At 73.3% G+C, this 112,944-nt stretch carries 104 protein-coding genes (2 of these 104 running past the window's edge); 52 read left to right on the plus strand and 52 right to left on the minus strand.

All coding sequences use genetic code 11. The features are described 5' to 3' along the window. Positions 1–1,187 carry the 3' portion of a sensor histidine kinase gene (locus ACSTA4_RS01510; protein ID WP_444962178.1) on the plus strand. The gene continues 28 nt to the left of window position 1, outside the view, so 1,187 of the gene's 1,215 nt are visible here — the last part of the coding sequence; its start codon lies beyond the left edge, outside the window; it ends in the stop codon at positions 1,185–1,187. A gap of 9 nt (positions 1,188–1,196) precedes the next feature. Here ACSTA4_RS01510 and ACSTA4_RS01515 read toward each other — a convergent pair whose 3' ends face one another. The 3 genes from ACSTA4_RS01515 to ACSTA4_RS01525 all read right to left on the minus strand — a co-directional run bounded on the left by ACSTA4_RS01515 (position 1,197) and on the right by ACSTA4_RS01525 (position 3,454). Further along, the gene (locus tag ACSTA4_RS01515; RefSeq protein WP_444962179.1) at positions 1,197–1,961 is read right to left on the minus strand and encodes a hypothetical protein; all 765 of its coding nucleotides are present in this window, start codon (positions 1,959–1,961) and stop codon (positions 1,197–1,199) included. A 215-nt stretch (positions 1,962–2,176) separates the two neighbouring features. Continuing rightward, entirely contained in the window at positions 2,177–2,629 is a 453-nt protein-coding gene (locus ACSTA4_RS01520; RefSeq protein ID WP_444962180.1) for a hypothetical protein, read from the minus strand. Between the two features lie 270 nt (positions 2,630–2,899). Beyond that, positions 2,900–3,454 (minus strand): gamma carbonic anhydrase family protein, encoded by a 555-nt coding sequence (locus ACSTA4_RS01525; RefSeq protein ID WP_212641829.1) that lies wholly within the window; start codon positions 3,452–3,454, stop codon positions 2,900–2,902. 398 nt (positions 3,455–3,852) lie between these two features. Here ACSTA4_RS01525 and ACSTA4_RS01530 point away from each other — a divergent pair, with 398 nt between their 5' ends. Together ACSTA4_RS01530 and ACSTA4_RS01535 are read left to right on the plus strand one after the other, a co-directional pair. After that, positions 3,853–5,055: a cell division protein DivIVA gene (locus ACSTA4_RS01530; protein WP_444964071.1), complete on the plus strand. Its 1,203-nt coding sequence runs from the start codon at positions 3,853–3,855 to the stop codon at positions 5,053–5,055. Between the two features lie 196 nt (positions 5,056–5,251). After that, entirely contained in the window at positions 5,252–5,701 is a 450-nt protein-coding gene (locus ACSTA4_RS01535) for a GNAT family N-acetyltransferase (RefSeq protein ID WP_019609259.1), read from the plus strand. Between the two features lie 10 nt (positions 5,702–5,711). Here ACSTA4_RS01535 and ACSTA4_RS01540 read toward each other — a convergent pair whose 3' ends face one another. Next, a complete protein-coding gene (locus ACSTA4_RS01540; protein WP_444964072.1) occupies positions 5,712–7,478 on the minus strand; it encodes an MDR family MFS transporter in 1,767 nt (588 codons plus the stop codon). A 206-nt stretch (positions 7,479–7,684) separates the two neighbouring features. Here ACSTA4_RS01540 and ACSTA4_RS01545 point away from each other — a divergent pair, with 206 nt between their 5' ends. After that, complete coding sequence (locus tag ACSTA4_RS01545) at positions 7,685–8,302, plus strand: TetR family transcriptional regulator (RefSeq protein WP_212641827.1); 618 nt, start codon at positions 7,685–7,687, stop codon at positions 8,300–8,302. A 109-nt stretch (positions 8,303–8,411) separates the two neighbouring features. Beyond that, complete coding sequence (locus ACSTA4_RS01550; RefSeq protein WP_444962181.1) at positions 8,412–9,068, plus strand: SAM-dependent methyltransferase; 657 nt, start codon at positions 8,412–8,414, stop codon at positions 9,066–9,068. Positions 9,069–9,131: 63 nt separating this feature from the next. Here ACSTA4_RS01550 and ACSTA4_RS01555 read toward each other — a convergent pair whose 3' ends face one another. After that, complete coding sequence (locus ACSTA4_RS01555) at positions 9,132–9,512, minus strand: RidA family protein (RefSeq protein ID WP_047868469.1); 381 nt, start codon at positions 9,510–9,512, stop codon at positions 9,132–9,134. A 183-nt stretch (positions 9,513–9,695) separates the two neighbouring features. On the opposite strand from ACSTA4_RS01555, the gene ACSTA4_RS01560 reads away from it, so the two are divergent. After that, a complete protein-coding gene (locus ACSTA4_RS01560) occupies positions 9,696–11,294 on the plus strand; it encodes an N-acyl-D-amino-acid deacylase family protein (protein WP_444962182.1) in 1,599 nt (532 codons plus the stop codon). After that, positions 11,291–12,253 carry a sugar kinase gene (locus tag ACSTA4_RS01565; protein ID WP_444962183.1) on the plus strand — a complete coding sequence of 321 codons (963 nt, stop codon included), beginning with the start codon at positions 11,291–11,293 and terminating at the stop codon, positions 12,251–12,253. The genes ACSTA4_RS01560 and ACSTA4_RS01565 overlap by 4 nt, the downstream gene beginning before the upstream one ends. A 16-nt stretch (positions 12,254–12,269) precedes the next feature. Here the strand turns inward: ACSTA4_RS01565 and ACSTA4_RS01570 are convergent, their stop codons facing one another. Next, positions 12,270–12,587 carry a hypothetical protein gene (locus ACSTA4_RS01570; protein WP_013156478.1) on the minus strand — a complete coding sequence of 106 codons (318 nt, stop codon included), beginning with the start codon at positions 12,585–12,587 and terminating at the stop codon, positions 12,270–12,272. Between the two features lie 232 nt (positions 12,588–12,819). On the opposite strand from ACSTA4_RS01570, the gene ACSTA4_RS01575 reads away from it, so the two are divergent. Together ACSTA4_RS01575 and ACSTA4_RS01580 are read left to right on the plus strand one after the other, a co-directional pair. After that, entirely contained in the window at positions 12,820–13,110 is a 291-nt protein-coding gene (locus ACSTA4_RS01575; RefSeq protein WP_013156479.1) for a DUF6412 domain-containing protein, read from the plus strand. A gap of 135 nt (positions 13,111–13,245) precedes the next feature. Then, positions 13,246–13,965 carry a YidC/Oxa1 family membrane protein insertase gene (locus tag ACSTA4_RS01580; protein ID WP_444962184.1) on the plus strand — a complete coding sequence of 240 codons (720 nt, stop codon included), beginning with the start codon at positions 13,246–13,248 and terminating at the stop codon, positions 13,963–13,965. A 43-nt stretch (positions 13,966–14,008) separates the two neighbouring features. On the opposite strand, the gene ACSTA4_RS01585 is transcribed toward ACSTA4_RS01580, so the two are convergent. The 3 genes from ACSTA4_RS01585 to ACSTA4_RS01595 form a co-directional block, all read right to left on the minus strand. Next, positions 14,009–14,626 carry a superoxide dismutase family protein gene (locus ACSTA4_RS01585; protein WP_444962185.1) on the minus strand — a complete coding sequence of 206 codons (618 nt, stop codon included), beginning with the start codon at positions 14,624–14,626 and terminating at the stop codon, positions 14,009–14,011. Positions 14,627–14,689: 63 nt separating this feature from the next. Further along, complete coding sequence (locus ACSTA4_RS01590; RefSeq protein WP_248774759.1) at positions 14,690–15,184, minus strand: DUF3291 domain-containing protein; 495 nt, start codon at positions 15,182–15,184, stop codon at positions 14,690–14,692. A gap of 20 nt (positions 15,185–15,204) precedes the next feature. Continuing rightward, a complete protein-coding gene (locus ACSTA4_RS01595; protein WP_444962186.1) occupies positions 15,205–15,903 on the minus strand; it encodes a helix-turn-helix transcriptional regulator in 699 nt (232 codons plus the stop codon). An 80-nt stretch (positions 15,904–15,983) separates the two neighbouring features. Between ACSTA4_RS01595 and ACSTA4_RS01600 the strand changes: the two genes are divergently transcribed. Both ACSTA4_RS01600 and ACSTA4_RS01605 read left to right on the plus strand, forming a co-directional pair. Next, positions 15,984–16,604 (plus strand): YigZ family protein, encoded by a 621-nt coding sequence (locus tag ACSTA4_RS01600; RefSeq protein ID WP_444962187.1) that lies wholly within the window; start codon positions 15,984–15,986, stop codon positions 16,602–16,604. Between the two features lie 109 nt (positions 16,605–16,713). Beyond that, on the plus strand, positions 16,714–18,273 hold the full coding sequence (locus tag ACSTA4_RS01605) for a hypothetical protein (RefSeq protein ID WP_444962188.1): 1,560 nt from the start codon (positions 16,714–16,716) through the stop codon (positions 18,271–18,273). 56 nt (positions 18,274–18,329) lie between these two features. On the opposite strand, the gene ACSTA4_RS01610 is transcribed toward ACSTA4_RS01605, so the two are convergent. Further along, positions 18,330–19,733: a hypothetical protein gene (locus ACSTA4_RS01610; RefSeq protein ID WP_444962189.1), complete on the minus strand. Its 1,404-nt coding sequence runs from the start codon at positions 19,731–19,733 to the stop codon at positions 18,330–18,332. Between the two features lie 376 nt (positions 19,734–20,109). Between ACSTA4_RS01610 and ACSTA4_RS01615 the strand changes: the two genes are divergently transcribed. The 7 genes from ACSTA4_RS01615 (at position 20,110) to ACSTA4_RS01645 (ending at position 33,028) form a co-directional block, all read left to right on the plus strand. Next, complete coding sequence (locus ACSTA4_RS01615; RefSeq protein WP_444962190.1) at positions 20,110–24,831, plus strand: hypothetical protein; 4,722 nt, start codon at positions 20,110–20,112, stop codon at positions 24,829–24,831. A gap of 35 nt (positions 24,832–24,866) precedes the next feature. Further along, the gene (locus ACSTA4_RS01620) at positions 24,867–25,193 is read left to right on the plus strand and encodes a hypothetical protein (RefSeq protein ID WP_444962191.1); all 327 of its coding nucleotides are present in this window, start codon (positions 24,867–24,869) and stop codon (positions 25,191–25,193) included. Positions 25,194–25,222: 29 nt separating this feature from the next. Further along, positions 25,223–25,870, plus strand: coding sequence for a hypothetical protein (locus ACSTA4_RS01625; RefSeq protein ID WP_444962192.1), 648 nt, complete (start codon positions 25,223–25,225; stop codon positions 25,868–25,870). Between the two features lie 155 nt (positions 25,871–26,025). Continuing rightward, complete coding sequence (locus tag ACSTA4_RS01630) at positions 26,026–26,322, plus strand: WXG100 family type VII secretion target (RefSeq protein WP_416027575.1); 297 nt, start codon at positions 26,026–26,028, stop codon at positions 26,320–26,322. 95 nt (positions 26,323–26,417) lie between these two features. Continuing rightward, the gene (locus ACSTA4_RS01635) at positions 26,418–30,818 is read left to right on the plus strand and encodes an FtsK/SpoIIIE domain-containing protein (RefSeq protein WP_444962193.1); all 4,401 of its coding nucleotides are present in this window, start codon (positions 26,418–26,420) and stop codon (positions 30,816–30,818) included. A gap of 142 nt (positions 30,819–30,960) precedes the next feature. After that, entirely contained in the window at positions 30,961–32,598 is a 1,638-nt protein-coding gene (locus tag ACSTA4_RS01640; protein WP_444962194.1) for a serine/threonine-protein kinase, read from the plus strand. A gap of 28 nt (positions 32,599–32,626) precedes the next feature. Continuing rightward, a complete protein-coding gene (locus ACSTA4_RS01645; protein ID WP_248774760.1) occupies positions 32,627–33,028 on the plus strand; it encodes a spore-associated protein A in 402 nt (133 codons plus the stop codon). 58 nt (positions 33,029–33,086) lie between these two features. Here ACSTA4_RS01645 and ACSTA4_RS01650 read toward each other — a convergent pair whose 3' ends face one another. Both ACSTA4_RS01650 and ACSTA4_RS01655 read right to left on the minus strand, forming a co-directional pair. Continuing rightward, positions 33,087–34,253 carry a calcium/sodium antiporter gene (locus ACSTA4_RS01650; protein ID WP_444962195.1) on the minus strand — a complete coding sequence of 389 codons (1,167 nt, stop codon included), beginning with the start codon at positions 34,251–34,253 and terminating at the stop codon, positions 33,087–33,089. Positions 34,254–34,436: 183 nt separating this feature from the next. Next, on the minus strand, positions 34,437–34,697 hold the full coding sequence (locus tag ACSTA4_RS01655) for a hypothetical protein (RefSeq protein ID WP_248773162.1): 261 nt from the start codon (positions 34,695–34,697) through the stop codon (positions 34,437–34,439). 65 nt (positions 34,698–34,762) lie between these two features. Here ACSTA4_RS01655 and ACSTA4_RS01660 point away from each other — a divergent pair, with 65 nt between their 5' ends. The 3 genes from ACSTA4_RS01660 to ACSTA4_RS01670 all read left to right on the plus strand — a co-directional run bounded on the left by ACSTA4_RS01660 (position 34,763) and on the right by ACSTA4_RS01670 (position 37,952). Continuing rightward, on the plus strand, positions 34,763–35,839 hold the full coding sequence (locus ACSTA4_RS01660; RefSeq protein WP_248773163.1) for an AAA family ATPase: 1,077 nt from the start codon (positions 34,763–34,765) through the stop codon (positions 35,837–35,839). A 4-nt stretch (positions 35,840–35,843) separates the two neighbouring features. Continuing rightward, positions 35,844–36,383, plus strand: coding sequence for a hypothetical protein (locus ACSTA4_RS01665; RefSeq protein WP_248773164.1), 540 nt, complete (start codon positions 35,844–35,846; stop codon positions 36,381–36,383). Between the two features lie 336 nt (positions 36,384–36,719). After that, complete coding sequence (locus ACSTA4_RS01670; RefSeq protein ID WP_378638096.1) at positions 36,720–37,952, plus strand: sulfotransferase family protein; 1,233 nt, start codon at positions 36,720–36,722, stop codon at positions 37,950–37,952. 71 nt (positions 37,953–38,023) lie between these two features. On the opposite strand, the gene ACSTA4_RS01675 is transcribed toward ACSTA4_RS01670, so the two are convergent. Both ACSTA4_RS01675 and ACSTA4_RS01680 read right to left on the minus strand, forming a co-directional pair. Beyond that, positions 38,024–38,854: a DUF4184 family protein gene (locus ACSTA4_RS01675; RefSeq protein WP_378638093.1), complete on the minus strand. Its 831-nt coding sequence runs from the start codon at positions 38,852–38,854 to the stop codon at positions 38,024–38,026. 44 nt (positions 38,855–38,898) lie between these two features. Then, the gene (locus ACSTA4_RS01680) at positions 38,899–39,630 is read right to left on the minus strand and encodes a hypothetical protein (protein ID WP_248773167.1); all 732 of its coding nucleotides are present in this window, start codon (positions 39,628–39,630) and stop codon (positions 38,899–38,901) included. Positions 39,631–39,950: 320 nt separating this feature from the next. Here ACSTA4_RS01680 and ACSTA4_RS01685 point away from each other — a divergent pair, with 320 nt between their 5' ends. From ACSTA4_RS01685 to ACSTA4_RS01705, 5 genes are all read left to right on the plus strand, one after another. Continuing rightward, the gene (locus tag ACSTA4_RS01685) at positions 39,951–41,885 is read left to right on the plus strand and encodes a methylmalonyl-CoA mutase family protein (protein WP_444962196.1); all 1,935 of its coding nucleotides are present in this window, start codon (positions 39,951–39,953) and stop codon (positions 41,883–41,885) included. Beyond that, positions 41,882–44,098: a methylmalonyl-CoA mutase gene (gene scpA / locus ACSTA4_RS01690; protein WP_444962197.1), complete on the plus strand. Its 2,217-nt coding sequence runs from the start codon at positions 41,882–41,884 to the stop codon at positions 44,096–44,098. Before ACSTA4_RS01685 ends, scpA begins: the two co-directional genes overlap by 4 nt. Positions 44,099–44,167: 69 nt before the next feature. Beyond that, positions 44,168–45,328 carry a methylmalonyl Co-A mutase-associated GTPase MeaB gene (meaB, locus tag ACSTA4_RS01695; protein WP_444962198.1) on the plus strand — a complete coding sequence of 387 codons (1,161 nt, stop codon included), beginning with the start codon at positions 44,168–44,170 and terminating at the stop codon, positions 45,326–45,328. A gap of 420 nt (positions 45,329–45,748) precedes the next feature. After that, complete coding sequence (locus ACSTA4_RS01700) at positions 45,749–46,120, plus strand: STAS domain-containing protein (RefSeq protein ID WP_061079278.1); 372 nt, start codon at positions 45,749–45,751, stop codon at positions 46,118–46,120. Positions 46,121–46,158: 38 nt separating this feature from the next. Then, positions 46,159–46,794, plus strand: a complete 636-nt coding sequence (locus ACSTA4_RS01705) for a class I SAM-dependent methyltransferase (RefSeq protein ID WP_444964073.1) — start codon at positions 46,159–46,161, stop codon at positions 46,792–46,794. Between the two features lie 103 nt (positions 46,795–46,897). Here the strand turns inward: ACSTA4_RS01705 and ACSTA4_RS01710 are convergent, their stop codons facing one another. Further along, entirely contained in the window at positions 46,898–47,587 is a 690-nt protein-coding gene (locus tag ACSTA4_RS01710) for a hypothetical protein (protein WP_444962199.1), read from the minus strand. Between the two features lie 16 nt (positions 47,588–47,603). After that, positions 47,604–47,999: a hypothetical protein gene (locus ACSTA4_RS01715; RefSeq protein WP_416027598.1), complete on the minus strand. Its 396-nt coding sequence runs from the start codon at positions 47,997–47,999 to the stop codon at positions 47,604–47,606. A gap of 265 nt (positions 48,000–48,264) precedes the next feature. On the opposite strand from ACSTA4_RS01715, the gene ACSTA4_RS01720 reads away from it, so the two are divergent. Then, positions 48,265–50,745 carry a PEP/pyruvate-binding domain-containing protein gene (locus ACSTA4_RS01720; RefSeq protein WP_444962200.1) on the plus strand — a complete coding sequence of 827 codons (2,481 nt, stop codon included), beginning with the start codon at positions 48,265–48,267 and terminating at the stop codon, positions 50,743–50,745. On the opposite strand, the gene ACSTA4_RS01725 is transcribed toward ACSTA4_RS01720, so the two are convergent. The 3 genes from ACSTA4_RS01725 to ACSTA4_RS01735 all read right to left on the minus strand — a co-directional run bounded on the left by ACSTA4_RS01725 (position 50,742) and on the right by ACSTA4_RS01735 (position 52,996). Then, positions 50,742–51,326, minus strand: a complete 585-nt coding sequence (locus tag ACSTA4_RS01725) for a hypothetical protein (RefSeq protein WP_444962201.1) — start codon at positions 51,324–51,326, stop codon at positions 50,742–50,744. The genes ACSTA4_RS01720 and ACSTA4_RS01725 overlap by 4 nt on opposite strands. Beyond that, the gene (locus tag ACSTA4_RS01730; protein ID WP_248773173.1) at positions 51,323–51,691 is read right to left on the minus strand and encodes an MFS transporter; all 369 of its coding nucleotides are present in this window, start codon (positions 51,689–51,691) and stop codon (positions 51,323–51,325) included. Before ACSTA4_RS01730 ends, ACSTA4_RS01725 begins: the two co-directional genes overlap by 4 nt. Before the next feature lie 279 nt (positions 51,692–51,970). Further along, positions 51,971–52,996: a DUF3592 domain-containing protein gene (locus ACSTA4_RS01735; RefSeq protein ID WP_248773174.1), complete on the minus strand. Its 1,026-nt coding sequence runs from the start codon at positions 52,994–52,996 to the stop codon at positions 51,971–51,973. A gap of 392 nt (positions 52,997–53,388) precedes the next feature. Between ACSTA4_RS01735 and ACSTA4_RS01740 the strand changes: the two genes are divergently transcribed. The 5 genes from ACSTA4_RS01740 (at position 53,389) to ACSTA4_RS01760 (ending at position 57,814) form a co-directional block, all read left to right on the plus strand. Next, entirely contained in the window at positions 53,389–54,336 is a 948-nt protein-coding gene (locus ACSTA4_RS01740; RefSeq protein ID WP_248773175.1) for a siderophore ABC transporter substrate-binding protein, read from the plus strand. 4 nt (positions 54,337–54,340) lie between these two features. Continuing rightward, entirely contained in the window at positions 54,341–55,366 is a 1,026-nt protein-coding gene (locus ACSTA4_RS01745; protein ID WP_444962202.1) for an ABC transporter permease, read from the plus strand. Further along, positions 55,353–56,357: an iron chelate uptake ABC transporter family permease subunit gene (locus ACSTA4_RS01750; RefSeq protein WP_444962203.1), complete on the plus strand. Its 1,005-nt coding sequence runs from the start codon at positions 55,353–55,355 to the stop codon at positions 56,355–56,357. Before ACSTA4_RS01745 ends, ACSTA4_RS01750 begins: the two co-directional genes overlap by 14 nt. Then, complete coding sequence (locus tag ACSTA4_RS01755; RefSeq protein WP_416027610.1) at positions 56,354–57,112, plus strand: ABC transporter ATP-binding protein; 759 nt, start codon at positions 56,354–56,356, stop codon at positions 57,110–57,112. Before ACSTA4_RS01750 ends, ACSTA4_RS01755 begins: the two co-directional genes overlap by 4 nt. 84 nt (positions 57,113–57,196) lie before the next feature. Then, positions 57,197–57,814, plus strand: a complete 618-nt coding sequence (locus ACSTA4_RS01760) for a DUF1707 SHOCT-like domain-containing protein (protein WP_444962204.1) — start codon at positions 57,197–57,199, stop codon at positions 57,812–57,814. A gap of 146 nt (positions 57,815–57,960) precedes the next feature. Here ACSTA4_RS01760 and ACSTA4_RS01765 read toward each other — a convergent pair whose 3' ends face one another. From ACSTA4_RS01765 to ACSTA4_RS01785, 5 genes are all read right to left on the minus strand, one after another. Next, positions 57,961–58,428 (minus strand): NUDIX domain-containing protein, encoded by a 468-nt coding sequence (locus ACSTA4_RS01765; protein ID WP_444962205.1) that lies wholly within the window; start codon positions 58,426–58,428, stop codon positions 57,961–57,963. 6 nt (positions 58,429–58,434) lie between these two features. After that, positions 58,435–59,142 (minus strand): DUF5753 domain-containing protein, encoded by a 708-nt coding sequence (locus ACSTA4_RS01770; protein WP_444962206.1) that lies wholly within the window; start codon positions 59,140–59,142, stop codon positions 58,435–58,437. Positions 59,143–59,287: 145 nt separating this feature from the next. Beyond that, the gene (locus tag ACSTA4_RS01775) at positions 59,288–59,815 is read right to left on the minus strand and encodes a DUF6879 family protein (RefSeq protein ID WP_444962207.1); all 528 of its coding nucleotides are present in this window, start codon (positions 59,813–59,815) and stop codon (positions 59,288–59,290) included. A gap of 323 nt (positions 59,816–60,138) precedes the next feature. Next, a complete protein-coding gene (locus ACSTA4_RS01780) occupies positions 60,139–60,795 on the minus strand; it encodes a hypothetical protein (RefSeq protein WP_444962208.1) in 657 nt (218 codons plus the stop codon). Next, on the minus strand, positions 60,792–61,340 hold the full coding sequence (locus ACSTA4_RS01785; RefSeq protein ID WP_444962209.1) for an ATP-binding protein: 549 nt from the start codon (positions 61,338–61,340) through the stop codon (positions 60,792–60,794). The genes ACSTA4_RS01780 and ACSTA4_RS01785 overlap by 4 nt, the downstream gene beginning before the upstream one ends. A 389-nt stretch (positions 61,341–61,729) precedes the next feature. Between ACSTA4_RS01785 and ACSTA4_RS01790 the strand changes: the two genes are divergently transcribed. The 4 genes from ACSTA4_RS01790 to ACSTA4_RS01805 all read left to right on the plus strand — a co-directional run bounded on the left by ACSTA4_RS01790 (position 61,730) and on the right by ACSTA4_RS01805 (position 64,673). Then, entirely contained in the window at positions 61,730–62,572 is an 843-nt protein-coding gene (locus ACSTA4_RS01790) for a helix-turn-helix domain-containing protein (RefSeq protein WP_444962210.1), read from the plus strand. After that, on the plus strand, positions 62,572–62,784 hold the full coding sequence (locus tag ACSTA4_RS01795) for a DUF397 domain-containing protein (RefSeq protein WP_444962211.1): 213 nt from the start codon (positions 62,572–62,574) through the stop codon (positions 62,782–62,784). The genes ACSTA4_RS01790 and ACSTA4_RS01795 overlap by 1 nt, the downstream gene beginning before the upstream one ends. A gap of 100 nt (positions 62,785–62,884) precedes the next feature. After that, a complete protein-coding gene (locus tag ACSTA4_RS01800; protein ID WP_444962212.1) occupies positions 62,885–63,556 on the plus strand; it encodes a hypothetical protein in 672 nt (223 codons plus the stop codon). A gap of 133 nt (positions 63,557–63,689) precedes the next feature. Next, positions 63,690–64,673, plus strand: coding sequence for a LacI family DNA-binding transcriptional regulator (locus ACSTA4_RS01805; RefSeq protein WP_444962213.1), 984 nt, complete (start codon positions 63,690–63,692; stop codon positions 64,671–64,673). Between the two features lie 381 nt (positions 64,674–65,054). Here the strand turns inward: ACSTA4_RS01805 and ACSTA4_RS01810 are convergent, their stop codons facing one another. The 3 genes from ACSTA4_RS01810 to ACSTA4_RS01820 all read right to left on the minus strand — a co-directional run bounded on the left by ACSTA4_RS01810 (position 65,055) and on the right by ACSTA4_RS01820 (position 69,084). Next, positions 65,055–65,621: a hemerythrin domain-containing protein gene (locus ACSTA4_RS01810; RefSeq protein ID WP_444962214.1), complete on the minus strand. Its 567-nt coding sequence runs from the start codon at positions 65,619–65,621 to the stop codon at positions 65,055–65,057. 246 nt (positions 65,622–65,867) lie between these two features. Then, entirely contained in the window at positions 65,868–67,025 is a 1,158-nt protein-coding gene (gene xylA, locus ACSTA4_RS01815; protein ID WP_416027630.1) for a xylose isomerase, read from the minus strand. Positions 67,026–67,080: 55 nt separating this feature from the next. After that, positions 67,081–69,084 carry a beta-galactosidase gene (locus ACSTA4_RS01820; protein WP_444962215.1) on the minus strand — a complete coding sequence of 668 codons (2,004 nt, stop codon included), beginning with the start codon at positions 69,082–69,084 and terminating at the stop codon, positions 67,081–67,083. Positions 69,085–69,169: 85 nt separating this feature from the next. On the opposite strand from ACSTA4_RS01820, the gene ACSTA4_RS01825 reads away from it, so the two are divergent. The 4 genes from ACSTA4_RS01825 (at position 69,170) to ACSTA4_RS01840 (ending at position 75,001) form a co-directional block, all read left to right on the plus strand. Beyond that, positions 69,170–71,485, plus strand: a complete 2,316-nt coding sequence (locus ACSTA4_RS01825) for a glycosyl hydrolase family 95 catalytic domain-containing protein (protein WP_444962216.1) — start codon at positions 69,170–69,172, stop codon at positions 71,483–71,485. Positions 71,486–71,577: 92 nt separating this feature from the next. Next, positions 71,578–74,304, plus strand: coding sequence for a cellulose binding domain-containing protein (locus ACSTA4_RS01830; RefSeq protein ID WP_444962217.1), 2,727 nt, complete (start codon positions 71,578–71,580; stop codon positions 74,302–74,304). 119 nt (positions 74,305–74,423) lie between these two features. Beyond that, positions 74,424–74,705: a type II toxin-antitoxin system Phd/YefM family antitoxin gene (locus ACSTA4_RS01835; RefSeq protein ID WP_444962218.1), complete on the plus strand. Its 282-nt coding sequence runs from the start codon at positions 74,424–74,426 to the stop codon at positions 74,703–74,705. Continuing rightward, the gene (locus ACSTA4_RS01840; RefSeq protein ID WP_444962219.1) at positions 74,702–75,001 is read left to right on the plus strand and encodes a type II toxin-antitoxin system RelE family toxin; all 300 of its coding nucleotides are present in this window, start codon (positions 74,702–74,704) and stop codon (positions 74,999–75,001) included. The genes ACSTA4_RS01835 and ACSTA4_RS01840 overlap by 4 nt, the downstream gene beginning before the upstream one ends. Positions 75,002–75,093: 92 nt before the next feature. On the opposite strand, the gene ACSTA4_RS01845 is transcribed toward ACSTA4_RS01840, so the two are convergent. The 3 genes from ACSTA4_RS01845 to ACSTA4_RS01855 are packed head-to-tail and all read right to left on the minus strand — an operon-like array spanning position 75,094 to position 78,696. Beyond that, positions 75,094–76,008, minus strand: a complete 915-nt coding sequence (locus tag ACSTA4_RS01845) for a carbohydrate ABC transporter permease (RefSeq protein WP_416027638.1) — start codon at positions 76,006–76,008, stop codon at positions 75,094–75,096. Continuing rightward, on the minus strand, positions 76,005–77,045 hold the full coding sequence (locus ACSTA4_RS01850) for an ABC transporter permease (protein WP_444962220.1): 1,041 nt from the start codon (positions 77,043–77,045) through the stop codon (positions 76,005–76,007). The genes ACSTA4_RS01845 and ACSTA4_RS01850 overlap by 4 nt, the downstream gene beginning before the upstream one ends. Next, a complete protein-coding gene (locus tag ACSTA4_RS01855; protein ID WP_444962221.1) occupies positions 77,038–78,696 on the minus strand; it encodes an extracellular solute-binding protein in 1,659 nt (552 codons plus the stop codon). Before ACSTA4_RS01855 ends, ACSTA4_RS01850 begins: the two co-directional genes overlap by 8 nt. 200 nt (positions 78,697–78,896) lie before the next feature. Here ACSTA4_RS01855 and ACSTA4_RS01860 point away from each other — a divergent pair, with 200 nt between their 5' ends. Next, a complete protein-coding gene (locus ACSTA4_RS01860; protein ID WP_444962222.1) occupies positions 78,897–81,875 on the plus strand; it encodes a glycoside hydrolase family 3 C-terminal domain-containing protein in 2,979 nt (992 codons plus the stop codon). 162 nt (positions 81,876–82,037) lie between these two features. Here ACSTA4_RS01860 and ACSTA4_RS01865 read toward each other — a convergent pair whose 3' ends face one another. The 3 genes from ACSTA4_RS01865 to ACSTA4_RS01875 form a co-directional block, all read right to left on the minus strand. Then, entirely contained in the window at positions 82,038–83,093 is a 1,056-nt protein-coding gene (locus ACSTA4_RS01865) for a serine hydrolase domain-containing protein (RefSeq protein WP_444962223.1), read from the minus strand. Next, positions 83,090–83,617 (minus strand): PadR family transcriptional regulator, encoded by a 528-nt coding sequence (locus ACSTA4_RS01870; RefSeq protein WP_444962224.1) that lies wholly within the window; start codon positions 83,615–83,617, stop codon positions 83,090–83,092. Before ACSTA4_RS01870 ends, ACSTA4_RS01865 begins: the two co-directional genes overlap by 4 nt. A 285-nt stretch (positions 83,618–83,902) precedes the next feature. Further along, entirely contained in the window at positions 83,903–85,255 is a 1,353-nt protein-coding gene (locus ACSTA4_RS01875; RefSeq protein WP_444964074.1) for an ROK family protein, read from the minus strand. Between the two features lie 313 nt (positions 85,256–85,568). On the opposite strand from ACSTA4_RS01875, the gene ACSTA4_RS01880 reads away from it, so the two are divergent. Continuing rightward, positions 85,569–86,156 (plus strand): GNAT family N-acetyltransferase, encoded by a 588-nt coding sequence (locus ACSTA4_RS01880; protein WP_444962225.1) that lies wholly within the window; start codon positions 85,569–85,571, stop codon positions 86,154–86,156. Positions 86,157–86,234: 78 nt separating this feature from the next. Beyond that, positions 86,235–86,705, plus strand: coding sequence for an NUDIX hydrolase (locus ACSTA4_RS01885; RefSeq protein ID WP_248773203.1), 471 nt, complete (start codon positions 86,235–86,237; stop codon positions 86,703–86,705). On the opposite strand, the gene ACSTA4_RS01890 is transcribed toward ACSTA4_RS01885, so the two are convergent. Together ACSTA4_RS01890 and idi are read right to left on the minus strand one after the other, a co-directional pair. Beyond that, positions 86,693–87,418: an HAD family hydrolase gene (locus tag ACSTA4_RS01890; protein ID WP_444962226.1), complete on the minus strand. Its 726-nt coding sequence runs from the start codon at positions 87,416–87,418 to the stop codon at positions 86,693–86,695. The genes ACSTA4_RS01885 and ACSTA4_RS01890 overlap by 13 nt on opposite strands. 195 nt (positions 87,419–87,613) lie before the next feature. Next, the gene (gene idi / locus ACSTA4_RS01895) at positions 87,614–88,186 is read right to left on the minus strand and encodes an isopentenyl-diphosphate Delta-isomerase (protein WP_444962227.1); all 573 of its coding nucleotides are present in this window, start codon (positions 88,184–88,186) and stop codon (positions 87,614–87,616) included. 282 nt (positions 88,187–88,468) lie between these two features. On the opposite strand from idi, the gene ACSTA4_RS01900 reads away from it, so the two are divergent. Continuing rightward, the gene (locus ACSTA4_RS01900) at positions 88,469–89,956 is read left to right on the plus strand and encodes an SDR family oxidoreductase (protein ID WP_248774763.1); all 1,488 of its coding nucleotides are present in this window, start codon (positions 88,469–88,471) and stop codon (positions 89,954–89,956) included. A 31-nt stretch (positions 89,957–89,987) separates the two neighbouring features. Here ACSTA4_RS01900 and ACSTA4_RS01905 read toward each other — a convergent pair whose 3' ends face one another. The 4 genes from ACSTA4_RS01905 to ACSTA4_RS01920 all read right to left on the minus strand — a co-directional run bounded on the left by ACSTA4_RS01905 (position 89,988) and on the right by ACSTA4_RS01920 (position 93,057). Next, the gene (locus tag ACSTA4_RS01905; RefSeq protein WP_444962228.1) at positions 89,988–90,509 is read right to left on the minus strand and encodes an N-acetyltransferase; all 522 of its coding nucleotides are present in this window, start codon (positions 90,507–90,509) and stop codon (positions 89,988–89,990) included. Then, a complete protein-coding gene (locus ACSTA4_RS01910; RefSeq protein WP_248773209.1) occupies positions 90,506–90,799 on the minus strand; it encodes a type II toxin-antitoxin system TacA family antitoxin in 294 nt (97 codons plus the stop codon). The genes ACSTA4_RS01905 and ACSTA4_RS01910 overlap by 4 nt, the downstream gene beginning before the upstream one ends. Before the next feature lie 222 nt (positions 90,800–91,021). Continuing rightward, on the minus strand, positions 91,022–91,708 hold the full coding sequence (locus ACSTA4_RS01915) for a response regulator (RefSeq protein ID WP_444964075.1): 687 nt from the start codon (positions 91,706–91,708) through the stop codon (positions 91,022–91,024). 92 nt (positions 91,709–91,800) lie between these two features. Further along, on the minus strand, positions 91,801–93,057 hold the full coding sequence (locus ACSTA4_RS01920) for a sensor histidine kinase (RefSeq protein WP_444962229.1): 1,257 nt from the start codon (positions 93,055–93,057) through the stop codon (positions 91,801–91,803). Between the two features lie 151 nt (positions 93,058–93,208). Between ACSTA4_RS01920 and ACSTA4_RS01925 the strand changes: the two genes are divergently transcribed. Continuing rightward, the gene (locus ACSTA4_RS01925; RefSeq protein WP_444962230.1) at positions 93,209–94,588 is read left to right on the plus strand and encodes a DUF418 domain-containing protein; all 1,380 of its coding nucleotides are present in this window, start codon (positions 93,209–93,211) and stop codon (positions 94,586–94,588) included. A 241-nt stretch (positions 94,589–94,829) separates the two neighbouring features. Here ACSTA4_RS01925 and ACSTA4_RS01930 read toward each other — a convergent pair whose 3' ends face one another. Both ACSTA4_RS01930 and ACSTA4_RS01935 read right to left on the minus strand, forming a co-directional pair. Continuing rightward, positions 94,830–95,114 (minus strand): MoaD/ThiS family protein, encoded by a 285-nt coding sequence (locus tag ACSTA4_RS01930; protein ID WP_248773210.1) that lies wholly within the window; start codon positions 95,112–95,114, stop codon positions 94,830–94,832. A 1-nt stretch (position 95,115) separates the two neighbouring features. Beyond that, positions 95,116–96,219, minus strand: coding sequence for an exo-alpha-sialidase (locus ACSTA4_RS01935; protein WP_444962231.1), 1,104 nt, complete (start codon positions 96,217–96,219; stop codon positions 95,116–95,118). Positions 96,220–96,664: 445 nt separating this feature from the next. Between ACSTA4_RS01935 and ACSTA4_RS01940 the strand changes: the two genes are divergently transcribed. Further along, positions 96,665–97,270 (plus strand): TetR/AcrR family transcriptional regulator, encoded by a 606-nt coding sequence (locus ACSTA4_RS01940; protein ID WP_444962232.1) that lies wholly within the window; start codon positions 96,665–96,667, stop codon positions 97,268–97,270. A gap of 109 nt (positions 97,271–97,379) precedes the next feature. On the opposite strand, the gene ACSTA4_RS01945 is transcribed toward ACSTA4_RS01940, so the two are convergent. Then, the gene (locus ACSTA4_RS01945; RefSeq protein ID WP_444962233.1) at positions 97,380–97,772 is read right to left on the minus strand and encodes a nuclear transport factor 2 family protein; all 393 of its coding nucleotides are present in this window, start codon (positions 97,770–97,772) and stop codon (positions 97,380–97,382) included. Between the two features lie 716 nt (positions 97,773–98,488). Further along, entirely contained in the window at positions 98,489–98,977 is a 489-nt protein-coding gene (locus ACSTA4_RS01950; protein WP_094800571.1) for a GreA/GreB family elongation factor, read from the minus strand. A 199-nt stretch (positions 98,978–99,176) separates the two neighbouring features. Between ACSTA4_RS01950 and ACSTA4_RS01955 the strand changes: the two genes are divergently transcribed. The 5 genes from ACSTA4_RS01955 to ACSTA4_RS01975 all read left to right on the plus strand — a co-directional run bounded on the left by ACSTA4_RS01955 (position 99,177) and on the right by ACSTA4_RS01975 (position 104,801). Next, positions 99,177–100,745, plus strand: coding sequence for a PucR family transcriptional regulator (locus ACSTA4_RS01955; protein WP_444962234.1), 1,569 nt, complete (start codon positions 99,177–99,179; stop codon positions 100,743–100,745). Positions 100,746–100,942: 197 nt separating this feature from the next. Further along, positions 100,943–101,272, plus strand: coding sequence for a hypothetical protein (locus tag ACSTA4_RS01960; protein WP_444962235.1), 330 nt, complete (start codon positions 100,943–100,945; stop codon positions 101,270–101,272). A gap of 168 nt (positions 101,273–101,440) precedes the next feature. Further along, the gene (locus ACSTA4_RS01965) at positions 101,441–102,778 is read left to right on the plus strand and encodes a GAF domain-containing protein (protein ID WP_444962236.1); all 1,338 of its coding nucleotides are present in this window, start codon (positions 101,441–101,443) and stop codon (positions 102,776–102,778) included. 110 nt (positions 102,779–102,888) lie between these two features. Further along, positions 102,889–104,412 (plus strand): acetaldehyde dehydrogenase ExaC, encoded by a 1,524-nt coding sequence (exaC, locus tag ACSTA4_RS01970; RefSeq protein WP_444962237.1) that lies wholly within the window; start codon positions 102,889–102,891, stop codon positions 104,410–104,412. After that, positions 104,412–104,801, plus strand: coding sequence for a DUF779 domain-containing protein (locus ACSTA4_RS01975; protein WP_444962238.1), 390 nt, complete (start codon positions 104,412–104,414; stop codon positions 104,799–104,801). The genes exaC and ACSTA4_RS01975 overlap by 1 nt, the downstream gene beginning before the upstream one ends. Before the next feature lie 81 nt (positions 104,802–104,882). On the opposite strand, the gene ACSTA4_RS01980 is transcribed toward ACSTA4_RS01975, so the two are convergent. The 3 genes from ACSTA4_RS01980 to ACSTA4_RS01990 form a co-directional block, all read right to left on the minus strand. Then, positions 104,883–105,263, minus strand: coding sequence for a MerR family transcriptional regulator (locus ACSTA4_RS01980; protein WP_444962239.1), 381 nt, complete (start codon positions 105,261–105,263; stop codon positions 104,883–104,885). Between the two features lie 586 nt (positions 105,264–105,849). After that, complete coding sequence (locus tag ACSTA4_RS01985) at positions 105,850–106,173, minus strand: hypothetical protein (RefSeq protein ID WP_444962240.1); 324 nt, start codon at positions 106,171–106,173, stop codon at positions 105,850–105,852. A gap of 79 nt (positions 106,174–106,252) precedes the next feature. After that, a complete protein-coding gene (locus ACSTA4_RS01990; protein ID WP_444962241.1) occupies positions 106,253–106,681 on the minus strand; it encodes an Hsp20/alpha crystallin family protein in 429 nt (142 codons plus the stop codon). Between the two features lie 145 nt (positions 106,682–106,826). Here ACSTA4_RS01990 and ACSTA4_RS01995 point away from each other — a divergent pair, with 145 nt between their 5' ends. Further along, positions 106,827–107,114: a MerR family transcriptional regulator gene (locus ACSTA4_RS01995; RefSeq protein WP_444962242.1), complete on the plus strand. Its 288-nt coding sequence runs from the start codon at positions 106,827–106,829 to the stop codon at positions 107,112–107,114. Between the two features lie 142 nt (positions 107,115–107,256). On the opposite strand, the gene mnhG is transcribed toward ACSTA4_RS01995, so the two are convergent. The 6 genes in view from mnhG to ACSTA4_RS02025 are tightly spaced (at most 2 nt apart) and all read right to left on the minus strand, a layout consistent with a single transcriptional unit that may run on beyond the window. Then, positions 107,257–107,661, minus strand: a complete 405-nt coding sequence (gene mnhG / locus ACSTA4_RS02000) for a monovalent cation/H(+) antiporter subunit G (RefSeq protein WP_444962243.1) — start codon at positions 107,659–107,661, stop codon at positions 107,257–107,259. Then, on the minus strand, positions 107,658–108,023 hold the full coding sequence (locus ACSTA4_RS02005) for a monovalent cation/H+ antiporter complex subunit F (RefSeq protein ID WP_444962244.1): 366 nt from the start codon (positions 108,021–108,023) through the stop codon (positions 107,658–107,660). The genes mnhG and ACSTA4_RS02005 overlap by 4 nt, the downstream gene beginning before the upstream one ends. Continuing rightward, positions 108,020–108,637, minus strand: a complete 618-nt coding sequence (locus tag ACSTA4_RS02010; RefSeq protein WP_444962245.1) for a Na+/H+ antiporter subunit E — start codon at positions 108,635–108,637, stop codon at positions 108,020–108,022. The genes ACSTA4_RS02005 and ACSTA4_RS02010 overlap by 4 nt, the downstream gene beginning before the upstream one ends. Continuing rightward, positions 108,634–110,292, minus strand: coding sequence for a Na+/H+ antiporter subunit D (locus ACSTA4_RS02015; protein WP_444964076.1), 1,659 nt, complete (start codon positions 110,290–110,292; stop codon positions 108,634–108,636). Before ACSTA4_RS02015 ends, ACSTA4_RS02010 begins: the two co-directional genes overlap by 4 nt. Positions 110,293–110,294: 2 nt before the next feature. Beyond that, positions 110,295–111,125 carry a Na(+)/H(+) antiporter subunit C gene (locus tag ACSTA4_RS02020; RefSeq protein ID WP_444962246.1) on the minus strand — a complete coding sequence of 277 codons (831 nt, stop codon included), beginning with the start codon at positions 111,123–111,125 and terminating at the stop codon, positions 110,295–110,297. Continuing rightward, positions 111,122–112,944: the 3' portion of a Na+/H+ antiporter subunit A gene (locus ACSTA4_RS02025; RefSeq protein ID WP_444964077.1), read on the minus strand. Its footprint extends 1,123 nt past the window's final position; 1,823 of the gene's 2,946 nt are visible here — the last part of the coding sequence; its start codon lies off the right edge, out of view; its stop codon occupies positions 111,122–111,124. Before ACSTA4_RS02025 ends, ACSTA4_RS02020 begins: the two co-directional genes overlap by 4 nt.

Consider the following 112,944-nt stretch of genomic DNA (forward strand, 5'->3'; position numbering starts at 1 on the left):
AGTACACCGCCTCCGACAGGGAAGGCGACCGCAGGGTCCGCTTCGCCCGGCGCATCGTCATCGTCTCGGTGGGCTTCACCTCGCTGCTCGTCGTGGGGATGCCCCTGGTGGACGTCATCACGGCCGCGGCCTCGGACTGGCCCCTGTGGCGCTCCCTGACCGGGGTGGTCGTCTCCGTGCCGATCGCCGTGCTGCTGATCATGATGCTCCGGGCCAGGCTGGACGGCAGGCGGAATCCGGACCCGCGCGCCTACTGGACCTCGCTCGGCCTGATCGTCGTGGCCGTCCTGTGCCTCCAGGAGCCGATCAACACCGTGTTCTTCCTGGCCGCGTGGTGGGGGACCGGGGTCTTCCTCGCCCCGCGCAGGCGCAGCGCCTACGTCACCGCCGCCCTGCTGGCTCTGCCCTGGCTCGCGGTCCCGTTCTACGGGTTCGAGACGCAGTTCCAGCCGCTCCTCTACCTGCTGGTGTGGATGTTGATGGTCTTCAGCGGGCTGATGTTCGCCGCGGGCTCGCTCTCCATGATGTGGCTGTGGGACATCAGCCGCGAGGCCGTCGCGGGACAGCGGGCCCGCGCCCAGCTCGCGGTGAGCGAGGAGCGGCTCCGCTTCGCCCGCGACATGCACGACCTGCTCGGGCACAGCCTCTCCGCGCTCGCGGTCAAGGCCCAGCTGGCCGGACGGCTCGTGGAGCGCAACCCCGACCGGGCCGCCGCGGAGATGGCGGAGGTGCAGGTGCTCGCCAGACAGGCGCTCCAGCAGGTGAGGTCGGCGGTCAGCGGCTACCGGGAGGTCGACCTGGCGGGCGAGACGGAGGCCGTCCGCGCGGTGCTCGACGCCGGGGGAACCAGGACGGTCGCCACCGGGCTGGAGGGGCTGGACCTGCCGCCGCGGACCGCCGCGCTCGCCGCCTGGGTGGTGCGCGAGGGCGGCACGAACGTCCTGCGGCACAGCGACGCCAACGAGTGCCAGATCAGCTTCACCCTCGCCCGTGACAGCGCCGTGGGCCCCCGGACGCTCGTGGTCGAGGTGTTCAACGACCGCGCCCGGGGCGGCGGCCAGGACAGGAAGGAGTCGGGCAACGGGCTCGCCGGCCTGTCCGAGCGGGTCGCCATGGGCGGCGGCACCCTCTCCGCGGCCCGCACCCCGGAGGGGGGCTTCCTGCTCCGCGCGGTCCTGCCGCTCTGACGTACCGGTTCAGCGCGTGCCCACCGAGTCGAAGGCCGCGTCGATGTCCTCGCTGGCGCCGTCCCCGCCCGCGGTGTTGACCCCGAGCATGAACGCGCCCCGGCCGTCGTCCAGCTCCACGATCACGAAGCGGCCGTAGGTGTCCCCCGAGTCGCTGCCCATGGTCGCCCCGAAGGCGGGCAGCCCGTCCACGTCGGTCCGGCCGGAGGGCTCGGCCCACACGCCGCCCTCGGCGGCCAGGTCGGCCGCCAGGTCCACGGCCAGGCGCACCCCTGCCACCGCGATCGGCTCCACCGAACCGAGTTCCTCGGTGCCGGTGACGATGACCGCGTCCGGGTCATCGGCCGGGCCGAAGACCGCGTAGGAGGTGTACTCCGAGGGGACCTCCTCGCCGCCGAGCCTGTTCCACTCCTCACCGGGGAGTTCGTAGGCCAGCCCGGCCGGGGAGCCCGCGCCGGTGTCCCCGCCGTCCGCCGGGTCCCGCGGGGTGTCCTCCGTCCCCTCCGCACCGCTGTCCTCCTCTCCCGCACCACCGCCGTCGGCCGTGTCTCCGCCCTCCCCGGCCGACTCCGGAGCCGAACCGGACAGCGGCCCGCCGTCGGAGAGGAACCAGCCGAGTCCGGCCGCGGTGGCCAGCAGGAAGGCGAAGGTCACGACGAGGGCGATGGTGAGGGTGACCCGACGGGCGTTGTCCGGCTCGCGGCCGTCGGTGCGGGGGCGGGGACCGACGCGGTGTCGGTCGCCGCGGTCCGGCCTTTCCGGTCCTGGTGGCATCAGGGGCTCCTGTGTGCTGCTGGGGGTTCCCGGGGGCCGGGGCCCACAGAAGCACTACCCAGACCGGGGCGCGCGGAGACGGGCCGCCGTGGCCGGATCGGGCCGCCCCCGGCCAGCGCGGTCGGACGGCATGGTCGGCCGGTGCGGCCGGGCCCCGCCGTTCCGGGCGGTCGGAGGGGCCTTCGGGCCGTGGGCGGGGGAGGGGCGGGACGGCCTCAGACGTGCCAGGGGGCGAGGGGCAGCGGGGACCACAGGATGTGGGGCTCGGGCACGTCGCGGGGCGCGGGCAGCACCGTGGGCGGCAGCCGGTACTCGGCCGGGAGCGGATCGGTGGACCACGAGCGCCGCGTGCCGGGGCCCTCGTCGCGCGGTTGGGCGGGGCCGGGCACGGGGCCCGCCGCCCGGGGAGGCTGCTCGGGGGCAAGGTCGCGGACGTGTGCCGTCCCGTCGGCGGGACCGGACCCGTCGCGGGGGAGAGGGCCGCCGGGGCGGGCCGGTTCGGCGGGGGCCGCGGGCGTCCCGGACAGCCCGAGCACCCGGTCGATCTCCTCGGGGCTGAGCGGGCGGTCGGCGTCGGCCACCGCGATGAGCACCTCGGCGTACAGTTCGATCTCGTCCAGCGCGACGTGGTCGTGGAGGTGGTCGTGCAGGTCGAGGCTGTGGTTCACGTGAGCTCACCCCCTGGGACAACGGTGTCGCGGCAGGACGGGACACCCCGCGCCGGAGTGCCGTGGGTGCGGGTGCGACGGATCCGGACCCACGCGAGCGTGAGGAGTACCAGGCTACGCGCAGGGCGGACCGGTGCGCATGACCCGTGAGGACCAGGCGGCGGAGTCACCCGGGTTAGCCAGGAGGGGACCCGGCCTGGGCGGACGCGGTGCTTTCGGACCACCGGGCCGGTGCCCCGGGTACGACTTTCGTCCCCGCCCGGCGTGACGTCAGGCCCAGGTGACCTCCTGGTGCTGGGCGGCGAGCGACGCGTAGTGGGCCGGAGTGTGCTGGAGCACCAGCCGGTCGTCGTCGTTGAGTTCACGCACCACCTTGCCGGGCACGCCCGCCCACAGCGTGTCCGGCGGGACGGTCTTGCCCGGCGGCACGAGGGCGCCCGCCGCGACCAGTGCGCCCCGGCCGACGCGGGCGCCGCCCAGCACGATGGCGCCGATGCCGATGAGCGCGCCCTCCTCCACGACCGCGCCGTGCACCATCGCCTTGTGGCCCAGGCTCACGTCGTCGTGCAGGACGACGGGCTCACCGGGGTCGGAGTGCAGGCCGCACTGGTCCTGGATGTTGACCCGCTCACCGACCACGACGTCCTCGGTGTCGGCGCGCAGCACCGACCCGTACCACACGCTGCTCCGGGCGCCCAGGCGCACGCGGCCGACCACCACCGCGCCGGGCGCGATCCACGCGCTCGGGTGGACCTCCGGTCGTCCGAAGTCCGCTCCGCCCACGCGGGGCCCCGCGGGCCCGCCTTCCGTACGGCCGTTGTCCATCTCGTGGCCCTCCCTGCGTCTCGTACCGCCGTGTCCGTCTCTCCCGTGAGGGGGCGGATCAGCGGGAAGTTGACCGCTCTGCCCCCGTACGGGGATGATCGCGCATACCTTAGTAAGAACGTGACCGGGGTCCGCACGGCGATGTGCCGGTCGGGGATCTTGACGCGGCCGCGCCGCGCGTGTCTACCTTGGTCGCCTGGACGGTGTCCACGGCGTTACGCTCCGCTCCCGACCGGTGCCCCCAGGCGGCCGGGCCGGTATGCAGAAAAGGGCACTATCGGGCGTATGTCGCTGACGAGACCGATCTGGTGTCGTGGTGACAATGGGTACGGGTCAACTCGCACCTTCTGCGTCGTACAGTCACAACGGTGTAAGGACATGAAGGGCACATGAGCGATATGTTGCCGGGCGGCGGACTCCAGCAGGACAGGTTTCCGACGGTGCGCAAGGGCGGCTATGACAAGGCGCACGTCGACGACTACTTCGTGCGGACGGACAACCAGGTCAAGAGCCTCCGCGAGCGCCTCCAGCGGTTGGACGACGAGCTGGAGCAGTACAAGCGCGACCTCGCCATCGCCCGTGAGAAGGCGCAGGTCAAGCCGGAGCACGAGCAGATCAGCGAGCGCATGGCCGAGATCCTGCGCATCGCCGAGGAGGAGGCCCAGGAGCGCCGCTCCAGGGTCGAGTCCGAGGTGAAGGAGGCCGAGAAGAAGGCCCAGGAGGAGATCGCCAAGTACCGCAAGGACGCCGAGGAGCACGCCGAGCGGATCCTGTCCTCCGCGCGCTCGGAGGCCCACTCGATGGTCGACAGCGCCAAGAAGGAGTCCGACCAGCTCCGGGACCAGGCCAAGCAGGAGGGCGAGCGCCGCCTGAACGAGGCCGAGGCGCGCGCGAAGAAGATCCACGACACCGCGGACCGCAGGCTCGCCACCCTCACCGCCACGCACGCCGAGGCGCTGCGCCGCCTCAAGGACATGCACTCGACCCTGGCCGACCTGGTCGCGGCCGAGGACAAGGCGGGCGCGCTGGAGAGCGGGCTCTCCCGTGAGGAGATGGCCGCCGCGCCCGCGCCCGCCAAGCCGGTCCCCGCCAAGCCCGCCGCGGCGGCCAAGGCCCCGGCCCCCGAGCGCGCCGCGGAGCCCTCCCGGCCCCAGCCCCGTCCCGAGGCGGCCGCTCCCGCCCCGGCCAAGCCGGCCCCGGCCGCGCCCGGGGACAAGGACGAGGCCACCACCAAGCTGCCTCCCCTCCAGCAGCAGCCGGACGAGGCGACCGTGCGCATCAGGCCGGTGGCCAAGCCGGAGCAGACCGGCCAGGACCCGGCGGGGGCCTCCTCCCCGAAGGACCAGGCCCAGTCCGCTCCCCGTCCCCCGCAGGGCGCCCGCTTCACCGGCCCCGCCCCCGAGGGCGACGAGAAGCCGCAGTCCGGCCAGCAGCAGGGCCAGGCGGGTCCGCAGCAGCCGCAGTCCGGTCCGCAGCAGGGCCAGAAGGGCCAGGAGCAGGGCGGCGACCCGGGCATCACCGGTATCTACCGCCACCCGGAGTCCGGCCACAACCAGCCGCCCAAGGGCGAGGACGGCGTCCGGGTCATCCGCAAGCCCTGACCCCGCCGCCGCGCGGACGGGAGCGCCCGGGGAGCCCTCCCCGGCCAGTCCCCGAGGCCCGCGGAGCGCCTCGGCGGCGCACCGGCCCGGAACGCGATCCGGGGGCGGGGACCGTGTCCCCGCCCCCGGCGTTTTGTGGCCCGATGTAGGGTGACGTCCGCCTTGTCGCAGGCTGTCGGCTACGATGCCGACAGCCATGATTATCCGCGCGGCCATCCGGTCGGACCTCGGTGCGATTCTGCGTCTTCTCAGGGAACTCGGCGACACCACCCACGCGCAGAGCGCGCACGTTCGCATGTCCTCCGCCGCCGTACGCGCCTGGACGCGGATGGAGAACGACCCCGACCGCACGATCCTCGTCGCCGAGCAGCGCGGCCAGATCATCGGCACCCTGGACCTGCTGGTCGTGGCCAACCTGACCCACGACGCCCAGCCCTGGGCCGTGGTGGACAACCTCGTGGTCGACCCCCTGGCCCGGGGCCGGGGCATCGGCCGGGCGCTCATGGAGGACGCGCTCGACCGCGCCACGCGGGCCGGGTGCTACAAGGTGGAGCTGTTGGCGCACGAGAACGGCCAGGACGTCCACCGGTTCCACACCGCGCTGGGCTTCGACAGCTCCGCCGAGGGCTTCCGCCGCTACCTGTGACCCGCGGGCGTCAGCGCTTGGCCGCCGAGCCCCCGCTCAGCGGCACGCCCCGCATGAACACCACGGTGACCAGCCCGATCACGGCGATCGGGATGCCCGCCAGGAACACGCCCTGCATGGCGTGGTCGAAGGCGCCCACGACCACCTCGCGGACCGGCTCCGGCAGCGAGTGCACCAGTTCGGGGGAGCCCTGCGCGGCCTCGGCCGCCTCCGACAGCCCGACCGACAGCTCCCGCGCGCCCGAGTCGGTCCCGGCCGCGGCGTCCGCCGCCACCCGGGCCCGCGCGTCGGCCGACGCCTGGGCCAGTTCGTCGTTGAGCCGCCCCACCATCACCGCGCCGAACGCGGCCACGCCGGTGGCGCCGCCCAGGTTGCGGAAGAACACGACGGAGGCCGTGCCCGTGGCCATGTCCGCCAGGGGCAGGGCGCTCTGCGTCGCCAACAGCAGGATCTGCATGCACAAACCCAGCCCCAGGCCGACCATCGCCTGGCCCGCGACCACCGTGGTCAGCCCGGTGTCCAGATAGGCCAGGCTGAGTGCGGCGAACCCGAACAGGCACAGGGCCATGCCCGTGACCGGGTAGGCCTTCCACCGGCCGCTGCCGCCCACCGCGTAGCCGGAGCCGATCGAGGTGAGCAGGAACGACGCCACCAGCGGCAGCGTCATCAGGCCCGACACGGTCGGCGTCATGCCGTGCACCATCTGGAGGTACTGCGGCATGTAGATGATCAGGCCGAACATCATCATCCCGACGCAGGCCGACCCGATCGAGGACAGCACGAACGTCCGGTCGCCGAACAGGCGTGCCGGGATGATCGGCTCCCGCGCCCGCCGCTCGACCACCACGGCCGCGGCAGTGAGCAGGAGGGCCCCGGCGCCCAGGGCGTAGGACAGCGGCGAGTTCCACGGGAACTGGGTGCCGCCCAGGCTGAGCAGCACGATCACGGTGCTCGCGGCGCTGAAGATCAGCCCGGCGCCCAGCCAGTCCACCGGCGCGTCGCGGCGGGGGACGAAGGGCATGGTGAACATGAACTGGATGACGACGAAGGCGAACAGGGCCAGCGGCACGGTGATGAGGAAGCACCACCGCCAGCCGAGCGGGCTGTCCACGAGGAACCCGCCCACCAGCGGCCCCAGCACGGTGGACACACCGAACACCATGCCGATGAGTCCGCTGTAGCGGCCGCGCTCGCGGGGCGGGACCACGTCTCCCAGGATGATGTTGGGCAGTGTGGCCAGACCGCCGACGCCCAGCCCCTGGAGGGCGCGGGCCGCGATCAGCCAGTTGATGTCCTGCGCCAGGCCCGCGGCGACCGAGGCCACGATGAAGATGCCCAGTGCCAGTTGGAAGAGGAGCTTGCGCCCCCAGACGTCGGAGAGCTTGCCCCACACGGGGGTGGAGGCCGTCATCGTGAGCAGGGCGGCCGTGGCGACCCAGGCCAGGCGGTCCTGGCCGCCCAGCTCCCCCATGATCGTCGGCAGGGCGGTGCCCACGATGGAGTTGGTGAGCATCGAGGTGAGCATGGCCAGGACCAGGCCGACCATGATGCGGCGCACCACACGGCGCGAGGGCAGCTCGGGGGTCTCGTCGGCGGCGGAGCCGGCCGGGGCGCCCGCTGCGGAGGAGGCCTCGGGGGCGTCCCCGGCCGGGGCGCTCCCGTTCGGGGCCTCCGTCAGCGGTTTCTCGGTGGGGGGATCATCGGAGGTCCGTGTTCGCGCGACCGCTCGGGGTTCTACGCCCGGGGGAGTGTCCCCGGTTCCGGCTCCTCCACGCAACGACTGTTCCACACAAGCCCCCGATCGTGGACGCACGAAAGGCCCCGCGGCGTGTTGCCGGGGGCGTCGTCCTGTTCCCAGGTATATGTAAACACTGTTGACCTGTCAAATCGATATCTCTCCGCACGTTTCGGTATGCGTGGGTTCTCCGGAAGTGTCAACCTGGAGTCCTGACCGCCAGTTCGCAGCCGCCGAGGGGTACGCAGATGGACCGTCCGGAGGAAACCGGAGGCGGCCCCGGGCCGACGCGGGGCCGGGAGGCCACCAGAGCCCGCATTCTGGCCAGCGCCAAGGAGCTGTTCACCAACGAGGGCTACGGGTCGGTGTCGTCGAGGATGATCGCCGCGCACGCGGGGGTCAACGTCGCGCTCATCAACCGCTACTTCGGCGCCAAGAGCGGACTGCTGACCGAACTCCTGCGCGAGGACGGCGTCTTCCCCGGGCTGATCGAGGGCGAACCCGCCACCCTCACCCGGCGCCTGGCGGAGCAGGCGGTGAGCCGCCTGCACGGCGAGGCCACCGCGCTCCAGCGCGCTCTGGACGACTCCGCGGGCGACCCCGACCTCCAGGCGGTCTACCAGGGGCGGATCACCAGCGCGATGATCGACCCGCTGACGGTCTACCTCGGCGGGAACGACGGCCGGGCGCACGCCTCGCTGCTCTCGGCCGTGATGCTGGGGCTGACCAGGGTGCGCGTGGTCGAGGGGGCCACGGCGCTGCGCGCGCTCGACCGCGACCGGCTCACGGACCGGGTCCAGGCACTGCTGGACCTGTGCCTGGACGACTTCGCCGAGGGGGACGGGGGCGCGCCGGAGAGCCGGTGACCACCGGCGGTCCCCGTCCGCCCGGGCGGACGACACGTTTTGCCGGGACGGCAAAGAACGTCGCGCCCCGTGGACCGCGCGTGGAGAGTGGGGCGCGGAGGTGGTCGACATGACCGGTGAGGACACGGCGGACTCCCTGCCCGAGGAGATGGGCGAGGACTTCTGGAACGAGCGCTACCGCTCGCGGGAACGGATCTGGAGCGGCAGGCCCAACCGCCACCTGGTGGCCGAGGCGGCCGGCCTCGAACCCGGTCGGGCGCTGGACGTGGGCGGCGGCGAGGGCGCCGACGCGATCTGGCTGGCCGAACGCGGCTGGCGGGTGACCGCGCTCGACATCTCGACCGTGGCCCTGGACAAGGGAGCCGCCCACGCACGCGAGCGGGGCGGGGACGTGCCCGGGCGCATCACCTGGCAGCGGGCGGACGTGACCCGCTGGTCCCCGGAGGAGGGCGCGTTCGACCTGGTGACCTCGCAGTTCATGCACCTGCGCGAGCGCTGGCGCGCGCGGTTCTTCGCCGCGCTGGCCTCGGCGGTGGCACCCGGGGGAGAACTCCTGGTCGTCGCGCATCACCCCCGCGACCTGGAGGAGGGCGTACCGCGCCCGCCGGACCCGGACCTGTTCTACACGGGCGACGAGGTGGTGGCGGCCCTGCCCCGGCGTGAGTGGACTGTGCTGGCCGACGAGGTCCGCACCGGGACGGCGGCCGTCGGCGAGGAGACCTTCACCGTGCACGACCTGGTGGTCCGCGCCCGACGCGAGGCCTGACCGGGGCCGGTCGGAGGCGGCGGGGAACGGCCGGGGCCAGCGAGGGCCCCGGCCGACCGGGGCTCAGTCCCGGAGCTTGGCCACCACGTCGATCTCGACCAGGATGTTCGCCAGGTCCGAACCCACGGTGGTGCGCACGGGGTAGGGCGCGCTGAAGTGCTCCTCGTACACGGCGTTGAACTCCGGGAAGTCCGCCTTGAGGTTCTCCAGGTGGACGGTCGCCTTCACGACGTCGTCCAGCGTCAGGCCGTGCTCGGCCAGCACGGCGGAGATGTTGGCCAGCACCTGGGCGGTCTGCTCGCCCACGGTCGGGGCCACGCGGCCGGTCTCGGGCTCCTGCGGACCGAAGCCCGCGGTGTACAGGAACCCGCCCGCGACCACTCCCTGGCTGTACGCCCCGGCCGGAGCGGGGGCCTTGTCGGTGCGGACCGCCTTCTTGGACATCCGTGGACTCCTTCGCTGGTCTGCTCCGGCGGCGCGTGCGCGCGCCGGTGCCCGTGCCGTTTCACGGGCGCTTTACTGGCAACAAAGTTATCAATTTTCTTCCGGGCAGCGTATCTTGGCCACACCGGACACCGGTCGGCCGCGCGCCGCACCGGAGTGACCGGTACGTCGAACGGAGGAACAGTGCATTCCGAGACCGTACTCACCGGCGGACTGGTGGTCGACGGCACCGGCGGTCCCTCCCGCCGCGCCGACCTCGTCCTCCGCGACGGCCGCATCGCCCACATCGTCCCACCCGGCGGCGCGCGCACCACAGGCACCGTCGTGGACGTGGAGGGGCTCGCGGTCACCCCGGGGTTCGTCGACATGCACTCCCACTCGGACCTGGCCGTCCTCGCCGACCCCGCGCACGAGGCCAAGACCCTCCAGGGCGTCACCCTGGAGGTCCTGGGCCAGGACGGGCTCGGCTACGCCCCCGTCACCGACGACACCGCCGGGGAACTGCGCGCCCAGCTCGCCGCGTGGAACGGCCGACCCGACCTCGACCACTCCTGGCGCACCGTCGGCGAGTACCTCGACCGGATCGACGCGGGCGCCCCCGTCAACGCCGCCGTCCTCGTCCCCCAGGGCAACGTGCGCATGGCCGTCCTGGGCGGCCAGGACCGCCCGCCCACCGACGACGAACTCGACCGCATGCGCCGGATCGTCGCCCGGGGCATGGCCGACGGCGCGCACGGACTGTCCGCCGGCCTGACCTACACCCCCGGCATGTACGCCACCGACGACGAGATCGTCGCCCTCCTCGAACCCGTCCGCGCCGCGGGCGGCTACTACTGCCCCCACCACCGCAACTACGGCTCCCGGGTCGTGGAGTCCTACCGCGAGTGCCTGGAGATCGCGCGCCGCGCCCAGGTCGCCCTGCACCTGGCGCACTGCCACGTCAACTTCCCGCAGAACCGCGGCCGCGCCCCCGAGGTCCTGGACGCCATCGACGAGGCCACCGTCCACTACGGCCTCGACGTCACCCTCGACAGCTACCCCTACCGGGCCAGCGCCACCCACCTGGGCGCACCGCTGCCCAGCTGGGTGCAGGTCGGCGGCACCGCCGCCACCCTGGAGCGCCTGCGCGACGCCCCCACCCGCGCCCGCGTCCTGCGCGAGATCGAGGAGGAGGGCACCGACGGCAACCACGGGGTCCCCATGGACTGGTCCGCCATCGTCGTCACCGGCGTCGCCGACCCCGGGCTGTCCTGGGCCGTCGGATCCTCCGTCGCCGACCTCGCGCGCACGCGCGGACGCCTCCCCGGCGACCTCTACATGGAGCTGCTCGTGGCCGACGAGCTGCGCAGCGGCTGCCTGCTCCAGGTGGGCAACGAGGAGAACATCCGCACCATCATGCGACACAGCTCCCACACCGCCGGGAGCGACGGCATCCTCGTCGGCGCCGTGCCGCACCCGCGCGGCTGGGGCACCTTCCCCCGCTACCTGGGCCACTACGTGCGCGAACTCGGCGTGCTCACGTTGGAGGAGTGCGTCCGCCACCTCACCTCCCGGCCCGCGCGTAGACTCGGCCTCACCGACCGCGGCGTCATCCGGGCCGGCGCCGTCGCCGACCTGGTGGTCCTGGACCCCGCCACCGTGGACGCCCGCGCCACCTACGAGGAACCGCGCCTGTCCCCCCGGGGCATCCACCACGTCCTCGTGTCGGGAGACTTCACCGTCCGGGACGGCCGTCGCACCGACCGCCTGCCCGGCCGATCCGTCCGGAGGAACCTCCTATGAGCGAGCACCCGACCCCCACGGGGAGCGAGCCGGCCAGCAGTGCCGACGCCGTCTGCGTCGGCGAGACCATGGCGGTGCTCGCCTCGGCCGAGGCGCTCGCGGCCGGAACGAAGCTGGTCGTGGGCACCGGCGGCGCGGAGTCCAACGTGGCGGTCGCCCTGGCGGCCCTGGGGCACACCGCCGCCTGGGTCAGCCGCGTCGGCGACGACCCCTTCGGCCGCATCGTCACCGGCGCCGTCGCCGGGTGCGGCGCGGACGTGACCGGCGTGGAGGTGGACCCCGAGCGCCCCACCGGCCTGTACGTCAAGGACACCGGTCCCGGCGGCGCGGGCGTGCTGTACTACCGCGCCGGTTCGGCCGCCTCCGCCCTGTCGGCCGCCGACGCCGAGCGGGTGTGGGCGCGCGACCCCGGCGTGGTCCACCTGTCCGGCATCACCCCGGCCCTGTCCGCGCGCGCCGCCGCGCTCGTGGAGCACCTGCTGGACCGGCGGACCGGGAACGGCGCGCTGCGCTCCTTCGACGTCAACCACCGGCCCGCGCTGTGGGGGGCCAGGACCGCCGCGCCGGTGCTGCTCGACCTGGCCCGCCGCGCCGACGTGGTCTTCGTGGGCCGGGACGAGGCCGAGCGGCTGTGGGGCACCCCGGCGGCCGAGGACGTGCGGGCGGTACTGCCCGAGGTGCCGGTCCTGGTGGTCAAGGACGCCGAGCACGGCGCGACCTGCTTCGACTCCGAGGGCGCGGTGTTCGTGCCGTCCCCGCCGGTGGACGTGGTCGAGGCGGTGGGCGCGGGCGACGCGTTCGCCGCCGGTTTCCTGTCCGGCCTGCTCGACGGGCTGTCCGTGGAGCAGCGGCTGCGGCTGGGCCACGCGGTCGCGGGCGCGGTGCTGCGCTCGCCCGGGGACGTCCTGGAGGCCCTGCCCGCGGACGTCGCCCTCATCCGCGGCTCCGCGGGGGCCTGAGCGCCCGCCCCGGCCCTCAGCCGATGACGATGGCGCCCGCCAGGACCGGGTCGCCGAAGCTCACCGAGCCGTGTCCGGAGGCCAGCGCGCGGCTGCCCTGGCAGCTCGTGCCCGCGAAGAGCGCGAACTTGACCCTGCTCTCCGTGGAGATCCCGGTGACGCCCCCCTGCCCCGTCTTGAGGGTGCGGCAGCCCCCGTTCTCCACGGTCTGCTGGTAGCCGGACTCGAAGGTGACCCGGACCGGGGGAGCCTGGTCCTGTCTGCTCGACAGCCCGGCGATCGCTCCGGCGATGGTGGCGGACATGGTGGCGAGGTTCGCAGGGCGGATCGGCACGGTAACTCCCCTTCTCTGCCGGCCCGCACGGGGCTCCCGGCGAGCACGGAGTTGGTTACTCTGTGTCATTTAGCTACAGCTTCGCGAGAACCGAGAGGAGCCCCGGCGGAGTGTCGGCGGATTTCTGCGCCCGCCGACCGCCGCCGTCCGCCCCGGGGCGCGGCCGGGCGTTGTGGGGCGCCGCCGCCGCGCATAGAATGCGGTTCGACCGGAACGGGGAGGTGAGGGCGTCATGAGCCTCCTTCTCGCGTTCTTCGAGTTCCTCATGCTGGGCGTCGTCCCCGCCGAACTCCTGCCGGTCCCCGGCTCCCTGGCGCTGCTGGTCGCCGCCGTCGGCGCGGCCGTCGCCTGGTACGTCCTTCGCGGCACCTGGGCCTGTCCGGCGCGCGACGCCGCCGCGGGAGCGGTGCGCGCGATGCGCCGCAGGTCCGCGCGCCTGCCCGTGCTCACCCTGTGTGACCCCGACGCGGCGGGGCGGCCCCGTCCCAGAGCCCCCGGCGCGGCCCTTCCGGCCGCTCGCTGACCCCTTCCCCGACACGCTCCCGTGTGCGTGCGCGCGCCCGCGCCGCGCCCCGGGTGTGCGCTGCGCCCTGCGCGTGCGCGGTCACGAGCGGCCCGACGTCTGTTCCCCTCCCACCGGACGAAGGGCCTTCCCGCCTTGTACAGCCTCGGGCCGATCGCGGCCGCCATGACCCTGCTCTCGACCGTCCTGTCCGCCCTCACCTCACTGCTCGCCCCCCTCACCGGGGGCCTGGCCGCCGGGCTGGCCGTCGTGGCCCTGACCGTGGCCGTGCGCCTCCTGCTCGTCCCCCTCGGGGTGGTGCAGGTCCGCGCCGAGAAGGCACGCGCGCGCCTGGCCCCGCAGCTGGCGAGGATCACCGCCCGGCACCGCGGGAACCCCGAACGGCTCGTCGCCGAACAGCGCCGGGTCTACGCCGAGGCGGGCACCTCCCCGCTGGCGGGCTGCCTGCCCTCCCTCGCCCAGGTCCCCGTCATGATCGCCCTCTACGGCGTGTTCATCGGCGCGGGCGGCGGTGAGGAGGCGATGCTCGCGCACACCTTCGGCGGCGTCGAACTGGGCGCGACCCTGCTGGGCGGCGCGGGCGGGGCGTCCGCGACTCCCGTGTTCGCCGCGCTCCTGGCCCTGATCGCCCTCGTGGCCTGGGCCAACCGCCGCTACCTCATGCTGCCCGCGATGCGGGCGGGCGCCGAGGCCGACCCGGGCCGGCCCCAGCTCCCCGGGCTCCTGACCTACATGCAGTTCACGACCGTGGCGGTCGCCGCGTTCGTGCCGCTGGCCGGGGGCCTGTACCTGCTGACCTCCAGCGCGTGGGCGCTGGGGGAGCGGCTCCTGCTGCGCCGGGTCGTCCCGGGCTGAGCCGTGGCGCGGTCCCCGGAGCGCTCCGGGGACCGCCGGTCCGTCAGAAGTCCACGCTGACGCAGGCCAGGCGGTCGCCCGCCGTGCCCGCCTCGCCCTCACCGGTGTGGGTGTGGTGCTCGTGCAGCACCAGCGACCGGGCCTCGCCCTCGCGGAACTCCCAGTCCACCGTGCTGGTCGCGCGGGCGTTGCCGTCGTCGTCGGTGGTGAAGTCCAGCCAGACCTCGTTCTCGGGGTTGGCGTAGGCGGGGTCGCTGGAGGGCTCGTCCTCGGTGGCGGCCGGGTCGGGCTCGTTCTGGTAGTGGGGGCCCGCGTCGGCCGGGTCGTCGCCGCAGGGCTGGGTGTGCACGTGGGCGCCGAAGTCGCGGCCCCCCTCCAGACTGGTGCCGGTGAACTGCACGTGTGTCTGCCCGTCCTGGGCGCGCACCTGCACGTCGGAGGTGGCTCCCTCGGGCACGGCGGTCTCGTCGTAGGTGATGGCGCCCGCGCCCTCGCCGGGCGGCAGGAAGATCGACGCGGTCACGCTGGGGGAGGCGCTGGGCGAGGACTGCGGGGACTCCTGGGCGACCGAGCCGTCGTCCTCCGCGGTGTCGGACTGCGCGCAACCGGTGGCGAGGGTCGCGGTCAGGGCCAGGCCGACGGCGAACGGTGTGATGCGCATGACGGAACTCCCGGTTGCTCTCAGCGGTCGCCCGCAAGACTACCCAAGGTACCCGAGGGATAACTAGGCGTGCGGAACGCGTTCTGCCGGGGGCGGGAAGGGCGACCTGAGGGTGAAGGCCTCGGGGGTGGGGCCTTCGGCGCGCAACAGGTCCAGGCGCCTCCCGGCCTCCTCGACAGTGGGGATCGTACCGCTGGGAACCCACCACAGGACCAGATACGCCTCCCGCAGGTGCTCGAACCACTCGCGGCGCCCGCGCAGCAGCTCCAGGTGCTCACTGCGGTAGGTGAAGTTCCACAGCGACTCCACGTCCCGCCAGACGGAGTAGTTGATCAGGAGGGCGCCGCCGAAGGGCCGCAGGCCGGTGGCGTCCTCCTTGCCCTCCTCCACCAACCGCCACACGAACCCCGGGGCGCTGTCGGCCAGCGCGTTGATCGGGTCGATGCGGGCGGTGAAGCCCGCCATGGAGGGGTCGTCGAGGGGGGCCTTGAGGACGCCGACGTTGATCTGGGCCAGGTGGTACCCGGAGGGGGAGGTCTCGTTCACGGGACACAGCAGACCACGGCCGGCCTTCTATGTCAATGCTCGTTGTTTTTGGAAATCACCACGCAGCACCGGCCCGGACGGGCGTCCATCCGGGCCTCCGCGCCGTCCTCGCCGCGCCCCTCCAGCAGGCCGCGCAGCAGTTCCAGGTTGAGTCCGCAGGCGAGCGGGGGGAAGGCGCGGGCCAGGGTGTGGAAGGGGCAGTTGAGCAGCCGCACGCCGCCGTCCCCCTCCGGGGCCCCGTCCGGCCCGGAGCCGTCCCCCGGGGCGCGGGCCGCCCCCTCCTCGGGCTCGTAGCCCCGGGCGCGCAGCAGCTCCACCAGGGGCTCCTCCCGGTGTCCCGCACCGATCCGGCGGCCCTCCTCGCGGGCGGCCGCGTGCAGGGCCTCCTCGGCCCCGTGCCGCTCCACCGCCTCCGCCAGCACGCGCGCGGCCAGTTCGTAGTCCCTCGGCGGCAGGTGCAGCGACAGCTCCCGGTCCGCCCGCCGGTACAGCTTGGCCGGACGGCCCGACCCCGGCCCCTCGCGGCCGCTCACCTTGCGGCGGGCCACCTCCAGCAGGCCCGCGTCGGCCAGCCGGTCCAGGTGGTGCGCGGCCAGGGTGCGCTGGATGCCGAGGGCGTCCGCGGCCTGGCCGCGGCTGACCTCTCCGCGCGCCGCGGCCACGTACTCGTACAGCCTGCGGCGCACGGGGTCGGCGAGGGTCTGCGCGGCGTCGATCGAGGAGTCGTCCATGCCCCCCATTGTCGGCGCGGCCCGGTACGGCGTGCGGTGGGACACTGGTGGACGACCACGACCCCTGCCGAACAGGTGACATGCGAACGATCAGACACGGCGGCGAGCACGAGCTGGAGATCCGCAGGTCCCGCTTCGTCTGCGCCCTGGCCAGGGTGGACACCGAGGACGCCGCCCGCGCCTTCATCGCCGAGCGCCGCAAGGAGCACTGGGGCGCCAACCACAACTGCACCGCCTACGTGCTCGGCGACCAGGGCGAGGTCCAGCGCTCCAGCGACGACGGCGAGCCCTCCGGGACCGCGGGGCTGCCCATGCTGGAGGTGCTGCGGCGCAGGGGGATCACCGACACCGTCGCCGTGGTCACCCGCTACTTCGGCGGTGTCAAGCTCGGCGCGGGCGGGCTGATCCGCGCCTACGGCAACGCGGTGTCCGCCGCCGTGGACGCGCTCGGGGTCCTGGAGCGCCGTGAGCTCCTCGTCGTGGACGTGTTCGCCGACTACGTGCTCGGCGGGCGCCTGGAGAGCGACCTGCGCGACTCCTCCCTGACCGTGCGCGACGTCGCCTACGCCGACAGGGTCCGGATCGAGGTGGCGCTGCCCGAGGCCGACCTGCCCGGGTTCGAGGTTCGCCTGGCCGAGCTGACCGGTGGGAGGGCGGAGTTCGAGGTGCGGGGGACCACGGTCGTCGAGGTGGAGCCCTGAGCCCGCGCCACGTCCCATGGCTGTAACGACTCGCTCTCCCTGTGTCCGCCCGTCGCGGCGCGGCTTAGGATTTGCCGTAAACGTCATCGTTCGTGGGGAGAAACCGTCCATGCGCCGCTCACGGGTGCCCAGGGCCCTCACCTGTGGACTCGCGGTGCTGCTGGCCACCGCGTGCACCGGTGATCCGGAACCCTCCGCGCCCCCTCCCGGGGAGGAACCCGCCCCGGTCCCCACCGTGTTCGAGGGGCAGGCGCCGCCCGGTGTCGAGGGCGAGGTGCTGCGCTACCTGCACGGCGGTTCCGCCGACGTCCACGAGATCTTCGCCGACCCCCTCGGCGTGCGCATCAGCCCGGTCGGCGACGCCTTCCTGGTCAGCTCCGGCAGCGAGGACCGCCACCTGCTGCACGACGCCGCCACCGGCGAGACCCTGTGGGAGGGCGCGGCCCGCCTCGACGGCTTCGGCACCGACCGCGACGGCGAGCGGGTGCTGCTCATGGCGGACGCCGACGGTCTGCCGTTCGTCCTCGACGCCCGCGGTGAGCTGCTGTGGGAACCGGCGCGGGAGGGCGACGCCTACCTCGACGGCCTCGCCGTGCGCCGCCCCGAGGGGTGGACCGCGGAGGAGCCCCACGGATCGTTCTCGCTGCTCGACGGCGGGGGCGACGCGCTGTGGGACTACGAGTTCGAGGCCCCGGCCGAGCCGGAGGAGGGGTCCTTCGAGGACGGGTCCGCCGAATCCGGGTCCGGCGAGGAGGAGCAGGGGTCCGGGGCCGAGGAGGAGCCCGGGGAACCGGCCCTGGGCGTGCCCGTGGCCGTGCGCGGGGACCTGGTCCTGCTCGCCACCGGAGGCCCCGTCCTGCACGCCCGCTCCGTCGGAGCCGACACCGCGGGCGAGGAGCTGTGGACGGTCGAGGGCGAGGACGAGGACCTGGGCCTGCCCACCTCCTCCCCGGTTCCCGCGCCGCAGGTGATCGGCTTCTACACGCTTCCCGAACCGGACTCGGCCACCGGGTCCGAGAGCGAGTCGGAGGCCGCCAGCGAGTCCGCGTCCGAGAGCGCCGGGGACGGAGAGGACGGAGAGGACGGGGAGGCCCCGGGGGAGGACGAGCCGGAGGGCGAGGACGTCCTGCTGCTGCGCTGGGCCCAGTCCGAGGCGCCCTCGACCCTCTCCGCGCACGACCCCGGCACCGGCGACCTCCTGTGGACCCTGGAGGAGCCGGGCACGAACCCGGTCGCCGGGGCCTTCGACCCCGACGGCGTCGCGGGCAGCCTCTACGACGAGGCCACCGGAACCCTCCTGCTGCCCCAGGCCAGCGGTGCGGCGCCGGTGGTCGCGGTCGACCTGGCCGGGGGAGAGGTCCTGTGGGGCCTGGAGGAGGAGGCGGGGTCGATCTCCCCGGCCTTCGCCTTCGACGGCCTCGTCTACGGGGACTCCCGCGCCAGCGGCGGACAGGACCGGCAACTGGTGCTCGACGCCGTCACGATGGACGTGGTCGAGGACGAACTCCCGGCGTACGTGGAGGCGGTCACCGAGAGCGGGCACGCCATCCTCGTGCACGACCGGCAGCGCTTCGTCTACGGGCCCCTTCCGGACGAACCCTCCGAGGGGGAGTCCGAGGAGCCCTCCGACGCGGAGGGTTCCGGGGCTCCGGACGACGACGCCAGCTGACCGGCGGTGCCGAGGGAGCGCCCCGGCGGCGGCCTCCGGACACCGGGGTGACGGGCTCAGCCCCTGGGCTCGGGCATCCGCAGGACCACGTCGATCCCCAGCGCGCCCGTGTGCACCGTGCCGTCGTCGAAGGCCTCCCACTGCCAGCGCGCGGCGTGCGAGGAGCCCGCGGCGACCACGATCACGTCCGGCGGCAGGCTCGTCAGCACGTGTTCGTCGGCCTGGCCCAGCGGGCGCGGGACCACCACCACCGTCGGCGCCTCCGTTCCCGGGTCCAGCCCGTGGATCGGGTCCGGGGCCGCCACCACCGGGACCGTGTCGGGAACCAGCGAGCGCAGGGGGCGCCCCTGCCTGAGCACCCGTACCCGCAGGCCCGCCGCGTGCAGTCCGTCGGCGACCACGCGCACCGCGTCGGCGGCCACCTTCGGGTCCCCGTCGACCGCCAGCAGCCCGCGCACGCGGGTGAAGTCAACGTGCACCAGGGCGTCCGTCCCCTCCTTCTGCCCCAGGCACACCAGCACGCCCCGCAGCGCGGCCCCCGTCATGGTGTGCACGGACGTGCCGAAGCGCACCGGTGCCGACGACCGGCCGCTGCCGTAGCGCCAGGTGGTCGTGTCCACGGCCCGCCAGGAGGAGGCCGGAGGGGTCGCCCCGGCGGGTACCACGGCGGTCGTCTCCGAGGGCGTGGTCAGCAGGGCCACGGGACGCACGGGCACGTCGGCGGGCGCGCCGACCAGCTCCGCGTGCGCGGTCCCGGCCCGCCGGGCGGCGTCGGGGTCGGAGGCGATCAGGTCCGTCGCGGCCCGGCGCCGCCGCGCGGCCGCTCCCGGGCGCGAGGGCCGCCGCTTCAGCGGACGGTCGGCACGGGCCGCCGCGACCCTGCGGAACGGCCAGGCCAGGGCCCGGCCGATCGGCTGCCAGAACAGGGTGATGAGGGTCAGCAGGACCAGGCCCGCCGCGCCCGCCGCGAGCAGCCGCGGGTCGATGCTCGGCTCCTCCTCGGCCGCGGCGTCCCCCGAGGCGGCCTCCGCGGAGGGCTCCTCCTCGGGGGGAGGCGTGTAGGCGGGAGGGGCGGGAGGAGGCGAGGGCGGTTCCTGCCCCAGCGCGTTGGCCTGGTCGACCGAGACCACGCACAGGGGGTCCAAGCCCTCGTAGACGCCCTCGCCGCCGGCGTCGAAGGGCACCACCAGGCGCCACTCGGGGAGCACCTGGCGGTCCTCGCCGAGGGCGCCGCCGTCCGCCTGGGTGCGGCCCGCGTTGTACTCGTAGATCTCGTCCGCGCGTTCGGGGTCGCCCAGGACGAGGTCGGCGATGCCCTCCAGGCCGGGGGAGCCCTCCGGGACCACGTAGTAGTACACGGTGGGGCAGATGTCGTAGGTGCCGGTGCCGGTGGCGGTGTCCGCCGCGGCCGGTGCCGCGGACGCGACGCACCAGGTGGCGAGGACCGCCGTGAACGCCATGGCCCCGCGCGCCGGACGCGCGTGCGAAGATCCGGACCGTGCCGCCGCTGTCAGGGTCACTCGCTCTCTCCTGTGACTGTCTTCGCTGCTGGGGAACGCCTTCCGGGCCGCGCGGACCGGCGTCGCCGGGCCCGGGGCCGGTTCCTCGGGGTGGCGGGCACCGTCAGGGACGGGCGAAGGCAAACCCTACGAGGTTCGGGAGAACTTTGCGCGCCCCTGGGGCATCTGTTCACTCGTGGGCGTGGCAGTCTATGATGTCGGACTCTCCGAGCGCCCCCGGCCCCGGGCCCGCACAGTCCCCTCCCCATCCCCGTGGCAGGTGTGAGATCGCCTGAACCGCGCCGTTCTGCGACCTGGAAAGCGAGCGATACGGGACGTGGCCAAGCAACCGCGCACTCACCACAGGTGGGACCTCCTCGACAGGGAGGGGGACCCGGTTCCGTGGTCCGCCTACGACGTACGTTCGCTCAAGACGTTCTACGAGGGGCTGGCGGACGCCGCCGAGCAGGCCGCCGCCGACCTCCGCAGGCTGGACAAGGGGCAACTGGGCGAGGGCAGCACCGTCGACGCCCTCAAGGAACTCATCGAGGAACTGCCCAAGTACCTGGACAAGGCCCACAACGCCTACGAGAAGGGCTACAAGGCCCTCGAAACCTGGACGGGCGCGCTGGAGACGGCCCGCGAGCAGAGCGGGATCATCGTCTTCGAGGCCGAACAGGCCTACCTCGCCCTGGAGGACCCCGAGGAGTGGAAGCAGGAGACGGACGGTGACGACCCCGTCCGCGACGCCTACGTCACGCGCCTCCAGACGGTGCTCGGTGACATGGACGACGCCGTCAGCACCTGCAAGAACGCCCTGGAGGAGGCCAAGCAGGGCGACCCGAACGAACTGTGGGGATGGCTCGACGCGATCGTCACGTGGGTCGAGGAGAACCCCCTCATCTACGCGGCGATCCTCGTGGTCGGCGGTATCGCCGCCATCTTCATCCCGGGCCTGGGTATCGCCCTGGCCCTCGGGGCGCTCGCGATCAGCGCGTCCACCCTCCACCGTGAGGGCAAGCTCGGTTTCAACATGGAGACGGTCACCACCCTCGGCCTGGACCTGATCTCCCTCGTCCCCGGCGGTGTGCTCCTGCGCGGCGGACGCGCGGTGACGCGGGGTCTGACCGCCGCGGCTCCGCGCGTGACCGGAAGCATCTCCTCGGGAGTGCGCAGCGCCTCCTCGGCGGTACGGGGCGCCACCAGCGGGGTACGGGGCGCGGTGGGCGGCAACCGCGCCGTCCGGACCGTCACGTCGACGGTGGGCCGCGTCAGCCGGGACCACCCGATCATCTCCACGACCATCACCACCGGCGCCCGGGACACCGCCGTCGGTATGGGCTCCTCGATCGCCGTCCAGATGGCCGCCGGTACCTCCTGGGAGGACATCAACCTCGGGTACGAACTCGCCAGCGCCGCCGCGACCAACGTGCCCGGCGCCGCCGTCGGCGCCGCCCGCGACCACGGATCGCTGCCGTCCTTCCTCGGCGGCGCCGACGGTTCGGGCGGCGGCTCCGGCCCCGCTCCGGGGTCCGACCCCGCGCCCACGGTCGGCGACGGCGCGTCCCCGGAACCGGCCACTCCGGCCACTCCCGACGCTGCCGGGGGCTCCGGCAACTCCGACACGGGCGGAACCCCGTCCACCCAGGAACCGGCCGCTACTCCGGCCACTCCGGAACCGGCCGCCGCTCTGGCCACTCCGGACGCGGGCGGTATCCCGTCCGCTCCTGACACGGGCGGAACCCCCTCCACTCCGGAACCGACTGCCATTCCTGACACAGGCGGAACCCCGTCCACCTCGGAACCTGCCGCCACCCCGGCCACTCCTGACACTGGCGGGACCCCAGCCACTCCGGAACTAGCTACCACTCCGGCGACCTCGGACGCGGGCGGAACCCCGTCCACCTCGGACACGGGCGGGACCTCAGCCACTCCGGAACCGGCCACCACCCCGTCCGCTCCTGACACCGGCGGCACTCCCGCGACCGCCGACGCGGGCGGCACTCCCGGAGCCGCCGATCCCTCCCGCCTCTCGGGGGACAGTCCGGACGCCTCCCCGCAGGGCGGTACGACCTCCTCCGCCACCGCGGACGCGACGGACGGCGGTCCCGGCCCCGAGGGCCAGCGCTTCGAGGGCGAGTACGGGGGCTCCACGGGCGGGGCCAACGTCGCGGGCGAGGGCGTACGCCTGCCCTCCCAGCGCCCGGGCCAGCCCGGGGAGCCGACGGTCGACGACCGCGCGTCGCACCGGAACGACACCCCCGCCGCGGGACGACCCGGAGAGGAGCCCCCGGCCGCCTCCGGCCGGACGGGCCCGGACGAGGGGTCCGCAGCGCCCACGGGACCGCGGGCGGAGGACACCCCGGCCGGCCCCGACAACGGCGCGCCCGCCGCCGCGCACGACGGCACGGGAGCGGCGGACGGCCGCACCGTGGCCTCCGGCGACTTCGGCGAGTACCGCACCGGACGGGGAGCGGACGGGGAGCGCAGCGTCTCCTACCGCTATCCGGCCGACGGCGGCGACTACACCATGGACGTCACCCGCGACGGGGTGGACGTCAACGGCACCTCGGTGCGGCGTACCGACGACGGCTTCCAGGTGGCCCGACCGGACGGCGCGTCGGTCACGGCCTCACGCGGCGGGAACGACGAGCCGCGGGGCGTCACCCTGACCGGACCGGACGGCGCCCCCGGCGCCTCCTACCGGGACGGGGAGGTCCGCGTCCCCACCGCGGACGGGGACGTCACCGTCTCCCGGGACGGGAACGGCTCCACCATCCGGACCGGCGACGGCCTCACCGTCCAGCAGCCCCGCGGCGACGGCGACGTCCGCATCACCCGGAGCGGGGACGGGCCGGTCGACCTGCGGTTCGAGAACGGGGGCCCGGAGATCTCCCGACCCGGGAACGACGGCTCCTCCGCCGTGCCGCGCACCCGGGTGACCGACCCCGCCACCGGCCGGAGCACGGAGATCGGCCCCGACGGCTACCGGCTCGACACCGGGGGCGCGACCTCGCAGAGCTACGACCGCGGGACCGACAGCGCCACCGTGGACTCCGGCGACACCCGCATCCGGGCCGACCAGCACGAGGTCAGGGTCACCGACGGCGCGCGCGGAGTCGACCTGTGGCAGGGCCGTGACGGTGTCGGCACCGCCACGGGCGCCGACTCCAGGGCGGTCGTCCGGCCGGACGGCAGCGCCGAGATCAGGACGGACAACCCCTCGCTGACCCCGAGGGCCGTCCAGGACGCGAACGGCCACGTCACCGTCGGGGACACCCGTACCGCGCCGGGGCGTGTGCGCACCGAGGACGGCGCCGCCGTCGGGATCACCGAACGGGACGGCCGGACCGTCGTGGAGGTGCGCGGAACCGACGGGGCCACGCGCTCCTACGGCACCGACGGCCGCCCCCACGGCCCCTACCCGCCGCTGCGCACCGATCCCGCGACGGGCCAGCCCTGCGTGCTCACGGGCGGCACCAGGGTGACCCTCGTCCCGGGTTCGGACCCCGCGCTGCGGGTGGACACCCCCCAGGGCTGGACCGTGACCACCTCGCGCGACGGCCAGTCCTCGGTGAGCACGCCCCCGGACGCCCGGGGGGACCGGCTCCAGACCGTCCGCGAACCCGACGGTTCCACCGCGATGAGGAGCGGCGACCACTGGGTCGCGTCCGGACCCGAGGGGCCCGGCGGCCCCGGACGCGTGGTGGCGGGCGGGCCCGACGGCGTCCACGCCCGCAGCTCCGCCGACGGCGCCCACGTGTCCGACGGAACGACGCGGACGGACGCCCGGCCGGGGACCTCGCCCGGTCTGGGGAGGGGGGAGACCACGCACGCGGCGCCCCCGTACGGGCCGGTGGCCGAGCACTCGGGCACGGGAGGCCGCGTGACCACCGGCGACGGGGTCACCGTCCACACGCGCGCGGACGGGCTCCGGGTGGACGTGCCCCGCGACGCGGACCGCACCGTCCGCGACGGCGACCGCACCATCGGCGTCGGTCCCCGTGGTACCGACGTGCGCGGGCCCTCCCCGGACAGCCCGGGCAACCCCCCGCTGCGCATGGGCGAGACCGCCGGGGACGCGGGCAGGGTCCCGCCGAGCTGGCGCGTGTCCACGGACTCCGAAGGCGGCATGACCGGACACACCCGCCCCGACCAGGGCGTCAGCGTGCGACCGGAGCCGGGCCGACTCCCGTCCCCGTTCCGCGGGGCCGACGAGGTCAGCTTCCGATCGGGGGACATCGAGGGAACCCAGACGCGCTCGGGCCGGACCACGGTCACCGACGGCAACGGAAGCACGGTCCGGGACGGCCGGGGAGGGGTCCGGGTGGACGGCGGCGACGGCCGTCCCGACCTGCGCGTCACCGACGACCACGTCCGGGTGACCACTCCCGAGGGCGCGCAGCACCGGGTGGACGTTCCCGGCGCCCGCGCCGACGACGGCACCGGTGCCTCCGGCGACCGGCGGGACGGGGACTCCCCGGACGGGGACCGTTCCCCCGTGCGGCCGGACCTCAACAGCTTCGGCGCCATGCTGGAGGAGATGCGCCTGACGCTCGCCAAGAACTTCGTCAACGTCCTCGGCGGCCTGGGGGTGGAGATCGCGTGGCAGGAGTTCGCCGACGGCGACTTCACGGGTACCGACGTCGTCCAGGCCGTCGTCCAGTTGGGCACCGCCGTTCCCAAGGGCCTGGCCGAGGGTCGGATCTCCGGGACCACCGCGCTGCCGACGGACGGCGTCGGCTCGCACCTGTCGGCCTTCCCGCTGGAGATGGGCCACCAGGCGGTCCGCAACGACCTCCGCGACCTGATCACGAACGAGTACCTCGACGAGGAGGTCGCCATCACCGCGGAGAGGGGCGCCATCGCGGAACAGGCCGCGTTCCTCGAAGGCGAGCTGATCCCCGAGCTGAGGGCGGAGATCGAGGCCGCCCGTGCGGACGGGAAGCGCCCGGAGGACCTGGAGAGGCTGGGCGCGGCCCTGGACGCGGCCGAGGCTCTGAGCGCGGACCTGGCCAGGAGGGACGCCGAGCTCGACGAGAAGGTGAACCTCCTCTAGGGCCCGGACCGCACACACCGAGGAAGGGAGTACGCATGGCACGTGTCGTGAGGATCGACGTCGGCGCCCTGGAGGAGATGGAGCGCTCCCTGTGGCGCATCCAGAACGCCTTCGCGGGCGAGAACGTCGAGAGCCCCGAGGACAGGTCCGAGGACATCGGCCCCGGCGACCTCGTGGACAAGGCCAAGGACTACGGCGAGGACTGCAAGAAGAACTACGAGCGCCAGTCCGAGGACCTGGGCGCCCTGCTCCAGGCGATCACCCCGGTCATCGACAGCTTCCGGGAGGCCGACGAGAAGCTGGGCGCGAGCCTGACGGAGGGCGACAAGCCCGCTCCCCCGCCCAACCAGGTCGCCGTCTGACCCCGAGGCAGTAGAGGAGAGGCACCTCCATGCCCTACCAGTTCGAAGAGGACGTCCCCGAGGTCGACATCCTGTTCGACATCGCCGTCCCCGAGACGTGGACGCAGTACGACCTCAGCGGGGACGCCCTCGCCCGGTTGCGCGCCCAGGCCGTCGAGATGCACGGGAACAGGCCCGAGGAGCTGGACGCCCTCAACGACATGTTCGGTGACATCGCCCAGGTGACGAGCGACGTGGTCGGAGCGGGCCTGCTGGCGGCGGCGGGTGTCTTCGAGGAGTACGACGACGGCTTCTTCATGGCGACCGTCTGCGTGTTCGCCTTCCCGGCGGGGAAGGGGGCGCACGCCATGGACCCGATCCGGATGATCGAGCACGTCTACCCGGACACCGCCACCGCGCGTGAGGGCACCTGGCTGCGCAAGGACGTGGTCGACCTCCCCGAGTCCGGCGCGGGGACGTGCGGTCGCGTCTTCGGTATCGCCGACCACGACCTGGAGGACGCCGTCGTCCGGTCGGTGGTCATGCACACCGCCTTCGAACTCCCCGGGCTCGACAGGCGCGTCATGGTCAGTTGCACCAGCCCCAACTCCCAGCAGGTCGAGGACGTCCTGGACCTCTTCGACGCCGTCACCGCGAGCGCGCGGTTCCGGTTCCGCGAGGTCGAGCGGACCACCTGAGGGGACCGCGACCGGTGGTGAACGGGGCGAACCACCACGCAGGATGACGTATCCACCACAATGGTGCCCGCGGAAGCGGCCCGGGCTCCCGCCACGACCGCGCCGAGCGGGCACGAGCGACAGGACCCACCCGACCAGACCAGCAGGAGGCACACATGCCCGTGTACAACGTCGACAGCGACAAGACCGAGGAGACCTCGTCCTCCCTCATCCAGGAGTTCAACGAGTTCACCGAGCGCCTGGAAGGCATCAAGAGCAAGGTCGACGGCCTCATCTCGGACGGCTACAGCACCCCGGCCGCCGAGAAGCACTTCCGCCCGTTCTTCGAGGAGTTCAACACCGGTTTCGAGGGTGTGAACAAGGGCCTCGAAGGCATCGGCAAGTACATCAAGACCGTCGGCGACACCTTCAGCGAGACCGACGACAAGCTGGGCGAGGGCCTCAGGGGCTGATCCCGGGGAAGACCCCGGCACCACCCGGAAGGCGGGGCGGCGCCTTCGCGCCGTCCCCGCCACGACCCGACGACGAACCCGGAAGCAGTCCCACCGTGCGCCTCCTCTTCACAGCGACCCCAGCCACCGGTCCGGCCGCGGACGGCCCCGACGGCAGCGGCCCCGTGGCGTCCTCCGCGCTGCGCCTGGACGTCCTCGTCGACGCCGACCCCAGCTCCACGGTGCGCCAGCTCGCCGAGGCCGTCGATCCGATGGTGCGCACCCTGCCCCGCGCACCCGGCCAGGACGTGCCGCTGTACCTGGGCGACCGGCGCGTGGACCCGTCCGCCTCCCTGGCCGACGCGGGCTTCCTCGACGGCTCCCTCGTCGGCGTGGGCGGTCCCGCCCCGGTCAAGGGCGAGCCTCCCGGCGTGGTCGAGGTCCGCGTGGTCTCGGGCCCCGACGCCGGGCGCGTGGTCCGCCTCGACCCCGGCGACTACGTCGTCGGCGACGACGAGGTCGCCGTGCTCGCCGTGGAATCCGAGGGCTACTGGGCGCGGATCCGGGTCGCCCCGGACGGGACCGCCACCATCCTGGGCACGAGCGGGGGCCGGGGCTGCTCCCTGGAGGGCGACGAGGTCGGCCCGGACACCGTCTGGCCGCAGGGCGAGCAGCTCACCCTGGGCGGCACCCTCTTCGAGGTGTGGCCCAACCACCGCCCCGACGCCTCCGTGGTGGCCTCCGACGACGGCACCGGACTGGACTACAACCGCCCGCCCCGCCTGCACCCGGCGCCCACCAAGACCAGGTTCAAGCTGCCCACCCCGCCCGAACCGCCGGACCGCCCGATCACCCAGTTGATCATGATGATCCTCATCCCGATCACCATGGCGGTCGGCAGCGCGCTCATCATGGGCCGCCCCCAGTACCTGCTCATCGGCCTGCTCGCCCCCGTCTCGGTGCTGTTCATGCAGATCATGCAGCGGCGCACCACCAAGGCGCGCTACGACAAGCAGCTCACCGAGTACGAGGAGAAGAAGGAGCGCGTCACCCGCGACGCGCGCGACGCCCTCGTCGCCGAACAGCGCAAGCTCCGCGACACCTGCCCCGACCCCGCCGCCGTGCTGCTGCTGGCCACCGGCCCGCGCGCGCGGCTGTGGGAGCGCCGCCAGATCGACGAGGACTTCACCCAGCTACGCGTGGGCACCGGCAGCATCCCCTCCCAGGTGGTCCTGAGCGACCCCACCAAGGACGAGCACCGCCGCGACGTCACCTGGGACATGCGCGACGTCCCGGTGAGCGTGTCGGTCAAGGACAACGGGGTCGTGGGCGTGGCCGGGCGCGGCGAGGGGGCCGAGGCCCTGGAGCGCTGGCTGGTCGCCCAGCTCGCCGCCCTGCACAGCCCCGCCGAACTGCACCTGTACCTGCTGTCCATGGAGGGCGACCACAACCGCTGGCGCTGGACCCGTTACCTGCCCCACCTGCGCGGCGACCGCCCCCAGCTCTCGCTCGGCCGGATCGGTATCGACGCCACCACCTGCGCCCGCCGGGTGTCGGAACTGCTCATGCTCCTGGAGGCCCGCCAGCAGGCCCGGCGCGACCTCGCCGACCAGCCCGCGGTCGTGGTGGTGCTCGACGGCGCCCGGCGCATCCGCTCGCTGCCCGGCGTGGTCCAGTTGCTGCGCGAGGGCCCCGAGGCCGGGATCTACGTCCTGTGCCTGGACGCCGACGAGCGCCTGCTTCCCGAGGAGTGCCAGGCCGTGGTCAGCTCGACCCCGCACGGCATGCGCCTGCGCCGCACCTCCTTCGACAACGTCGAGGACGTGCGCGCCGACGTGCCCTCCGCGGCCTGGGCCGACCGGCTGGGCCGCGCCCTGGCGCCCATGCGCGACAGCAGCGTCGGCGAGGGCGGCGGCTCGCTCCCGCGCAGCGCCCGCCTGCTCGACGTCATCGGCCTGGAACCGCCCGACGGCGAGGCCATCGCCGCCCACTGGGCCTCCGGGGGGCGCAGCACCGTCGCCACGCTCGGCACGGGCCTGGACGGCCCGTTCTCGGTGGACGTGCGCCGGGACGGCCCGCACGCCCTCATCGCCGGCACCACCGGTTCGGGCAAGTCCGAACTGCTCCAGACCCTCGTGGCCTCCCTGGCGGCGGTCAACCGCCCCGAGTCCATGTCGTTCGTGCTGATCGACTACAAGGGCGGCAGCGCGTTCAAGGACTGCGTGGAACTGCCGCACACCGTCGGCATGGTCACCGACCTGGACACCCACCTGGTGAGCCGGGCCCTGGTGTCGCTGGGCGCCGAACTGCACCGACGCGAGCACATCCTCGCCAAGGCCGGGGCCAAGGACATCGAGGACTACCTGGAACTGCTGGACCGCGACCCGCGCATGCCGCGGATGCCCCGCCTGATGCTGGTCATCGACGAGTTCGCCTCCATGGCCCGCGAGCTGCCCGACTTCGTCAAGGGCCTGGTCAACATCGCCCAGCGGGGCCGCTCCCTGGGCATCCACCTGGTACTGGCCACACAGCGCCCCGGCGGCGTGGTCACCAACGACATCCGCGCCAACACCAACCTGCGCATCGCCCTGCGGATGACCGACGAGGCCGAGAGCCGGGACGTCATCGACGCCGCCGAGTCCGCGCACATCGGCATCGACACCCCCGGGCGCGCCTACGCGCGCCTGGGGCACGCCTCCCTGCTGCCCTTCCAGTCCGGCCGGGTGGGCGGGCGCAGGGTCGTGGCCGCGGCCAACGCCTCCGACCCGGTCGCGCACGCCGTGAAGTGGTCGGACCTCGCACTGCCCGCGCCCGCGGCCGTCCAGGGCCCCGCCGACACCGGCGACGTGGAGGTCACCGACCTGACCGTCCTGGTCGCCGCGGTCAAGGAGGCCGCCGAGCGGTCGGGCGCCCGCCGCCAGCCCAGCCCGTGGCTGCCCGCGCTGCCCACCGCGCTCACCCTGTCCGAGCTGCTGCGGGGCCGCTCCCCGCAGGCCGTGCACGGCCGGATCCAGCCCGCTCCGGTGGGGCTGGTCGACGTGCCCGCCCAGCAGCGCCAGTTCCCTTACGTGTTCGACCTGGGCAGGACGGGACACCTGCACATCATGGGCTCGGGCCGCACCGGCCGGTCCCAGGCGCTGCGCACCATCTCCGCCTCCCTCGCCCTGGCCCACCACCCCGGCGACGTGCACATGTACGGCCTGGACTGCGGCAACGGCGCCCTGCTGCCGATGGAACGGCTCCCGCACTGCGGCGCGGTGGCCCAGCGCACGCAGGGGGAGCGGGTCGTGCGCCTGCTGGGCATGCTCGGCGAGGAGCTGGACCGGCGCCAGAAGCTGCTCGCCGCGCACGGCTGCGCCGACCTGGAGGAGCTGCGCGCCAAGCTGGCGCCGGACGAGCGCCCCGCCCACGTGGTGCTGTTCATCGACCGCGTGGACGCCTTCGAGCAGACCTTCGGCGAGTACAACTACGGCGCCCTGGTGGAGGGCGTCACCACCCTCATGCGCGACGGCGCGGGCGTGGGCGTGCACGTGGTGGCCACCGGCGACCGCCTCCTGACCCGCACCAAGTACTCCTCCACCACCGAGGAGCTGCTGGTGCTGCGCTGCAACGACAACGGCGACTACAGCGCCGCCGGGCTCAACGCCCGCGCGCTGCCCGAGGAGATCCCCGACGGCAGGGCATTCCGCGCCGGGGACGCCATGGAGGTCCAGCTCGCCCTGCTCAACCGCGACCCGCAGGGCTCGGTACAGGGCGCCGAACTGGCCCGTATCGCCGACTTCGTGTCCCGGCGTCCCCAGGAGGAACCCGGGCCGCGCCCGTTCCGGGTGGACGTCCTGCCCGACCAGCTCACCTACGCCGACACGGCCCGGTACCGCTCCGGGGCCCCGCGTCCGCTGCACGCGCTGCTGGGCGTGGGAGGCAACGAGCTGACCGCGGTCAGCGCCGACCTGTCGCGCGTCCCGACGTTCCTGGTGAGCGGGCCGCCCCAGTCCGGACGCTCCAGCATGCTCGCCACGATGGCCAGGTCGCTGCTGGAGGCCGGTACCGAACTCCTGCTGGTCACCCCGCGCTCCTCGCGGCTCGCGGACCTGCGCCACCAGCCGGGGGTCCAGGGGGTCCTGGACGCGGCCGAGCCGAAGCTCTCCCAACTGCACGAGGCGCTGGGCCGGTTCCAGGGCGAGACCGCCGTGGTGATGATCGACGACGCAGAACTCCTCCTCCAGAGCGACCTCGGCAAGGAGTTCACCCGTATCGCCCGCGGCATGGTCGGCGCCGGGTGGGGCATCGTCGCGGCGGGAACCAACGAGGCCCTCCAGGGCGGCTTCAACGGGTGGCACGTCCACCTCAAGCGCAACCGCGTGGGAGCCCTGCTCTCGCCGCAGGCCCAGAGCGACGGCGAGGTGCTGGGCATGCGCCTGCCCAAGGGCGTGTCCAGTCCCCGCCTCACCCCCGGCACCGCCTACCTGCACCTGGGCGACGGCCGTATCCAGCAGGTGAGGGTGCCGCTGCCGTGACCGCCGCCGGCCGCCCCGAGCGGGGCGGCCGGACCGGAACCGGTGATATTCATGAGTGTGCCCCTTTCCTCCCCTTCCCTCCTCCGGGGGAGGACCCCGTGCCCCCCACCCCGTCCCGAACGAGACCTGTGAGCAGACAGCAGTGAGTACGCACCCCTCAGCCGTCACTCTCCCCGCGACCGCGACCGAACTGACCTCCACCGACCCCGCGCGCATCGGCCCCTACCGGCCGCTCAGGCGCCTGGGCTCCGGAGGCATGGGCGTCGTGTACGCGGCCCGTGACCAAGGCGGTGCCCTGGTCGCGGTCAAGCTCATCCACCCCGAGTACTCCGCCGACCCGGAGTTCCGGGCCCGCTTCGCGCGCGAGGTGGAACTCCTGCGCCGGGTGGGCGGCGCCTGCGCCGTGCCGCTGCTGGCCGCCGACACCGAGGCCGAACGGCCGTGGCTGGTCACCCCGCTGGTGCGGGGCATGACGCTCAGCGCCTACATGCGCAAGAACGGCCCGCTGGGCGAACAGCTCCTGCTCGGCCTGGCCGCCGGGGTGGCCGAGGCGCTCGCCCAGATCCACGAGGTCGGCATCGCCCACCGCGACCTCAAACCCGCCAACATCGTGCTGTCCCCGGAGGGCCCCCGCGTCCTGGACTTCGGCGTGGCCCGCGCGATCGACCAGACCGCGCTGACCCGCACCGGGTCCGTGCTGGGCTCACCCGGCTGGATCAGCCCGGACCACTACCGGGGCGCGCCCGCCAGCACCGCCGACGACATCTTCGCCTGGGGTGCGCTGGTCTCCTACGCGGCGACCGGGCGCCCGCCCTTCGGCACCGGCGACCCGGCCGCCGTCGCCCACCGGGTGATCAGCGGCGAACCGGACACGGAGGGCTTCAGCGGACCCCTCGCCGACCTGGCCGCCCGTGCGCTCAGCAAGGAGGCGTCCGAGCGGCCGACCGCGCTGGAGCTGGTCAGCGGCGTGGTCTCCGCGGGCGATCCGGGGCGCTCCTACGCCCCCGTGGACTCCGCCGCGGCGGCGGGCGGCGTCATGGCCGCCGTGGTCGACCGCACCTGGCAGGGGGTGCAGGCCGCCCCCGAGCGCGAGTTCCCGGTGGCCCCCGACAGGCGCGGCGGGTCCGGGAGGGCGCTGGCCGTGGCCGGCGCCGTCCTGGGCGTCCTGGTCCTGCTCGCGGGGCTGGGCTTCGGCGGCGTCGCCCTGGCCGCCAACTGGGACTCCCTGCCCATCGCCGCCTGGTTCGGGGACGAGCCGGCCGAGGCGGCCGACGCGCAGCAGGCCGCGGAGGAGCGGCGGCGCCCGGGTCCGGTGGGCCGGGAGCCGCAGGAGAGCGCCTCACCCTCCGAGGACCCCTCGGAGGAGGCGGGCGAGGACGAGGAGGAGACCGAGGAGGAGGACGGGGCGGAGGGGTCCGCCGGCGGATCCACCACCGCGACGGCCACGGTGGGCGCCGGGGTGGGCGCGAGCGGACCGCGCCCCTCGGGGGAGCACGTGGTGGCCTTCCAGCCCTCCGGCGGATCGGGGCAGTACGCCGTGCTCGACGGCGCCACCGTGGTGTGCGCGTGGAGCTTCTGCCAGAGCCAGGGCGGATCGGTCGGCGACGGCGGGGCGGGGTCGGTGTCCTCCAGCCCTTCGGCCCTCACCGGTTACGTCAACCACGGCAGCCGCACCATCACCGCCGAGGTCACCTACACCACCGACGACGACGGCACCATCACCATCACACGCCTGGTGGAGCAGCACAGCACCAGCGGTACGGGCACCCCGCCCTGGTAGGAGCCGGAACATGAACCACGGGAGAGACATGCCGAAGACCCTCGTGAACAGGACCGCCGCCGTGGCGGGCCTGGCCCTGGCCGTGGCGGTGACCACCCCCGTGCCCGCCACCGCGGCCTCCTACGGGGGCCAGTGCGGGAGCGGGTACGGGGTGGTCAACGAGGCCCCCGTCAGCGGGGGCACCGTCTTCCTCACCTACAACAACTCCAACGGCCGCAACTGCGTCGTCGTGGTGCGTTCCGATCCGGGCAGCGCCGTGAACATGGACGCGGCCGTCAAACGCAGCGACTCCACCTCGTGGGACACCGACCCGGGCAGCTGGACGGAGTACGCGGGCCCGGTCTACGTCGACGCGGCGGGCCACTGCGTGGACTGGGGCGGTGTGGTCGGCGACGAGTGGGTCCTGCGCAACGGCACCAACTGCGGCTGACCCCGGCCACGGGCGCGGGGGAGGGGCGGCTCCGGCCTCCCCGTCCCCGGGCCCGGCCTCAGCGGGGCTTCCGCTCCCCGACGGCCTCGGGCGGTGCCCTCCGGGCGCTCCGCTTCCTCAGTTCGGCGATCGTCGCCGCCACCAGCCACAGCGCGGTGAGCGGGATGACGAACCACAGCATCGCGGCGCCGTAGGTGCCCAGCACGGCGTGCCCGGTGGCCTCCAGCACCAGGTAGGCGATGTAGGCGACGTAGAAGCCGACGAGCAGCGCCCCCTCCCAGCGGGACACGTCCAGCCCGGTCAGGGCGATCGGCAGCAGCACCAGGGCGACCGCGACCATGATCGGCAGGTCGAACCGCAGGGCGGACGGCGCGATCTCGATCCCGCCGGCGGCGATGACTGCGGTCAGGCCGAGCACCGCGCCGAGGTTGAACACGTTGCTGCCCACGATGTTGCCCACCGCCATGTCACGCTCGCCCCGGAGCACCGCGACGACACAGGTCACCAGTTCGGGCAGTGACGTGCCGATCGCCACCACGGTCAGCCCGATCAGGAGGTCGCTCACCCCCAGCTCGGAGGCGATCGCGCTCGCCCCGTACACCAGCAGCCGCGCCCCGACCACCAGCAGGGTCGTGCCCACGAGCACGAACAGCAGGTCCCGCAGGACCGACTTCGCCCGCGGGCGCGGACGCTCGTCCGCGTCCTTCGGGCCGTTCGCGTCGGCCGCGCCTGGGCCGTCGCCCGTCCGCACCGCCTCCGGGACCTCGGCGGCCCTGCGGCGGGAGACGACCACCGTGACGCCGACGTAGACCACCAGCGCCGCGAACAGCAGGCCCCCGTCCAGGGTGCCCAGGGACCCGTCCAGGGCCATCAGCAGCACCGCGCCCGACAGCAGCACCATCACGGGGATGTCGGCGCGCACGATCTGGGAGTGCACCGCCAGGGGGACGAACAGCGCCGACGCCCCGAGCACGAACAGGATGTTGGCGATGTTGCTGCCCACGACGTTGCCGACGGCCAGTCCGGGGTACCCGGAGAGCGCGGCGTCCGTGCTGACCGCCAGCTCCGGTGCCGACGTCGTGAACGACACCACCGTCAGGCCCACCACCAGCGAGGACATCCCCAGGGTCCGGGCCAGCGAACCGGCACCCCGGACGAGTGACTCCCCTCCCGCGATCAGGAGCACGAACCCCGCCGCGAGGGCGAGAACCACCAGCACGTTCACCTGGGCCTTCCGGTCGCTTCAGCAGGACACGCAGGGCATACCCGCCCCCGTCGGGTTTCCCTCCGCGGGCCGCCCGGTTTCCGGTCCGCGGCTGCTCCACGGGCGGGAACGCCCCCATTCTACCGGGTGCCCAGGGCCGCCCGTACCGCCGCCCGGCTCCGGGCGGCGGGGCCGGAAGGCCGCTCAGAGCAGCAGCGGGAGCAGGGCCGCGGCCAGGACGGCCGAGACCAGGAGGGCGGTGGCGGCGCCCCGGCGGTCGGCGGACAGGCGGCCGAAGATCCGGGACAGGCGCCGGAGGAGGGCCGACGGCGGCGCGGCGAGCCAGATGTCGCGCTCGACCCGGGAACCCGCGTCCCGCACGATGCCGGACAGGTGTCCGACGGCGCGCAGCAGCGAGCCCGCCGTCCCCCTGCTGTGGCCGCGGGCCGGGGCCCCGCCGGACACGGCCGCGGTGAGGGCCTCGCGCAGGCTCCCCCTCCGCCGCCGGGGCCTCCTCTAGGGTGTGAGGCATGGCAAGGTACCCGATCACCAGACTCGAGGTCGACGGCTTCGGGCCGCTCGATGAGGTCGACATTCGGCTCAGCCCGACGCTGAACGTCGTCACCGGGGAGAACGCGACCGGCAAGTCCCAGCTGCTCAAGCTCCTGTACGCGGGTACCCGAACCCTGTCCGGCAGGCCGGCGCTCACCAAGGGAGCGCTCTCCTCCGGTATCGCCGATGCCCTCATCGGCGTTTTCCGTCCCGAACAGCTCGGTCGTCTCGCACGTCGGGTCCAGGGCAGGGGACGTGCGTCGGTCACCCTGAAGTACGGGGGGATCGGCGATCCCCTCGCCTTCAATTTCGCCTCGAACGCACGGAGCGACGTGCAGACCACCTCCGTGCCGCGCAACCCTCTCGATGACACCCCGGTCTTCCTTCCGTCGCGCGAGCTGCTCTCCCTTTATCCGGGGCTGGTCTCGCTGTTCGAGACCCGGGAGGTCGAGTTCGACGAGACCTGGCGCGACACCGCGTCCCTGCTGGGCCGTCCGGCCCTTCGCGGTCCGCGCGGGGCCGTCGCCAACGAACTCCTGACCCCTCTGCTGGGAGAGATCGAGGGAACCGTTCTGGAGGAGAACGGGCGCTTCTACGTACGCCTTCCCAGCGGCGGCGCCGGATCGGGCAGGATCGAGGCACACCTGGTGTCCGAGGGCTTCCGGAAGCTGGCGATGATCATCAGGCTCGTCTCCAACGGGGTGCTGCTGGAGGGGGGCTACCTGTTCTGGGACGAGCCGGAGGCGAACCTCAACCCCAAGACGCAGCGGGCTGTGGCCAGGGCCATCCTCGCTCTCGCCCGCAGCGGGACCCAGGTGTTCGTCGCCACCCACAGTGTGTTCCTGCTGCGGGAAATCGAACTGCTCCTCGGCGAGGAACCGCCGGAGAGCCCGATCGAGCCCCGGTACATCGGTCTCTACCGGGAGGCTCGGACGGACGAGGGCTCCCTTTCCCGGGCGGTCCGGGCCGAAGCAGCCACGGATCCCGCGGATCTGAGTGCGATCGCCGCCCTGGAGGCCGAGTCGTCGCAGAGTCTGCGGTACTTGGGGGTCTGACCCCATGCCGGTGGAAGTCGAGGTCGATGGATCCTTCTTTCTCTTCCCCGACGGGTGGGAGCTGGAGAAGTTGGACGAGTGGCCCGAACAGCGCAAGGCCACGCAGTCTCCCTTCCACTCCAAAGGCTGCGACCTCGTGGCGATGAAGGACGGGACCCTGTGGCTGATCGAGGTGAAGGACTACACGTATCCGGGAGCCGGGGTCCCGGATGACCTCGCGGAGAAGGTCGGCCTCAAGTTCTTCCACTCACTGGCCGTCCTCCACATGGTCGCGCGCTGGGGACAGGGGAGCCGACGGGACTTCAGTCTGGCGGCGCTGGCCTTTCCGGAGGCCCGTGTCTGCCTGGCGGTGGAGCTGCCCGACGGAGGGCGCCGCCTGATCGGGGTGGCGACCCCTCTCGCCGGGCTGAAGGACAAGCTCGGGCGCGTCACCAAAAAGCTGAACGTGCACCGTCCTGTCGTCAGCAACTCCCACATGATGAACGGTGTCCCGTGGGAGGTCAGGCGGAACCCCGCGACCCGTCGAGGACGTGTCGACAGGTGAGACGGGCTTGGGCCGCAGCGCTCCGGCGACGAACCCCGCCACGTACACCGACACCACGGGACCACACGAGAACCCCGTGTTCCGTCCGCCCCCTCACACGGCTCGCACATCCGCCGTCTTCTCCAGTCGGCGGTGCGGTCGGACGAGGACGCCCTTCCGCCCGGTACGCCGGTGAGGACGCGGAGGGGCGGTGCGCCGGGCGGAGCGGACTGCCGGCACGGCCTGGGCTGCCGACGCCGCCGCGTCCGCGACCCCCTGGCGGAGGTCCCTAGGCCGTTCTCCGCCGTGGTCGAATCGTGGTGCCCTGTCGTCCACGGCACAGTGGAGAGGACACTCGTGAACGTGCGCCAAGCGTGGTGGCTGAACCCGGTGAACGCCCTGCTCGACCCGTTGGGGAAACGGTTCGGGGCCTCCGGGGGAACCTTCGACGCCATGCTGCGGGAGGCCTCCGCCCGCAGCGGGCTGCCCTGGCCGTCCGACGAACCCTTCCTCTCGGAGATGCGGGTGCTCCACGACGCCTGGCAGGCGGTGCCCGGCCTCACCCCGGTCGGCCGGATCGGCCTCCGGAGTGAGATCCGGCGACGGCTGGAGACGCGCCTGCGCATGCTCCACCTGCTCGACGCCAACCCCGGGGTCGCCGCCCAGCCCGTCGAGCGGCCGGTGTTCATCACCGGCCTGCCCAGGACGGGCACGACGTTCGGCCACGGGCTCCTCGCCCAGCACGTCCGGGCCCGCGCCCCGATGCTGTGGGAGCTGTTGAGCCCGGTCCCCGACACGGGCAGGCCCGGGGAGCGCACCGTGGGCAGGCGCGAGCGCCTCGCCCTGGCCCGGACCCTGGTGCGGGGCATGGACGCCATGGGACCGGGGTTCCAGACCATCCACCCCATGCACCCGCTCGAACCCGAGGAGTGCGTCTTCCTCCTGCCGCACGGGCTGTTCTTCCACGTCCGCGCCGCGGTCCCCGACTACCGGACCTGGATCGAGGGGCGCGACGCCACCCCCGACTACGTCTACCTCAAGCAGCAGCTCCAGGCGTTGCAGTGGAAGCGGCCCGCGCGCCGCTGGGTGCTCAAGTCACCGCTGCACCTGCCCAACCTGGACGCCCTGCTGAGGGTCTTCCCCGACGCGGTGGTCGTCCTGACCGACCGCGACCCGGCGCGGGCGATGGCGTCGTGGGCGAGCCTGGCCGAGGCGGGGATGCGCCTCCACAGCGACGGCGTGGACCCGCGCTGGATCGGCCGCGAGTGGCTGGAGATCTGGGCGGGAGCCGCCGAGCGCGCCCGCCGCGTGCGGCGCGGGCACGGCTCCGAGCACTTCGTCGACCTGCCCTACGACGAACTGGTCCCCGACCCCGTCGGGGCGGCCGAACGCGTCTGGCTCGGCCTCGGTGAGGAGTTCGACCCCGACACCCGGGCCCGCACGCTCGCCTACACGCGCCGGGACCGGCGCAGGAACCCCGGCGGCCACCGGTACAGCCTGGAACGCTACGGACTCACCGCCGAGGAGGTGCACGCGGCGTTCGGCCCGGATCCCACCGGTGCCCAGGAGGCCCGCGCCGACGGGGCCTGACAGCCCCGTGGCGGGTACCCGGGCCCGCGACCGCGGGCCCGGAGCCGGGCACCCGCCGTGACCGCGCGGCGTCAGCGCCCCGCCCGGCGGAGCGGCCGGAGCGACCACCAGGCGGCCGTCCACGCGGCCAGGCCCAGCCCGGCACCGGTGACCGCGCCGACGAGCAGACACCGCACGAGGTCGTAGCCGCTCACCTGCGCGCGGTCGGACAGCCCACCCGCCACCGCGCCCGCCACCGCGCACACGGCGAGGGCGGACAGGACCAGGGCGCGTACGCGCCCGTCGGCCGCACCGCGCGGGAAGCCCCGGCCGGGACCGTCCCCCGGAGCGGTGCGGTCGCGGTCGGGCACGGAGCGAGCGCCCGTGCCCCGTGCCGTGCGCCCGGCGGCCGCGCGGCGGACGCGTTCGCGGTGGACCCGCCAGGCCAGGGCGGCCAGACCGGCCGCCGAACTGACGTACATCAGCACGTTGTACAGCAGGTGCGGGCCCACCACCGGAGTACTCAGCGGCGGCCACGCGCGCACCAGGGCACCGCCGGTCTGGGTGAAGGAGTCCCAGGCCATGTGCGTGGCCGAGCCCACCGCGAGGGCGGCCCCGGCCGGCGCGGCGGCGCGCGCCGCGTCCCGCACCGACCGGGGAACCGGGGCCGCCGGGGCCGGGGACCCCCCGGCCAGTGCGTACAGCGGAGGCCGGAGCGCGTACACGTACACCGCCAGCACGGCGCCGCCGAGCAGCACGTCCAGCCACAACCCGGCGGGACCGTGCGTGGCCGCCGCGGCCACGGGCAGCGGCAGGTAGTACGGCAGGTCCGGCGCCACCGACCCGACGACCAGGGCCGCCGGCGGCAGGCCGGTGCGCACCAGGGGAAGGACCGCCGCGACATGGCTGGGGGTGAAGGGCACGTCGTCCTTTCCCGGAGGTCCGCGCGGCTCCGAGGGAGCGCGGCCTACCCCTCGCTCAGGTACCGGTAGGTGGCCAGGGTTCCTCCGATGAGCACGTAGACCTCGTAGGGGGAGACCGCGTCCTCCGGGGAGTCCGACCCCGCCGCCCCGCCGTCCCGGGCGTAGCAGAGGTAGGGGGCCCGCTCCGCGCCCGGCTCGACGGCCACGACGTCGTCCATGTCGCAGTACACCGCCTCGACGCCGTGGTCGAAGCGGATGGTGTCCTCGACGACCTCGCGCACGGTGGGCAGTTCCGGGTAGTCGAACCGGAAGGCGCCGCCGCCCTCCGCGCCCAGGACCGGGAACTGCATGTCCAGGCCGCCGTAGGTGAGGGTGCAGCTGTGGCCCGGTTCGACGGGCTCCGTCATCTCGGGGCACGCGGCGGCGGCGCCCGGATCGACGTGGGAGGCCTTGCGGGACACCTCGGTCAGCAGGGACCAGGCCGCCCGCTCGGACACGGACGCGGAGGCGTCGGGTTCGGCCGGTAGGGCGGATTCGTCCACCTGGGGTCTGGAGGCGGGGACGGGCGCCTCGACGAGGAGCCCGGTGAGCTCCTCCTGGGACAGTTCCTCCGGCGGAGTGCCCTCCGCGGCGGTGGTCTCCTCGGCGGCCCCCTCCGAGGGCGCCGATGCCTCCGCGGAGTCCTCCCCGCCGCCACAGGCGGACAGGGCGAACACGAGCGAGAGGGAGACCGCCGGGGTGAGGGCGAAGCGGCCGTGAGGGGGGAAGAAGGGCATCTCTGTCCTTTTTATCCTTGATGAGGGTGGGGGGAGAGGGTGCCGCGGGCCGTAAAACGCGTGGGGAGGCCCGTCAATCCGACTCCGGTCACACTGCGTTGGTTCACCGAACACCCGGAGTGTGTCCCACCTCACTGAAAGGACGCGCGCGGTGACCCTTCGGTGAGATACGGGTCCCCGGAGGCGCCGTCGCCCCCCGGGGACGCGCGCTCCCGTCGTGACCAGGCACGGAGCGTGCGCGCCCGGGCCTGGACGCGCCGCGTGTGCCGCACCACACCCCGGGGCGGCGCGACCGAACGCGATTCTCTACCATCCACTATATGGACGTCCCTGAGAGCGGGGCCGCCGGATCCGGCGCCCCCAACCCGGCCGACGGGTTCCCCGCCGCCACACGCGAGCGGTGGCGCGAACTCGTGGCGGGGGTGCTGCGCAAGAGCGGTGTCCCCGAGGACCGGCTCGCCGACACACCCGAGTCGGCACTGGCCACGCACACCTACGACGGGTTCGACATCGAGCCCCTCTACACATCCGACCCCCCGGCCGCCGACCCCGGCTTCCCGGGGCTGCCCCCCTTCACCCGGGGCCACCGGCCGGGCGGGTCGGTCCCCGAGGGCTGGGACATCCGCGCCCGCCACACCGACGCCGACCCGGCCGTCCTGCGGCGGCGCCTGCACGCCGACCTCATGAACGGCGTCAGCTCGCTGTGGATCGCCGTCGGCGGCACCGGCCTGCCCGTCTCCGCGCTCGGCCAGGCCCTCAGCGACGTCTACCTCGACCTCGCGCCCGTGGTCCTGGACGCCGGGGCCGATCACGCCGACGCGGCCACCGCGCTGCTCGACGCCCACGCCGACGCGGGCGTCCCCGACGGCCGGATCACCTCCCACCTGGGCATCGACCCCCTCGGCACCGCGGCCCTGGCGGGTGAGCGACCCGACGTCATGGACCCCGCACGCCTGGCCGCGGAGCTGGCCCGCGGGCGCCCCGGCCTGGGACTGCTCGTCGCCGACGGCCGCCTCGTGCACAACGCGGGCGGCTCCGACGCCCAGGAACTCGGCTTCGCCGTCGCCGCGGGAACCGCCTACCTGCGCGCCCTGCACGCCGCCGGGATGGACCTGCCCGACGCCGCGCGGCGCATCGAGTTCCGCCTGGCCGCGAACGCCGACCAGTTCGGCGTCATCGCCAAGCTGCGCGCCGTCCGCGCCATGTGGGACCAGGTCCTCGACGCCAGCGGGGTGCCCGCCGACCAGCGCGCCATGCGCCTGCACGCCGCCACCTCCGAGGCGATGACGACCCGGCGCGACCCCCACGTGAACATGCTGCGCACGACCGTGGCCTGCTTCGCCGCCGGGGTCGGGGGAGCCGACGCGGTCACCGCCGCCCCCTTCGACTCCGCGGTGGGCCTGCCCGACGACTTCGCCCGCCGCATCGCCCGCAACACCCAGTCCCTGCTCATCGAGGAGTCCCACCTGGCGCGGGTCATCGACCCCGCCGGGGGCTCCTTCTACGTCGAGGCGCTCACCCGCGACCTGTACCGGGCGGGCTGGGCGTTCTTCCGGGAACTGGAGGCCGCGGGCGGGGCCGCGGAGGCCGTCGAGCACGGCCTGCTGCGCGAGCGCGTGGACGCGGTGTGGACGCGGCGCCGCCTCGACCTCGCCCACCGGCGCTCCCCGCTCACCGGCGTCAGCGAGTTCCCCAACGCCGACGAGGTCCCGCTGGTGCGGCCCGCCGACCCCTCGCGGCCGCCGGCCCCGGTCCCCGGCGGCTTCCCGGTGCGCCGCTACGCCGAGGACTACGAGGCGCTGCGCGACCGCAGCGACGCCCGCGCGGGCGACACCGGACGGCGGCCCACCGCCTTCCTGGCCACGCTGGGACCGGTCGCCGCGCACACGGCCCGCGCGTCCTTCGCGGCCAACCTGCTCGCCGCGGGCGGCGTCGCCTCCCACGAACCCGGCCCGCTCGACGGCGCCGCCGCCGTCGCGGAGGCCTTCGCCGCCTCGGGCAGCCGCGTCGCGGTGCTCTGCTCCTCCGACGCGGTCTACGCCGAGCAGGCCGAGGACGCCGCGCGGGCGCTCAGGCGCGCGGGGGCCCTCCGGATCCTGCTCGCGGGCGCGCCCGACGACTCCTACCGCGAGGCCGGGGTCGACGCCTTCGCCCACCGGGGGTGCGACGCCGTCGCCCTCCTCGCCGACCTGGTCGACGTCCTGCTCGCCGATCCGCCGGCACCGTCCGCCACTGCCGAGGGGGCGCACGCATGATCCCCGACTTCTCCGACGTCCCGCCGCGGCTCCCCGCCTTCCCGGGCGACACCGCCTCCGGACACGCCGCCTGGCACAGAGCACTGGAGGCCGGGACCGGCAAGGCCGCCGACGCCCTGGAGTGGGAGACCCCCGAGGGCATCGGCGTCAAGCCGCTGTACACCCCCGCCGACCGCGCGGGCCTGGACTTCGTGGACGGGCTGCCCGGCATCCCGCCCTACCTGCGCGGGCCCTACCCGACCATGTACGTCAACCAGCCGTGGACCATCCGCCAGTACGCCGGGTTCTCCACCGCCGAGGAGTCCAACGCCTTCTACCGGCGCAACCTGGCCGCCGGGCAGAAGGGCCTGTCGGTCGCCTTCGACCTGGCCACCCACCGCGGCTACGACTCCGACCACCCCCGGGTGGCGGGCGACGTCGGCATGGCGGGTGTGGCCATCGACTCGATCTACGACATGCGCCAGTTGTTCGACGGGATCCCGCTGGACAGGATGAGCGTGTCCATGACCATGAACGGCGCGGTGCTGCCGGTCCTGGCGCTCTACATCGTGGCCGCCGAGGAGCAGGGCGTCCCGCCGGAGAAGCTGTCCGGGACCATCCAGAACGACATCCTCAAGGAGTTCATGGTCCGCAACACCTACATCTACCCGCCGCGGCCCTCGATGCGGATCATCTCCGACATCTTCGCCTACACCTCGCAGCGGATGCCGCGCTTCAACTCCATCTCCATCTCCGGATACCACATGCAGGAGGCCGGGGCCACGGCCGACCTGGAGCTGGCCTACACCCTGGCCGACGGCGTGGAGTACATCCGCGCCGGGCAGCGCTCCGGGCTGGACGTGGACGTGTTCGCGCCGCGCCTGTCGTTCTTCTGGGCGATCGGCATGAACTTCTTCATGGAGGTCGCCAAGCTCCGCGCCGCCCGCCTGCTCTGGGCGCGCCTGGTCAGGGACCTGGGCGCGACCAGGGACAAGTCGCTGAGCCTGCGCACCCACTCCCAGACCTCGGGGTGGTCGCTCACCGCCCAGGACGTGTTCAACAACGTGGCCCGCACGTGCGTGGAGGCGATGGCCGCCACCCAGGGCCACACCCAGTCGCTGCACACCAACGCCCTGGACGAGGCGCTGGCCCTGCCCACCGACTTCTCCGCGCGCATCGCCCGCAACACCCAACTGCTGCTCCAGCAGGAGTCGGGCACCACCCGCGTCGTGGACCCCTGGGGCGGCAGCTACTACGTGGAGCGCCTCACCCAGGAGCTGGCGGCCAGGGCCTGGGAGCACATCCGGGAGGTCGAGAAGGCGGGCGGCATGGCCGCCGCTATCGACGCCGGGCTGCCCAAGATGCGCATCGAGGAGGCCGCCGCCCGCACCCAGGCGCGCATCGACTCGGGCCGCCAGCCGGTGATCGGCGTCAACAAGTACCGCCCCGACAGCGCGGACGAGATCGAGGTCCTCAAGGTCGACAACTCCCGGGTGCGCGCCCAGCAACTGGAGAAGCTGCGCCGCCTGCGCCAGGAGCGCGACGAGGACCGGGTGCGCGCCGCGCTCGACGCGCTCACCGCGGCCGCCGGGGGCGGGTCCCGGGCGGACGAGGCCCTGACCGGCAACCTCCTGGCGGCGGCTGTCGACGCGGCCCGCGCCAAGGCCACCGTGGGCGAGATCTCCGACGCCATGGAGAGGGTCTTCGGCCGCCACTCCGGGCAGATCCGTACGATTCAGGGTGTGTACAGGGACGAGGCGGCGGGCAGCGCCGACGCGGCCGACCTCATGGAGCGCGTGACCCGCCGGGTGGAGGAGTTCACCGAGGACGAGGGCCGCCGCCCCCGCATCCTGGTCGCCAAGATGGGCCAGGACGGTCACGACCGGGGTCAGAAGGTCATCGCGACCGCCTTCGCCGACCTGGGCTTCGACGTGGACGTCGGCCCGCTGTTCCAGACCCCGGCGGAGGTCGCCGCGCAGGCCGTGGAGGCCGACGTGCACGTGGTCGGGGTGTCCTCCCTGGCCGCGGGGCACCTGACCCTGGTGCCCGCGCTGCGCGAGGAGCTGGCCCGGCTGGACCGGGGGGACATCATGATCGTGGTGGGCGGGGTCATCCCCCCGGCGGACTTCGCGCCGCTGCGGGAGGCGGGCGCGTCGGCGATCTTCCCGCCGGGGACGGTCATCGCCGAGGCCGCCGTCGACCTGCTCGACCAGTTGGACGAACGGCTGGGCTAGGGCAGGGCGCGAGGAGCGCCGACCGCCGGGCCGGGAGGCGGCGCCGGGACCGGGAAGAGGGAGGCAGGCGTGGCGGAGCAGGGTTCCGTGCCGGGCGCGCGGCGTTCGGGGCGGCGCCGTCAGGTGGACGTGGACGCCCTAGCCGAGGGGGTCCTGGCCGGGCACCGGCCCACCCTCGCGCGGGCGATCACCCTCGTGGAGTCCCGCCGCCCGGACCACGCGCGCGCCGCGCAGGAGCTGCTCGTGCGGCTGCTGCCGCACACCGGCGGGGCCCGGAGGGTGGGTATCACCGGGGTCCCCGGCGTCGGCAAGTCCACGTTCGTCGACGCGCTGGGCACCCGGCTGACCAAGGCCGGGCACCGGGTGGCGGTGCTGGCCGTGGACCCCTCCTCCACGCGCACCGGCGGCAGCATCCTGGGCGACAAGACCCGGATGGAGCGCCTGGCGGTGGACCCCAACGCGTTCATCCGGCCCTCGCCCACGGCGGGGACCCTGGGCGGCGTCGCCCGCGCCACGCGGGAGACCATGCTGCTCATGGAGGCGGCCGGGTTCGACGTGGTCCTGGTGGAGACGGTGGGCGTCGGCCAGTCCGAGGTCGCGGTCGCCGCCATGGTGGACTGCTTCTGCTTCCTCACGCTGGCCCGCACGGGGGACCAGCTCCAGGGCATCAAGAAGGGCGTGCTGGAGCTGGTGGACGTGGTCGCGGTCAACAAGGCCGACGGGCCGCACGCCGACGACGCCCGAAGGGCGGCCCGCGAGCTGTCGCGGGCGCTGCGGCTGCTCCAGCCGGTGCACCCCGACTGGCGTCCGCCGGTGCTCACGTGCAGCGGCCTGACCGGCGACGGGCTCGACGAGGTGTGGGACGCCGTGACCCGGCACCGCGCGGTGCTGGAACGTGACGGCGCGCTGGCCGAGCGCCGCAGCCGCCAGGGGGTCAACTGGATGTGGGACCAGGTCCGCGACCAGCTCATGGACGCGTTCCTGCGCGATCCACGGGTGGCCCCGCTCCTGCCGGGGACGGAGGAGCGGGTGCGGTCGGGGGAGACCACGGCGACCCTCGCCGCGCGCACGCTGCTGGACTCCTTTACCCGGGACCGCGGGTCCCGTCCGGAGGGTGAACCCGGAGGCGGCGCGGTGCGGGGAGCGGACCCGACAGGCGAACCCGGAGGCGGCGCTGTCCCGGAGCACGGCGCGGAGCCTTCCCCGGACCCGGGTCCGTCCGGCGGGTGAACGCGGGGGCGGCGCGGGGCCGGGGCGCGGCCCGCCTCCCCCCGGCCGGGGGGAGGGTTCGGTCCGTCGGGTGAACGCCCGGTGACGGCGCCGCCGCCGTGCAGCGTTGCCCGGGTGTCCAGGGCGCATCCCATGTCATGAAATGTCCCTGTGACAACGGTAGATAACGGGCGCTCACCGCCGAGTTCGTGCCCAGGAGGCGAAAATTTCTTCCGGTATGCCATTCCCGAACGGGCGGTTCGCTTATACCGTGTGTGTCCAACGACTTACCAGGCTCGCGGACGTACCATACGCTCCCCCCTGACGTCGGACCGGCTCTGTGGGAGTGGCGCCGGTCCGGGTGGGCGTGGTCCGCCGGTCTGCGTATGGTTAAGCGAAGGGACCCCTCACCATCTCAACGTGGGGCCGGGAGGAGTGAACGTGCACAGGCTTGGGCTGAGCACGCGGGTGGAGAGCCGCAGCGTCATCGTCGCGATCGAGGGAGAACTCGACATCGCGACCGCCGCCGACCTCCAGGAGCACATCCAGTCCGCCGTCGAGGACCACGGTCCTTGGCTGATCCTGGACCTGTCCGGTCTGGACTTCATGGACTCCAGCGGTCTGAACGTCATCATCAACGCCTACAGGACCGTCCGCGAACTGGGCGGCTCGCTGGCGCTGGCCGCTCTGAACGAACGCGTCACCAAGGTCGTCCGCCTGGTCGGCCTGCACCGCCAGGTCCCGGTCCACCAGACCGTGGCCACCGCCGTCGCCGCCATGGAGGCACTGGAGGCCAAGCGCCAGGCCGGATAGCCTCCGGGCGCATGAGTCCAGTCCTTCCCCCGAGTCCCGTGGACATCTCCTGGGACCACAACAGCCACTACCACGAACACCTCCTCCGCCACGTGCCCCCGCACTGCACCCGAGCGCTCGACGTCGGGTGCGGCGGCGGTAGGTTCGCCAGGGTCCTGGCCTCCCGCGGGATCGCCGTCGACGCGATCGACCCCGAACCGCGGATGATCTCCTCGGCCCGTGAACGCACGCCCGTCCGGCTGCCGGTCGACTACCGCGTGGCCGCGCTGGAGGAGACGGAGCCGCGTCCCGGGGGGTACGGGTTCGTCAGCTCGATCGCCAGCATCCACCACATGCCGTTCGGGCCCTCGCTCGAACGGATGGCCGCCGCCCTCGCCCCCGGCGGCACGCTGGCCGTCCTCGGCCTGTACGCCGAGAGGGACGCCGCCGACGTCGCGACCGGTCTGGCCGCGCTGGGCCCGCAGTGGGCGGTCGGGCTCGGCCTGCGGCTGGGCCGCGCGCTCACCGGCACGCCGAACCTGCACAAGGTGGGACCCACCGCCGAGATGCCGGTGCGCGATCCGGCGATGGGCCTGCGCGAGATCGCGGAGGAGGCCGGTGAGGTGCTGCCCGGCGCACGTCTGCGGCGGCTGCTGTTCTGGCGCTACTCGCTGGTCTACACGCGACCGGCCTGACCCCCTTCGAGGTCGGGCCGGTCGCTTCGTGTCGGTCGCGTGTGCCGGTCGTGCCGGGCCGGTCGTGCTGGCCGTGACGCTGTGCGGGCCGGTCCGCCGGAGATCAGTCCCCGCCACCACCGCCACCGCCGTCACCACCGCCGCCGTCACCGGAGGAGGAACCTCCCCCGCCGTCGGAGTAGGGGCCCGATCCACCGCCGAAGCCTCCGCTGTTGCCCGGACTCCAGCCGGTGCCGCCCCCCGGTTCACCGGGCGGGGGCTGGTGGCCCTCCGGGCCCGGGTGTCCGGCGGGCCCCGGGGGTCCGGCGGCCCCGCCGCCGGGGTGGCCGTACCCGTGCCCGGGGCGGTCGTGCTCGGGCGGCGCCGGGTGGGCCTGCCCGTACCCGTACGGCTGGCCGGGCGCGGGCGGTGCGAACGCGTGACCGGCCGCGTGGCCCGCGGCGGCCGGACCGGCGGCGCGGGCGGCGGACTTCGACCGGACCAGGGCCACGGCGAGCACGACCAGCGCTCCGGTGACCGTGAGCCCGTACAGGAGTTCCACGATGACGTTCGTCAGCCCGGTGGCCGTCATGACCGCTTCGAAGGACAGGTCCATGGCCCCGAAGGCGAAGCTGACCACCGAGCTCGCGACCTGCACGAGCACGGCGGCGATGAGCAGGGCCCCCACGGTCCGGACGGCGCCAGGGAAGGGCGATCCCTTCGCGCGGACGAAGGCGGTGATCCCCACCGCGAGGAGGAGGAGCGTGCCGAGGAGGTAGAGGAGCGGACCCAGGGTCGGAGGGAGGGAGGTCATCGGAGGGCTCCTCGTGTCAGCGGGTCGGGAAGGGCCGCGGACCGGGGTGGTGGCCGGGCGGCGGTGGCGGAGCGGTCGTCCGGGCCGTGAGGCGCTTCGCCGCGGCCAGCACCAGAGCGAGCAGGCCGCCGACGAAGAGCAGCGTGAACACCAGGTGCAGGGCCGGGAGCACCGTGGTGTGCACCGTGATGTCCACGCCCGCGTACATGGGGGTGAAGGTCCAGAGCTGGACCGCCAGGTCGCCGAGGGCGCCGAGGACGATCAGGGCGCCGCCCGTCGCCACGAGGCCCCTGCGGTCGGAGGCCACCACGCCGCTGAGGGCCAGCACGATGACGCCGAACAGCAGGTAGAGGACCTCGAACAGCAGGGAGATGACGGAGGAGACGGTGTAGAGGGGGGAGATCAGGTGCATCCGGGGCCTTTCCTGGGGGTCACACGCGGATCCAGGCTCTCACGCCGGGCTGCTCGCCTGGTCAGCGCCGGGGCGAGGGCCGCCGACGCCTGCGCGGGGGCGGGGCGGCGGGCCCGTCCGCGGCGGCGGCCGGGCGTCGCCGCGTACGTGGGGTGGGACGGCCGACCCGCCGCGGGAGTTTTCCACAGATCCCTTTCGGCTGTGGCGGTCCCCGCCTCCGGCGAGGAGCATGGGAAGCGGTGGTACAGCAACCGGAGGTGGCGTCGTGCTCGTGGTGGAACTGGATCGGATCGACGGGGTGGAGACCGACCTGGTCGGCGGCAAGGCCGCCGGGCTGGCCGGGGCGATCGCGGCCGGAGAACGCGTGCCCCCGGGTTTTTGCGTCACCACCGAGGCCCACCGCTCCGGGAGGCTGCCGGAGGAGGAGGTGATCGCCGCCTACGAGGCCCTCGGCGGCGGCCGGGTGGCGGTACGGTCCAGCGCGACCGCGGAGGACCTGCCGGACGCCTCCTTCGCCGGGCAGCAGGACACCTACCTCGACGTCGAGGGCGCCGACGACCTCCTCACGGCCGTCCGCCGGTGCTGGGACTCGCTGTGGACCGACCGCGCCGTCGCCTACCGGCGCGACCGGGGAATCGACGACGACGGGGTGCACATGGCCGTCGTCGTGCAGCGCATGGTCGATCCCCGGGCCGCGGGGGTGCTGTTCACCGCCAACCCGGTCACCGGCACACGGGGCGAGACCGTCCTGGACGCCGTTCCCGGCCTCGGGACCGCGGTGGTCGACGGCACGGTCCGGCCCGACCACTACGTCGTGGCCGCGGACGGCGGGACCGAGGGACCGGACGGCGGATGCCTGTCCCCGGCGGAGGTGACGGCGCTGCACGCCGCCGGGCAGCGGCTCCAGCGTCACTTCGGCTCACCGCAGGACGTCGAATGGGCCCTGGACCGCGACGGAACCCCCTGGATCCTCCAGTCCCGCGCGGTCACCACCCTCTTCCCGCTGCCCGACCACCACGACGACGGGCCCCGCGCCTACTTCGAGGTCGGCAACATGCAGGGCATGCTCCGCCCGTTCACCCCGATGGGCCTGTCCGTGCTGGGAATCGTCGCCTCCGCGTGGCTCGGCTCCCGGGGTACCGGCCCCGGCGGCGGGGACGCGGCGGTGGTCGACGTGGGTGGCAGGTTCTACCTGGACCTCACCCCCTACCTGCGCAACCGTTGGATCCGCGGCGCGCTGCCGGGCAGCATGGTCGTCTACGGCCCCCGGGCCGCGGCCGCCGTCCGCTCCCTCCTGGACGACCCGCGGTTCGCCGCGCGCCCGGGTGGCCGCATCAGCCTGGGCAGGGTGGTCGGGGCCGTCGTGCGGGCGCTGCCGCTCACCGGCAGGGTCCTCGCGGACACCGCGGCCGCGCTCGTCGACCCCGACGACGCCAGGCGGCGCTTCCTGCGGGCCGGTGCGGTGCTCCGGCAGCGGGCCGCCCGTGCCCCGGAGCACGCGCTCACGCCCGCGCGACGGCTCCGGCACGCGACGGACCTCCAGAACCAGGCGCTGACGGAGGGGATGGTCCCGATGATGGGGCCCCTGTGCGTCGCCGTCCTCTCCGCCAAGGCGCCCGAACTGCTGCTCAGGGGGATCGCCGAACCGGGCGAGGTGGCCGCCGTCCTCGGCGGGATGCCGCACAACGTCACCACGGAGATGGACCTCGCGCTGTGGCGGCTGGCGGTCGGGGCACGCGGGCACGGCGAACTGCTCCGGGGCACCCCGCCCGAGGAACTGGCGGACAGGTACCGGGCCGGGACGCTCCCCGACATCGGCCTCGACGGCTTCCTGGAGCGGTACGGGCACCGCGGCGCCGCCGAGGTCGACGTGGGTGTGCCCCGGTGGTCGGAGGACCCCGCACCCCTGTTCACGGCGATCGCCAACTACCTGCGGGTCAGCGATCCGGAGCAGGAACCCGACCGGAGGTTCGCCCGGGCCGCCGCCGAGGCCGAACGCACACGGGACGCGCTGGTCCGCAGGGCGCTCGCCTCCCGGCCGGTCCGCGCGCGTCTGGCGTCGTTCTCCTTCGACCGTGCGCGCGCCCTGGCCGGGATGCGGGAGTACCCCAAGTTCTCCTGGTTGTTCGCCATCGCCGAGACGCGTCGGCAGCTCCTCCTCGTCGGCGCGGAGATGGTCGGGACGGGACGGCTGGACGAGCCCGGCGACATCATGTTCCTCCGCGTTCCGGAGGCGCGCGCCCTGGTGGAGGGCGCGGACCAGCGCGCACTCGTCGCCGAGCGCCGCACCGAGTACCTGCGTGAGCGCAAGCGCCGCAGGGTGCCCCCGGTCCTGCTGTCCGACGGCACCGACGTGGAGGCCGCGCTGCCCGCCCTGCCCTCCGGGCGGGACGGGGAACTCCTCGGCGTGCCCGCCTCCTCGGGGACCGTGACCGGAACGGCGAGGGTGATCCACGACCCGGCGGGGGCCACGCTCGAACCGGGGGAGGTCCTGGTGGCCCAGAGCACAGATCCCGGATGGACACCCCTGTTCATGACCGCCGGCGGGCTGGTGGTGGAGACGGGGTCCACCATCGCGCACGGGCCGACGGTCGCCAGGGAGTACGGCATCCCCGCCGTGATCTGTGTTCCCCGGGCGACCGAGGTGATCCGGGACGGGCAGCGGATCACCGTCGACGGCAGCACGGGCACGGTCCGCGTCGAGGGCGGGGAGGGACCGGAGGAGCCCAGACCGGTGGAGGGCTAGAAGCCGCCCCCGCCACCGCCTCCGTCGGCCCCGCCGCCGTAACCGCCTCCGCTGCCGTCATTGTGGCCGCCTCCGCTGTCGAAGGCGTCGCCACGATGGCCGGGATCGCCCGTAGCCGCGTGGGCGTTCGAAGCGTGCGCGGAGGACCGGCCACCGCCGTACGGGGCGCCGCCCGGTCGTCCGCCCCGTGGTCCCGGCCTCTGCTCCGGCCGTCGCGGCACGGTTCCCCGGGGCGCGTGCCGCCGTCCCCGGGAGCTGATCACCGCGCACAGCAGCAGGACGAGCGCCACCGCGAGCAGCACGTGGACCCCGATGTCGAGGGCGAACAGCACCGGGAACGGGACCGGCACCTCACCGTTCCCTACCAGGGCCGGAAGGAAGAGGAACCGGAACCAGAGTTCCCGGGCCCCCTGGACGATGCTGAGGAGCACGAGCAGGCCGCCTCCGGTGCGTACGAAGCCGCGCCCGCCGGGAGCCCTCCCGGCGAGGGCCAGCGCCAGGACCCCCGCCAGCAGCGGGGGGAGCACCACGGTCAGCAGGTTCAGGAGGAACTGCACCAGGTCGGGTCCCTGCTCGGTCATCGCCGGGCCTCCTCGTGCGGTCCGCCGTAGGGGGAGGACGGCGGAGGGGGAGGCCCGGCCCGCGACGTCCTCCGGGTGGCGGCCAGGACCAGCAGGAGCATGCCCGCACCGAGGAGGGCCGCGGACAGGTGGTGCGACACGCCAGTGATCAGCGCGGTGGTCTCGGAGTCCGCCACCTGTTCGCGCACCCATCCGGAGAGGAGCTGGTCGAGCAGGGACAGGGCGGAGGAGGTCAGCAGCGCCGCCGCGCCCAGCCCGGCGAGTGCGCGGCGCTCCGGCGCGGCGGCGAAGCAGCAGACCAGTGCGAAGAGGCCCACCAGCAGAAGGAGGAGAGGTCCGATCAGGTAGGGCAGGTGGAGGTTCACTGCGGTCCTCTTCGCTGGGGGAGTCGACGGGGCCGTGGCGCGGAGCTCGTGTGTGCCGCGAGGAGAACCTACCCGCCCGAGAGGCGTCCGAGGCGGCCACGGCCGCTTGTGGCCAGACCCGCGGAACCCGCACCCGCCCCGCACCCGCCCCGTCCCGGCCGCGCCCCGGTCCCGCCCCGCCCCGGCCGCGCTCCGAGACGCGCACCCAGCCTCCCCGGCGCACCCAGCCTCCCCGGCGCACACATCCGTCCGGACCGCCCGGCTACGCGGACCGCCCGGCTACGCGGACCGGTCCGCTATCCGCACGAGGTGCGGCTCGGCCGCGCTCGTCTCCAGAAGGACCGTGTCGCCGACCGCGAGGCCCCTCTGCTCCGAGCAGCCGAGTTCGAGGGTGCGTTCGTGGGGGAGGTCCTCCACCCGGTAGGAGACCCTCACATCGAACCAGCAGCCTCGTCCGGTGCTTCTGTCCATCGCCTCGACGGTCCCCCGTACCTCCGGACCCGATGCCATGGCCGTCCCGCTCCTCACATGGTCCACGAACAGATACCCCGGTACCGCCAGGATCAGCAGGCATCCAAGAACCAGGGTCGCGTTGACCGCTCCTCTCATCCGCTTCGAGGAGGGCGAGTGAGGGGACACGGGCGCGCGGTTGAGGGCCGCGTGGCGGACGGCCGCCCGCCACATCATCGGTACCGAGGTCAACAGCACGGCCGTCCCCACCGCGAACCAGGTCAGGGAGGGGTCCAGGAGCACCATCTCCTCGGGTGTGGCACCCAGATACGGCCAGGTGCAGACCAGGGCGCCGAGCACCAGGCACAGCACGGCCGGAAGCACCCATCGAGCGATCGGCAGGGGCGGTGCCTGACGACGCAGGCGTGCCCGGAGGGACGCGGAGGTCCCACCTCCGTGCCAGCTCCTAACCAGCCATGCGGATGTCAGCGCCACCACCACGAGTGCGGTGAGCAGCGCCGGTCCCCACGAGGCGGCATGGTCCGCCAGCGCGGCTTCTTCCGGAGAGCCGGGCAGGTAGCGGACCTCCACGTCCCGGGGGTCGTGGTGGAGGTCGTATGTTCCGGTGGCTACGGTCTCCACCCGTTCTCCAGCGGCGGTGAAGACGACCCGTGCCTCACCCTCCGCCACACCGGTGACACGGGCCTCGGCGGTCCTACCGCCCAGGGCGAAGGCCGCGTCCCGGACCAGCGGCCGGACCAGCGCGTCGAGGGCCGCTCCGCTGACCGTTCCGATCAGCGCCAGCGCCGCGACGCCTGAGGCCACCGCCCCCGCCAGGGTGAGGCCGAACCTCATGCCGTCCCCGGGGCGAAGGAGCAGGCCGCGTCTCCGGGGAGACGCTGCGGCCTCGGTGGCTCGACGGCCTCTCCGGTGGCGCCGCTCGTGCCCGCGGGTCACCGCTTCCCTCCGTGGGGAGCCCAGGTGAGCGTGCGGCGACGGTCGCAGAGGGGCATGGGTTCTCCTGCTGGGGAAGGGGTTCCTGCGCCGGACAAGGACGGCTGCCCAGCCTAGGGCCGATGGATCTCGGTCACGGAGGGTGGGAGGGGGGAATCCCTGTGTGGCACGGCACAGGCGTTATGTCCGCAGGTCGGTTATTTGTCTACTTTGGCAGGATGTAACCTTAGCCTTGCCTTACTAAGCCAAGCCTTGCCGAACTTTCGGCGGGGCTTCCCCTGTCTGGAGCCGTCGTGACCCCACGTGCCACAGCCCTGTTCTCCCTCGTCCCGGCCTCGGCCCTGCTCCTGGCCGGATGCTCGACCGAGACGGAGGCGGACACCACGGAGACGGCCGAAACGGTCGTCGTCGCGGCCGAGAACGGCGAGATCGAGATCCCCCGCAACCCCGCGACCGTCGTCGTCTTCGACAACGCCCAGCTCGACATCCTCGACGCCCTCGGCGTGGACGTGGCGGGCATCCCCTCCTCCGAGGTCGTCCCCGACCTCTTCGCCGACTACGCCGAGAACGAGGACGTGGCCGACGTCGGCTCCCTGTTCGAGCCGGACTTCGAGGCCGTCGCCGCGCTCGACCCCGACGTGATCATCAGCGGCGGCCGCAGCGCCGCCGTCACCGGCGAACTGGCCGAGATCGCCCCCACCATCGACATGTCCCTCGACTCCGCCGACGCCCTCGGCAGCATCTCCGAGCGCACCACCGCCTACGGCGAGCTCTTCGACAGGGCGGAGGAGGCCGAGGCCCTCGTCACCGAACTGGAGAACCGCGCCGAGGAGGTCGGCGCCAAGGTCGCCGAGGCGGGCGACGGCCTCGTCCTCATGTCCAACGCCGGTGAGGTCAGCGCCTACGGCCCCGGCTCCCGCTTCGGCTTCTTCTACGACGCCCTGGGCCTGGAGCCCTCCATCGAGATCGACAACGACGGGTCCCGCCACGGACAGGTCCTGTCCTTCGAGGCCCTGGCCGAGGCCGACCCCGACTGGCTCTACGTGATCGACCGCGACAACGCCATCGGCGAGGAGGGCGCCTCCCCCGCCGAGCAGGTGCTCGACAACGACCTCGTCGACCGCACCACCGCCGCGCGGGAGGACCAGATCCTCTACCTGGACTCCGCCGAGATGTACCTGGTCGGCGGCATCCAGGCGCACCTCAACGCGATCGACGACGTCGACGCCGCCCTCTCCTGAACCGGTGACGTCCACGACCGCCGCCAAGCCCGGGGAGCTGAGCGCCAGCCCCTCCCCGGGCGGGCGCGCCCCACGCCTCGTCCTCGTCCTGGCCGCCCTCGCGGTCCTGGCGCTGTCCGTGGCCAGCCTGTTCGTCGGGGCCAGCGACATCACCCCGGCGCGGCTGCTGAGCGACCCCGAGTCCTGGGAGCTGTTCCTGGTCAGCCGGGTTCCGCGCACCCTCGCCCTGCTGCTGGCCGGTGCCGCGGTGAGCGTCGCGGGCCTGATCATGCAACTGCTCACCCAGAACCGCTTCGTGGAGCCCTCCACGGCGGGAACGGTGCAGTCGGCCGCCCTCGGCATCCTGCTGGTCACCCTCTTCTTCCCCGGCGCGCCGCTGCCGGTGAAGATGACCGCGGCCTGCGTCACCGCGCTCCTGGGCACCGCCCTGTTCCTCGGCGTGCTCCAGCGCGTCGCCCTGAAGTCCTCGCTGGTCGTACCGCTGGTCGGCATCATGCTCGGCGCGGTGATCAGCTCGGTCACCACCTTCGTCGCCCTGCGCCACGACCTCCTCCAGACCCTCTCCGTCTGGCAGTCCGGCGACTTCTCCGGGATCATGCGGGGCCGCTACGAGCAGCTATGGCTGGTCGGCCTCCTCGCCCTGGCCGCCTACCTCGTCGCCGACCGCCTCACCGTCGCCGGGCTCGGCCGCGACATCGCGGTCAGCGTCGGGCTCGACCACCGCACCGTCACGGCCCTGGGCGTCGGGATCGTCGCCGTCGTCAGCGGCGTGGTGGTGTCCGTCGTCGGCAGCCTGCCCTTCCTCGGCCTCATCGTGCCCAACCTGGTCAGCATGGCGGTCGGCGACCACGTGCGCCGGGGGATCCCCTGGGTCTGCCTGCTCGGCGGCGGGGTCCTCGTGCTCTGCGACATCCTCTCCCGGGTCGTCCGCGCGCCTTTCGAGATCCCCGTCGGCAGCGTCCTGGGCGTCGTGGGCGCGGTCGTGTTCCTGTCCATGCTGCTGCGGAGGAGTTCCCATGCCGGTCGCTGAGCGCGGTGCGGCCCCCGCCCGCGCCGCCGCCCCCGCCCGCCGGGTTCCGGCCGGAGCGCGGATCGTGCTGCTGGCCGTGGTCGCCGCGGCCCTCACCGCCGCGTACCTGACCTACGGGGTGACCGGCAACGTCGCCTACGTGGTCGAACGCCGCTCGACCGTGGTGCTCACCATGTTCGTCGTGGCCTTCGCGGGCGCGGTCTCCACGGTCCTGTTCCACACCGTCACGGACAACCGCATCCTCACCCCCTCCATCATGGGCATGGAGTCGCTGTTCGTCCTGGTGCAGACCTGCCTGGTCTTCGCGTTCGGCGTCGCGGGCCTGAGCGCGCTGCCGCCGGTGGCGGCGTTCCTGGCGCAGACCGCCCTGATGGTGCTCTTCGCGCTGCTGCTGTTCAAGCGCCTGTTCACCGGCGGGATCGGCAGCCTCCACCTGACGCTGCTGGTCGGCATCGTGCTGGGCGTGCTGTTCACCAGCCTCTCCCAGCTCATGCAGCGGCTGCTCGACCCCAACGAGTTCACCGCCCTCCAGACCCGCCTGTTCGCCCGGCTGACCCGGGCCGACCCCGACCTGCTGCCGTGGGCGGCGGCCGTCGCCGTGCTCGCGGGCCTGTACGTGTGGCGTCGGAACCGGACGCTGGACGTGCTCGCGCTCGGCCGGGACACCGCCGTGAACCTGGGCGTGGACCACACCCGCGAGGCCGTCCGGATCCTCATGACCGTCGCCCTGCTCACCGCGGTCTCCACCGCGCTGGTCGGACCGATGACCTTCTTCGGGTTCATGGCCGCCACCCTCGCCTACCAGGTCGCCGGGCGCCACGAGCACCGGTACGTCGTCCCGGTGGCCTTCCTCGTGGGACTGTGCGCCCTCGTGGGCGGACAGTTCGTCCTCGAACACCTCCTCGGGCACGCGGGCACGCTCAGCGTCGTCATCGAGTTCACCGGCGGCGCCCTGTTCCTGTACCTGCTGATGCGAAAGGCCGCGCGTTGATCGAACTGACCGACCTCACCAAGACCTACGGGTCCCAGACCGTCCTCGACGACGTGTCGCTGCGGATCGAACGGGGCGGCGTCACCTCGATCATCGGGCCCAACGGCGCGGGCAAGTCCACGATGCTCACCATCATCGGCCGCCTGCTCCGCGCGGACGGGGGCCGGGTGACCGTCGACGGGATGGACGTGGCCACCACCCCCGGCCGCGACCTGGCCAGGAGGCTGTCCATCCTGCGCCAGGAGAACCGCTTCACCGCCCGGCTGACCGTGCGCGACCTGGTCGGCTTCGGCCGCTACCCGCACTCGCGGGGGCGGCTGACCGCCGAGTGCCGCGAGCAGATCGAGGCGGCCCTGGGCTTCCTCGACCTGGTGCCGCTCGCCGACCGGTTCCTGGACGAGCTGTCCGGCGGCCAGCGCCAGCGCGCCTACGTGGCGATGGTGCTGTGCCAGGACACCGACTACGTGCTGCTGGACGAACCGCTGAACAACCTCGACATGAAGCACGCCGTGTCGATGATGGGCCAGATCCGGCGGGCCGCCGACGCGCTCGGCCGCACCGTCGTGATCGTCATCCACGACATCAACTTCGCCTCCGCCTACTCCGACCGCATCGTGGCGATGCGCGACGGCCGCGTCGTCCACACGGGAACGCCCGAGGAGATCATGACGCCCGAGGTGCTGCGGGACGTGTTCGACCTGGACGTGCGGGTCGAGGAGGTCGCGGGCTCCCGGATCGGGGTGTACTACCGCTAGCCGCGGGGACACCGGCGCCCGCGGCTACGACGGGTTCGGTATTCGAGATGTACAGTCCGGTTCGCCCGCTCTTATCCTTGTGCCATGAACGCCCAGCCTCCGAAGCCCCCCGCGCGCACCGTTCCCCCCGCGGACCTGCGAGCCTCCCACGCCGACCGGGACGCGGTGGTGGAGCAACTGCGCGACGCGGCGGCCGAGGGACGCATCGACCTCGACGAGCTGGACACGCGCCTGGAACAGGCGCTGAGCTCCAGGACCCACGCCGAGCTGGCCGTCCTGACCGCCGACCTGCCCAAGCCGCAGCTTCCCGAAAGCCAGCCGCCGCTCGTGATCAAGGGAGGCCTGCACGGCGCGTCCCGCGGCCCCGGGCGCTGGGAGGTGCCCAGTCACGTGATCGCCCACGGGGGCATAGCGGGGGTGAAGATCGACTTCAGCCGGGTCGAGTGCCGCTTCACGGAGGTCGTGGTGGAGGCGTACGGGGAGGCGGCCGGTGTCACGATCGTCATCCCCGACGGCTGGGCGGCGGACACCAGCGGCGTGGACCCCGGCATCGGCGGCCTGAAGGACAAGACGACCCCCGACCGGCTCGCGGGGACCCCGCTGATCCGGCTCACCGGGACCGGCGGCATGGCGGGAGTGGTCATCCGCCACCCCAACCGCTGGGAACGGCGCAAGCTGAACAGCAACCCGAAGCAGGACTAGCCGCCCCGCTCGGGGCTGCCGACATCAGTCCCGGGGAAACGTGGTGCCTCTGCCCAAGGCCTCCTCGTGGTCGGGGCCGTCAGCGCACAGCTACCCCTCAGGCGGCGCCATGGTGACGGCCGCACCGGCCCCCGGGCCCGGTGCGGTCAACCCGCGTACGGTCCTCCCCGTCCCAGCGCGTGCCCCACCCGGAGCCGCTGGGTGTGGTGCATCTCCAGCCCTGCCGCCTCCTCAGCGGTGAACCAGCGCACCTCGTGCGACTCGTCGCTGACCGCGAGTTCTCCCCCGACGACACGGGCGCGGAAGCACACGTTGAACTGGCGGCGCACCTCTCCGTCGCTGTAGGCGATGACGTGGCGGGCGTCGGTGTAGGTGCCGACCAGCCCGGTCACCTCGATCTCGTACCCGGTCTCCTCGCGCACCTCGCGCACGGCGGCCTCGGGCAGGCTCTCGGCCATCTCCATCGCCCCGCCCGGCATCGCCCACAGCCCGTTGTCCACCCGCCGTTGCAACAGCAGACGGCCCTGCTCGTCCAGGACGGCAGCGCTGGCAGCGACCACCAGGCTGTTGGGAACGGGAGCCGCAGGGTCGTCGTAGTACTCGGTACGGGCCATGACGTCTCATCGCATGTCAGGGCGCTCATACCCGGTGAGCGCGCTACGGGCGCGCTCCACCAGTTCGAGGGCCGCGCGGCCCCTCACAGCGGAACGCGAGAGGGCCGAGAAGACGCGCCGGTAGGGCTCGACCGCGTCGTCGTCGGTCAGGCACAGTTCGGCCCCGATGGTTTCCACGATCACGCGGTTGTCGTCGTAGAGCCAGAATCCGTGCATGGGTGAAGCCATCAGCTGTGTCGCCAAGGGGATGATCCCGATGCCCTCGGGGCCACGGCGAACACACTCTGCCAGGTGGTCGAGTTGTTCGACCTGCACCTTCGGAGACGCCTGCCGTGTGCGCAGAATCGGTTCCCACAGCAGGATCTGCAACTGCTTGTCACGTGCATTCAGGATGGCGCGGCGTTCCATCCGTTTGCGCACGCCTTCTTCCACGTCGGTCGGAGTTCCGTGCAGTTCCACCGCTCTTGAGATCATGGCACGGGCGTAGCCGGGCGTCTGTAGAAGCCCGGGGACGCACACCGACTCGAAGACGTGCAACTTACGCGTGCGGCTCTCCAAGTCGACGGCGTTCTGCTGCCGCGCCTCGTTTCCCGCTGAAAGCCTGCGGCGCCAACTCGTGTAGTGGGTCTCCAGTGTGCCCAGTTGCGCGACGAGCCCCTCGGCGGCGTCGTCGCGCCCACACAGCCGCGCCCAGCGGCGCAGGTCCTCAGTCATAGCGGTCTGGTTGCCGCGTTCGAGGCGGGACACCTTGGAAGGGTGCCAACCGGCTCGAAAGCCAGTTCACGGCCAGACAGCCCGGCCTCGTCCCGGAGTTCGCGCAGGCGGACACCGAGGGAGATCCGGGCTGTCTGGTAGTCGGTCATGCAGCGCGAGACGCCATGTACTCGGTGAAGGTGAGCGCGTGGTGCCAGGCTGCGTCCCGTGCCTGGAGGGCGGTCAGTACCTGCTCCGGGGCTTCGGTCAGACTCGCTCCGAGGAAACGGTCGTCCTCGAATTCCAGTCGGGCTACCGTACGGCTGTCGAACACCCAGAAGTCGTGGTCGGGCAGCTCTGCCACGATCGGGTGGGTGCGTGGCAGGTAACGGATGTCCTCACCGACGCCGAGGTTGTAGGGAGTGCCCCACAGCTCCCAACGCAGGTAGTCGGAAGGCGGGTCGTCGATGAGCCGGACCCGCTCCATGCGCTTACCGGTGGCTAGCTCGGCGCGCATCATCTTCAACCAGGGCTTGAACCACTCGATATCGGAGTCGTCCCCTGCCAGCCACCGCTGGAACGGTAGATCCTCGTTCGCCTTGCCGTAGTGCGTACGCGTCTCCAGGCGCCATGCGGTGTATCGGTAACGGCGGAAGAGGTCGGTGAAGCCCTCTCCGCTGACGATCTCGGACATCTCATTCCTTGGGGGCGAAGCGGGTGAGCAGGGCACGGGGGACCACGACAAACTCCTCGTCAGCAAGGACGTCGCTCAGCTTGCGCAGGGCTTCGGGGTTGGTCAGTTTGTCGCCTTGCATCACGATGACGCCAGTACCCGTTTCATACAACGTGGGGCAGGCGCCGTCCTAGGACGTGGCGCCGAGTTTGCGGAGCTTTATGGTCCTCCTCGGTTCAGAGAGTGCGCTACGAGTATCCCTGGCCAAGGGCGGCCGGGGCAGCCGTTGGCGGATCCGGTGGAAGCAATCTCGCGCAATCCCAGTTCCCGGCTGAAGCTCTCGGCTACAGCAGGACCGTGGCCAGGTGCTGGGCCAGGGCTCCCGCGCTGGTCGCGAGGGTGTAGGCGGCCAGCAGACGGGCCGGGCCGGTGCGGGTCCAGCCGAAGCGTCGGGGTCTGCGGTGGCTGTGCGGGCGCTGGGGTCGGCGGCGCGGCAGCGGCGGGCGTTCCGGGCGTTCCGGGTGTTCCGGGTGTTCCGGGTGTTGCGGACGGGGTGGGAGCGGGTCGTCGTCGGTGGCGGGTCGTGGGGGCGGAACCGCTGGTGCCTGCGGGCGCTTCGGTGGCGGTGAGGGTTTGCGCGGGCCTTCGGGGGCCTCGGTGCCCCGAGTGCCCGGTGTGCCCCGAGAGTCCTGAGCACCCCGGGGTTTCTGGGAGCCGTGTGCGGCCAACCGGGCGGCTTGGACGTGCATCCAGGTGGGCAGCTCGCCGTGGAGTTGGCGGTAGGCCACGCGGGGGTTCCCCGCCATCTGCGCCAGGAGCCGCTGTTCCCGGGTGGGTTCGTTGGGATCGCTGGTGTTCCTGAAGCGGTTGAGGCTGTCGGGACGACCGGAAGGGCCAGTGTTGCTGGCGGTACCCGGGCGGACGAAGCGCTGTCCCCGGGGCGCGTCCAGGACCCGGCGGATGCGGTCGGTGTTGGGTCCGCTGACGGTGGGGGCGCTCACCTGTCGGCCCCGGCGCTGGCGGTACTGGCGGGAGCGGTGGGGGTGAGGGTGAACTCGGCCCACACAACCGTGCCCAACCCCGCGCAGAACGGGAAGTCCACCACGGCACGGGTGCCCCACCTGGTGGCCAGGGAGTTGATGAGCAGCAGGCCCCGGCCGCGTTCGGCCTCCTCCCACTCGGGCGCGGTGCGCTGGTGCGGGATGTGCGGGAGGGAAGGGTTCTCGGTCCGAACGCCGTCGTCGGTGATGCCCAGGTGCAGGGTGGTGGCGGTGGGCATGGACAGGGTTCGGATGACCCGGCCGTTCTCCTGGCCGGAACGGGAGTGGTCGGCGGCGTTGGCGAACATCTCGCTGGCGCAGAGCACGATCGTGTCGGCCAGGTCGGGGCACAGCCCTTCCAGGCGGAACAGGTCGGAGCGCAGGTCCTCACGCACCCAGGCGGCCTGGGCGAGGAGACCGGGGTAGATCCGGGAGGGCCAGCGCCGCCCGGCGGAGGGTGGGGCGGGCGTGTGGATGGCTGCGCGGGGACGCGGCACAATGGTCATGTCGGCACGCTCCTTCAGGCATGAATCGGGTTGTCGATGTGGGCTCTGGAGGCGCTGCTATCGCCCCCAGAGCCCGTTTTCGTGTCAGCCGCCCCTTGGCGGACGGCCGCCCCGGCGGTGAGTGTCATCCCGCCGTGGATCGGCCAGATCCCAGGCTCTTCTCCCGCGCCGCCTCGTGCCACGCAAGGCGTCTGCCGAGGTAGGCGTCCCTTTTCCAAGAGCCGCGCCGGAATCTCGCTTCGTCCTCTAAGCTAGAGACCAGCCTTAGAACTTACAAGGCCTGTATAAAAACTGGCCTGCATTGTTGGCACATGTCCTTTTTGGTGCAGTGAGATGATCGGGCTGTCCCCGCCATCCGCTGTGACGACGACGGAACGAAGGAGGCCTTCGTGGCCCAGGGCTCCCCCGTGCGCAGGCACTACCTGGTGAGTCAGCTCAAGCGACTCAGGACCCAGGCCAAGCTGTCCCAGGAGCAGGTCGCCAACGAGTTGGGGTGGGACACCAGCAAGCTCTACAGAATCGAGAACGGGCGGTTCGTCCGGCTGACGACGGAGGCCGTCGCCGCGCTCTGCCGCCTGTACGGCTCAACGGATGCGCTGCGCGAGGAACTGGTGGAGATCGCCAAGGCGGCCCGCAAGCAGAAGCCCTGGTGGTTTCAGCACGAGGACGTGGCGGGCAACGCCTTCTACAGCCTGGAGAACGAGGCCACCAAGATCCAGCAGTACGCGATGGGCATCGTTCCGGGTCTCCTCCAGCATCCGGACTACATCGAAGCCCTGATGGCTCGAGGATTCGTGACAGACCCGAAGGAGCGTCAGAAGCGCGTCGCCGCCCGGATCGAGCGCTGCACCAGCATCCTGGACCGCGACGTCCCTCCCCGGATTTGGGCGGTCATCGATGAATCGGCGCTGCGCTGCCTCGTCGGTGGACCTGAGGTCATGCGGACCCAGTTCCAGCACCTGATGGAGCTGGACAAGCGCCCGAATATCGACATTCAGGTCCTGCTACTGTCCAAGGGCATGGCGCAGTCCTGTGGCTACACTCTCCTGCATCTCGGTGAAACCGACCGGGTGGGCTACCTTGACGTCCCTCCGAGCGGGCACTTCTTCGAGGGTGGCGACGAACTCGCGAACCACGAGCACGGGTTCGAGTACATGCAGGCCGCCGCCCTGCCGTTGGACGACACGCAAGACTTCATTCGCGACCTAGCGGACAACCTGGAGAAGCCCTGATGACTGAGCACGAAGCCGCCGAGGCGACGTTGGTGCCTGCCTCCCTCTGGCACACCTCCAGTTACAGCGTTGAACGAGGTGAATGCGTGGAGGTCGCGGAGGGCCCGGTCACCGGGGTCCGGGACACCAAGCACCGCGAGCTGGGCGCGCTCTTCTTCGGCGGTGGCGAGTGGCAGGCCTTCCTGGGTGCCGCGAAGGACGTCCGCAGCTAGAGCCCTATGGCCCCAGGGGCTGCTCCGGGGCCCGGCCCGCCGTGTGCCCTTCGGGTCGTTGGTCCCATGTGCGCCGCGCGCCCCGGGGTAGTTCGCCGGTATGAACAGGAACCGCGACATCCCCCGTACCCCCGGGCGGTTCGGCACCCTCATGGGCCGTTGGACCATCTACGCCCAGAACAACCCGCGTCAGTACGGCCTCCGCACCGCCCTGCTGGTCGCCGTCCTCTCCGTCCCCTTCATAGCCCTGCTGTTCGTTCCTCTGATGATCGGGACCGATTTCGCCCCCGCCATCGTCGCCGTCACGGGAGGAACCCTGGCCGTGGCGGTGGTCGTCTCCGCGGCCGTCGGTTTCGGCACCGCGTGGATGATGCGCCGCATGGTCAAGGACAGGCCACTGCCCCTGGACGCCGACCCGGCCAAGACCTGGGCCGCGCACTGGCAGATCATGCGGGGCACCCTCCACCCGGACCCCGAGACCAACCGGCTCGGGCGCATCCTCGCTGACCAGAGCGACACGTCCCGCTCCCCGAAGTTCATGCTGCTGTTCGGCTGCGTCCTCGTCGTACCCAACGTCGCCAACGCCCTGCTCCAGTACGCCAACGGAACCCCGTTCGCCTCGGTCAACCTCTTCCTGGCGGGACTGCTGGTGGTCATGATCGCGACCTTCGTCCCGCTCACGATGCGCCGCCAGCGCAGGGTCCGCCAGTTCCGTGAGACCTACGACCGCGCCGCCGCGGGCTCCTCCGGTACGCTCGGAACCGAGGACTGACCACGGCGCCCCTTCCCTCACCCCCCACGCTCCGTGACCACGCCTCGCCCGGCGGCGCCCATCGGCGCCACATCCGGGGAACACGGTGCGTAACAGCGCATCGAATCGGTTCGAAAACGGACGGGACGGCACGGTGCGGATCTCCGATGTGGCCCGGCACGCTGGCGTGTCGCCGAGCACGGTCTCCTACGTCCTCAGCGGCAAGCGGTCGATCTCCGAGACCACCCGGCGGCGTGTGAAGGAGAGCATCGACGCACTCGGGTACCAGCCGCACGCGGGCGCCCGCTCCCTGGCCAGCCGCCGAAGCAACGTGATCGCCCTGGTCATCCCGCTCCGCGGCGACGTGCACGTCCCCGTCGCGATGCGCTTCGCCGTCTCCGTGGTCACCGCCGCCCGCGCGCACGACCACGACGTCCTCCTGCTCACCCAGGGCGAGGGCCCCGACGGCCTGCGCCGGGTCTCGGGCAGCGCCATGGTGGACGGCGTCATCGTCATGGACGTGGAGGCCGACGACGCCCGCGTCCCCGTCCTGCGCGAGTTGGACCTGCCCTCGGTCCTCATCGGCGTCCCCGAGGACACCGAGGGCCTGACCTGCGTGGATCTCGACTTCGCCGCCGCCGGGGCCGCTTGCGTGCACCACCTCGCCGACCTCGGCCACACCGACCTCGCCTTCGTCGGGCAGCCCCCCTCGGTGTACGAACGGCGCACCGGGTTCGCCGAGCGCACCACCACCGGCTTCGAGCGCGCCGCCGCCGAGCGCGGCGTGCGCGCCACCCTGCACCCGTGCTCCCCCGACACCGCGCACGGCCTCGCGGAGGACCTGCTCCGCGAGCGGCACGGCCTCACCGGTCTCATCGTGCACAACGAACCCTCGGTCGGCCCGCTGCTCGAATCCTTCGCCGAGCACGGCCGCACCCCACCCGAGCTGTCCGTGGTCGCGATCGGCCCGGTCCCGCCCGGCGCCCCGCCGCTGACCTCGGTGGACCTGCCCGCCGAGGAGGTCGGCGCCCGCGCGGTCGGCCTGCTCATGGACAAGATCGACGGCCCCGGAAACCCCGGGGTGACCCTGCTCGAACCCCGGCTCACCTCCCGGGAGAGCACCGCCCCGCGCGCCTAACCGCCCCTGCGCGCCTCACTGTCCCGCGCTCGTGACCGCCGCCCCGCGCGTCTGACCATCCCGGCCAGCCTGACCGCGCTCCGCGCCCGACCGGGGGATGTGGCGGGGGACACCGGAAAAAGTGTCCCCGGGTCGCGGAATACCCACCCCCACCCTCCCGTTGTACGGGGTGCCGGAAGGTGCGGTAGAAAGTGTCCCCCGGGCTCCACTCAAAGCCTTCACGGAATACCGCGCCCGCAAGGGCGGCAGGAGCCGTGTTGTGCACCGCGCCGTGAGGCGACCGCCGCACCGTTCCGGTGTACGTGACGGCCCCGTCGGGCAACTGCCCGGCGGGGCCGTTTCACGTCCTGTGCCCGCGAGGGGGGCGCCTCCGAGGGGAGCTCAGCCGCGCCGGGCCTTCTGCACGGCCTCGGCCAGCTCAGCCTTGTTCATCTTGGAGCGGTTCTCGATGTCCAGCTCCTTGGCCTCCTCGTAGAGGTCGCGCTGCCTGGGAACCCTGCCCTTGACGTCGAAGCGCTCCAGCTCCCGGGCGCGCCGCTCCCAGAACGCCCTGCCCAGCTCCTGGGCCCGCTTCTGGCTCACGGCCTCCCTGAGGCCGGGCAGGACGTCGCTCTCCTCCTCCTCGACGTGGTGCTTGACCGCGTCGACGAACTCCTTGCAGCGCTTGTCGAACTCCTTGCTCTTCGGGTCGCACTCCTTCAGCTTCTGGAGCAGCTCCTCGGCCTCCTGGTGCTCCTCCGTGCCGTGGCGGACCTCCGGTCCCTCGCCAGCGGCCTTGGCGGCGGCCGGGTACACCTCGTCCTCCTCGGCGCGGCTGTGCGCGGTGAGGATCGCCTCGATCTCCTCCAGCAGGCGCGGCCGCTGGTCGGGCTCGGACTGGAGCCGGTCGAACAGCTCCTCCATGGTCCGGTGGTCCTTCAGGATCAGGGTGACGGCGTCCTCGGCCATGTTCGCCTCCGCTTCGGTGGGGTGCTTCCGACCACCGCCACTACCCACGGCCCCGCTGTCCAGACACGGCGCCTACCGGTCACCGACCGGCCTGTCCCGACCCGGCTGCTGCCCAGATCCGGTCACCGCCCCGACTCCACCCCGCCCGCCCGGAACCGGCCGCCGCCCCGCGCCGATCCCGGAAACAGCCGGGGCCGCGCCCCGCGCGCCTCGCGCGGAACACGGCCCGGGTCCGGGGACGGAAGGTCAGCGCAGGCCGAACAGGTGCTCCATGGCGAGCTGGTCCAGGCGCTCGAAGTGGTAGCCCCGCGCGCCGACCTCGGCCAGGTCGATCTCCTCGGCCAGCAGGTCGGACAGGGACTCGCCCTCGCCCAGCGTGGACTGGGACAGCTCGGGCACGCGCGAGGCCGCGAGCGCCTCCACCACCTCGGGGTCGGCGCGGAACGCCTTGGCCTTCTCCTTGAGGATGAGGTAGTTGCGCATGCAGGCCGCCGCCGACTCCCACACGCCGCTCATGTCCTCGGTGCGCGGCGTCTTGAAGTCGAAGTGCAGCGGGCCGTCGTAGCCCGCGCTCTCCAGCAGGTCCACCAGGAAGAACGCCTCCTTGACGTCGCCCGAGCCGAAGCGCAGGTCCTGGTCGTACTTGATCCCGCGCTGGCCGTTGAGGTCGATGTGGAAGAGCTTGCCCGCCCACAGGGCCTGCGCGACGCCGTGCGCGAAGTTCAGCCCGGCCATCTGCTCGTGGCCGACCTCCGGGTTGACCCCCACCATCTCGGGGTGCTCCAGCTCGTTGATGAAGGCCAGGGCGTGGCCCACCGTGGGCAGCAGGATGTCGCCGCGGGGCTCGTTGGGCTTGGGCTCCAGGGCGAAGCGCAGGTCGTGGCCCTGCTCGCGCACGTAGCCGCACAGGATGTCGAAGGCCTCGCGCAGCCGGTCCAGGGCGGCGTGGTCGTTCTTGCCCGCCTCGGTCTCGGCGCCGTCCATGCCGCCCCAGCACACGTACGTCTTGGCGCCCAGGGACACGGCCAGCTCGATGTTGCGGATGACCTTGCGGATGGCGTACCGGCGCACGTCGCGGCTGTTGGAGGTGAACCCGCCGTCGCGGAACACCGGGTCCGAGAACAGGTTGGTGGTCGCCATCGGCACCTTGAGCCCGGTCTCGTCCAGGGCCGCGCGGAACCGCTTGAGGATGTCCTCGCGCTCGGTGTCGGAGCTGCCGGGCGGGATGAGGTCGTCGTCGTGGAAGGTGATCCCGTGCGCGCCGAGGTCGGCGAGGCGGCGCACGGCGTCCACCGGGTCGAGCGCCGGGCGGACGGGATCGCCGAAGGTGTTCACCCCGCGCCACCCCACGGTCCACAGACCGAAGGTGAACCTGTCCGCGGGCACGGGCTGGTAGCTGCTCATGTCGTGTCTCCTGAGGTAGGCGCAGGACTCCGGAATAGTTTGTCTAGAGTCACAACTAATTGTCAACGGGGTGGCCGCGCAACACCGCCACCCCGCCGCCCGGCAGGGTCATCCCCTGCGCCGAAACGCCCGACACCAGGTCGCGGGCGCCCGCGTCCAGCCCGAACCGGGCCGGGTCGATCCACCGCGGCCGGTTGTCGTGGTTGGTGACGAACACCCACGCGCCGTCCCGGTCCACCCGGCGCACCACCTCCAGCCCCGGTTCCGGGAACGGCCCCGTCCCGGCCGCCTCGGCCAGCAGCCGCGCCAGGCCCCGGTCCGACAGCCGGGCCGACAGGTACCAGGCCTCGCCCGCGCCGTGGCGCCGCCGCGTCACCGCGGGCAGCCCGTCCAGCGGTCCGCCCGCGTAGTGGGCCACCGCCTCGGCCCCCGCCAGGTGGACGTGCTCGCTCCACAGGGTGACCTCCTCGCGCACCGAACCCAGGTCCACGCCCACCGAGTCCCCGGGCAGCAGCGGGTGTATCTCCTCCACCCGCACCCCCAGCAGGTCCCGCAGCGCGCCCGGGTACCCGCCGGTGCGCACGGTCCCGTCCGGGTCGGCGGCCCCGCTCAGGAAGGTCACCACCAGCGTCCCGCCGTCCTCGGTGTAGCGGGCCAGCCGCTCGGCCGCCTCGTCCGAGAGCAGGTACAGGGCGGGCACCACCAGCAGCGGCACCCGCGGCAGGTCGCGGTCGGGGCGCACCATGTCCACCGTGCGCCCCGACCGCCACAGCACCCGGTGCACCTGGCGCGCCGCCTCCAGGTAGTCCACGCCCCGCACGGGCAGCGACGGGCTGCCCAGCGCCCACCAGCACTCGGGGTCCCATGTGAGCGCCGCGTCGGCGACCACGTCGGCGTCGCGCGCCTCCGCCACTCGGGGCAGCACGCTCCCCAGTTCGCACACCTCGCGGAAGATCCGCGAGTCCGGCCCGGCGTGCGGCACCATCCCCGAGTGCCACTGCTCGGCGCCGCCCCGGGAGGCCCGCCACTGGAAGAACATCGCGCCCCGCGACCCGCGCGCCACGTGCGCCAGGCTGTGCCGCGCCGTCTCCCCGGGGGCCTTGGGCCGGGCGACCTCGCCCGTGTAGGTCACACCCGCCGCCTGTTCCATCAACAGCCACGGCCGTCCCGGGACGGGCACGCGCTCCGCCCACGAGCGGGCCAGGTCGGCGGCGAAGGCGGTCTGCTCCGCCCCGCCCTGCCCCGTCCGGTCCGGGTAGTCGTCCACGGCCACCAGGTCCAGGTGCTCGGCCCACCGCCACGGGTCCACCGGCACCCAGTCGCCGAAGGCCAGGTTGGTCGTGACCGGCACGTCCGGCCGCACGGCGCGCAGCACGTCGCGCTGGGACAGGAAGTGGTCGAGCATCGCGTCCGACAGGAACCGCCGGAAGTCCAGCACGTGCGCCGGGTTGGGCAGGTACTGGGTCGCGCGCGGCGGCTGGACCTGCTCCCACTCCGAGTATTGCTGGCTCCAGAACGCCGTGGTCCACGCCGCGTTGAGCCGGTCCAGGTCGCCGTGGCGACCCCGCAGCCAGTCGCGGAAGGCCCCGGCGGTGTGCTCGGAGTGCGACCACGTCCCGTACTCGTTGTGCACGTGCCACAGGCGCAGCGCCGGGTGCGCGGAGTAGCGCTCCGCCAGCGCGCGGGCGATGCGCACCGAGGCCTCACGGTAGGCGGGGGAGCACACGTCGTAGGTGTCGCGGCTGCCGTGGGTGAGCCGTGTCCCGTCCGCGGTCACCGGCATCGCGTCGGGGTGGGCGAGCCCGAACCACGGCGGGGGAGAGGCGGTCGGGGTGGCCAGGGCGACCCCGATCCCGGCGTCGGCGAGCCGGTCCAGCACCCGGTCCATCCACTCGAACCGGTACTCGCCCTCCTTCGGCTCCAGGAGCGCCCAGGAGAAGACGCCGACCGTCACGAGGTTGACCCCGGCGCGGCGCATCAGCTCCACGTCCTCCGCCTGGACCTCCTCCGGCCACTGCTCGGGGTTGTAGTCGCCGCCGAACCACAGCGGAGAGGACATGGGGAACTCCTTCTGGTTTGGTGTGTGCGCCAACAAAGTAGGGCGGAAACCCTTCCGGGCGACACCCCCCACACGAGGAGAGCGCATGTCCGCAGCACGACGGGTCCGCACCCGCCATCCGGTCGGGAACTGGGAGGACGCGCTGGTCACCGGCAACGGGCGCCAGGGGGCGCTCGTGCACTCGACGGCGGAGCGCGTCCGCCTCACCCTGTGCCACGAGCGGCTCTTCCTGCCGGTCACGGAGCCCCTGCCCGCCCCCGAGACCGCGCCCCTGCTGCCCGAACTCAGGGAGCTGCTGCGCCGGGGCCGTTCCCGCGAAGCCGCCGAGCGGATCGCGGAGTCCGCGGCGCGGGAGCACCCGGGTTACGCCGACACCCGGTGGATCGACCCGCTGGTGGGGGCCGCCGTGCTCTCGTTCGCCCCGCGCGGGCCCCGGCCGGGGCCGGTCACACGCACGTGCGACCTGGACTCGGGGCTGGTCACCGAGGAGCTGCCGGACGGGACCGCGCACAGGGCCTTCGCCTCCCGGCCCGACGACGCCGTGGTCGTCGAACTCGCCTCGCCCCGGGGCCTGGACGGAACGCTGCGGCTCACCGCGCTGGAGGAGGCGCCGCCGGTCCCGATGACGGTGGTCCGCGAGGCCGACCCCGGCCTGCTGACCCTGCGGGCGGACTTCCCCGAGCGCCCGCCCGGCGGGCTGTCGGGGTATACGGTGACCTGCGCCGTCAGCGCCGAGGGCGGTCGGGTCGGCGCCGACGGCGAGGGGCTGGACCTGCGGGGCGTCCGGCGGCTGCGGCTGACGGCGCGCGTGCGGGTGGACGGGTTCGCCGCGCCGGAAACGGGGAGTCCCGTGATCCTGTCCGGGACGGATGGATCCACCGGGAGCCCGGAGGACTTCGCCGGGGCGCTCGAACGCCACCGGGCGGTGCACGGCGACCTCATGTCCCGCTTCCGGCTGGAGCTGGGGGGCGGTCCGGCCCGCCCCGACGCGCTCGGCGAGGACCTCCTGGCGGCGGGGGCCGCCCCCGACCTGATCGCCCGCCTGGTCGACGCCGGGCGGTACGCGATCATCTCCAGCTGCGGCGACCTGCCGCCCACCCTCCAGGGGGTGTGGAGCGGCACCTACGACCCACCGTGGCGGTCGGGGTACACCTTCGACGGCAACCTGCCCTCCGCCCTCGCGGCCCTGCACACCACGGGCACGCCCGAGCTGATGACCGGCCTGTTCGACCTCCTCGACGGCATGGCCGACGACCTGGCGGAGAACGCGCGGCGGCTCTACGGCTGCCGGGGGATCCTGCTGCCCGCGCACGCCTCCACCTCCGGCAGGCACAACCACTTCGGCCCCGAGTGGTGCCTGACCTGCTGGACCGCGGGCGCGGCGTGGACGTCCCGCCTGTACTGGGACCACTACTCCCACACCCGCGACCGCGCGTTCCTGCGTGAGCGCGCCCTGCCCTTCCTCACCGCCGCCGCGGAGTTCCACGAGGACTTCCTCACCGACGAGGGCTTCTCCCCCTCCTACTCGCCGGAGAACACCCCCGGGGACGGCGACGGCCAGGCCGCCGTCAACGCCACCATGGACGTCGCGGCCGTGCGCGACCTGGTGCGCAACCTGCTGCGGGCGCACCGCGTGCTGGGCGTTCCCGGCTCGCGCCGCTGGGCCCGGCTGGGGGCGCGGCTGCCCGGCTACCGGGTCGCCCCGGGCGGCGAACTCGCCGAGTGGGCGGGCCCGGCCGGGCCGGTCGGGCAGAGCGAGCGGCACGCGCACCGGCACGCCTCCCACCTGTACCCGCTCTGGTACGAGACCGACCCCGCCCTGGCCTCGCCCCGGCTGCGCGCGGCGGCGGTCGCCGCCGTGCGCGCCCGCCTGGCGTGGTGGCGCGGGCAGGAGTCCGACGAGATGGCCTTCGGGCTGGTCCAGCTCGGGCTGGCCGCGGCCAACCTGGGCCTGGCCGCCGAGGCGCACGAGACCCTGTCCCTGCTGGCCACCCGTTACTGGCGTCCCACCCTGGTGCCCACGCACAACCGGGGCAGCCTGTTCAACGTGGACATCGGCGGCGGGTTCCCGGCCGTGGCGGCGGCGATGCTGGCCCGGTCCGCCGAGGGGCGGCTGGACCTGCTGCCCGCCCTGCCCCGGGAGTGGGCCTCGGGCCGGGTGGAGGGGCTGCGGGCCCGGGGCGGGGTCGTCGTGGAACTCCTGCAGTGGTCCGGCGGCCGGGCCCGCGCGCGGTTGCGGGCGGTCGAGCCCCGCCGGACGGTGGTCGCGCTGCCCGGCGGGGAGCGGCGCGGGGTGGACCTGGTACCGGACCGGACGGTGTCCCTGCAATTCGCGGTGGTTGCCGAGAAGGAGTCGAATCGCTTCGAAAATTCCCGTGCAACACCCCTTGCCGGGGGTTAGTCGGCTATCCAGACTAATGGGGAATTCGCGCCTGCCCCGGGACCGGATTTCCGGGGAGGGCTCACCCCCCGATTCCCCCAAGGAGCCCGCACATGCCTCCCGAACAGCACCGGCCCCCCAGACGCGGGCGGGGCCTACCGGCGCTCGCCGTCGCGGCGGCCACCGCACTGGCCGCCTCCACCGTCGTCGCCACCACCGCGGCCGGAGCCGCCCCCGCCGAACCGGCCGCGGCGCAGGCCGCCTACGAGTGGGACAACGTCGAGATCGTCGGGGGCGGCTTCGTCCCCGGCATCGTCTTCAGCGAGACCGAACCGGGCCTGGCCTACGCGCGCACCGACATCGGCGGCGCCTACCGCTGGAACCCCGACACCGAACGCTGGATCCCCCTGCTCGACTGGGTCGGCTGGGACGAGTGGGGCTACACGGGCGTCGTCAGCATCGCCACCGACCCCGTCGACCCCGACCGCGTGTACGCGGCCGTGGGCACCTACACCAACGACTGGGACCCCAACAACGGGGCCATCCTCAGCTCCGACGACCGCGGCGAGACCTGGGACGTCGCCGAGCTGCCCTTCAAGCTCGGCGGCAACATGCCCGGCCGCGGCCTCGGCGAGCGCCTGGCCGTGGACCCCAACGACAACAGCGTCGTCTACTTCGGCGCGAGCGGCGGCAACGGCCTGTGGCGCAGCACCGACCACGGTGCCACCTGGGCCGAGGTCGAGGCCTTCCCCAACCCCGGCGACTACGTCCAGGACCCGGGCGACGAGACCGGCATGATGTCCGACATCACCGGCGTGACCTGGGTGGACTTCGACCCCCGAACCGGGTCCGAGGGCTCGGTCACCCAGGACGTCTACGTCGGCGTCGCCGACCTGGACGACCCGGTCTACCGCAGCCGGGACGGCGGGCAGACCTGGGAGCCGGTCCCCGGCGCGCCCACGGGGCACCTGCCCGCGCACTCGGTCGTGGACCACGAGGGCGGCCAGCTCTACATGGCCACCACCAGCACCCCCGGCCCCTACGACGGCGACTCCGGCGACGTGTGGCGCATGGACCTGGCGACGGGGGAGTGGACCAATATCAGCCCCGTTCCCTCCGGTTCCGAGGACAACTACTTCGGCTACGGCGGCCTGACCATCGACCGGCAGGACCCGGACACGCTGATGGTCGCCACCCAGATCTCCTGGTGGCCCGACATCCAGATCTACCGCAGCACCGACCGCGGCCAGACCTGGACCCAGGCGTGGGACTGGGGCGCCTACCCCGAGCGCACCGCGCGCTACGAGATGGACATCTCCGGAGCGCCCTGGCTGGACTTCGGCGGCACCGGGACGCCCCCGGAGACCCAGCCCAAACTCGGCTGGATGACGCAGGCGATGGCGATCGACCCGTTCGACTCCGACCGCTTCATGTACGGCACGGGCGCCACGATCTACGGCAGCGACAACCTCACCAACTGGGACGCGGGCACCACCTTCGACATCGGGGTCAGGGCGCACGGCATCGAGGAGACGGCCGTCAACGACCTGATCAGCCCGCCCGAGGGCGCGCCGCTGCACTCGGCCCTGCTCGACATCGGCGGCTTCACCCATCAGGACCTGGAGACCGTCCCCGACCAGATGTACCAGCAGCCCTACTGGGGCCACGGGACCAGCCTGGACTTCGCCGAACTCGCACCCGCGACCATCGCGCGGGTCGGCGGCAGCGACGCCGAGGCCGCCATCGGCCTGTCCACCGACGGCGGCGAGAGCTGGTGGGCCGGACAGGAGCCCGGCGGTGTGACCGGCGGCGGCACGGTCGCGGTGAACGCGGACGGCTCGTCCCTCGTGTGGAGCCCCGACGGCACCGGCGTCCACGTCTCCACCACCCTGGGCTCGTCGTGGACCGCCTCCACCGGTGTCCCGGCGGGCGCGAGGGTGGAGGCCGACCGGGTGGACCCGGACGTGTTCTACGCCGTCTCCGGCGGCACGTTCTACACCAGCACCGACGGCGGGGCCACTTTCACGGCGGGCTTCGACGGGCTCCCCACTGAGGGGAACATCCGCTTCGGCGCGGTGCCCGGCCACACCGGTGACGTGTGGGTCGCCGGAGGCACCGGGGACCACTACGGCATGTGGCGGAGCACGGATGCCGGGGCCTCCTTCGAGCAGGTCGAGGCCGTGGACGAGGGCGACGCGGTCGGTTTCGGCGCGCCCGCGCCGGGCTCGGACTACCCGGCGGTGTACACCAGCTCCAGGATCGACGGCGTGCGCGGGATCTTCCGCTCCGACGACGCGGGTGAGAGCTGGGTGCGGATCAACGACGACCAGCACCAGTGGGCCTGGACGGGGGCGACCATCACCGGCGACCCCAACGTCTACGGCCGAGTCTACGTCGGCACCAACGGCCGGGGGATCGTCTACGGCGACCTGGCGGGCGGTGGCGGCGACCCCGACCCCGAACCGACACCGGAGCCCTCGCCGGACCCCGAACCCACCCCGGAGCCGTCCCCGGACCCCGAGCCCGGGGACTGCGCGGTCGAGTACACATTGATCAACACCTGGAGCGGCGGGTTCCAGGCCGGGGTGACGGTCACCAACACCGGCGACGAGGCCCTGGAGGGCTGGGAGGTCGGCTGGGAGTTCACGGCCGGTGAGGAGGTCACGAGCCTCTGGAACGGCGCGCACACGCAGGACGGCGCGTCGGTGCGGGTGACCGACGCCGGGTGGAACGCCCGGATCGCACCGGGGAGTTCGGTGACGGTCGGCTTCAACGGGACCGTGGACGGCGAGCCCGCGCGGCCGACCGGGCTCACCCTCGACGGAGAGGCCTGCGGCTGACGCCCTGACACGGCGGGGCCGGGAGCCGCGGGTGCGGTTCCCGGCCCTTCACCCATGCTCCGATGGCACACGTGATCGCTTCCACCCAACAACAGGTGTACATCCAGTACACTAGTTGTATGAATGAGCCGGTGACCGCGACCATGTCCGAAGTGAGACGCCACCTCGCCAACACCATCGATCGTGCACGTCATGACCACACTCCGACCTTCATCACGCAACGGGGTAGGACGACTGCTGTTCTCCTGGACGCGGATGAGTACCAGCGCCTGCTTGAAGTAGAGCAGGCGGCGGAGGACGCGTGGCTGAGCCGTCTTGCCGCCGAAGCTGAAGAGGAAGGGCGCGAGGGCTCCGTTTCGCTGGAGGAGATGGCCCGAGAACTGGCCCAGGGGCAGGAGTGAATCGGCACATCACTCGTTTCACCATTGCGGCCCAGCGCAGGATGCGCAGGATCCCTCGCATGGAAGCGGTCAGGATCTTGCGCCGCCTCTCCGAACTCCAACAGGCACTCGACGTTGGTGACACCAGTGGTTTCGACATCAAGTCCCTCGTTGGCTACCAGGGATACTGGCGTCTTCGCGTCGGCGACTACCGTGCCGTCTACACCCTGGACAAGGACGATGACGGACAACCGATCGTGTGGGTCTGGGTGGTCGCCGTCGGAGACCGCAGGGATATCTACGAACAGGACTTCTGAGCAAGTCTGTTCTCTGATATTGGGCGCACCCGCGCCCCCGGGGTTCCAGGAGGAGGGAGAACCCCGGGGGCGCGGGCGGACCTGGGGCGGCGCTACCCCTTGACGGCGCCGATGATGACGCCCTTGGTGAAGTGCTTCTGGACCAGCGGGTAGACGAACGTGACCGGCACCAGGGCCACCACCACGATGGCCATCTGGATGGCCAGGTTGGGCGCCGAGGCGGTCCCTCCCTGCACCGCGTCGCCGATCACCGAACTCGAACTGAGCTGCTGGCCCTGCTGCACGTACTGGCGCAGCACCAGCTGGAGCGGCCACTTGGCGTTGTCGTTGATGTAGAGGATGGCGTTGAAGAAGGCGTTCCAGTAGCCCACCGCGTAGAACAGGCCGACGACCGCGGTGACCCCCTTGGACATGGGCAGGACCAGCCGGGTCATGATGGTCCACTCGCTCGCCCCGTCCACCCGGGCGCTGTCGCCGATCTCCTGGGGCAGGTTCATGAAGAACGCCCGCATCACCACCAGGTTGAACGCGTTCACCGCCGTCGGCAGGATCAGCGACCAGTAGCTGTCGATCAGGCCGACGTTGCTCACCAGCAGGTACAGCGGGATCATCCCGGGCGCGAACAGGAAGGTCAGCAGCACCGCGAACAGCAGCGGCCGGTGCCACAGCGACCCGGGCTGGGACAGCCCGTAGGCGGCCAGGACGGTCGCCACCAGGCTGACCAGCGTTCCCACGGCCGTGACGCCCAGGCTGACCAGCACGGCCCGGGTCACCACGCCGCCGCTGAACAGGTCGGCGTAGGCCTGGAAGGAGATCCCCTGCGGGACCAGCACCAGGCCGCCCGCGCTGTTCACCGCCGAGGCGGGGGACAGGCTGGTCAGGATCACGACGTAGAGGGGGAAGACGATGACGACCGCGATGGCGGCCAGGGTGGTGTTCTTCGCGGCGCGCGCGGGGAGGCTGGGGCGCTCCGCCCACACGGGGCGGTCCTTGAACAGTGTGCTCATGCTCGTCGGTAGATTCCGTTTTCGCCCATCTTGTGGGCCAGCTTGTTGGCCAGAACGATGAGGACCAGTCCGACCACGCCCTTGACCAGGCCCGCGACCGCTCCCGCGCTGAAGTTCCCCGTCACCAGGGTCTGGTGGTAGATGAAGGTGTCCAGCACCTCCGACACGCCCGAACCGAACGCGTCGCGCTGGAGGTAGAACTGCTCGAAGCCGACGTTGAGGATGTCGCCGATCTTGAGGATGAGCAGCAGGATGATCACCGGTCGCAGGCCCGGCAGGGTGATGTGCCACATCCGCCGCCAGCGCCCGGCGCCGTCCACGGCCGCGGACTCGTAGAGGTTCTGGTTCACGGCCGCCAGCGCCGCCAGGAAGATGATCGTGCCCCACCCGGCGTCCTTCCAGACCATCTGGGAGGTGACCACGAACAGGAACGCGTCCGGGTCGGTCATGACCTCCAGCGGCGCGTACCCGTTCTGCCGCAGGATCTGCGAGAACAGCCCCGCGCCCCCCAGGATCTGCTGGAACAGGGTGACGACCAGGACCCACGAGAAGAAGTGCGGCATGTACACGATGCTCTGGAGCACCATCCGCAGCCTGGGGCTGAGCACGCTGTCCAGCAGGATGGCCAGGGCGATCGGGATGGGGAAGAAGAACACCAGCTGGACGGCGGCGATGACCAGCGTGTTGCCCGCCGCGGACCAGAAGCGGGGGTCGGTGAACAGCCGTTCGAAGTGCGCCAGCCCCACCCACGGGCTGCCCCACACCCCGTCCCAGGGGTTGTAGTCCTGGAAGGCGATGACGTTGCCCAGGGTCGGCGTGTAGTGGAACACCGCCAGCAGGCCGATCGCCGGGACCGTCATCAGCAGCAGTTGCCAGTCGCGGCGCAGCCTCGCCCCGAACGGGACCCGCCTGCGCCCCCGGGACGCGGACCCGCCCCCGGGGTCCGGGACGGCCGGGGGCCGCCCCCGGCCCCCGCGCCCGCGGGACGCGGCGGCCTGGGAGGGCGGTTCGCCCTTGGTCATGGTCCGCTCAGTCACGGCCGTGCTCCTGGAGGACCCCCATGTAGAACTCGCGGCCCTCGTCGCCGCCGTCGCGGCGCCAGTCCGCGACGGCCTGGTCCAGGGCGCTGAGGTCCTCGCGGCCCCGGATGATGTCGTTGACCCTGTCGGTCAGCGGGGTCTCGGCCCCCGAGAAGCGCTCGGGGCGCTGGATGCGGATGCCCGCGAACGGGTCGTCCTCGGTGAACTGGGCGGCGTGGTTGTACCAGTCGCACTTCCACGGCACGAAGTCCGGGTACTGGCTCTCGGTGATCGCCTGGGGCCGTCCGCTGATGAAGTAGTAGCCGTCGTTGACCTCGCCGTTGCCGGTGTCGGTGAGCTGCGGGGCGCCGTCGTCGTTGAGCTCGTGGTGCACGCCCTCCTCGCCGTAGCGGTAGTCCATGTACTCCCGCGTCCCGAACGGCGCGGCGCAGTAGTTGATAATGCCCAGCAGCTCCTCGACCTGCTCCGGCTCCATGCCCTTGCGCAGGAACACGGACTGGGCGGAGGGGTCGCTGCGGTGCATCACCGGGTCGGCGCCGCCGTTGCCGAAGACCGGCATCAGGTCCAGGCGGAAGTCGGGGTTGTCGCCGAGCATCTGCATGTAGGCCTCGTGCCAGGCGCCGATGCCGTCCTGGTTGAAGAGGATCTGCCCGGAGTTGAGGAGCTCCTTGGAGTTGTCCCCCTGGGCGACGATGTCGGGGTGGACGAGCCCCGCGTCGAAGAGCCTGCGCATGTACTCGACGCTGGCCCTCCACTCCTCGGTCTCGAACATGTGGGTGAGCTCGCCGCCCGAGTAGCGCCACTGCTTGGGCGCGCCGAAGACCTGGCGCATGCTGAGGTTGAAGTCGCCGAAGGCCCAGCGGTTGTTGTCCGGGTCATTGACCTCCTCGCCGATCGCGAACAGGTCGTCGGGGCTGGTCGGGGCCTCCAGACCGTACTCCTCCAGGAGGTCGCGCCGGTACAGGACCCAGTTGCCGAAGGGCTCGGCGGGCCAGGGCACCCCGTGCAGCTGCTGGTTGAAGACGTTCCAGCGCCAGGCGTCGCTGTCCAGGTTGGCCAGCAGGGGGTAGGCTCGCGCCGCGTCGCCGGCCAGGTGCGGCGTCAGGTCCTCGAAGAGCTCGCCGACGGCCCGGTTGAACTGCGGGATCAGGTTGATGACCCAGTCGGGGATCATCGTGATGTCGGCGACGTCGCGTCCGGCGATCACCGCGTTCATCTTGTCGATGACCGAGTTGCCGTCCTGGAAGTTGAACTCCACCGTGGCGCCCAGGCGCCCGTTGACGTATTCGAAGAAGGAGTTGTCGCCCAGGCCGGGCGGGATCGGCCCCCACAGCGGGGTCATCGCGGTGTACTGTCCGCCCCGGCCGGGGGCCTCGGGCACGGCCTGGACGAACTCCGTCGGGTAGGCGGTGAACCCGTCCGGCGCGCCGTGCTGTCCCGGGATGTCGGGGGTGACCCCCTCGAACGGGATGTGCGTGGGGATCAGGTCGTCCAGCGAGCTGGCGGAGGAGGCGGACCCTCCGCCGCTGGACGACTCCGAGCCGCAGCCGGTGAGCGTTCCGGCGGTGAGCGCCGCGGCGGTGGAGGCGCCCACCAGGCCGAGGAAGCGGCGTCGGCTGGGGGGCAGGCGCAGGGGGGTGGTGCGCATAGCGTCGTTCCTTCGGTTGAGCAGGCCGGGGGAGCCCAGGGGGGTAGGAAACGAAGGGCCATTTTGCTATGAATTAGTTGGCCGTTTAGACAAACAAATTACTCCACTGTGATGTGGCACACAAGGTCTTCAGGTATCGAAGTCGAAGCGGTTCGATTTCGAAGGACAATACCCTCGCGCACGAGAGGCGAACACCCCCCATGACCCTCCAGCCGCACCTGCCGCCGTACCGGGACCCCGCCCTGCCCACGGAACGGCGCGTGGACGACCTGCTCGCCCGCCTCACCCTGGAGGAGCGGATCGGCCTGCTCCACCAGCACCAGGCGCCCGTGGAGCGCCTGGGCATCGGCCCCTTCCGGACCGGGACCGAGGCGCTGCACGGACTGGCCTGGCTCGGACCGGCCACCGTCTACCCGCAGGCCGTCGGCCTGGCCAGCACCTGGGACCCCGGCCTGCTCCGCCTCGTCGGCCGGGCCACCGGCGACGAGGTGCTCGCCCGCAGGGGCGCGGGCGCGTCGCCCAACGTCTGGGCGCCCGTGGTCAACCCGCTGCGCGACCCCCGCTGGGGCCGCAACGAGGAGGGCTACTCCGAGGACGCGTGGCTGACCGGGCTCCTGGCCGCCGCCTACGCCCGGGGGCTGGCCGGTGACGGCGACACGCTGCGCCTAGCGCCCACCCTCAAGCACTTCCTCGCCTACAACAACGAGGAGGGCCGCTGTGAGACCTCCAGCGACCTGCCGCCCAGGGTCCTGCACGAGTACGAGCTCCAGGCCTTCCTGCCCGCGCTGGCCGAGGGGGCGGCCGTGTCCGTCATGCCCTCCTACAACCTGGTCAACGGGCGGCCCGCGCACCTGAGCCCGCTGATCGGCGACGTGCTGCGCCCGGCCGCGCCCGACCGCCTGCTGGTGGTCAGCGACGCCTACGCGCCCGCCAACCTCGTGGAGGCGCAGCACTTCCACCCCGACCTGCCCACGGCCTACGCGCACGCGATCCGGGCCGGTCTGGACAGCTTCACCCAGGACGACGACCGCGCCGGGGCCACCCTCGGGCACGTGCGCGAGGCGCTGCGCCGGGGGCTGCTCACCGGGGCCGACATCGACCGCGCCGCGCGCAACGTGCTCTCGGTCCGGATCCGGCTGGGCGAGTTCGACCCCGTGACGGGCGGGGCCGGGGAGGGCGGGGACCTGCTGGCCGGGGACGGTCCGGACGGCGGGATCGGGGAAGGGGGCACCGGGGGCGGCGCCGCGGGGGAGGCCGGGCACGGGACCGCCGGGGACGCCGGGGCCTTCGACACCCCGGAGCACCGGGCGCTGGCCCGGGAGGCGGCCACCCGCTCGATCGTGCTGCTCCGCAACGGGGGCGCGCTGCTCCCGCTGCGCGACGTGCGCCGGGTCGCAGTCGTCGGCCAGCTCGGAGACACCGTGCTGGAGGACTGGTACAGCGGGACGCTGCCCTACGCCGTGACCGCGCGCGCCGGGATCGCCGAGCGGGTGGAGACGGTGTTCTGCGAGGGCGTGGACCGGATCCGGCTGAGCACGTTCGGGCATGGACTCGTCGTGGACCCCGGCGACGGGAGCCCCGCCCGGTTGGAGGTCCACGGCGTCTGCGGCGGGCACCGAGGCGCGGACGGGCACGCGCCGACCGTGGAGGAGGAGGTCGAGGGCGCGGACTTCGACCTCCTGGACTGGGGCGGCGGCGCCTGCGCCCTGCGCTCGGTGCGGACGGGGAGGTACCTCGACGTGGGACCCGAGGACGTCCTGGCCTTCACCGCGCCGGGACCCGGCACCTGGGAGGTCACCCAGACCTTCCGCCTGGAGGAGTACAAGGGCCTGCACACCCTCGTCCACGTGCGCACCGGTCGCGGCGTCACAACGGGGACGACCGACGGGGAGCTGCGCCTGGCCGGAGCGGGGGAGACAGAGGGCCTGTTCATCGTGGACGGGCTCGGCACGGGCGCCGAGGAGGCCGCGCGGACGGCTTCCGCCGCCGACGTCGCGGTCGTCGTCCTGGGCGACCACCCCATGGTCAACGGGCGCGAGACCGAGGACCGGACCGACCTGGACCTGCCCGCCGCCCAGGAGCGGGTGCTGCGCGCCGTGCGCGCGGCCAACCCCGCCACGGTCCTGGTGCTCAGCAGCGGCTGCCCGTTCGGGATCACCTGGGCCGACGAGCACGTCCCGGCCGTCCTGTGGTCGGCGCACGGCGGCCAGGAGTACGGCCGCGCGCTCGCCGACGTGCTCTTCGGCGACGCCGAGCCCTCCGGGCGGCTTCCGCAGACCTGGTACCGCTCCGCCGACGACCTGCCCGGGATGCTCGACTACGACATCGTCGGCGCGCGCGGCACCTACCTGTACTTCGAGGGCGAGCCGCTCTACCCCTTCGGGCACGGACTCGGCTACACGACGGTGGAGTACGAGGACCCGGTGGTCCGCGTGGACGGCGGCCGGGTCACCGTCACCGTCGTGGTCACCAACACGGGCACGCGGCCCGCCGACGAGGTGGTGCAGGTCTACACCCGCCAACTGGCCTCGCGGGTGCGGACCCCGCTGCGCGCGCTGCGCGGGTTCGCCCGGGTGCGCGTGGAGCCGGGCCGCAGCGCGCTCGCCGCGGTCTCCTTCGACGTGGACCGGCTCGCGCTGTGGGACACCACCCGCGACCGCTTCGTGGTGGAGGACGCGCCTCGCCAGGTGCTGGTCGGGCGCTCGGCGACCGACATCCGCGCCACCGCGGCCCTGGACGTGCCGGGGGAGGCCGTCCCGCCCCGGGACGCGCGCACGCCGTGGTCGGCCGCGGGCTACGACGACGCCCGGGGCACGTCCCTGTGCCCGCTCACCCCCGAGCGGGGCGACGCGGTGCGCTCCCGGGAGGGCGGCGCGTGGGCGGCCTTCCACGGCGTGGACCTCGGCGACGGGACCACCGGGTGCCGCCTCACGGTGAACGCCGAGCACGCCTGCACGGTCCGCGTCCGCCTGGACGACCCCGAGGACGGGCCGACCGCCGCGGTGGCCGACGTCCCGGCGGGCAAGGACGGCTACGACTTCACCGAGGTCGGCGCGGCCTTCGAGGACGCGGGGGGAGCCGGGGGAATCCGTGACCTGTACCTGGTCTTCGACCGGCCGGGCACGGCGGTGGCCGACCTGGTCCTGACCGGCGGCGCTCCGGCGCCGGAGGCGGACTGAGCGGCGGCGGGCCCGACACGGGTCGACCGGCGCGGGGCTGCCGACGGCGGGCCGGAGCCGGTCCGTGACCGGCCCGTCCGGACACCCGGGCGGGCCGTCCCGGCCGCCCGGGTTCCCGTGGCGGCCGCCGTGCGCTCCCGGACCGGCGGGGCCCGGAGGGGCTCACCGGAACTGGGCCACCAGCTGGGCCAGGATGTTGTGCGGCAGGCTGCGGGGGAGCATCTGGTTGACGGTGCCGGAGACGTGGAGGCCGTGTTCCGGGACGTGGTAGAGCACGTTCCCGAAGGCCCCGGAGTGGCCGATCATCTCCGGGCACGGGATGAACGGCGTCATCCAGCGCGGGAGCCTGAACCGCATGACCCCGATCCCGTAGTCGATGGGGACCAGGCGCGAGAACACCGGGTTCCAGTGCGCGGTCATCTCCGCCAGGTACCGCGCGGGGAACAGTTCGCCCCCGACGAAGGCGCGCAGGAGCCGCAGCTGGTCGGCCGAGGTCGAGACCACCGCTCCGTCGGGCGGGAACGAGGCGATCGTCCTGGGCACGCGCAGCCGGGTGCGGCCGTGCAGGAGCGCGGCGACCTCGTCGTAGCGGTCCAGCGTGTGCGGGGTGAACAGCCAGGTGTCGCGCAGCCCGAGCGGTTCGAGGACCCGGGCGCGCAGGGCGCGGTCGTAGCCGCCGGACGTGGCCACCTCGACCACGCGCCCGAGCAACTGGTAGTTGGTGTCGCAGTAGTGCGCCCTGCCCGGGGTCGAGGGGGCGAACCGGCTCGGCATGGCCCTGGCCATGTCGAGGAAGTCCTCGAAGGTCCAGGCGGCGTCCTCGCGGAGCATGTCGCCCAGGAACGTGGTGCCGTCGGGGCGCTTCTGCTCGAAGTAGTCGGGGATTCCGGAGGTCTGCGTCAGCAGTTCGCGCACCGTGATCGCCGGGCCGTGGTCGCGGCCCCCGTACGTGTTCAGCCCGCGCATCGTGTCCGCGCCGAGCAGGTCCGCGACGGTTGTGTCGAGGGTCAGGACCCCCTCGTCGCGCAGCTGCATGACCATCGCGACGGTGTACAGCTTGGTGATGCTGGCGACGAAGTACGGCCGCCCGGTGTCGCCGTGGCTCCAGGCGAACCCGGTGGAGGGCTGCTCCACGGCCAGGCTCATCAGCGACACCCCCGGCTTGGCGGCGTAGCGCGCCGCGATCCTGTCGAGCCGGGCCGATATCCGCTCGCTCACGGGGTGTCCTCCAGCAGTCGTTCGGTGGCGTCGAGCCAGTCCAGCTCCGCCCTGGCCAGGGTGATGCCGTAGGAGAGCGTGGCCAGGCGGAGCGCCTGCCCGAGCCCGGCGGCCTCCGCCGGGACGGCGATCGCCTCCAGCGCGGCCAGCTCCCCGCCCACCTCCCGCCTGCGGGCGTCCAGCAGTTCCCGGACGTCCTCCGTGCGCATCCGGTCCGCGAAGAACAGCCGCGCCAGGAAGGGGTCCCGGGTCGGCGGGGTGCGCAGGGGGGAGGCGAGCCAGCGGTCCAGCTCGGCCAGCCCGGGGGCGGTCACGCTGTGCAGGTGCAGGTTGGGGCGCTCCTCCTGCACCACGGTGCGGCGGGAGGCCAGGCCCTCCTCCACCAGGCCGGTGAGCGTCCGGTAGATCTGCGACTGGTCCGCCGTCCAGAAGTGCCCGACGCTCTCGTCGATCACCTTCTTCAGGTCGTAGCCGCTCATCGGCTTGATGGACAGGAGTCCGAGGATGGCGTGACGTAGGGACATGGCTAGAGGATAGCGCCAATATGTGTGTTGTCCACTATAGGAGAGTGCAGGTATCGCGGAGTCCGGTGCGGACTCCGGAGCCGGAACGCCGGAACGAGGGTGAATCCCCTGTTCGGGGCGGGTTGAACGCCGCCCCGCACGGCCCTCCGGTAGCGGTCCGGAAAGGTTGCCGGTGTGACGCGGGGGGGCCGACCTGCCTCTGGGCGAGGTCGGGCGGTCGTTGCGCGCTACGGGTACGAGATCCCGGTGGACGGGCGGGCCCGGCGAATCCTCCCGGTCACGGCACTACACGGTGTCCGCGGTGCTTCCGTCCGGCTGTGCCGTGTCCGCCGCCGGGTGCTCGGCGGGCTCCACGGCGGGGTCCGCGGCGGACTCCTCGCCGGACTCCGGGGCCGGTGCGACGGGCTCGGGCAGGGGCAGCAGCCCGGCGTCGAGCGAGTGGATCATCGCGGTGGCCCCGCCCCGGGCCGCCGCGCTCAGCCCCAGCGACGACAGCTCCACCCGGCAGCCGCCCGCGTCCGGCGCGAACGCGCTCGCCGCCGCCTCCGCCCGGCAGTTCGGCAGCAGCCACGGGCCCAGGGGCACGAAGTAGCCGCCCAGCACCACCAGGCTCGGGTTGGTGACGTTGATCAGCACGGCCAGGCCCCGGCCCAGCCACGTGCCCGCCCGCTCCAGCGCGCCGACGGCGGCGTCGTCACCCGATTCGGCGCGTTCCACGGCCGTCCCCACCAGCTCGGCGACGTCGCTGCCCGACAGCGGGTGGTCCGGGAACCGGTCGGGGACGGCCCCGCGCAGGATGGCCCCGATCCCCGCCAGCGCTTCCAGGCAGCCGCGCCGCCCGCACGCGCACTCCGGCCCGTCCGGGGACAGCGACAGGTGGCCCACCTCGCCCGCGAACCCGCTGGCGCCGCGCAGCAGCCCGCCCCCTGTCAGGATGCCCGCGCCGATCCCGACCTCGCCGGTCAGGTAAGCGAGGTCGGCCGTCCCCGCGAACGACCCCACCCGGTACTCGGCCACCGCGCCCAGGTTCGCGTCGTTGTCCACCCGCACCGGGACGTCCCCCGCCCCCTCCTCGCGCAGCAGCTCCGTCAGCCGGTCGCGCAGCGGCACGTCGCGCCAGCCCAGGTTGGGCGCGTGCGTGACCGTCCCCGAGGGGGCGTCGATCAGCGCCGGGACCGCCACGCTCACCCCCACGACGGTGCGCCCGCGCAGCGCGGGGTCGGCCGCCGTCGCGCCCAGGGTGCGCGCGATGTGCCGCGCGCACGCCTCCGCCCCGGCCGACCGGGCGTCGAAGGGGACGTGGCGGCTGACCAGTTCGCGCTGGAGCAGGTCCACGGCGACCACCGAGAGGTAGTCCACGTTGACCTCCAGGCCGATCGCCGCGATCGAGGAGTCGTCCAGGTCCAGCAGCACCCCGGGGCGTCCCACCCGCTGCCGGGAGGAGCGCCCGGTCTCGCGGACCAGCCCGCGCGCCATGAGGTCGGCGACCAGGCTGGACACCGTGGTCTTGTTCAGCCCGGTGGCCGCGGCCACCGCCGCGCGCGAGCAGGGGGCCAGCTCGCGGACCGTGCGCAGCACGACGCCCAGGTTGGTCTCCCGGACCGTCTGGAAGCTCACCGTTCCCGAACCGACCGACACCTGGTCCCCCTCGTCCCGTCCGACACGGCACACCGTGCCCGGATCGTACAGGGAGCCGACGGTGTGAGCGGGGGCGCTGCCCCGGCAGGGCGTGGCCGCGGGGGCGGACGCGGCGGAGGAGGCGGCTGTGACCGGGGAGGCGATCCTGGAACCGGGGGCGACGCCGGGATCGGGAATCCGGAGCCGGAGCCGGAGCCCGGACCGGAAGGCCGGACCGGAACCGTGGAACCGGGGGCGGAGCCGGAGCCGGGGCCGGGAAGCCGGACCGGAAAAGCCGTTGCGCGCGGCCGACCCCTCTGGTGGGATCCCGGGCATGGTGCCTCCCGACGTCTTCCGCGACCAGCCCGTCCTCACCGGGGAGGGGGTCCGCCTCGAACCGCTCGACGCCGGGACCGGTGAGCACTTCATCGAACCGGTACTGCGCATGGACCCCGAGGTGCGCCGCCTCACCGGCACCCACCGGGAGTTCACCAGGGAGGAGCTGGTGCGCTGGGCCGCGACGCGGCCCGACCACCACGACCGCGCCGACTGGGTGGTCTTCGAGAGGGAGGGCGGCGCGCCCGTGGGCGAGTGCGCGCTGATCGACCTCGACCCGGACAACGCCGGCGTCGGCTACCGGATCGCGCTCAACGGCATGTCCGTCACCGGGAGGGGCTACGGCACCGAGGCCACGGACCTCGTGCTGGAGTACGCCTTCACCGTGGCCGGGCTGCACCGGGTCGCCCTGGAGGTGTTCGCGTTCAACACCCGCGCGCAGAGGTCCTACGCCCGGTCGGGGTTCGTCCGGGAGGGCGTCCGGCGCGGGGCCCTGCGCTGGGACGGCGAGTGGCACGACGCGGTGCTGATGTCGATCCTGGCCGAGGAGTACGCCGAGCTCCGCGCCGCCCGGGGCAAGGGCTGAGGCGCGTTCCGCGGGCGTCGCCCGCCGCTCAGCAGGGTGTGTACCCGCGCGACGCGTCCCGGGGCTACCCTCGGGCCCATGCCCGTTCCTGACTTCCTCCTCGCCCTCCGCAGCCACGTCGGCCACGGCCTCCTCCCCCTCGTCGGGGTGACGGCGGTGGTGGTCAACGAGGAGGGCGAGGTCCTCCTGCACCGGCGGGCGGACGACGGCCGCTGGTCCACGCCCGGCGGCATCCTGGAACCGGAGGAGGAGCCCGCCCGGGCCGTGGTCCGCGAGGTGCGCGAGGAGACCGGGGTGGAGGTCGAGGTGGAGCGGCTCACCAGCGTGGTCGCCCAGGAGCCCTTCACCTACCCCAACGGCGACCGCGTGCAGTTCCTCGACCTGGCCTTCCGCTGCCGCCCCGTGGGCGGGGCGCCCGACGCCAGCGGCGACGAGAGCCTGGACGTGCGCTGGTTCCCGCCCAGGGCCCTGCCGGACATGCCCCAGCGCATCCTCGACCGGATCGGCCACGCCCACGAGGACCGCCCGGGGCCGTTCTACGTCACCTGAGCCCCCGGCCCCCCGGTGGGCGGGGAGAGCAGCCCGTCCACCGTCTCGGCCAGGTCGCGGCCCGAGACGTCCGGAGGGGCGAAGACCGACGGGAAGCGCCCCTCCAGGTGGGAGGACCAGCCGGTCACCAGACCCGCGTTCCGCGCCCCCGCCACGTCCCATCCGTGCGCGGTGACCAGGGCCAGCCGCTCCGGGGCGACCCCCAGGGACCGCGCGGCGGCCCGGTAGGCGCCCGGCGCGGGCCGCCACTCCCCGGCGGGGCGGGCGGCCAGCACATCCTCCACCAGGTCGAGCAGGCCGGCGCGCTCCAGCAGCCCCCGGGCCAGCGCGTCGTCGTGGTCGCCCAGGACCGCGACGGGCACCCCGGCCCCGCACGCGGCGCGCAGCGCGGCGGCCGCCTCGGGGCGGGGGTCGAGTCCGGCCAGCCCCTCGACGACGGAGTCCTCGGCGGAGGGGGCGATCTGGTGGCCGGTGATGTCGCGCAGCGCTCCCCGGACCACGTCCTCGAAGGAGCGGTCGGCGCCGTCGCCGCCCACCAGGGCCAGGGCGAACGAGTCGCGCAGCAGGTGGTCCGACCAGCGGGTCATGAGCACCCGGGGGATTCCGGCCTCCCGGAACCGCCACTCCAGGGGCGCGAGGGGGAAGAGGGTGTCGAGGACGTCGAGGACGAGGGCGGCCGGGCGGAGCGGTCGCCCGGCGGGGCGTTCGGACATGGGAGCGGCTCCAGGGAGGGGGTAGGGGACGGCCACCCCGTTCCTACCCGGGCGCGGGGCCCTTCGCGCCTCCCGGCCGCCCGGTCGCCGCCCTCGCGCCCACCGTTCCCGCGACCGGTATCCGGCGCGGGGCCCCTCCCGCCTCCGCCGCACGGCGCCCCGGACCCGTCCCCGTCCCCGGGTCCGCCGCACGGCTCAGAGCACGTTTTGGTGGGGGATCCGCAGACGGGGGATCTGCTCCACCGCCCACGGGCTCAGCAGCCACGGTGTCCGTTCGGCGACCGCCACCAGGTCCGCCCACTCCGCCCACGCGTACTCGGCCACCTCCGACGGGTCGGGGTCCGGGCCCTCCTCCGCGCGCGCCCAGAAGACCGGGCAGAACTCGTTCTCCACGATCCCCTCGGCCGACACCGCCCGGTACCGGAAGTCGGGCAGCGCGGGCCGCACCCCGCTGACGCGCATCCCCAGCTCCTGGCCGACCCGGCGGCGTACGGCCGCGTCGAGGTCCTCGTCCGGGCCGGGGTGGCCGCAGCAGCTGTTCGTCCACACCCCCGGCCAGGTGGTCTTGCCCAGGGCCCGGCGGGTGATCAGCACCCGCCCGTCCGCGTCCAGGACGTAACAGGAGAACGCCAGGTGCAGCGGTGTCTCCCCGGTGTGCACGGTGGCCTTGTCGGCGACTCCCACGCGCCGGTGCTCCTCGTCGAGCAGAACCACGAGTTCGCGCTCGGCGCCGCCCTCCGCGCTCGCGGCGGCCTTGTGCTGGGTCACGGCTCCTACCCCCCGGTTGCGGGACCGCCGCGCTCCGCCCGGCCGTCCCTCGTTCCTACGTCACACCCGTACGGTCCGTACTCCCCACGCGGCGACGTTCTCCCCTCCCATACTCACCCGTCGCTCCCACCCGATGCGCACCGGCTCCACCGGACCGTGCTCCGCGCGGTCCCGGGGTGCGCATACAGTTCCTGATGGCCCCGAGTCGGGAGCCACCGGACACAGGGAACGGGAGGCCGGCCGCGACGACCGCGGCGCGGCGGTGGAGCGGTGACAGAGACGATGACGGACACGGGTACCCGGACGCTGCCGGAGGAAACGGAGCACCCGGCGGAGCGGATCGACCCCGACCGGTTGGCCGCGTGCCTGGACGTGATCGCCCGCGCCGGCGAGCTGCCCAGCGACCACCCGGACTCGGTCGCCCTCCAGCGCGCGACCGCCCGCCTGTTCAAGAACGTCAAGGAGCAGCGCCGCAAGGAGCGCCAGGCCGCCCGCCGGGCCCACGACAGCGCCGTGTTCGCGGCCACCGCCACCGCGGCGCCGGACCGGATCGACGACGAGACCAACGGCCGCGCCCTCACCAGCGGCAGCGGCGGCGCCCTCGCGGGCGTGCTGAGCAGGCCCCGGCCCTGCTACATCTGCAAGGAGAAGTACCGGGAGGTCGACTCCTTCTACCACCAGCTGTGCCCCGCGTGCGCCGCGTTCAACAGGGAGCGCCGGGCCGCCCGCACCGACCTGACCGGGCGCCGGGCCCTGCTCACCGGCGGCCGGGCCAAGATCGGCATGTACATCGCCCTGCGGCTGCTGAGGGACGGCGCGCACACCACCGTCACCACGCGGTTCCCCAACGACGCGGTGCGCAGGTTCGCCGCGATGCCCGACAGCGGCGAGTGGCTGCACCGGCTGCGGGTGGTGGGCATCGACCTGCGCGACCCCGCCCAGGTGCTGCGGCTGGCCGACTCGGTGGCCGAACAGGGGCCGCTGGACGTCCTCATCAACAACGCGGCCCAGACGGTGCGCCGGTCGCCCGGCTCCTACGGGCCGCTGGCCGAGGCCGAGGCCGAACCGCTCACGGGCGAGGGCCTGCCCGAGCCGCTGGTGCTGGGCGGCGTGCGCCCGCGCGCCCTGGAGGGTTCCACCGGCCCGGAGCGGGACGCCCCGGCGACCCACGCGCTCACCCCGGCCATGCTCACGTCCCTGGCGCTGACCACGGGCTCCGCGTCGATGGAGCGGGTGCGCACCGGAACGGCGATCGACGCCGGAGGGCTGGTGCCCGACCTGGCCCCGGTGAACAGCTGGACGCGGCGGATCGGCGAGGTCGACCCCGTCGAGATGCTGGAGGTGCAGCTGTGCAACGTGAGCGCGCCGTTCCTGCTGGTGGACCGGTTGCGCCCGGCCCTGGCCGCGTCCTCCGCGCGCCGCACCTACATCGTGAACGTGTCGGCGATGGAGGGGGTGTTCGGCCGCGGCTACAAGGGGCCGGGGCACCCCCACACCAACATGGCCAAGGCCGCGCTCAACATGCTCACCCGCACCAGCGCCCAGGAGATGCTGGAGTCCGACGGCATCCTGATGACCAGCGTGGACACCGGGTGGATCACGGACGAGCGCCCGCACCCGGAGAAGGAGCGGCTGGCCGAGGCCGGGTTCCACGCGCCCCTGGACTTGGAGGACGGGGCCGCGCGCGTGTACGACCCCATCGTGCGGGGCGAGCTGGGCGAGGACCTGCACGGGTGCTTCCTGAAGGACTACGCCCCCGCCAACTGGTAGAGGGCAGCCGGAAGCCGGGCCGCCTCGCGGGTCAGGCGAGTGCCCGGCGGAGGTCCTTCATCAGCAGCACGAGGTGCATCGGATCGCTCGGGCTCTGCTCGAACCGGGCGAGACCCAGGTAGAACCGCCGTGCTGATTCGCTCTCACAGTGGATGAGGAGCGCTCGGACACCGATCGTCTCGGAAGCCACCGCGACCCGGCGCAGGGCGTCGACCACGAGGGCTCTGCCGAGCCCCACCCCCTGGACACGGGTGTCGACTCCCAGCCTGGTCAGGATGACCACGGGTTGGTGGTAACCGCCGGCGCCGCGCAGGAGCCGACCGGGAGCCACGGAGGGAGCGATGCTTCCAGCGGCCAGGGCGTAGTAGCCGACCACCCGGCCATCGGTCTCCGGGCCTTCGCCGCACACGACGTAGACCCGTGATCCGCCTGAGCGGTGCGCCTGGAGCGCGTGTTCGGCCAACCAGTCGGACTGGGCGTGCGACCCGCAGTCGAAGTCGGCCGTCGTGTGGTGTGCGGTGAGCGGTTCGACCGGTCCGAACCCGTGCTTCACGTGTCGTCCTCGTGAGGCCGTGGTCCGTCTTCGTCGAGCACACCGGGTTCGGCCAGCAGTTCCCGCAACCCGGGGACGTCGCGCGCGGGGCGCTCCAGGGCCGCGTCGAAGGCGGCCCACTCCTGGTCGTCCAACGTGAAGACCCGCCGGTCGGCCAGGACGTTCGCCGCCGCCGCGGTGGCCGCGCTGAGGACGAAGGACGAGACCGTGTCTCCCGAGGCGCTGCTCGCCGCCTCCAGCAGCGCCTTCTGCTGGTCATCGACTCTCAGGTGGATTCTCTCTGCCTTCATGGCGGTAGTCATACCCCAGATCGTACGCACAATGTGTGTACGCGTGGGCCTGTTCTCGTCGAACAGCGGTGCACTCCCTGAGCCTCCAGAACGCGGGCGTGCCGCTCCTGCGGGGAGCGGCACGGCGGTCGGGGGACGCGTTCCGCCGCCGGACGGTTCCCGGTCCCGCCGTCGCGCCAGAACGCGGGCGTGCCGGTAGGGGCGGCGGGAGCCGGGCCCCGCCTACTCCGCGTGCCCGTTGCGGTAGGCCCAGGCCGCCACCTCCACGCGGTTGCGCGCCCCCAGCTTGGCCTGCACGCTCGCCAGGTGCGTCTTGACCGTGCTCACGGTGACGAACAGCTCCCCGGCCACCTCGGTGTTGGTCAGTCCCCGCGCCACCGCGCGCACGATGTCCAACTCCCGTACGGTCAGCCCGCAGTCCCCCGGCGCGGACCGGGGCGCCGACGCGAAGTGCCGCAGCAGCCGAACGGTGACCCTCGGAGAGACCAGGGCGTCGCCCCTGGCGGCGGCCCGCACCGCCTCCACCAGCAGGGCCGGCCCGGCGTCCTTGAGCAGGAACCCGACCGCCCCTCCGGTGATCGCCGCGTGCACGTACTCGTCCAGGTCGAACGTGGTCACCACGACCACCCGGAGCGGGTCGGCCACCCCCGGACCGGCCAGCCGCCGGGTGGCCTCCAGGCCGTCCACCCCCGGCATCCGGATGTCCATGAGCACCACGTCCGGGCGCAGCTCCCGCGCCAGCCGGACCGCCTCCAGGCCGTCACCGGCCTCGCCCACCACCTCGACGCCGTCCTCGGCCGCCAGCATGTACCGGAACCCGGTCCGCACCATGGCCTGGTCGTCCGCCAGCAGCACCCGGATCGGCGCCTCGCCGTCGCCGGGCGCCGCCCACTCCCCTCCGGTCCCCAGCGTCACCCCTGCTCCCTCCCTTTCTCCCGAGACTCCCCGGCCACCGTCACCACTCCTGCTCCTTCTCGTCCTTCCGAGAGCCCCGGTCACCGTCACCCCTGCTCCCCGACCGTCGAACGCCGCTCCGGGCCCCCGCCCGCCCGGTCCAGCGGCAGCCGCGCCGCCACCTCCCAGCCCCGGCCCCGGTCCCGGGGACCCGCGGAGAACACACCGCCGAGCAGGCGCACCCGCTCCGCCATGCCGACCAGGCCGAACCCGCCTCCGGACGGGCCCGCGGCCCCCTGGCCGTCGTCGACCACCCGCACCGCGACCTCCTCCGCTCCGGCCTCCACCGACACCTCCACCCGGGTGGCGCCCCGGGCGTGCCGCAGCGCGTTGGTGACCGACTCCTGAGCGATCCGCAGCACCGCCGTTCCGGCGGTCGGCGGCAGGGCGTCCACGGGACCTTCGCACCGCACCGCCACCTCCGGGCGGCTCCCGGCCGCCGGTGTCACCAGCCGGGCCAGCCCCGCGGCGGCGTCCGGGGCCAGCGGCACGTCACCCGGTTCCCGCAGCCGCGAGACCATCCCGCGCATGGACTCCAGGGCGCGCGCCCCCGCCGCCTCGATCTCGGGCAGCGCGTTGCGCACCGCGCCGGGGTCGCGGTCGGCGATGTGGCGCAGCGCCTGGGCCTGGACGACGATGCCGGTCACCTCATGCGCCACGACGTCGTGCAGGTCGCGGGCGATCGCCAGCCGCTCCTGGGACCGGGCGTGTTCCACGTGGGAGCGCCGCTGGGCCTCCCGCCACCGCAGGTACAGCCCCGGGGCCAGTCCCACGGCCACGAACGTCAGCGACGTGTTGGCCAGGCTCGCGTAGTAGGGGACGGGCTCTCGCAGGTAGTCCGAGAGGGCGGCCGCGAAGGCGCACAGGGACACCGCGCCGATCTGCCAGGGACGGCACCGCAGCCCGGCCAGGGCGAGCAGCACCAGCAGCGCGCCGACCTCCGAGCCCGCCAGGGCGTATCCGAACGCCTCCCCCATGGGCAACGGCCACAGCACCGCTGAGGCCGCCGTCACCGCGGCCGAGGCCGCCGCGCCGCTCACCGCGGTCGCCGCCAGTCCCGACGACGGGCGCAGGGCGAGCAGGGCGAGCACGCAGACCACCCCGCCGGAGACCACCGGCGCGTAGTCCATGGCCGAGTGCGGGGGCCCCATCCAGCCCGGACGGGAGAAGTCGCCGTGGACGCGCAGCAGGTCCAGCGCCCACACCACCGCGAGCGCGCACGCCACGGCCCACGGCGCGAGCCGGGACAGCGCACCGCCGGTCCGGCCGCCGCCGAGCGCCGCGAACACCCTGTTCATGACCATGGCGACCAGCGTAGGCGGCAAGGACGCGGCGGGCCTCGGCCGAAGGTACGAGGCGGGCGGGTCCGGGCGTCGGCCGTTCGGTCGATGCGCGCGCACGGGCCCGGAGGCGAGGCTGGGAGCCGTTCACCTTCGGAGGGGGAGAGGGCACCGCATGAGCGAGGCGGGGTACGACACGACGGGGCCGCGACGGCACGGGGCCGAGCCGCAGTGTGAGGGCGAAGCACTCCACACGGCCGGGGCCGAGACGCGGCACACGACCGGGGCGCGGCACGGGGCCGGGGCGGCGCCCGACGGCGTCGGCCCCGGCCTCGCGCCCCCCGCGCGGCGCGTGGCCTTCCTGGACGTGGCCCGGGCGCTCGCGATGATCGGCGTGGTCATGATGAACGCGTCCTCGGTGGTCTATCCCGTCGAGATGTCGGGAAACCGGGCCCCGGGCCTGCTGACCGACCTCGTGGACGGCGGGCTCAACCTGCTCATGTCGGGCAGGGCCAGGACCATGCTCATGGTGCTGCTGGGCGCGGGCGTGGTCCTGGCGTGGCGGTCCGCCGCCCGGCGCGGCGGGCGTCCGGCGGCGGTGATGCTGCGCCGCTACGCCGTCCTGGGGCTGTTGTTCGGGCTTCCGCACCTGGCGGTCTTCGACGGGGACATCCTCACCCAGTACTCGGTCGCGGCGCTGCTGCTGACCCCGCTGGTGCCGCTGCTGCTCGGCGGATCCCGCCGCCGACCGCTGGTCGCGGCGGCCGTGCTGTTCGCCGCCGTGCCGGTGTCGGACCTGCTGCTCTCGCCCTTCCTCGGGGACCACACCTGGGGGGCCTCGGCGATGCTGGTCCCGCAGACCCTCGGGTTCTTCTGCGTGGGCGTGTGGCTGGCCCGCCGCCCGGAGCTCACCGCCGATCCCGCGACCGGTGCGCGGGGGGCCTCCCGCCTGCCGCTGCGCATGCTCGTGTTCGGCGCGGTGGTCCAGGGCCTCAGCGTGGTCCTCGCGCTCGTCGGCAGCCTGGTGTTCCCGACCGAGTTCGGAGCCGACGGCGCGCCGGTGCGGTCGGTGGGCGAGATCGTGGTCGTCCTCCTGGGGAACACCCTCCTGAACCTGGGCGGAGCCCTGTTCTACTTGGGACTGGTGTGGTGGCTGGTGCTGAGAGGCCGCAGGGCCTCGCGCGTGCTGGGCGCCCTGGCCCCGCTCGGGCGGATGACCCTCACGGTGTACCTGGGCAGCACGGCGGTGTTCCTGGCGGTCATGGGACCGTTCGAGGGAACGATCCCCACCCTGGCCCAGTACGCCCTGGCCGCCGCCTACTTCGCCGCGACCGCCGTCCTCGCCCACCTGTGGGCGCGCCGGTTCCGGCTCGGCCCGCTGGAGTGGGTGTGGCGGAGCCTGACCCACCTGCGCCCGGTGCCCCTGCGCGCCGAGCGCTCCGGCTCCCCGGCCGCAGACGGGGGCACGGCCCGGCACCGGAACCCGACCGCCTCCGACGGCGGCGCCCACCCGCCGACCTCCACGGAACCGGACCCCACCCGGACAACCCCGTGAGGCGGCGGATCGGTGCACCTCTCCGGCCACCGCACCGGTCCCACGGGCCGCTCGACCGGGGCGCCCGCCCCGCGGCGGCGTCGGCTGAGGCCCTGCGGCGCCCCGTGCACCGGGATCGGGATGGCTTACCGCGCGGACGCCTCAGCCCCGCGGCCGGGAACCGCGCCCGCCCGGCCGGTCGGGCACCCCTGCCTCATCTGCCGCCCGGACGGCCCGGACCGCCCGGTCTGCGCGGACGGCCTCAGCCCCCGGCGACCGAGGGCAACACGCGCACGTCCGCGCCGTCGCGGACCGGCGCCGCCAGCCCGCCGACCCCGCGGCACTCGTCCTCGTCCACGAACACGTTGACGTAGCGGCGCAGCCGCCCCTGCTCGTCGCGGATACGCCGGTCCAGCCCCGGATACCGGGCGGCGAGCGCGTCCAGCACCCCGCCCAGCGCGGTCCCGTCCCCGACCTCCACCGGGACGTGGGCCGCGCCGTCGGCGTCGGCCCTCAGCAGCCCCGGCAGGTGTACCGTCACCCGCATCTCACACCTCCACGGCGCGTACGCACAGGACGTCGGGCAGGTGCTGGACCACCGGGTGCCAGCCGTCACCGTCGTCGGTGGCGGCGTAGACGTCGCCCGACCGGGTGCCGAAGTAGAACCCGGGCACGTCCGCCCCGTCGGTGCAGGCGCCGTCGCGCAGCACGATCCCGAAGTAGGGCTCCCGCGGCAGGCCCTCCGTGAACGGCCGCCAGCTGCCGCCCCCGTCGTCGGTCCGGTACACGCCCAGTCGGTGGTCGGGCGGCAGGTGCACCTCCTGGCTCACCACCGGGAAGTTGAGCGCGGTCTCCGGCCGGTGCGGGTGGGCGACCACCGCGAACCCGAAGTCGGTGGGCAGGCCGGTCTCCACGGCCGTCCACCCCTTCCCCGCGGGGTCCGAGCTGCGGTACACCCCGTGGTGGTTCTGCGCGTAGAGCACGCCGCCCGGCCCGGCGGCCACCTTGTGCACGCACTGGCCGTACTCGGGCTCCTCGTCGGGCAGGAACACCGCCGAGATCCCCCGGTTGGCCGGAGCCCAGCTGGCACCGTCGTCGCGGGTCTGGTAGACACCACCGGTGGACATGGCCACCGTCACGGCTCCGGGCACGCGCTCGCCCGCGCCGAGGACGCCGGGCAGGATGGTGTGGACCGCGCCGCCGCCCGCCCCGGGGAACCAGTCGGCGCGGTGGGGGTGGTCCCACAGGGCGCGGACGAGTTCGAAGCGCAGCCCGCCGTCGGAGGACCGGAACAGGGCGTGCGGCTCCACCCCCGCGTACACGGTGTCGGCCTCGTCGCCGAAGGCGAACTGCCAGGCCCGGACGAGGGAGGCGTCGGTGTCCTCGGGGAAGGCGATGGGCGCCGCCCCGGGCTCGTGCCAGGTGGCGCCCCCGTCGTCGCTGTACCAGACGCTCGGTCCGAAGTGCGAGCTCTCCGCTCCGGCGAGGATACGGCCGCTGTGCGGGTTGACGCCGACCGCGTACACCGCGCTCATGCTGGCGTAGTCCGCGGAGTCGAGCCGGTGCGGGCCGCTCACCTCCCACGCCCGCCGATCCTCGCTGCGGGCGGTGAAGAGCCCCTTGCGTGTGCCGATGACCAGGAGATATGCCATGACCAGCTCCAGAATGGGATCGAGGTCTCCACTGTGGCACAGGCCACTGACAATCGGCGGCCGCGCGCCCCGGCGGGCCGCGTTCCCCGGCCGGGAAACAGTAAGGAAACCGAACGTTTTCCCGGAAGAGGTTCATGGGGACCGATCCGGAATGGCTCCCGCTCCGTCCGCTCGGAAGGCGAAATCCGGTGAGAGGGGAACCGCTTTCCGGGTAGATGTTCCGCACGGTCCGGAAGGCGGTTGTCAGAGGAACCCCGCTCTGCAATAAAATTCCGGGCCAACCAGTGCGCCCGCGTGGGTTTCGGCCTGTGCCCACCGGATGCGTTCCCGCTACAACAGGACAGACGACTTCCCGCTCCCCGATCTCGCGGTGCGTTTCAGGACTACCGTCCCAATGGTCCCGCGTACCGAAGAGAACCGGGTTCCCACTCGATAGGGTCGCCTCATGCACCACCCCCCCGACACGCTCCACGCCCGCAAACGGCGTAAGGCCCGGGCCATGATCGTGTCAGCAGCCTTCCAGCTCTTCGCGGAGCACGGATTCGACAACGTCACGGTCGCCGCGATCGCCGAACGCGCGGAAGTCGGCCGGACCACCTTCTTCAGGTACTTCGGCGACAAACAACAGGTGCTGTTCGCCGACGACGGCGCCGAGGCCGACCGCATGTGCGCCTACGTGCTGGAGAAGGCTCCCCGGCCGCTGGGCGAGGACCTCGGCGCCGCCGTCGAACTGCTCAGGGAGGCCGACGCCGCCGTCAGGCCGCACACCGCGCTCTCCCCGGCCCACTCCGCCGTCCTGGCGCGCCTGCTCCGGGAGAGCGGTGAGCTGCGCTCGCGCTACCTGCTCACCCGCCAGCAGCGCGCCCACCGGTTCGCCGGCGCCCTGGTGGAGGCGGGTGCGGCCGAGAAAGTCGCCGTGCTCGCCGCCCACACCGCCATGGCCTGCGAGCTGACCGCCATGCGGCTGGCGGAGAACCCGGAGGCCTTCCCCGGCCGCCTCGACGAGGCGCACGTCCTCCTCCGCACCATCGGCAGACCGGCGGCCCCCTGACCCGGGCCCCCACCCCACACCGACCCGGGGCGCACCGATACCGGTACCGGCCGCCCCGGGCCGTGTCGCGAGGCCGGCGTGCCTGCGGCGCCCCGGCACGTACGCGGCGTCAGGAGGTGCGCCGGGCCGCGTCGAGGGCCGCCTCCACGCCCTCGTCGTAGCGGAGCGCGGCGGTGATCAGGCCGTGGCGCACCTCGAACAGGGTCGCGGTGCGCACCGGGGCCGCCTCGGGGCCCGAGTCGGCGCGACCGGGCCAGGCGGCGTCCTGCTCGACCACGACGCGGTGCTCGTCCACGGTGTGCCAGCGGACCGGTTCGACGCGGATGCCCGAGTCGCGGACCCAGTCCAGGAAGGCCTCCACTCCCTGTGCGGAGCCCTGGGGGCCGCCGACCCTGATGTCGGGGTCCACGACCGCCTTCGCCGCCGTCAGGTCCCGTGCGCTCACCGCCGCGTGCCAGTCCCTGACCGGCGCCCAGCGCGCGTCGTCGGTGTCCGCGCTCATGTGCATCGCCCTCTCCGCTTCGGGTGTCCGTACTTTCTGCCCGCGTGTTCCCGCGGGGTCCCCCACCCCGCTACCCGGAACCGGGCGGTCGTGACCCTCCCCCTCCGGAAACGGTGCGCGCGGGTCGCGGGGGAAATCCCTCGGGCCTTCGGGGCGGTCCGCTTTTCCCGCCGGAGGGAAACGGCGTTCCCCGGGAGAAAGGAATCTGGGGTCCTTTCCGCTTTCTCCGGTATGACCGTTCCACCGGTGTCCGGATACGCCGGGAACGCCGTTCGGAAGCCGTTCGCGACGGGTGGCGCCCCGGGAGGACGCGCGCCCCGGCCGCGCACGGGCGGTCGCGGCGCGAGCGCCGACGGGGAAGGGAACCCCCCGGACCTGGCGTTCCGCGTGCCCGGGGCGCCCCCGGAGAGGGCCCGGGACGGAATCTCCCCCGTGTCATCCGCCGACGGCCCCGCCCCGGCGCGGAATCGGGCACGGGGAGGACGCGCGGGAAAGCGCGTCGAAAGGAGCGCGGGAAACCGGGGGAAAAGCCCGGGAACACGCCGCGGAGAAAATCCCGCGGTGAATTCCCGGGCCGGAACCGGAAGGCGTGCGGCGGGCCCCTCCCCGGTCCCCGCCCTTCCCGCGCCTTTCCGCCCCCCTGCGGTCCGTCCCGACCGGGGTCCACCCCCCACGGCGGGCCCCGCTCCGTCCCCGGCGGGTCCCCGGGACCGGGGTCAGTGCACGACGGCGGCCCGGTACGGCTCGGCCCTGAGCAGGGTGACCCCGATGACCGTGCCCCGGGGCGCGGTGAACGTGCGCCGCTCGCCCTGGCGGGCGCCCACCAGCGCCGCGCCCAGCGGGGACTCCGGGGAGTACACCGTCATCCGGTCCGCCACGGACGCGTCCCGGACGCCGAGGAGGAACACCTCGTCCTCCTCCTCGCCGTCGTAGCGGATGGTGAGCACCTTGCCGGGCGCGGCGATCCCGTCGTCGGGCGCGGCCTCGTCCACGACGGCCTCGCTGAGCAGCCGCTCGATGGTGTGCACGCGCGCCTGCCGCACGGCGGGGTCGTGAATGTAGCGGGGCGCGGGGAGTACGTCCCCCGCGCCCCGGTCCGCCCCGGTGCCGGGGTCGTCGTCGGGGAGCGCGCGCAGCGTCCGGAGCTCCTCCCGGAGCCGCTCGTAGGCCTCCCGGGTCATCCATCGGTCGGTGGTCCTGGCCATGAACGTTCCTTGTCTTCAGGGCCCGCGCCGCGGAAGCGGGTCCGCGGACGGGGCGAGCACAGCGGCGGCCGACACGGGGGGCCGCCGCCTACCACGAGTGTGTCCACGGGGACGGGGCCGGGCGTTATCCTCGGGCGACAAACAGGTGAGGCCCCTTTGTGGCCGCGGAACAACTCCGCCGCCGGGGAAAGGAGCGGGCGTGATCCACCTCGACCGTCTCGTCAACGTCCTGGGCGGCTACGGCGCCCGGCTCGTCGGCCCCGAGCCGCTGCGCCGCAGGGAGCTGCGCAGCGTCGCCATGCACGACCCCACCGACGACGTGCCGCAGCTGGGCGACGCCTTCCTCGCCGTCGGCGTGGACTCGGCCGCCGAGGCGGTGCGCCTGGCGGAGCAGGCCCGCGCGACCGTCGTCATCATCCGGTCCGCGACCGAACCCGGCGACGACGTGCGCGCACGCCTGGGCCAGGGCGGCCCCGCCCTCCTGGTCGTGGAGCCCGCCGTGTCGTGGAGCCAGGTCTCCGGGGTCGTCTACGGGCTGGTCCTGGAGGGGCGCGAGACCGAGGCCGGGCGCGGCCCCAGCGACCTGTTCACCCTGGCCGACACCGTCGCCGCCGAGGTCGGCGGACCCGTCACCATCGAGGACCGCGCCTCGCGCGTGGTGGCCTACTCGGCCTCCCAGGGCGGCACCGACCGGGTGCGGCGCGACACCCTCGTGGACCGGCGGGTCCCCGAGCGGGTCCGCGAACGCCTCGACGCCGACGGGGTGCTCACCCGGCTGGCCGCCGCGACCGGACCCCGGTTCGTGCCGGGGATACCCGAACTCGGCATGGGCGGACGCACCGCCGCGCCGATCCGGGTGGGCCGCGAACTCCTGGGCACGCTGTGGGTGGCGTGCGACGCCCCGCTGGACGCGGACCGCTCCCGGACGCTGAGCGAGGGAGCGCACACGGTCGGGCTGCACATGCTGCGCGCCAGGGTCAGCAGCGACCTGGAGCGGCAGGTGGAGTCGGAATCGGTGATCGACCTGCTGGAGGGCTCCGCCGACCCGGCGCAGACGGCCGGGCGGATCGGCCTGCTCGGGGCGGGGCTGCGGGTGATCGCCTTCCAGGCGCGCGCCCGCACCGAGCCCGAGGCCGCGATCCTGCACCTGTTCGAGCAGGTCACCACCGGTTTCGGCTGGTCGCGTCCGGGGCGCAGCACCCTGCTCGGAACCACCGTGTACACCGTGCTGCCGTGCGGGGACGACCCCGCACCGGCGGTGGAGTGGGTCCGCTCCACGCTGCGCGGCCTGCCCGACCGGCTGGGCGTGGTGGCCGGGGTGGGCGGCACCGCCGACGCCGCGGGCCTGCCCGCCAGCAGGCAGGAGGCGGACGAGTGCCTGACGCTGCACGGGCAGGCGCCCGAGGGCGCCGACGCGGTCGTCTACGACGACGCCTGGGACTCCGTGCTGCTGCGCCGCCTGCGCCTGGTGGCCGAGGCCGGGCGCATGCCCGTCCGCAACCCGGTGGCGGACCTGGTCCGGTACGACGCCGAGCACGGCACCGACCACGCGCGCACGCTCCGCGCCTGGCTGTACGTGCACGGGGACCTGGGGCGGGCGGCGGAGCTGCTGGGCCTGCACCCCAACACGGTGCGGTACCGGCTGCGCCGGATGGGCCGGGTCGCGGACCTGCCGCTGCACGACCCGCGGGCCCGGGTGGCGATGACGGTCGCCCTCGCCGCGCTCGTGGCGGACCCGCCCGGCGAGGAGGGGTGGCGGCCGGTCTGAGCCGGCACCCGGGTCCGCCCGCGTCCGCGTGCCGCGCGGGCCGGCCCGGGGCGCGGCTGGTCGGGGCCCTCGGCCGCGCGTGCCGCGCGGGCCGACCGCGCACCCGCTCCGAACCGGCGCTCGTGTGTGTTCCGGTGCACTCTCCCGAGTTCGGCAATGCCCGGGTGCGCGGGGCCGCCGATCGCTACCGTTTGCCCATGAGCACACTGATCAAGGACCTGACAGCGTTGTTGGGGACCGCGGCGGCGACCACCCGGTGGGACGGGCGGGTGGAGGAGGAGCTGGCCCAGCCCCTGGTGGAGGCGGGCCTGGCCCGCAGGACCCCGGCCGGGACCTACCTGACCCCCGCCGGGCGCGACGCCCTCCCCGACGGAGCCACCGCGCGCGAGCTGCGCCCGCGCTTCGACTGGGGCAGCGACCCCTACCCGGCCGCGCCCCCGGCCGCGCCGACCGTGGAGGACGTGCGGGCCTACCCCGCCTACTGGCTCTGCGGCCCCGGCAGGGAGCGCGTCCGCGAGGAGTTCTGAGGCGGGCGCCAAGGAGGACCCGCCCGTCCGGGGCGGGTCCGCGCGCACGGGCCGGAGCGCGTCCGGTTCGCACCGGCCCCTTGTCAGAAGGGGCGGACGCGGCTTCAATCGGGGTGTCGGGCGGTCCGTCGGCACGGCCCGCCGTCGCCTCGGCGGAGGGAAGCGCGCATGCCGGGTCCGTGGAACGCGTGGCCGTGGGAAGCCGACCCCGAGGCCGTGCGCCGGGACGTGGCGGTCGCGCACACGCGCTTCACCGACTCCGGCCGCGTCAGCGGCCCGGTCCGCCCCGTCGTCGGCGCCTCCTGGCGGCGCAGCGCCCAGCACGGCGTGGACCCCGACACCGCCCTGCCCCGGGTAGAGCTCACCGGCCCCGACCTGCGCGACCACCGCGACGCGCACCCGTTGGCCGCCGTCATGCCGCTGCTGCGGCACCTGCTCGTCGACACCGCGCCCGGCCCCCAGATCCTCGCGGTGGGCGACGCCGCGGGCCGCCTGCTGTGGGTGGAGGGCGACCACCGGCTCCGCCGCCGCGCCGAGGACATGTACTTCGTCGAGGGCGCCAACTGGCACGAGCACGCGGTCGGCACCAACGCGCCCGGCGTCGCCCTCGCCCTCGACCACGAGGTCCAGGTCTTCGCCAGCGAGCACTTCGCCCGGGGCGTGCAGCACTGGAGCTGCTCAGCGGCGCCCCTGCACGACCCCGGCACCGGCGCCCTCCTGGGCGTCCTCGACCTCACCGGGGACCGCCACCTCGCCTCGCCGCAGGCCCTGGCCCTGGTCCGCGCCGCCGCCACCGCGGCGGAGGCGGAGCTGCGCGCCCTGCGCGCCGGGGCCCGGGGGCCCGCGCCGGGACGGCGGCGGGCGGTCCGGGCGGGCCCCGCGCCCACCGGCCCGCGCGCGGGCGCCGCCACCGACGGGGACCGCGGACCCGCCGGGGACGACCGGCTCCGCGTCCTGGGGCGTGACGGCGCACGGCTCACCCTGGACGGCCGCGACCTGGCCCTGAGCGCCCGCCACTCCGAGATCCTGCTCCTGCTCGCCCGCAGCCCGCGCGGACTGACCGGCGACGAGCTCGGCGCCCGGCTGCACGAGCGGGACGCCTCCCCGGTCACCGTCCGCGCCGAGGTGTCGCGCCTGCGCCGCCTCCTCGGCCCCGGCCTGCTCGCCTCCCGTCCCTACCGGCTGTGCCGTCCGCTGGCCACCGACGTGGACGAGGTGCGCCGCCACCTGGCCGGGGGCGCCTACCGGCGGGCCCTGGACGCCTACGCCGGGCCGGTCCTGCCCCGCTCCGAGGCGCCCGGTGTGGCCGAGGTCCGCGACGGCCTCCAGGCCGAGGTGTGCGAGGCCCTGGGCGCCAACGCCGCACCGGACGTGCTCCTGGACTGGGCCGAGCACCCCGAGTGGCGCGACGATCCCCGCGTCCTGACCGCCGTGCTGCGCGCCCTCGACCCCGCATCCCCGCGCCACGCCGCCCTGCGCGGCAGGCTGCGCTGGCTCGGCGGCTGACCCGACCGCAACGTGGTCGCAACGTGGCGGTGACTAGCGTCACCCTCCCGACCTCCCCGGAAGCGGCTGCCGGTCCCACGGCCGGAGCCCGGTGAAGCAAGGAGACCTCCATGGCGATCTACACACCCCCGGGCCAGCCCGGAAGCGTCGTCGAGTACGCCGCCCGCTACGACAACTGGATCGGGGGCGAGTGGGTCCGGCCGGTCCGGGGCCGCTACTTCGAGAACCCCAGCCCCGTCAACGGCCGCGTCTTCACCGAGGTCGCCCGCAGCGGCGCGGAGGACGTGGAACTGGCCCTGGACGCGGCCCACGGCGCCGCCCCCGCCTGGGGTCGCACCTCCGCCGCCGAGCGGGCCCTGGTCCTCAACCGGATCGCCGACCGCGTCGAGGAGAACCTGGAGCGGCTCGCCGTCGCCGAGTCCTGGGAGAACGGCAAGCCCGTCCGCGAGTGCCTGGCCGCCGACCTGCCGCTGGCCGTCGACCACTTCCGCTACTTCGCCGGGGCGATCCGCGCGCAGGAGGGGCACACCTCCCAGATCGACGGCGACACCGTCGCCTACCACTTCCAGGAGCCCCTGGGCGTGGTCGGCCAGATCATCCCGTGGAACTTCCCGCTGCTCATGGCCACCTGGAAGCTCGCGCCCGCGCTCGCCGCCGGGAACGCGGTGGTGCTCAAGCCCGCCGAGCAGACCCCCGCCTCGATCCTTCTGCTCATGGAGCTCGTCGCCGACCTGCTGCCGCCCGGCGTGGTCAACGTCGTCAACGGCTTCGGCGCGGAGGCGGGCAAGCCGCTGGCCAGCAGCCCCCGCGTCAGCAAGGTCGCCTTCACCGGCGAGACCACCACCGGCCGCCTCATCATGCAGTACGCGTCGGAGAACCTCATCCCGGTCACCCTGGAGCTGGGCGGCAAGAGCCCCAACATCTTCTTCGCCGACGTGGCCGCGGCCGACGACGCCTTCTACGACAAGGCCCTGGAGGGCTTCGCACTCTTCGCCCTCAACCAGGGCGAGGTGTGCACCTGCCCCTCGCGGGCCCTGGTGCAGGACGCCGTCTACGACCGCTTCATGGGCGACGCCCTGGCCCGCGTCGGCCGGATCCGGCAGGGGAACCCGCTGGACACCGAGACCATGGTCGGCGCGCAGGCCAGCAACGACCAGCTGGAGAAGATCCTGTCCTACATCGACATCGGCCGCCGGGAGGGGGCCGATGTGCTCGCCGGAGGGGAGCGGGTGGACCCCGGCGGCGACCTGTCCGGCGGCTACTACGTCGCGCCGACCGTCTTCGCGGGCCACAACGGCATGCGGATCTTCCAGGAGGAGATCTTCGGCCCGGTGGTGTCGGTGGCCCGCTTCGAGGACTACGACGACGCCCTCAAGACCGCCAACGACACCCTCTACGGGCTGGGGGCGGGGGTGTGGTCGCGCGACGGCAACACCGCCTACCGGGCGGGCCGCGACATCCAGGCGGGCCGCGTGTGGGTGAACAACTACCACTCCTACCCGGCGCACGCGGCCTTCGGCGGGTACAAGCAGTCCGGCATCGGCCGCGAGAACCACAAGATGATGCTCGACCACTACCAGCAGACCAAGAACCTGCTGGTCAGCTACTCCGACAAGGCGATGGGGCTGTTCTGATGGACCCCCGCGCCGACGGCGCGGCCGTGGAGAGGGTGGCCGTCACCGACGCGGCGGCCGCCCTGCTCCGCGAGCTGCGCGCCGAACACGGGCCGCTCATGTTCCACCAGTCCGGCGGGTGCTGCGACGGAAGCTCCCCGATGTGCTATCCGGCGGGGGAGTTCCGCACCGGGGCCTCCGACGTGCGCCTGGGCGACCTCGACGTGGGCGCGCCCGAGCCGGTGCCGGTGTGGATGTCGCGGGCGCAGTTCGAGCTGTGGAGCCACACCCACCTGACCATCGACGTCGTCCCGGGCAGGGGAGCGGGCTTCTCCCTGGAGGCGCCGACGGGCAACCGGTTCCTCATCCGCTCCCGGCTGATGACCGACGACGAGGCCGACCGCCTCTGAGCCCGCGCGGACGCGGCGGGGCGGAGAACGCGGCGGGGCCGCCCCGACGGTGTCGGGCGGGGAGGCCCCCGGGGGCCGCCGTCAGTCCACGCCGCCCCGTTCCCCGCCGGGCGCTTCCGGGGCCTCCCGGCGCCCGGAGGCCCGCGCGTCGGCCTCGGAGGCGCGGAGTTCCTCGTTGATCCGCTGGGCCTCCTCCAGTTGGTCCTCCAGGATGATGATCCTGCACGCGGCCTCGACCGGAGTGCCCTCGTCCACGAGTTCGCGGGCGCGGGAGGCGATCCTGAGCTGGTAACGGGAGTAGCGGCGGTGCCCGCCCGCCGAGCGCAGGGGCTCGATCAGCCGGGCCTCACCCAGAGCGCGCAGGAAGGCCGGTGTGGCACCGATCATCTCCGCCGCGCGGCCCATGGTGTAGGCGGGGTAGTCGTCATCGTCGAACCGGTCTTCGGTTTCGGGACGGGACAAGCGTTTCTCTTTCTCTCCTCATCGCACGCCGAGGGCCCCAGCGCCGAACAGCGCTGGGGCCCGAGAGTTCAACACCATCTACCGGCCGCTGCCGGTCATCCGCTTCCCGAGGTCGAACTGGGACGGGAGCGCGGGGATCGCGGTTGTGTGACCGTGGACCACCTTCTTCCGAACCGGGGCCTGCGGTACCCGAGTGGGACGTCCCCACACCCGGGCGATCCTCGATGGCATCTACTCCTCTCGTTCTCACTGCGTACACTTCACACCTGCTGCGGCGTCCCCCGTGCTGGCGGGACGCCGGTCCTGCGGTACTGCGTACTGCTCTACCTCTGTACTGCGGTACTACCGGCTCCCGACGCCGTACGGAAACCTCCGCGTCGGTCGAGCCCTACCGCGTTCTCCCTGTTGCCGCGGCGTCCCCCGTGCTGGCGGGGCGCCGGTCCTGCCCTCCACCGGCGTATCCGGTGGTCCACTTGGTGGATCTCTGTGACTACGACAGGAAATGTATCAGCCCCTCAGTCGGATGTCTACACTGACCGATACAGATTTCCGCGTGTCGCGCGGTCAGTTTTCCCGGGGTGTCGCCTCAGCCCGCTCCGGCGGGCACGGAAGCCTCCAGGGAGGCCCGCAGCTGCTCGGCCAGCGGTTCGTCGAGGCTGTGCGGCAGGCCCCCGTGGCGGGGGTCCCGGCACGCCCGCCGGAAGGCGTCGGGGTCGCCGGTCAGGTCGGCGGTGGCGCTCCTGAGGTCCTCCAGCGCCCGGCGGAGGCGGTCGGGCGTGCTCCCCCACGCGGTCTCGTAGGCCCGGAGGGCGCGGAAGAAGCGGACGCAGGCGAAATGGGTCGTCTCCCGGTGGTCGTGGCGCTGGATGTGCTCGGCCACCGCGCGGGTCCTGCGGAGTGTGGAAGGCATCGGATCACTGCTTTCCGAGGAGAGGGACACGGACACTGCTCGGGGCGGGCGGCCCGGGCGGGGCCGGGCCGCCGGGGGCTCAGGCCCGGATGCTGCGGGGCTGGCCCCCGCCCGTGCCGACGCTGATCTTGCGCGGCTTGGCCTGCTCCGCGACCGGGATGCGCAGGGTCAGGACGCCGTCGGCGTAGTCGGCCCGGATGGCGTCGGTCTCCAGCGTCTCGCCGAGGAACAGTTGCCGCGAGAAGGTGCCGGTGGGCCGCTCGGCGACCACCACCGACTCGCGGTCGCGCACGGTGTCGGGGCGCTCGGCGGTCACGGTGAGCACGTTGCGCTCGACCTCCAAGTCGATGGAGTCGGCGCGCACGCCCGGCAGGTCGAAGCAGACCACGAAGACATCACCGTCGCGGTAGGCGTCGATCGGCATCGCGGCCGGTCGGGACGCCTCGCCCAGAATCCGCTGTGTCACGCGGTCGATGTCCCGGAAGGGGTCGGTACGCATCAGCATCATGGAAACCTCCCTTGGTCCTACTAGGAAACCTGATGCGAGGTGACGCAAGTTTTATACCTCAGGGCAGAGAGGTAAACAACTATGTCCGACAAAGATTTTCTCAAGCCGTGGGTAAGACGACGGTCCCGACGGGAAGGACGCGCTGATGGGAGAACCTCGACCGGGCCCCGCCCGGGGCCTGTACACGATCTCCGTGGCGGCGGAGCTGTCGGGCGTCGCGCCCCGGAGCCTGCGCTCCTACGAGGAGCGGGGCCTGGTCGCCCCGGCGCGCACCGAGGGCGGCACGCGGTTGTACAGCGACGACGACATCACCCGCTTGCGGCGGGTGGCCGAGCTGGCCGCCCAGGGGGTGAATCCTGCGGGGATCGCGCGGATCCTGGAACTGGAGGAGGAGAACACCCGGCTGCGCGACGGCCCTCCCGGGAGCAGGTGAGCCGTACGGGGACCGGCTTCGGCGGCGGACCGCCCGGACCACGCGCCCGGACCCCACACGGACCCCGCGCGGACGCGGCGAGGGCCCCGGGGGGCGGGTTCAGCCGCCCCCCGGGGCCCTCGTGCGGGCTACCGCCCGCCGTCTACCGGGAAGCGCCGTCCGGTCCGCCGTCGCCGTTCCCGCGCCTGGCCTCCATGCGCTCGGCCAGCTCGTCCCGGACCATGAGCTTCTCCTCGATGCGTCCGGTCCGGTAGCCCACACGGGCGGTGATGTGGCCCGCCACCGGGACCGTCACGACCTGGAAGAGCGCCACCAGTACCAGCGTTCCGGTGCTGAAGACGTTGGTCTCCACGGGGATCAGCCGGATGCCGATCCCCACCAGCACCAGCAGCAGTCCCAGGATCTGCGGCTTGGCCGCGGTGTGCATGCGTGAGAGCAGGTCGGGGAAGCGGATCAGGCCCACGCCCGCGACGAGGGAGAGCATGGCCCCGGCCAGGATGCAAAGGATCGCCACCCAGTCCAGGACGGTGGCGAGCTGGTCGCTCACGAGGTCTCCCCCTTCTCCTGCCGCTCCGACTCGGGAACCGCGTCAGTGGGCGTCGCGGAGGTCGGGTGGGCCTCGGTCGGTGTGGCGAGGTGCTCCTGCTCCTCATGGGCCCGCCGGGCGACGAACTTGGCGATGCTGACCGATCCGACGAATCCGAGCAGGGACAGGACAAGCAGGGTCGGCAGCACCGTGGGGTCGCGGTTGAAGGCCGCGTAGGCGCCCACGCCGGTCAGCGCCGAGGCGAGCAGCACGTCCACGGACAGCGCCCGGTCCAGGATGCCCGGACCGATGAGCATCCTGGTCACACCGAGCAGCGCCGCCAAGCCGAGCATGACTCCGATGGCGATCCACAGAGCGTTCACGACCTCTCCTCTCCGTCGAGGTTCTCGGGTCCGCCCGCCCGCAGCGCGGCGATGTCCTCACGGGTGCCCAGCGCCATCACGAAGCGCCTCTCCAGCTTCCAGATGTCCTGGCGGCCCCGCTCGACGGCCTCCTCGCTCTCCACCCCCAGCATGTGCACGTACAGGATGCGTTCGGGATGGTTGACCTCGACGATCAGGGTGCCCGGGATGATCGAGGTGGCGATCGCGGTGCTCACCATCGTCAGGTCCGATTCGGTGCGCATCCGCACCGCCACCACCGAGTTGCGCACCTGCCCGGGCCTGAAGGTCAGCACGGTGACCTGGAAACTGGCCACCGCCATCTCGACGAGCACGTGCACGAACAGCCGGACCAGGTTCACCGGGTGGAAACGGAAGCCCGGGGTGATCGGCGGCAGCGGGAACAGCAGCATGATCAGCACGGACACCAGGAAGCCCAGGACGAGCAGGCCCAAGGATTCCCGGCGGAGCTGGAAGCCGTCGAAGAGCAGCATCCACACCAGGGTCATGCCGAGCGCGACCGGGATCTGCACCTTGCCCAGGCGCCTGCGCAGCGCGGTCAGGCCGATCCTCTTCTTCTCCTGCAGGTCGATCATCGGTCGCCTCCGAGAACGGCCTCGATGTAGGGGCTGCGCGCCTGGAGTTCGACCGCCGCGTCCGAGGAGTACTCGATCAGCGGTCCGGCCAGCACCGTCAGGGCGATGCTGAACACCACCAGCGCCACCGTGGCACCGACCATACTCTTCGGCAGGGCGACGGACGTGACCACGGGCGTGGCCGCGGTCGAGGTGTCGCTCAGCCGGGAGGACGGGCCGACCGCCTCGCCGGGGCCCAGGGCCGCGGTGGAGGGGTCGTCGGTCTCGGTGTCCTCCAGTACGGTGCCGGGCTCGGCCACCATGCCCTCGGAGGGCGTGCGCCAGAACGCGTAGTTCCACACCCGGGCGATGACGTACAGGGTCAGCAGGCTCGTCAGCACCGACGCGCCCACCAGGGTGTAGGACAAGGGCGTACCCGCCTCCACCCCGGCCTGGATCAGGCCGAGCTTGCCGAGGAACCCCGACAGCGGTGGGATGCCGCCCAGGTTCATCGCCGGGACGAAGAACAGGACGGCGAGTATCGGCGCTATCCTGCCCAACCCGCCCAGGTGGTCCAGAGACGCAGAGCCCCCCCGGCGCTCGATCAGGCCCGTGACCAGGAACAGCGTGGTCTGCACCGTGATGTGGTGCGCGATGTAGAACACCGCGCCCGCCATGCCCTGCTCGCTGCCCAGGGCCACGCCGAACACCATGTACCCGATGTGGCTGATCAGCGTGAACGACAGCAGCCGTTTGATGTCGGTCTGCGCGACCGCGCCCAGGATGCCCATGATCATCGTCGCCAGGGCCACGACCATCAGCAGGTCGTTGAGCTGTTCGCCGGGAAACAGCAGGGTCTGCGTGCGGATGATCGTGTACACGCCCACCTTGGTGAGCAGGCCCGCGAACACGGCGGTGACCGGCGCGGGTGCGGTCGGGTAGGAGTCGGGCAGCCAAGCGGCCAGCGGGAAGACGGCTGCCTTGATGCCGAAGGCGAACAGCAGCATGACCTGGAGGACCGCCCTCAGGTCGGTGGACAGCTCGGGCAGCCGCTCGCCGAGCTGGGCCATGTTCACCGTGCCGGTCGCGCCGAAGACCAGCGCGATGGCGATGAGGAACAGCACCGACGACACCAGGGACACCACGACGTAGATGGCGCCCGCCCGCATCCGGGACTGTGTGCCGCCCAGGGTCAGCAGCACGTAGCTGGCGGTCAGCAGGATCTCGAACCCGACGTACAGGTTGAACAGGTCCCCGGCCAGGAAGGCGTTGGAGACGCCCGCCACCAGGATCAGGTAGGTCGGCTGGTACACCGACAGCGGCGCCACCTCGGCCTTGCCCGCCATGCCCTGGCCGATGGAGTACACCAGCACGGCCAGCGTGATCGCCGCCGACACCGTGACCATCAGAGCGGAGAGCCGGTCGGCGACCAGGGTGATGCCGATCGGCGTCTCCCAGCCGCCCACCTGCACGACCTGCGGGCCGTAGGCGTGGGAGCCGAGCATCAGCACGAGACCGATGACCAGCACCAGGGCCAGCGAGATGACGCTGAGCGCCTGCTGGAGGCGGGGCCAGCGGATGCCGAGCGCCAGCTTCACCCCGGCCGCGAACAGCGGGAGCACCACCGGCAGCGGGATGAAGTAGTGCAGCAGACCGACGAAGTAGTCCGTCCCCATGGTCACTCGCTCCCTTGCAGGTCGCTGTCCTCGGCGCGGGCCAGGCGCTCGCGCTCGGCCCGCATGGTCTGGCGCGCCTGGCGGCGCTGCGAACGGATGCGGCGGCGCAGCTCGCGCCACAGCTCGCGCTCGGCCGCGCGGTCGGCCCGCCTGTGCTCGCGCAGGCGCCTGCGCCCCTGGCGGATGCGTCCGCGCAGCTCCTGGATCTGGGCGCTCATGGACTCCGCGCGGTCGCTCAGGCGGCGCATGGTCTCCTGGGACCGCTCGTCGGGGGCGCTGTCCTCCGCCTCCAGCTCGTAGCGGGCCAGTTCGGCCTGCGCCCGCGCGATCTCCGCCTTGATGCGGGCCTGTTCGGCCAGCTCGCGTGCGTCGGCGGTGGCGATGGTCGCCTGGAGCTCGGCCCGCTGGCGGCGGATGTCGGCCTGGAGCCTGCGGCGCTCCTTGAGGAAGCGCTGGCGCACGGCGCGGCGACCCTCGCCCTGGACGATACGCAGGTCCTCGGCGTCGTCCTGGACCTCGTCGTTGCCCTCCAACTGCCAGTTCCGGTAGGCCATGGCAAGCAGGAACGCGGTGATGCCGAGGGTGATGACGATCGCCGTCAGGATCATCGCCTGAGGCAGTGGGTCGGTCATCTCCTCCGGGTCCGTGAGCCACAGGATCGGCGGACCGCCGGGCTCACCCGCCATGGAAAGGATCAGCAGGTTGACCCCGTTGCTCATGACGATGAAGCCGAGCAGTACGCGGGTGAGGCTGCGCTCCAGCAGGAGCACGACGCCGACCGCGACGAGGACGCCGATGACGATGACGAGGAGCAGGCTGGGCGACTCGTTCACGAGATGACCTCCTCGGGGCGCTCGGTGAGTCCGGTCTTGGACTCCGCGTGCGCGGCGTCCCGCTCGATCTGCTCGTCGATGCGGGCGCCGAGGCTGCGCAGGATGTCCAGGATGAGCCCGATCACCAGCAGGTACACGCCGAAGTCGAAGAGCAGGGACACCGTGACGTGGGCCTCGCCCAGGATCCAGAAGTCGATGTAGGCGTCGCCTCCCGCCAGGACGTCGGTACCGAAGATCGCCCCGCCCAGCGCGGTACCGGTGGCCACGGCCAGGCCCGTGCCGATCAGCGCGCCCGGCTGCACCCACGCGGTGGCGTACAGCTCGAACCGGCCCCCGGCCAGGTAGCGGACGATGAACGCCAGACCCGCGACGATGCCGCCGGCGAAGCCGCCGCCGATCGCGGTGTGGCCGGTCAGCAGCAGGTACACCGAGATCACCATGATCACGGGGAACAGGAAGCGCGAGACGACCTCGAAGATGACCGACCGGCGCTCTGTGGGCAGGGCGTCGGCACCCGGCAGCCAGGTGTGCTTCCACCGGGGTTCGATGTGCATCGTGCGGGGTGCGAACCGCAGGCCGCCGAGGTCGAGGCCGCGCTGGCCGTCACCGGGTTCGGGCGGCTTGGTGACCGACAGGGCCATCAGACCGCCCGGCGTCTTGCGTGGCTGGGCGCGGCGGCGCACGAACATCAGGCTGGCCACACCGGCGGCCGCGGCGGCGAGAACGGAGATCTCGCCCATGGTGTCCCAGGCGCGGACGTCGACCAGCAGGACCGAGATGATGTTGTAGCCGCCCGCCTCCTCGGCCGCGGCCGGGTAGCCCGCCGAGATGGAGGGCTCCTGGCGGCCCGCCAGGGCGAACCAGCTCATCGCGGCGACCAGGACTCCGGTGGCCATGCCCAGGGCCAGGTTCCACACCCGTCGGCCGCGCAGCGCGGGCGCCGAGAAGCGGGCCGGGAAGCGGCGCAGCACCAGCACGAAGACCACCAGGCTGACGGTCTCCACGAGGAACTGGGTGAGCGCGATGTCGGGCGCGCCCATCAGGTAGAACAGGGCGGCGACGCCGTAGCCGCCGGTGCCCACGAGGATCACCGCGAACAGGCGGCGGCGCACGAACAGCGTCAGCAGGGCGGTGGCGGCGATGATCACGACCGGGATGATCTGGACCGGGCTGTCCCACAGGCGCACCGCGGGGTAGTCGCCCTCCCAGATCCGGCCGCTGACCATCCACCACCCGGCGGCGACGATCAGGGTGATCAGGATGGTGCCGAGGTAGACCGGCAGCGAACCGCGCTGTGTGCCGCCGGTGACCTGGAGCGCCAGGTTCTCCAGAGCGGCGAGCATCCGGCGGTAGACCCTGTCGGCGTCGGGCAGCGCGGTCCGCGTCCCCGCCCACACGATCTCGTGGCGGAACCGGAACAGCGCCAGGCCGCCCGCGACGCACACCGCCGACAGCAGCAGGGGCAGCCCCAGGCCGTGCCACAGGGCCAGGTGCTTGACGTAGTCGCCCTCGGCGACGGGGACGGTGTCGGCGTACACGGCGAGGAAGGGGTCCACGAGGGTGGAGAGCAGGCCGCCGAGCAGGCCGAGCCCCGCCAGGGCCGCGGCGGGCGCCTGGAAGAGCGGGCCGGGGGCGTGGACCGGCGTGGGGGGGACGTTCTCCTTGTCCCAGAAGGCGCCCCACAGGAAGCGCAGGCTGTAGGCGACGGTGAAGACGGAGCCGATGACGATGCCCGCCAGGACGGCGATGTCGACGCCGCCGCCGTGCTCGAAGGCGCCGAAGGCCAGCTCCTTGGCGGCGAACCCGAGGGTGGGCGGCA

This window comes from Nocardiopsis sp. M1B1 (genome assembly GCF_052466615.1).

Bases quoted from the DNA above. Each gene is read 5' to 3' on its own strand.
- ACSTA4_RS01890 (WP_444962226.1), bottom strand. From the start codon at position 87,418: ATGTCCGAACGCCCCGCCGGGCGACCGCTCCGCCCGGCCGCCCTCGTC.
- ACSTA4_RS01625 (WP_444962192.1), top strand. From the start codon at position 25,223: ATGCCCTACCAGTTCGAAGAGGACGTCCCCGAGGTCGACATCCTGTTC.
- ACSTA4_RS01770 (WP_444962206.1), bottom strand. From the start codon at position 59,142: ATGACTGAGGACCTGCGCCGCTGGGCGCGGCTGTGTGGGCGCGACGAC.
- ACSTA4_RS01855 (WP_444962221.1), bottom strand. From the start codon at position 78,696: ATGCGCACCACCCCCCTGCGCCTGCCCCCCAGCCGACGCCGCTTCCTC.
- ACSTA4_RS01810 (WP_444962214.1), bottom strand. From the start codon at position 65,621: ATGGCCGAGGACGCCGTCACCCTGATCCTGAAGGACCACCGGACCATG.
- ACSTA4_RS01920 (WP_444962229.1), bottom strand. From the start codon at position 93,057: ATGGTCATGAACAGGGTGTTCGCGGCGCTCGGCGGCGGCCGGACCGGC.
- ACSTA4_RS01555 (WP_047868469.1), bottom strand. From the start codon at position 9,512: ATGTCCAAGAAGGCGGTCCGCACCGACAAGGCCCCCGCTCCGGCCGGG.
- ACSTA4_RS01710 (WP_444962199.1), bottom strand. From the start codon at position 47,587: ATGACCTCCCTCCCTCCGACCCTGGGTCCGCTCCTCTACCTCCTCGGC.
- ACSTA4_RS01610 (WP_444962189.1), bottom strand. From the start codon at position 19,733: ATGGCGTTCACGGCGGTCCTCGCCACCTGGTGCGTCGCGTCCGCGGCA.
- ACSTA4_RS01545 (WP_212641827.1), top strand. From the start codon at position 7,685: ATGGACCGTCCGGAGGAAACCGGAGGCGGCCCCGGGCCGACGCGGGGC.
- ACSTA4_RS01995 (WP_444962242.1), top strand. From the start codon at position 106,827: ATGGGAGAACCTCGACCGGGCCCCGCCCGGGGCCTGTACACGATCTCC.
- ACSTA4_RS01565 (WP_444962183.1), top strand. From the start codon at position 11,291: ATGAGCGAGCACCCGACCCCCACGGGGAGCGAGCCGGCCAGCAGTGCC.
- ACSTA4_RS01765 (WP_444962205.1), bottom strand. From the start codon at position 58,428: ATGGCCCGTACCGAGTACTACGACGACCCTGCGGCTCCCGTTCCCAAC.
- ACSTA4_RS01990 (WP_444962241.1), bottom strand. From the start codon at position 106,681: ATGATGCTGATGCGTACCGACCCCTTCCGGGACATCGACCGCGTGACA.
- ACSTA4_RS01585 (WP_444962185.1), bottom strand. From the start codon at position 14,626: ATGCGCATCACACCGTTCGCCGTCGGCCTGGCCCTGACCGCGACCCTC.
- ACSTA4_RS01925 (WP_444962230.1), top strand. From the start codon at position 93,209: ATGAGCGAGGCGGGGTACGACACGACGGGGCCGCGACGGCACGGGGCC.
- ACSTA4_RS01550 (WP_444962181.1), top strand. From the start codon at position 8,412: ATGACCGGTGAGGACACGGCGGACTCCCTGCCCGAGGAGATGGGCGAG.
- ACSTA4_RS01575 (WP_013156479.1), top strand. From the start codon at position 12,820: ATGAGCCTCCTTCTCGCGTTCTTCGAGTTCCTCATGCTGGGCGTCGTC.
- ACSTA4_RS01680 (WP_248773167.1), bottom strand. From the start codon at position 39,630: ATGCCCTTCTTCCCCCCTCACGGCCGCTTCGCCCTCACCCCGGCGGTC.
- ACSTA4_RS01725 (WP_444962201.1), bottom strand. From the start codon at position 51,326: ATGACCGAGCAGGGACCCGACCTGGTGCAGTTCCTCCTGAACCTGCTG.
- ACSTA4_RS01860 (WP_444962222.1), top strand. From the start codon at position 78,897: ATGACCCTCCAGCCGCACCTGCCGCCGTACCGGGACCCCGCCCTGCCC.
- ACSTA4_RS02010 (WP_444962245.1), bottom strand. From the start codon at position 108,637: ATGATCGACCTGCAGGAGAAGAAGAGGATCGGCCTGACCGCGCTGCGC.
- ACSTA4_RS01595 (WP_444962186.1), bottom strand. From the start codon at position 15,903: ATGGACGACTCCTCGATCGACGCCGCGCAGACCCTCGCCGACCCCGTG.
- ACSTA4_RS01820 (WP_444962215.1), bottom strand. From the start codon at position 69,084: ATGTCCTCTCCGCTGTGGTTCGGCGGCGACTACAACCCCGAGCAGTGG.
- ACSTA4_RS01775 (WP_444962207.1), bottom strand. From the start codon at position 59,815: ATGTCCGAGATCGTCAGCGGAGAGGGCTTCACCGACCTCTTCCGCCGT.
- xylA (WP_416027630.1), bottom strand. From the start codon at position 67,025: ATGAGCAGCTACCAGCCCGTGCCCGCGGACAGGTTCACCTTCGGTCTG.
- ACSTA4_RS01630 (WP_416027575.1), top strand. From the start codon at position 26,026: ATGCCCGTGTACAACGTCGACAGCGACAAGACCGAGGAGACCTCGTCC.
- ACSTA4_RS01900 (WP_248774763.1), top strand. From the start codon at position 88,469: ATGACGGACACGGGTACCCGGACGCTGCCGGAGGAAACGGAGCACCCG.
- ACSTA4_RS01535 (WP_019609259.1), top strand. From the start codon at position 5,252: ATGATTATCCGCGCGGCCATCCGGTCGGACCTCGGTGCGATTCTGCGT.
- ACSTA4_RS01880 (WP_444962225.1), top strand. From the start codon at position 85,569: ATGGTGCCTCCCGACGTCTTCCGCGACCAGCCCGTCCTCACCGGGGAG.
- ACSTA4_RS02015 (WP_444964076.1), bottom strand. From the start codon at position 110,292: ATGGGGACGGACTACTTCGTCGGTCTGCTGCACTACTTCATCCCGCTG.
- ACSTA4_RS01645 (WP_248774760.1), top strand. From the start codon at position 32,627: ATGCCGAAGACCCTCGTGAACAGGACCGCCGCCGTGGCGGGCCTGGCC.
- ACSTA4_RS01870 (WP_444962224.1), bottom strand. From the start codon at position 83,617: ATGTCCCTACGTCACGCCATCCTCGGACTCCTGTCCATCAAGCCGATG.
- ACSTA4_RS01960 (WP_444962235.1), top strand. From the start codon at position 100,943: ATGAGCACACTGATCAAGGACCTGACAGCGTTGTTGGGGACCGCGGCG.
- ACSTA4_RS01795 (WP_444962211.1), top strand. From the start codon at position 62,572: ATGACTGAGCACGAAGCCGCCGAGGCGACGTTGGTGCCTGCCTCCCTC.
- ACSTA4_RS01785 (WP_444962209.1), bottom strand. From the start codon at position 61,340: ATGACCATTGTGCCGCGTCCCCGCGCAGCCATCCACACGCCCGCCCCA.
- exaC (WP_444962237.1), top strand. From the start codon at position 102,889: ATGGCGATCTACACACCCCCGGGCCAGCCCGGAAGCGTCGTCGAGTAC.
- ACSTA4_RS01685 (WP_444962196.1), top strand. From the start codon at position 39,951: ATGGACGTCCCTGAGAGCGGGGCCGCCGGATCCGGCGCCCCCAACCCG.
- ACSTA4_RS01715 (WP_416027598.1), bottom strand. From the start codon at position 47,999: ATGCACCTGATCTCCCCCCTCTACACCGTCTCCTCCGTCATCTCCCTG.
- ACSTA4_RS01735 (WP_248773174.1), bottom strand. From the start codon at position 52,996: ATGAGGTTCGGCCTCACCCTGGCGGGGGCGGTGGCCTCAGGCGTCGCG.
- scpA (WP_444962197.1), top strand. From the start codon at position 41,882: ATGATCCCCGACTTCTCCGACGTCCCGCCGCGGCTCCCCGCCTTCCCG.
- ACSTA4_RS01945 (WP_444962233.1), bottom strand. From the start codon at position 97,772: ATGAGCGCGGACACCGACGACGCGCGCTGGGCGCCGGTCAGGGACTGG.
- ACSTA4_RS01530 (WP_444964071.1), top strand. From the start codon at position 3,853: ATGTTGCCGGGCGGCGGACTCCAGCAGGACAGGTTTCCGACGGTGCGC.
- ACSTA4_RS01620 (WP_444962191.1), top strand. From the start codon at position 24,867: ATGGCACGTGTCGTGAGGATCGACGTCGGCGCCCTGGAGGAGATGGAG.
- ACSTA4_RS01750 (WP_444962203.1), top strand. From the start codon at position 55,353: ATGCCGGTCGCTGAGCGCGGTGCGGCCCCCGCCCGCGCCGCCGCCCCC.
- ACSTA4_RS01935 (WP_444962231.1), bottom strand. From the start codon at position 96,219: ATGGCATATCTCCTGGTCATCGGCACACGCAAGGGGCTCTTCACCGCC.
- ACSTA4_RS01660 (WP_248773163.1), top strand. From the start codon at position 34,763: ATGGCAAGGTACCCGATCACCAGACTCGAGGTCGACGGCTTCGGGCCG.
- ACSTA4_RS01975 (WP_444962238.1), top strand. From the start codon at position 104,412: ATGGACCCCCGCGCCGACGGCGCGGCCGTGGAGAGGGTGGCCGTCACC.
- ACSTA4_RS01985 (WP_444962240.1), bottom strand. From the start codon at position 106,173: ATGCCTTCCACACTCCGCAGGACCCGCGCGGTGGCCGAGCACATCCAG.
- ACSTA4_RS01825 (WP_444962216.1), top strand. From the start codon at position 69,170: ATGTCCGCAGCACGACGGGTCCGCACCCGCCATCCGGTCGGGAACTGG.
- ACSTA4_RS01665 (WP_248773164.1), top strand. From the start codon at position 35,844: ATGCCGGTGGAAGTCGAGGTCGATGGATCCTTCTTTCTCTTCCCCGAC.
- ACSTA4_RS01950 (WP_094800571.1), bottom strand. From the start codon at position 98,977: ATGGCCAGGACCACCGACCGATGGATGACCCGGGAGGCCTACGAGCGG.
- ACSTA4_RS01605 (WP_444962188.1), top strand. From the start codon at position 16,714: ATGCGCCGCTCACGGGTGCCCAGGGCCCTCACCTGTGGACTCGCGGTG.
- ACSTA4_RS01600 (WP_444962187.1), top strand. From the start codon at position 15,984: ATGCGAACGATCAGACACGGCGGCGAGCACGAGCTGGAGATCCGCAGG.
- ACSTA4_RS01515 (WP_444962179.1), bottom strand. From the start codon at position 1,961: ATGCCACCAGGACCGGAAAGGCCGGACCGCGGCGACCGACACCGCGTC.
- ACSTA4_RS01940 (WP_444962232.1), top strand. From the start codon at position 96,665: ATGCACCACCCCCCCGACACGCTCCACGCCCGCAAACGGCGTAAGGCC.
- ACSTA4_RS01965 (WP_444962236.1), top strand. From the start codon at position 101,441: ATGCCGGGTCCGTGGAACGCGTGGCCGTGGGAAGCCGACCCCGAGGCC.
- ACSTA4_RS01835 (WP_444962218.1), top strand. From the start codon at position 74,424: ATGAATGAGCCGGTGACCGCGACCATGTCCGAAGTGAGACGCCACCTC.
- ACSTA4_RS01800 (WP_444962212.1), top strand. From the start codon at position 62,885: ATGAACAGGAACCGCGACATCCCCCGTACCCCCGGGCGGTTCGGCACC.
- ACSTA4_RS01830 (WP_444962217.1), top strand. From the start codon at position 71,578: ATGCCTCCCGAACAGCACCGGCCCCCCAGACGCGGGCGGGGCCTACCG.
- ACSTA4_RS01885 (WP_248773203.1), top strand. From the start codon at position 86,235: ATGCCCGTTCCTGACTTCCTCCTCGCCCTCCGCAGCCACGTCGGCCAC.
- ACSTA4_RS01930 (WP_248773210.1), bottom strand. From the start codon at position 95,114: ATGCGGGTGACGGTACACCTGCCGGGGCTGCTGAGGGCCGACGCCGAC.
- ACSTA4_RS01845 (WP_416027638.1), bottom strand. From the start codon at position 76,008: ATGAGCACACTGTTCAAGGACCGCCCCGTGTGGGCGGAGCGCCCCAGC.
- ACSTA4_RS01760 (WP_444962204.1), top strand. From the start codon at position 57,197: ATGAACGCCCAGCCTCCGAAGCCCCCCGCGCGCACCGTTCCCCCCGCG.
- ACSTA4_RS01910 (WP_248773209.1), bottom strand. From the start codon at position 90,799: ATGAAGGCAGAGAGAATCCACCTGAGAGTCGATGACCAGCAGAAGGCG.
- ACSTA4_RS01525 (WP_212641829.1), bottom strand. From the start codon at position 3,454: ATGGACAACGGCCGTACGGAAGGCGGGCCCGCGGGGCCCCGCGTGGGC.